The 114,095-nt window shown below is 70.5% G+C and carries 103 protein-coding genes, 2 tRNA genes and 2 pseudogenes (2 of these 107 cut by a window edge); 52 read left to right on the top strand and 55 right to left on the bottom strand.

The annotated features are described in order from the left end of the window. Nucleotides 1-222, bottom strand: the 5' portion of a protein-coding gene (locus tag AB0368_RS19040; protein WP_366155186.1) for a sterol carrier family protein. 141 nt of this gene lie to the left of the window's left edge; the window shows 222 of its 363 coding nt (coding positions 1-222); it begins with the start codon at nt 220-222; the stop codon falls past the left edge of the window. 160 nt (nt 223-382) lie between these two features. On the opposite strand from AB0368_RS19040, the gene AB0368_RS19035 reads away from it, so the two are divergent. Next, on the top strand, nt 383-2,833 hold the full coding sequence (locus AB0368_RS19035; RefSeq protein WP_366155185.1) for a carboxypeptidase-like regulatory domain-containing protein: 2,451 nt from the start codon (nt 383-385) through the stop codon (nt 2,831-2,833). 118 nt (nt 2,834-2,951) lie between these two features. Here the strand turns inward: AB0368_RS19035 and purL are convergent, their stop codons facing one another. The 3 genes from purL to purS are packed head-to-tail and all read right to left on the bottom strand — an operon-like array spanning nt 2,952 to nt 6,819. Further along, complete coding sequence (gene purL / locus AB0368_RS19030) at nt 2,952-5,846, bottom strand: phosphoribosylformylglycinamidine synthase subunit PurL (RefSeq protein WP_366155184.1); 2,895 nt, start codon at nt 5,844-5,846, stop codon at nt 2,952-2,954. Beyond that, the gene (gene purQ, locus AB0368_RS19025) at nt 5,846-6,556 is read right to left on the bottom strand and encodes a phosphoribosylformylglycinamidine synthase subunit PurQ (RefSeq protein WP_366155183.1); all 711 of its coding nucleotides are present in this window, start codon (nt 6,554-6,556) and stop codon (nt 5,846-5,848) included. The genes purL and purQ overlap by 1 nt, the downstream gene beginning before the upstream one ends. Beyond that, complete coding sequence (gene purS, locus AB0368_RS19020; RefSeq protein WP_366155182.1) at nt 6,553-6,819, bottom strand: phosphoribosylformylglycinamidine synthase subunit PurS; 267 nt, start codon at nt 6,817-6,819, stop codon at nt 6,553-6,555. Before purS ends, purQ begins: the two co-directional genes overlap by 4 nt. A gap of 323 nt (nt 6,820-7,142) precedes the next feature. Between purS and AB0368_RS19015 the strand changes: the two genes are divergently transcribed. Beyond that, nucleotides 7,143-7,826 carry a trypsin-like serine protease gene (locus AB0368_RS19015; protein ID WP_366155181.1) on the top strand — a complete coding sequence of 228 codons (684 nt, stop codon included), beginning with the start codon at nt 7,143-7,145 and terminating at the stop codon, nt 7,824-7,826. A gap of 54 nt (nt 7,827-7,880) precedes the next feature. Here the strand turns inward: AB0368_RS19015 and purB are convergent, their stop codons facing one another. From purB to AB0368_RS19000, 3 genes are read right to left on the bottom strand one after another with little or no spacing between them, the layout of a single operon-like run. Continuing rightward, nucleotides 7,881-9,302 (bottom strand): adenylosuccinate lyase, encoded by a 1,422-nt coding sequence (purB, locus tag AB0368_RS19010; RefSeq protein ID WP_366155180.1) that lies wholly within the window; start codon nt 9,300-9,302, stop codon nt 7,881-7,883. After that, nucleotides 9,299-10,540: an MFS transporter gene (locus AB0368_RS19005; RefSeq protein ID WP_366155179.1), complete on the bottom strand. Its 1,242-nt coding sequence runs from the start codon at nt 10,538-10,540 to the stop codon at nt 9,299-9,301. The genes purB and AB0368_RS19005 overlap by 4 nt, the downstream gene beginning before the upstream one ends. Next, complete coding sequence (locus AB0368_RS19000) at nt 10,537-11,058, bottom strand: winged helix-turn-helix domain-containing protein (RefSeq protein ID WP_366155178.1); 522 nt, start codon at nt 11,056-11,058, stop codon at nt 10,537-10,539. The genes AB0368_RS19005 and AB0368_RS19000 overlap by 4 nt, the downstream gene beginning before the upstream one ends. A 130-nt stretch (nt 11,059-11,188) precedes the next feature. On the opposite strand from AB0368_RS19000, the gene AB0368_RS18995 reads away from it, so the two are divergent. After that, nucleotides 11,189-11,641, top strand: a complete 453-nt coding sequence (locus tag AB0368_RS18995) for an SCP2 sterol-binding domain-containing protein (RefSeq protein ID WP_366155177.1) — start codon at nt 11,189-11,191, stop codon at nt 11,639-11,641. A 79-nt stretch (nt 11,642-11,720) separates the two neighbouring features. Here the strand turns inward: AB0368_RS18995 and purD are convergent, their stop codons facing one another. Next, on the bottom strand, nt 11,721-12,962 hold the full coding sequence (gene purD, locus AB0368_RS18990) for a phosphoribosylamine--glycine ligase (protein ID WP_366155176.1): 1,242 nt from the start codon (nt 12,960-12,962) through the stop codon (nt 11,721-11,723). Between the two features lie 227 nt (nt 12,963-13,189). On the opposite strand from purD, the gene AB0368_RS18985 reads away from it, so the two are divergent. The 3 genes from AB0368_RS18985 to AB0368_RS18975 all read left to right on the top strand — a co-directional run bounded on the left by AB0368_RS18985 (nt 13,190) and on the right by AB0368_RS18975 (nt 17,856). Beyond that, nucleotides 13,190-14,482 (top strand): adenylosuccinate synthase, encoded by a 1,293-nt coding sequence (locus AB0368_RS18985; protein WP_366155175.1) that lies wholly within the window; start codon nt 13,190-13,192, stop codon nt 14,480-14,482. Next, nucleotides 14,482-15,462, top strand: coding sequence for a diacylglycerol kinase family protein (locus AB0368_RS18980; RefSeq protein ID WP_366155174.1), 981 nt, complete (start codon nt 14,482-14,484; stop codon nt 15,460-15,462). Before AB0368_RS18985 ends, AB0368_RS18980 begins: the two co-directional genes overlap by 1 nt. Nucleotides 15,463-15,942: 480 nt before the next feature. After that, on the top strand, nt 15,943-17,856 hold the full coding sequence (locus AB0368_RS18975; RefSeq protein ID WP_366155234.1) for a chromosome partitioning protein: 1,914 nt from the start codon (nt 15,943-15,945) through the stop codon (nt 17,854-17,856). A 29-nt stretch (nt 17,857-17,885) separates the two neighbouring features. Here the strand turns inward: AB0368_RS18975 and AB0368_RS18970 are convergent, their stop codons facing one another. Both AB0368_RS18970 and AB0368_RS18965 read right to left on the bottom strand, forming a co-directional pair. Then, nucleotides 17,886-18,308, bottom strand: coding sequence for a DUF3151 domain-containing protein (locus AB0368_RS18970; RefSeq protein ID WP_366155173.1), 423 nt, complete (start codon nt 18,306-18,308; stop codon nt 17,886-17,888). A gap of 8 nt (nt 18,309-18,316) precedes the next feature. After that, complete coding sequence (locus AB0368_RS18965) at nt 18,317-19,357, bottom strand: ADP-ribosylglycohydrolase family protein (protein WP_366155172.1); 1,041 nt, start codon at nt 19,355-19,357, stop codon at nt 18,317-18,319. On the opposite strand from AB0368_RS18965, the gene AB0368_RS18960 reads away from it, so the two are divergent. Next, entirely contained in the window at nt 19,337-20,527 is a 1,191-nt protein-coding gene (locus tag AB0368_RS18960; RefSeq protein ID WP_366155171.1) for a hypothetical protein, read from the top strand. The two genes, AB0368_RS18965 and AB0368_RS18960, sit on opposite strands and share 21 nt — an antisense overlap. Before the next feature lie 34 nt (nt 20,528-20,561). Then, nucleotides 20,562-20,882, top strand: coding sequence for a hypothetical protein (locus AB0368_RS18955; protein ID WP_366155169.1), 321 nt, complete (start codon nt 20,562-20,564; stop codon nt 20,880-20,882). Nucleotides 20,883-20,988: 106 nt separating this feature from the next. Here AB0368_RS18955 and AB0368_RS18950 read toward each other — a convergent pair whose 3' ends face one another. Next, a complete protein-coding gene (locus AB0368_RS18950) occupies nt 20,989-21,519 on the bottom strand; it encodes a hypothetical protein (protein WP_366155168.1) in 531 nt (176 codons plus the stop codon). A 102-nt stretch (nt 21,520-21,621) separates the two neighbouring features. Further along, nucleotides 21,622-22,647, bottom strand: a complete 1,026-nt coding sequence (gene fbaA / locus AB0368_RS18945) for a class II fructose-bisphosphate aldolase (protein ID WP_366155167.1) — start codon at nt 22,645-22,647, stop codon at nt 21,622-21,624. A gap of 184 nt (nt 22,648-22,831) precedes the next feature. On the opposite strand from fbaA, the gene AB0368_RS18940 reads away from it, so the two are divergent. Then, nucleotides 22,832-23,023 (top strand): hypothetical protein, encoded by a 192-nt coding sequence (locus tag AB0368_RS18940; RefSeq protein WP_366155166.1) that lies wholly within the window; start codon nt 22,832-22,834, stop codon nt 23,021-23,023. A 21-nt stretch (nt 23,024-23,044) separates the two neighbouring features. Here AB0368_RS18940 and AB0368_RS18935 read toward each other — a convergent pair whose 3' ends face one another. After that, nucleotides 23,045-24,082: an LCP family protein gene (locus AB0368_RS18935; RefSeq protein WP_366155165.1), complete on the bottom strand. Its 1,038-nt coding sequence runs from the start codon at nt 24,080-24,082 to the stop codon at nt 23,045-23,047. Then, entirely contained in the window at nt 24,082-24,558 is a 477-nt protein-coding gene (locus AB0368_RS18930; protein WP_366155164.1) for a SigE family RNA polymerase sigma factor, read from the bottom strand. Before AB0368_RS18930 ends, AB0368_RS18935 begins: the two co-directional genes overlap by 1 nt. A 99-nt stretch (nt 24,559-24,657) precedes the next feature. Between AB0368_RS18930 and AB0368_RS18925 the strand changes: the two genes are divergently transcribed. Genes AB0368_RS18925 through AB0368_RS18915 form a run of 3 tightly spaced genes read left to right on the top strand, consistent with a single transcriptional unit; the run spans nt 24,658 to nt 29,435 of the window. Further along, the gene (locus tag AB0368_RS18925; RefSeq protein WP_366155163.1) at nt 24,658-26,082 is read left to right on the top strand and encodes a 3' terminal RNA ribose 2'-O-methyltransferase Hen1; all 1,425 of its coding nucleotides are present in this window, start codon (nt 24,658-24,660) and stop codon (nt 26,080-26,082) included. Beyond that, entirely contained in the window at nt 26,079-28,556 is a 2,478-nt protein-coding gene (locus AB0368_RS18920; protein ID WP_366155162.1) for a polynucleotide kinase-phosphatase, read from the top strand. Before AB0368_RS18925 ends, AB0368_RS18920 begins: the two co-directional genes overlap by 4 nt. 54 nt (nt 28,557-28,610) lie before the next feature. Continuing rightward, nucleotides 28,611-29,435: a DedA family protein gene (locus AB0368_RS18915; protein WP_366155161.1), complete on the top strand. Its 825-nt coding sequence runs from the start codon at nt 28,611-28,613 to the stop codon at nt 29,433-29,435. A gap of 18 nt (nt 29,436-29,453) precedes the next feature. On the opposite strand, the gene AB0368_RS18910 is transcribed toward AB0368_RS18915, so the two are convergent. The 5 genes from AB0368_RS18910 to AB0368_RS18890 form a co-directional block, all read right to left on the bottom strand. Beyond that, complete coding sequence (locus tag AB0368_RS18910) at nt 29,454-30,134, bottom strand: class II aldolase/adducin family protein (RefSeq protein ID WP_366155160.1); 681 nt, start codon at nt 30,132-30,134, stop codon at nt 29,454-29,456. Nucleotides 30,135-30,446: 312 nt separating this feature from the next. Then, nucleotides 30,447-30,824, bottom strand: coding sequence for a metalloregulator ArsR/SmtB family transcription factor (locus AB0368_RS18905; protein WP_014440216.1), 378 nt, complete (start codon nt 30,822-30,824; stop codon nt 30,447-30,449). Nucleotides 30,825-30,881: 57 nt separating this feature from the next. Beyond that, entirely contained in the window at nt 30,882-31,274 is a 393-nt protein-coding gene (locus tag AB0368_RS18900) for a hypothetical protein (RefSeq protein ID WP_366155159.1), read from the bottom strand. 411 nt (nt 31,275-31,685) lie between these two features. After that, entirely contained in the window at nt 31,686-32,981 is a 1,296-nt protein-coding gene (locus AB0368_RS18895; RefSeq protein WP_366155158.1) for a hypothetical protein, read from the bottom strand. A gap of 84 nt (nt 32,982-33,065) precedes the next feature. Then, entirely contained in the window at nt 33,066-33,905 is an 840-nt protein-coding gene (locus AB0368_RS18890; RefSeq protein ID WP_366155157.1) for a hypothetical protein, read from the bottom strand. Between AB0368_RS18890 and AB0368_RS18885 the strand changes: the two genes are divergently transcribed. Together AB0368_RS18885 and AB0368_RS18880 are read left to right on the top strand one after the other, a co-directional pair. Continuing rightward, nucleotides 33,904-34,032 (top strand): hypothetical protein, encoded by a 129-nt coding sequence (locus AB0368_RS18885; RefSeq protein ID WP_366155156.1) that lies wholly within the window; start codon nt 33,904-33,906, stop codon nt 34,030-34,032. The two genes, AB0368_RS18890 and AB0368_RS18885, sit on opposite strands and share 2 nt — an antisense overlap. A gap of 334 nt (nt 34,033-34,366) precedes the next feature. Then, the gene (locus AB0368_RS18880; RefSeq protein WP_366155155.1) at nt 34,367-34,546 is read left to right on the top strand and encodes a hypothetical protein; all 180 of its coding nucleotides are present in this window, start codon (nt 34,367-34,369) and stop codon (nt 34,544-34,546) included. Between the two features lie 41 nt (nt 34,547-34,587). On the opposite strand, the gene clpB is transcribed toward AB0368_RS18880, so the two are convergent. Then, nucleotides 34,588-37,176 (bottom strand): ATP-dependent chaperone ClpB, encoded by a 2,589-nt coding sequence (gene clpB / locus AB0368_RS18875; protein WP_366155154.1) that lies wholly within the window; start codon nt 37,174-37,176, stop codon nt 34,588-34,590. A gap of 171 nt (nt 37,177-37,347) precedes the next feature. On the opposite strand from clpB, the gene AB0368_RS18870 reads away from it, so the two are divergent. The 4 genes from AB0368_RS18870 (at nt 37,348) to AB0368_RS18855 (ending at nt 40,928) form a co-directional block, all read left to right on the top strand. Next, a complete protein-coding gene (locus AB0368_RS18870; RefSeq protein ID WP_366155153.1) occupies nt 37,348-38,571 on the top strand; it encodes a sugar efflux transporter in 1,224 nt (407 codons plus the stop codon). Then, complete coding sequence (locus AB0368_RS18865) at nt 38,555-39,052, top strand: cation:proton antiporter regulatory subunit (RefSeq protein ID WP_366155152.1); 498 nt, start codon at nt 38,555-38,557, stop codon at nt 39,050-39,052. Before AB0368_RS18870 ends, AB0368_RS18865 begins: the two co-directional genes overlap by 17 nt. 7 nt (nt 39,053-39,059) lie before the next feature. Further along, nucleotides 39,060-40,262 carry a cation:proton antiporter gene (locus tag AB0368_RS18860; protein WP_366155151.1) on the top strand — a complete coding sequence of 401 codons (1,203 nt, stop codon included), beginning with the start codon at nt 39,060-39,062 and terminating at the stop codon, nt 40,260-40,262. Nucleotides 40,263-40,481: 219 nt separating this feature from the next. Next, nucleotides 40,482-40,928: a hypothetical protein gene (locus AB0368_RS18855; protein WP_364709603.1), complete on the top strand. Its 447-nt coding sequence runs from the start codon at nt 40,482-40,484 to the stop codon at nt 40,926-40,928. A 9-nt stretch (nt 40,929-40,937) separates the two neighbouring features. Here the strand turns inward: AB0368_RS18855 and AB0368_RS18850 are convergent, their stop codons facing one another. The 4 genes from AB0368_RS18850 to dnaK form a co-directional block, all read right to left on the bottom strand. Then, nucleotides 40,938-41,399, bottom strand: a complete 462-nt coding sequence (locus AB0368_RS18850) for a MerR family transcriptional regulator (RefSeq protein ID WP_366155150.1) — start codon at nt 41,397-41,399, stop codon at nt 40,938-40,940. 21 nt (nt 41,400-41,420) lie between these two features. Further along, on the bottom strand, nt 41,421-42,614 hold the full coding sequence (gene dnaJ, locus AB0368_RS18845; RefSeq protein WP_366155149.1) for a molecular chaperone DnaJ: 1,194 nt from the start codon (nt 42,612-42,614) through the stop codon (nt 41,421-41,423). A 67-nt stretch (nt 42,615-42,681) separates the two neighbouring features. Further along, on the bottom strand, nt 42,682-43,308 hold the full coding sequence (gene grpE, locus AB0368_RS18840; RefSeq protein WP_366155148.1) for a nucleotide exchange factor GrpE: 627 nt from the start codon (nt 43,306-43,308) through the stop codon (nt 42,682-42,684). Further along, complete coding sequence (gene dnaK, locus AB0368_RS18835; RefSeq protein ID WP_366155147.1) at nt 43,305-45,179, bottom strand: molecular chaperone DnaK; 1,875 nt, start codon at nt 45,177-45,179, stop codon at nt 43,305-43,307. The genes grpE and dnaK overlap by 4 nt, the downstream gene beginning before the upstream one ends. A 956-nt stretch (nt 45,180-46,135) precedes the next feature. Here dnaK and AB0368_RS18830 point away from each other — a divergent pair. Genes AB0368_RS18830 through AB0368_RS18820 form a run of 3 tightly spaced genes read left to right on the top strand, consistent with a single transcriptional unit; the run spans nt 46,136 to nt 50,774 of the window. Continuing rightward, the gene (locus tag AB0368_RS18830) at nt 46,136-47,833 is read left to right on the top strand and encodes an ABC transporter (protein ID WP_366155233.1); all 1,698 of its coding nucleotides are present in this window, start codon (nt 46,136-46,138) and stop codon (nt 47,831-47,833) included. Then, nucleotides 47,830-49,515, top strand: coding sequence for a GTPase (locus AB0368_RS18825; RefSeq protein ID WP_366155146.1), 1,686 nt, complete (start codon nt 47,830-47,832; stop codon nt 49,513-49,515). The genes AB0368_RS18830 and AB0368_RS18825 overlap by 4 nt, the downstream gene beginning before the upstream one ends. A gap of 35 nt (nt 49,516-49,550) precedes the next feature. Further along, nucleotides 49,551-50,774 (top strand): hypothetical protein, encoded by a 1,224-nt coding sequence (locus tag AB0368_RS18820; RefSeq protein ID WP_366155145.1) that lies wholly within the window; start codon nt 49,551-49,553, stop codon nt 50,772-50,774. Between the two features lie 7 nt (nt 50,775-50,781). Here AB0368_RS18820 and AB0368_RS18815 read toward each other — a convergent pair whose 3' ends face one another. Further along, complete coding sequence (locus AB0368_RS18815) at nt 50,782-52,014, bottom strand: hypothetical protein (RefSeq protein WP_366155144.1); 1,233 nt, start codon at nt 52,012-52,014, stop codon at nt 50,782-50,784. A 412-nt stretch (nt 52,015-52,426) separates the two neighbouring features. Here AB0368_RS18815 and pdhA point away from each other — a divergent pair, with 412 nt between their 5' ends. From pdhA to AB0368_RS18765, 10 genes are all read left to right on the top strand, one after another. Further along, nucleotides 52,427-53,566 carry a pyruvate dehydrogenase (acetyl-transferring) E1 component subunit alpha gene (pdhA, locus tag AB0368_RS18810; RefSeq protein ID WP_366155143.1) on the top strand — a complete coding sequence of 380 codons (1,140 nt, stop codon included), beginning with the start codon at nt 52,427-52,429 and terminating at the stop codon, nt 53,564-53,566. Continuing rightward, nucleotides 53,563-54,552, top strand: coding sequence for an alpha-ketoacid dehydrogenase subunit beta (locus tag AB0368_RS18805; RefSeq protein WP_366155232.1), 990 nt, complete (start codon nt 53,563-53,565; stop codon nt 54,550-54,552). The genes pdhA and AB0368_RS18805 overlap by 4 nt, the downstream gene beginning before the upstream one ends. Before the next feature lie 5 nt (nt 54,553-54,557). After that, entirely contained in the window at nt 54,558-56,033 is a 1,476-nt protein-coding gene (locus tag AB0368_RS18800; RefSeq protein WP_366155142.1) for a dihydrolipoamide acetyltransferase family protein, read from the top strand. A gap of 163 nt (nt 56,034-56,196) precedes the next feature. After that, nucleotides 56,197-56,334 (top strand): hypothetical protein, encoded by a 138-nt coding sequence (locus AB0368_RS18795; RefSeq protein WP_366155141.1) that lies wholly within the window; start codon nt 56,197-56,199, stop codon nt 56,332-56,334. Nucleotides 56,335-56,694: 360 nt separating this feature from the next. After that, nucleotides 56,695-60,381, top strand: a complete 3,687-nt coding sequence (locus AB0368_RS18790; RefSeq protein WP_366155140.1) for a hypothetical protein — start codon at nt 56,695-56,697, stop codon at nt 60,379-60,381. A 139-nt stretch (nt 60,382-60,520) separates the two neighbouring features. Further along, nucleotides 60,521-61,390, top strand: a complete 870-nt coding sequence (locus AB0368_RS18785; RefSeq protein WP_366155139.1) for a recombinase family protein — start codon at nt 60,521-60,523, stop codon at nt 61,388-61,390. Nucleotides 61,391-61,400: 10 nt separating this feature from the next. Further along, nucleotides 61,401-61,586 carry a hypothetical protein gene (locus AB0368_RS18780; RefSeq protein ID WP_366155138.1) on the top strand — a complete coding sequence of 62 codons (186 nt, stop codon included), beginning with the start codon at nt 61,401-61,403 and terminating at the stop codon, nt 61,584-61,586. A 56-nt stretch (nt 61,587-61,642) separates the two neighbouring features. Further along, nucleotides 61,643-63,418 carry an NHL domain-containing thioredoxin family protein gene (locus AB0368_RS18775; RefSeq protein ID WP_366155137.1) on the top strand — a complete coding sequence of 592 codons (1,776 nt, stop codon included), beginning with the start codon at nt 61,643-61,645 and terminating at the stop codon, nt 63,416-63,418. 100 nt (nt 63,419-63,518) lie between these two features. After that, nucleotides 63,519-64,196 carry a hemolysin III family protein gene (locus AB0368_RS18770; RefSeq protein WP_366155135.1) on the top strand — a complete coding sequence of 226 codons (678 nt, stop codon included), beginning with the start codon at nt 63,519-63,521 and terminating at the stop codon, nt 64,194-64,196. After that, nucleotides 64,189-64,995 carry an alpha/beta hydrolase gene (locus tag AB0368_RS18765; RefSeq protein WP_366155134.1) on the top strand — a complete coding sequence of 269 codons (807 nt, stop codon included), beginning with the start codon at nt 64,189-64,191 and terminating at the stop codon, nt 64,993-64,995. Before AB0368_RS18770 ends, AB0368_RS18765 begins: the two co-directional genes overlap by 8 nt. On the opposite strand, the gene AB0368_RS18760 is transcribed toward AB0368_RS18765, so the two are convergent. After that, a complete protein-coding gene (locus AB0368_RS18760; RefSeq protein ID WP_366155133.1) occupies nt 64,950-65,339 on the bottom strand; it encodes a helix-turn-helix domain-containing protein in 390 nt (129 codons plus the stop codon). The two genes, AB0368_RS18765 and AB0368_RS18760, sit on opposite strands and share 46 nt — an antisense overlap. Before the next feature lie 127 nt (nt 65,340-65,466). On the opposite strand from AB0368_RS18760, the gene AB0368_RS18755 reads away from it, so the two are divergent. Beyond that, nucleotides 65,467-66,312 (top strand): SDR family oxidoreductase, encoded by an 846-nt coding sequence (locus tag AB0368_RS18755; RefSeq protein ID WP_366155132.1) that lies wholly within the window; start codon nt 65,467-65,469, stop codon nt 66,310-66,312. A 39-nt stretch (nt 66,313-66,351) separates the two neighbouring features. Here the strand turns inward: AB0368_RS18755 and AB0368_RS18750 are convergent, their stop codons facing one another. After that, on the bottom strand, nt 66,352-66,630 hold the full coding sequence (locus tag AB0368_RS18750; RefSeq protein WP_366155131.1) for a DUF6458 family protein: 279 nt from the start codon (nt 66,628-66,630) through the stop codon (nt 66,352-66,354). A gap of 101 nt (nt 66,631-66,731) precedes the next feature. Here AB0368_RS18750 and AB0368_RS18745 point away from each other — a divergent pair, with 101 nt between their 5' ends. Beyond that, entirely contained in the window at nt 66,732-67,232 is a 501-nt protein-coding gene (locus AB0368_RS18745; protein ID WP_366155130.1) for a histidine phosphatase family protein, read from the top strand. A 63-nt stretch (nt 67,233-67,295) separates the two neighbouring features. Here the strand turns inward: AB0368_RS18745 and AB0368_RS18740 are convergent, their stop codons facing one another. Beyond that, complete coding sequence (locus AB0368_RS18740; RefSeq protein WP_366155129.1) at nt 67,296-69,152, bottom strand: acyl-CoA dehydrogenase; 1,857 nt, start codon at nt 69,150-69,152, stop codon at nt 67,296-67,298. Nucleotides 69,153-69,443: 291 nt separating this feature from the next. On the opposite strand from AB0368_RS18740, the gene AB0368_RS18735 reads away from it, so the two are divergent. Beyond that, the gene (locus tag AB0368_RS18735; RefSeq protein WP_366155128.1) at nt 69,444-69,668 is read left to right on the top strand and encodes a hypothetical protein; all 225 of its coding nucleotides are present in this window, start codon (nt 69,444-69,446) and stop codon (nt 69,666-69,668) included. Here the strand turns inward: AB0368_RS18735 and AB0368_RS18730 are convergent. Continuing rightward, nucleotides 69,665-70,792 (bottom strand): PP2C family protein-serine/threonine phosphatase, encoded by a 1,128-nt coding sequence (locus AB0368_RS18730; RefSeq protein WP_366155126.1) that lies wholly within the window; start codon nt 70,790-70,792, stop codon nt 69,665-69,667. The two genes, AB0368_RS18735 and AB0368_RS18730, sit on opposite strands and share 4 nt — an antisense overlap. 101 nt (nt 70,793-70,893) lie before the next feature. Here AB0368_RS18730 and AB0368_RS18725 point away from each other — a divergent pair, with 101 nt between their 5' ends. The 3 genes from AB0368_RS18725 (at nt 70,894) to AB0368_RS18715 (ending at nt 72,778) form a co-directional block, all read left to right on the top strand. Beyond that, nucleotides 70,894-71,460 carry a phosphoribosyltransferase gene (locus AB0368_RS18725; RefSeq protein WP_366155125.1) on the top strand — a complete coding sequence of 189 codons (567 nt, stop codon included), beginning with the start codon at nt 70,894-70,896 and terminating at the stop codon, nt 71,458-71,460. A gap of 48 nt (nt 71,461-71,508) precedes the next feature. Beyond that, a complete protein-coding gene (locus tag AB0368_RS18720; protein WP_366155124.1) occupies nt 71,509-71,814 on the top strand; it encodes a hypothetical protein in 306 nt (101 codons plus the stop codon). Between the two features lie 76 nt (nt 71,815-71,890). Then, the gene (locus AB0368_RS18715) at nt 71,891-72,778 is read left to right on the top strand and encodes a hypothetical protein (protein ID WP_366155123.1); all 888 of its coding nucleotides are present in this window, start codon (nt 71,891-71,893) and stop codon (nt 72,776-72,778) included. Nucleotides 72,779-72,818: 40 nt separating this feature from the next. Here the strand turns inward: AB0368_RS18715 and AB0368_RS18710 are convergent, their stop codons facing one another. Then, nucleotides 72,819-72,980 (bottom strand): hypothetical protein, encoded by a 162-nt coding sequence (locus tag AB0368_RS18710; protein ID WP_366155122.1) that lies wholly within the window; start codon nt 72,978-72,980, stop codon nt 72,819-72,821. Nucleotides 72,981-73,084: 104 nt separating this feature from the next. After that, nucleotides 73,085-73,360, bottom strand: a complete 276-nt coding sequence (locus tag AB0368_RS18705) for a YciI family protein (protein ID WP_366155121.1) — start codon at nt 73,358-73,360, stop codon at nt 73,085-73,087. Nucleotides 73,361-73,421: 61 nt separating this feature from the next. On the opposite strand from AB0368_RS18705, the gene AB0368_RS18700 reads away from it, so the two are divergent. After that, the gene (locus AB0368_RS18700) at nt 73,422-74,279 is read left to right on the top strand and encodes a TIGR03620 family F420-dependent LLM class oxidoreductase (protein WP_366155120.1); all 858 of its coding nucleotides are present in this window, start codon (nt 73,422-73,424) and stop codon (nt 74,277-74,279) included. A gap of 109 nt (nt 74,280-74,388) precedes the next feature. Here the strand turns inward: AB0368_RS18700 and dcd are convergent, their stop codons facing one another. After that, nucleotides 74,389-74,967, bottom strand: a complete 579-nt coding sequence (gene dcd / locus AB0368_RS18695) for a dCTP deaminase (RefSeq protein ID WP_366155119.1) — start codon at nt 74,965-74,967, stop codon at nt 74,389-74,391. Between the two features lie 75 nt (nt 74,968-75,042). On the opposite strand from dcd, the pseudogene AB0368_RS18690 reads away from it, so the two are divergent. Together AB0368_RS18690 and AB0368_RS18685 are read left to right on the top strand one after the other, a co-directional pair. After that, a pseudogene (locus AB0368_RS18690) lies at nt 75,043-75,453 on the top strand (pyridoxamine 5'-phosphate oxidase family protein); the annotation flags it as partial. 568 nt (nt 75,454-76,021) lie between these two features. After that, a tRNA-Gly gene (locus tag AB0368_RS18685) sits at nt 76,022-76,095 on the top strand. Between the two features lie 884 nt (nt 76,096-76,979). Here AB0368_RS18685 and AB0368_RS18680 read toward each other — a convergent pair. Both AB0368_RS18680 and AB0368_RS18675 read right to left on the bottom strand, forming a co-directional pair. Then, on the bottom strand, nt 76,980-77,651 hold the full coding sequence (locus AB0368_RS18680; RefSeq protein ID WP_366155118.1) for an RHS repeat-associated core domain-containing protein: 672 nt from the start codon (nt 77,649-77,651) through the stop codon (nt 76,980-76,982). Nucleotides 77,652-77,683: 32 nt separating this feature from the next. Continuing rightward, nucleotides 77,684-79,729, bottom strand: a complete 2,046-nt coding sequence (locus AB0368_RS18675; RefSeq protein ID WP_366155117.1) for an MFS transporter — start codon at nt 79,727-79,729, stop codon at nt 77,684-77,686. Nucleotides 79,730-81,344: 1,615 nt separating this feature from the next. Here AB0368_RS18675 and AB0368_RS18670 point away from each other — a divergent pair. Further along, nucleotides 81,345-82,118: a nitroreductase gene (locus AB0368_RS18670; RefSeq protein WP_366155116.1), complete on the top strand. Its 774-nt coding sequence runs from the start codon at nt 81,345-81,347 to the stop codon at nt 82,116-82,118. Nucleotides 82,119-82,285: 167 nt separating this feature from the next. Here the strand turns inward: AB0368_RS18670 and AB0368_RS18665 are convergent, their stop codons facing one another. Then, on the bottom strand, nt 82,286-83,743 hold the full coding sequence (locus AB0368_RS18665; protein WP_366155115.1) for an ATPase domain-containing protein: 1,458 nt from the start codon (nt 83,741-83,743) through the stop codon (nt 82,286-82,288). After that, on the bottom strand, nt 83,740-84,108 hold the full coding sequence (locus tag AB0368_RS18660; protein ID WP_366155114.1) for a response regulator: 369 nt from the start codon (nt 84,106-84,108) through the stop codon (nt 83,740-83,742). Before AB0368_RS18660 ends, AB0368_RS18665 begins: the two co-directional genes overlap by 4 nt. 604 nt (nt 84,109-84,712) lie before the next feature. On the opposite strand from AB0368_RS18660, the gene AB0368_RS18655 reads away from it, so the two are divergent. Continuing rightward, complete coding sequence (locus AB0368_RS18655) at nt 84,713-85,051, top strand: STAS domain-containing protein (RefSeq protein ID WP_366155113.1); 339 nt, start codon at nt 84,713-84,715, stop codon at nt 85,049-85,051. 204 nt (nt 85,052-85,255) lie between these two features. Continuing rightward, nucleotides 85,256-85,618 (top strand): hypothetical protein, encoded by a 363-nt coding sequence (locus AB0368_RS18650; protein ID WP_366155112.1) that lies wholly within the window; start codon nt 85,256-85,258, stop codon nt 85,616-85,618. A 316-nt stretch (nt 85,619-85,934) separates the two neighbouring features. Here the strand turns inward: AB0368_RS18650 and AB0368_RS18645 are convergent, their stop codons facing one another. From AB0368_RS18645 to AB0368_RS18605, 9 genes are all read right to left on the bottom strand, one after another. Then, entirely contained in the window at nt 85,935-87,089 is a 1,155-nt protein-coding gene (locus AB0368_RS18645; RefSeq protein WP_366155231.1) for an alkaline phosphatase PhoX, read from the bottom strand. Between the two features lie 130 nt (nt 87,090-87,219). After that, complete coding sequence (locus tag AB0368_RS18640) at nt 87,220-88,587, bottom strand: methyltransferase domain-containing protein (protein ID WP_366155111.1); 1,368 nt, start codon at nt 88,585-88,587, stop codon at nt 87,220-87,222. 191 nt (nt 88,588-88,778) lie between these two features. After that, the gene (locus tag AB0368_RS18635) at nt 88,779-89,318 is read right to left on the bottom strand and encodes an alpha/beta hydrolase (protein ID WP_366155110.1); all 540 of its coding nucleotides are present in this window, start codon (nt 89,316-89,318) and stop codon (nt 88,779-88,781) included. A 24-nt stretch (nt 89,319-89,342) separates the two neighbouring features. After that, nucleotides 89,343-89,588 carry a hypothetical protein gene (locus tag AB0368_RS18630; RefSeq protein WP_366155109.1) on the bottom strand — a complete coding sequence of 82 codons (246 nt, stop codon included), beginning with the start codon at nt 89,586-89,588 and terminating at the stop codon, nt 89,343-89,345. A 136-nt stretch (nt 89,589-89,724) separates the two neighbouring features. Continuing rightward, entirely contained in the window at nt 89,725-90,141 is a 417-nt protein-coding gene (locus tag AB0368_RS18625) for a VOC family protein (protein ID WP_366155108.1), read from the bottom strand. 5 nt (nt 90,142-90,146) lie between these two features. Beyond that, entirely contained in the window at nt 90,147-90,572 is a 426-nt protein-coding gene (locus AB0368_RS18620; RefSeq protein WP_366155107.1) for a helix-turn-helix transcriptional regulator, read from the bottom strand. Nucleotides 90,573-90,646: 74 nt separating this feature from the next. After that, complete coding sequence (locus AB0368_RS18615; RefSeq protein WP_366155106.1) at nt 90,647-91,507, bottom strand: LamG-like jellyroll fold domain-containing protein; 861 nt, start codon at nt 91,505-91,507, stop codon at nt 90,647-90,649. A gap of 178 nt (nt 91,508-91,685) precedes the next feature. Next, nucleotides 91,686-92,711 carry a hemolysin family protein gene (locus tag AB0368_RS18610; RefSeq protein WP_366155105.1) on the bottom strand — a complete coding sequence of 342 codons (1,026 nt, stop codon included), beginning with the start codon at nt 92,709-92,711 and terminating at the stop codon, nt 91,686-91,688. Further along, nucleotides 92,704-94,038, bottom strand: coding sequence for a hemolysin family protein (locus tag AB0368_RS18605; RefSeq protein WP_366155104.1), 1,335 nt, complete (start codon nt 94,036-94,038; stop codon nt 92,704-92,706). Before AB0368_RS18605 ends, AB0368_RS18610 begins: the two co-directional genes overlap by 8 nt. A gap of 91 nt (nt 94,039-94,129) precedes the next feature. Here AB0368_RS18605 and AB0368_RS18600 point away from each other — a divergent pair, with 91 nt between their 5' ends. After that, entirely contained in the window at nt 94,130-94,732 is a 603-nt protein-coding gene (locus AB0368_RS18600) for a GPP34 family phosphoprotein (protein ID WP_366155103.1), read from the top strand. Here the strand turns inward: AB0368_RS18600 and AB0368_RS18595 are convergent. Next, complete coding sequence (locus tag AB0368_RS18595) at nt 94,704-96,860, bottom strand: (Fe-S)-binding protein (protein WP_366155102.1); 2,157 nt, start codon at nt 96,858-96,860, stop codon at nt 94,704-94,706. The genes AB0368_RS18600 and AB0368_RS18595 overlap by 29 nt on opposite strands. Before the next feature lie 191 nt (nt 96,861-97,051). Then, nucleotides 97,052-97,315 (bottom strand): cell division protein CrgA, encoded by a 264-nt coding sequence (locus AB0368_RS18590; protein ID WP_366155101.1) that lies wholly within the window; start codon nt 97,313-97,315, stop codon nt 97,052-97,054. 169 nt (nt 97,316-97,484) lie between these two features. Here AB0368_RS18590 and AB0368_RS18585 point away from each other — a divergent pair, with 169 nt between their 5' ends. The 4 genes and pseudogenes from AB0368_RS18585 to AB0368_RS18570 all read left to right on the top strand — a co-directional run bounded on the left by AB0368_RS18585 (nt 97,485) and on the right by AB0368_RS18570 (nt 101,557). Next, nucleotides 97,485-98,294, top strand: coding sequence for a DUF881 domain-containing protein (locus tag AB0368_RS18585; protein WP_366155100.1), 810 nt, complete (start codon nt 97,485-97,487; stop codon nt 98,292-98,294). A 1,538-nt stretch (nt 98,295-99,832) separates the two neighbouring features. Beyond that, nucleotides 99,833-100,612, top strand: a pseudogene (locus AB0368_RS18580) (class E sortase); the annotation flags it as partial. Nucleotides 100,613-100,622: 10 nt separating this feature from the next. Then, nucleotides 100,623-100,901 carry a hypothetical protein gene (locus AB0368_RS18575; protein ID WP_366155099.1) on the top strand — a complete coding sequence of 93 codons (279 nt, stop codon included), beginning with the start codon at nt 100,623-100,625 and terminating at the stop codon, nt 100,899-100,901. A gap of 5 nt (nt 100,902-100,906) precedes the next feature. After that, nucleotides 100,907-101,557 (top strand): aminodeoxychorismate/anthranilate synthase component II, encoded by a 651-nt coding sequence (locus AB0368_RS18570; RefSeq protein WP_366155098.1) that lies wholly within the window; start codon nt 100,907-100,909, stop codon nt 101,555-101,557. Nucleotides 101,558-101,610: 53 nt separating this feature from the next. Here the strand turns inward: AB0368_RS18570 and pknB are convergent, their stop codons facing one another. From pknB to AB0368_RS18535, 7 genes are all read right to left on the bottom strand, one after another. Beyond that, entirely contained in the window at nt 101,611-103,407 is a 1,797-nt protein-coding gene (pknB, locus tag AB0368_RS18565; protein ID WP_366155097.1) for a Stk1 family PASTA domain-containing Ser/Thr kinase, read from the bottom strand. Beyond that, complete coding sequence (locus AB0368_RS18560; protein ID WP_366155096.1) at nt 103,404-104,759, bottom strand: protein kinase; 1,356 nt, start codon at nt 104,757-104,759, stop codon at nt 103,404-103,406. Before AB0368_RS18560 ends, pknB begins: the two co-directional genes overlap by 4 nt. 1 nt (nt 104,760) lies before the next feature. Then, nucleotides 104,761-106,263 carry a penicillin-binding protein 2 gene (locus AB0368_RS18555; RefSeq protein WP_366155095.1) on the bottom strand — a complete coding sequence of 501 codons (1,503 nt, stop codon included), beginning with the start codon at nt 106,261-106,263 and terminating at the stop codon, nt 104,761-104,763. Further along, on the bottom strand, nt 106,260-107,714 hold the full coding sequence (locus AB0368_RS18550; RefSeq protein ID WP_366155230.1) for an FtsW/RodA/SpoVE family cell cycle protein: 1,455 nt from the start codon (nt 107,712-107,714) through the stop codon (nt 106,260-106,262). Before AB0368_RS18550 ends, AB0368_RS18555 begins: the two co-directional genes overlap by 4 nt. An 80-nt stretch (nt 107,715-107,794) precedes the next feature. After that, nucleotides 107,795-109,219 carry a protein phosphatase 2C domain-containing protein gene (locus AB0368_RS18545; RefSeq protein ID WP_366155094.1) on the bottom strand — a complete coding sequence of 475 codons (1,425 nt, stop codon included), beginning with the start codon at nt 109,217-109,219 and terminating at the stop codon, nt 107,795-107,797. After that, the gene (locus tag AB0368_RS18540; RefSeq protein WP_366155093.1) at nt 109,216-109,698 is read right to left on the bottom strand and encodes an FHA domain-containing protein; all 483 of its coding nucleotides are present in this window, start codon (nt 109,696-109,698) and stop codon (nt 109,216-109,218) included. The genes AB0368_RS18545 and AB0368_RS18540 overlap by 4 nt, the downstream gene beginning before the upstream one ends. A gap of 5 nt (nt 109,699-109,703) precedes the next feature. Then, nucleotides 109,704-110,486, bottom strand: a complete 783-nt coding sequence (locus tag AB0368_RS18535; protein ID WP_366155092.1) for a DUF3662 and FHA domain-containing protein — start codon at nt 110,484-110,486, stop codon at nt 109,704-109,706. Nucleotides 110,487-110,655: 169 nt separating this feature from the next. Between AB0368_RS18535 and AB0368_RS18530 the strand changes: the two genes are divergently transcribed. The 4 genes from AB0368_RS18530 (at nt 110,656) to AB0368_RS18515 (ending at nt 113,910) form a co-directional block, all read left to right on the top strand. Continuing rightward, nucleotides 110,656-110,738 (top strand) — tRNA-Leu (locus AB0368_RS18530). Nucleotides 110,739-111,042: 304 nt separating this feature from the next. After that, nucleotides 111,043-112,116, top strand: a complete 1,074-nt coding sequence (locus AB0368_RS18525; RefSeq protein ID WP_366155091.1) for an NAD-dependent epimerase/dehydratase family protein — start codon at nt 111,043-111,045, stop codon at nt 112,114-112,116. Then, nucleotides 112,113-112,919, top strand: a complete 807-nt coding sequence (locus tag AB0368_RS18520) for a WecB/TagA/CpsF family glycosyltransferase (RefSeq protein ID WP_366155229.1) — start codon at nt 112,113-112,115, stop codon at nt 112,917-112,919. Before AB0368_RS18525 ends, AB0368_RS18520 begins: the two co-directional genes overlap by 4 nt. A 313-nt stretch (nt 112,920-113,232) precedes the next feature. Next, nucleotides 113,233-113,910, top strand: a complete 678-nt coding sequence (locus AB0368_RS18515; RefSeq protein ID WP_366155090.1) for a hypothetical protein — start codon at nt 113,233-113,235, stop codon at nt 113,908-113,910. A 129-nt stretch (nt 113,911-114,039) separates the two neighbouring features. Here the strand turns inward: AB0368_RS18515 and AB0368_RS18510 are convergent, their stop codons facing one another. After that, nucleotides 114,040-114,095 carry the end of a hypothetical protein gene (locus AB0368_RS18510; protein ID WP_366155089.1) on the bottom strand. 394 nt of this gene lie beyond the right edge of the window, so only the last 56 of its 450 coding nucleotides appear in the window; the start codon falls outside the window, past its right edge; its stop codon occupies nt 114,040-114,042.

The raw sequence follows: 114,095 nt of genomic DNA, 5'->3' as shown, positions 1-114,095 counted from the left end.
ATTGGGCGGTGTGCCGCGGGTGTGCCGCGGACCGTCGACGCACTGAATCGCACCGAAAGGTGGAATACGGACCTCCACCGATCGGCCCGGAGCGGTCCGCGCGAGCTCGCCCAACAGCGCTCGCACAGCGTCACGAAGCACGGAACGTTCTGGTTCGTCACCGGCGTCCAGCGCGTCCAACGCCGCGCCGACCGACTCGGATTTATTGTGCGCAGAAGACACGTCGGGACAATACGACCCGGCAAATGAACAGAACTCGGCGGCCCTGACTCGCGCAGACGTCATCCGACAGGGCATAGTGGCCGACGGTGTGTACTCGTCGCGGGATCCAGGGGGTAACTCAAAGGCACCCCGGGGACCGCGCGACCGGAAGGCGGTGGACGTGACAACGCACCTACGAGCCCGGGCTGTCCAGGCCGGTGCGTTCCTGGCAGTGATCGGTGGCGTCCTCGCCGCCGTCCCCTCGGCGGCGCTGGCGGCGGAACCACAGGTTTCGATCACCAACCTGTCCTCGGGAGACCTTCCCTCCGGGGGCAAGACCACCCTGAAGTACACCATCACCAACCGGAACGTGGCGGCGCCGAACGCCGAGACGGGCGTCACCGTGGTCATCAAGGCCGACGGTATGACCTGCAGCGCCTGCAACTTCGACGACACCATCCCGGCCGGCCAGAGCAAGCCGTTCGAAGCCGTGCTGACAGCCGGCACCGTCGACGCCGGACAGACCAAGACCATTCAGGTCCAGATCACGGCGACGATCGGGGACCAGAACGGCACCGCCGGCCGGAACATCACCGTGCGCGGTCCGGACAAGCCCCAGGCCGTACGCCAGGTCAGCGGCAAGGTGAAGGACCAGGACGGCAAGGCGGTCCCGGGTGCCTCGGTGGCCCTGCGCGACAGCGCGGGACGCACCTTCAACGCCACCTCGGGCAACGACGGCGGCTACTCGTTCCGGTCGACCGACGGAGCGCCCATCGCGGTGGGCTCGCTGCTCGTCATCGCCGGCAAGCAGGGCTACAAGGGTGACCCCGTCACCGCCCAGGGCGGTAACGACAAGTCCATCAACGTCCCGCTGACGATCAAGTCCCTCGCGGCCACGACGTCACCCACACCGTCGACCTCGGCCAGCCCGAGCGCCACGCCGAGCGAGGAAGTGTCCGACGAGACCTCGGCTGCCGCGACCGACGATCAGAGCGCGGCAGCCGCACCGGCGACCACCAAGACGGCGGGCGAGGACGAGGGCTCCGGCTCACTGCTGTTCATCATCCTCGGCGGCCTCCTGGTCGCGGCCGGCATCGGCGCGATCGTGCTGGTGATGATGCGCCGCAAGAACGTCCCCGACGACTTCGAGGACGCGGACGCCAAGGGCGCGGGCGGCATCGTGCCGCCGACCCCGGGCCGCTACGCCGGCCCGGACGAGACCCGCCTTGCAGCGCCGGTCGGTGGTCCCACCAACGACGCGACGATGATCGCGCCGCGGTCCGGCGCACCGTCCATCGCGGACGCCCCGACGATGATCCAGCGCGCGCCGCTGGCGGAACCGGTCGACGAGTTCCCGGATCCGTACGGTGCACCGCTGCCGCAGAACGGCACGTACAACGCCCCCGCCGCGTGGCCGGCCGGTCCTGCCGCGGGTGCGGGTGTGGGTGCGGCGGGTGCGTACGGCACGGCGACACAGTTCGGTGGCCCCCCGGTGCCGGCCCAGAGCGGTGGCTACGACGACCGGGATCCCAACGGGTACGGCGCGTACGACGACCGCGGCGGCTACGACGATCAGGCCGCCGCGCCGCAGCGGTACGACGAGCCGACCGGCATGTACCAGCCGGAAGCCTTCGACGACCGCGCCGGGTACCCCGAGCAGGGCGGCTACGACGACGGCTATGCCGGCGAGCAGGGTGGCACCTACCCGGCGGGCGGCTACCAGGGTGGCGGCTACGGCCCCGAGCAGGGCTACGGCTCCTGGGACGGCGCCGGCGGCGGCATCGACAACGGCAACGCGTACGGCCCGCAAGGTGCCGGATACGGCGGCGCCCAGAGCGGCGGCACGTACGGCGGTGCGCAGGCCGGCGGCGCCTACGGCGGTGCCCAGGGCGGCGGGACCTACGGCGGCGGCGCGCAGGGTGGCGCTTACGGCGCTCCGGGCGGTGGCGGCTACGGCGCCGACCAGGAGGGTTACGCCGACCAGGGCGGTTACGACCAGCGCGGTGCCTATGGTGGCGCTGATCCGCGCGGCGGCGGCCCTTACGGTGGCGGCGTTCCGGGCGGTCCGCAGGGCGGCGCCCAGGGTGGCGCGCCGGGTGGCGGCGCTTACGGCGGCCCGCAGGGCGGCGGCGCACCGGTCGGCCCCGCTTACGGCGGCCCCCAGAGTGGCGGCGCCCAGGGCAGCGGCGCTTACGGTGGCCCGCAGAGTGGCGGCGCCCAGGGCAGCGGCGCTTACGGTGGCCCGCAGAGTGGCGGCGCCTACGGCGGTCCCCAGGGCGGCGGTGGCGCTTACGGCGGGCCGCAGGATGGTGGCGCTTACGGCGGCCCGCAGGGTGGTGGCACCTACGGTGGCGGCGCTCAGGGTGGCCCGCAGGGCGGCGGCGCGCCGGGTGGCGGCACCTATGGTGGCGGCGTTCGGGGCGGCGGCGTGCCGGGTGGCCCGCAGGGTGGACCCCCGGGCGGCCCTCAGGGCGGCGGGGCCTACGGTGGCGGGCCGGCCGCTGGCGGCTACGGTGGCGAGCAGGATGGCTACGACCAGCGCGGCGGAACCTACGGCGATGCGCCGCGGCAGCAGCAGCCCGAGGGTTCGCACCCGGGTCAGCGCCGGTCCCTGGACTGGATGGACGACTGAGTTAGCCGTAAGAAAGAGCCGGCCCGTCGCGACGGGCCGGCTCTTTTTTGGAAAGCCCCTCTTCAAAGCAGAACGCCACGGCAGGAGCTGCCGTGGCGTTCTCGCGTCGTGCTGAGAGTCAGGCCTTCGTCTCCGGCTCGGCGTCGTCAGCCTTCGTGGTGGCCGCCGGTGCCTCCGCCAGCGCCTCCGCCGGTGCCTGGTCGACCGGACCGCCGGGCAGCGATGCGGCCGGCTCGGACGGCGTGCCCGTTGCCGAGGCGGTGGGCTCTTCGTCGTCCGCAGCAGGAACCTCGGCGACCTCTGCCGCCGGTCCAGCGGCCTGCGGGTCGCTGATCTCGAGGGTCAGCGAGCGGGCCTCGTCACCGGCCGCGTCCTGCGCCGTTCCGGAAACCTCGCCGGACGAAGCCGCCGCGGTGTCCGTGGAATCGGCCGATGCCGACACCGACACTTCCGGCTCAGCCGCCGGAGAATCGGTGGCCGGCTGCGCTGCCGCAGACTCGGTGGCGGGCGGGGTCACCAGGGACGAGGCCGCTGCGGGCTCCGCCACCGGGGACACGGCTGCCGGGCGGGGGCCGAGCTCGGCCGGGCCGCCGAAGAGGTTGCGCATCGTCGACGTGAACGCCTCGCGCAGCTCCTCCAGCCCGACCGCGAACTGGCCCTGGATCTCGAGGACCGGCTCCTCCGAGGTAACGCCGATCGCCGTGCAGGGCACGCCGTGCTCGGCCGCCAGGGCCACGAAGGCCTTGTCGTGGCCGCGGGGGACCGCGACCAGCACTCGGCCAGCGGACTCGCTGAAGAGCCAGACGAACGGGGTCGTCGTCGCGTCGTGCTCCGGGAGGGTGATCCGGGCGCCGACGTTGCGGCGGAGGCACGACTCGACCAGCACCTGTGACAGGCCGCCGTCCGAGAGGTCGTGCGCCGCCACCATGTGCTCGCGTTCGGCCGCCTGGGCAAGGAGCCGGCCGAGCCGCTGCTCGTGGGCCAGGTCCACCCTCGGCGGGCGGCCGCCGAGGTGGCCGTGGGTGACCCACGCCCACTCGGAGCCGGACAGCTCGCACGACGTGGTGCCGAGCAGGAAGAGCAGGTCGCCGTCCGTGCTCGGCGGCGGCGGGAAGCCCATCGGCACCCGCCGGGCGACGTCCTCGAGGATGCCGAGCACGCCCACCACCGGGGTGGGGTGGATCGCGGCGGCGCCGGTCTGGTTGTAGAAGCTGACGTTGCCGCCCGTGACCGGGATGCCGAGCTCCTGGCAGCCGTCGGCGAGGCCTCGTACGGCCTCCGCGAACTGCCACATGACCGCCGGGTCCTCGGGCGAGCCGAAGTTGAGGCAGTCGGTGACGGCGATCGGCTCGGCGCCGGTCACTGCGACGTTCCGGTACGCCTCGGCGAGACCGAGCCGCGCACCCTCGTACGGGTCGAGGCGTGCGTACCGGCCGTTGCCGTCGACGGAGAGCGCGACGCCCAAGCCGGTGCGCTCGTCGATGCGCAGCACACCCGAGTCCTCGGGCTGAGCCAGGACGGTGTTGCCCAGCACGTACCTGTCGTATTGCTCGGTGACCCAGGTCTTGTCGCACAGGTTCGGCGACGCGATCATGCGCAGGACGGTCTCGCGGAGTTCGTCCGGAGTGGCCGGACGCGGCAGCGTCTCGGCGCGGTCGGCCTGGAGCAGGATGAGGTCGGCCGGCTCCCTTATCGGGCGGGCGTAGACCGGGCCGTCGTCGGCGAGCGAGCCGGGCGGCACGTCGACGACGATGTGGTCGTTCCAGCTGATCACCAGGCGGCCGGGGCGGCCCTCTGCGTCGCGGGCGGTCACCTCGCCGATCGCGGTGGCCCAGACGCCCCACTTCTCGGCGACGGCGAGCACCTGGTCGAGCTTCTCCGGCGCGACGATCAGCAGCATGCGCTCCTGCGACTCGCTGGCCAGGATCTCGGTCGGCGACATCGAGGCCTCGCGCAGCAGCACCCGCTCCAGCCAGACCCGCATGCCGGTGCCGGCCGCGGCCGCGGTCTCGGTGAGCGCGCAGGTCAGGCCCGCGCCGCCGAGGTCCTGGATGCCGACGACCAGGCCGGCGTCGTAGAGCTCGAGGCAGCTCTCGATGAGCAGCTTCTCCATGAAGGGGTCGCCGACCTGCACCGACGGCCGGCGTTGCTCGGCGCCCTCGTCGAAGGTGGCGGACGCGAGCACGGACACACCGCCGATGCCGTCCCGGCCCGTACGCGCACCGAGCAGAACGACGACGTTGCCGACGCCGGCAGCCTCCTTGCGCTGCAGCCGCTCGACCGGCAGGACGCCGATGGAGAGCGCGTTCACGAGAGGGTTGCCCTGGTAGCACGAGTCGAAGACGATCTCGCCGCCGATGTTGGGCAGGCCGAGGCAGTTGCCGTACCCGCCGATGCCGGCCACCACGCCGGGCAGGACCCGGGCCGTGTCGGGGTGGTCCGCGGCGCCGAAGCGCAGCGGGTCCATCACCGCGACCGGGCGAGCGCCCATGGCGAGGATGTCGCGGACGATGCCGCCCACCCCGGTCGCCGCGCCCTGGTACGGCTCGACGTAGCTGGGGTGGTTGTGCGACTCGACCTTGAACGTCACGGCGAGTTCGTCGGAGATCTGCACCACGCCGGCGTTCTCGCCGATGCCTGCGAGCATCCGGGTGTTCTTGGGAGCCTTCTCGCCGAACTGGCGCAGGTGCACCTTGCTCGACTTGTACGAGCAGTGCTCGCTCCACATGATCGAGTACATCGCGAGCTCGGAGGCCGTCGGGCGGCGCCCGAGGATCTGCCGGATGCGGTCGTACTCGTCGTCCTTGAGGCCCAGCTCGGTGTGCGGCTGGAGCTCCTCGGGGGTGGTCCGGGCGCGCTCGACGGTGTCGGGTCCGCCGTCGAACTGGTTGACCAGCACGTCGGTGGCGGCGAAACCGCTGGGCTTCCCCGGCTGCGCGGCCAGGGGCTGCTGGTTCGGCACGCCCCGGGAGGCCGCCGCACCGCCGGTCGCGGTGTCGGGCTGGGTGGTCATCAGTGGGCTCCCCCTGTGAGCTGCCCGCCGGCAGCGGCCCCGGCCAGGTGCCGCAGGGCGGAGGTGAAGAAGCCGAGGCCGTCGAGGGACGGACCGGTCAGCGCCTCCACAGCGTGTTCCGGATGCGGCATGATGCCGACCACGTTGCCGGCCGCGTTGGTGATCGCGGCGATGTCGCGCTGCGAGCCGTTCGGGTTGCCGCGGATGTAGCGCGCGACGACCCGGCCCTCCCCCTCCAGCTCGTCGAGGGTGCGCTGGTCGGCGACATAGCAGCCTTCGCCGTTCTTCACCGGGATCAGGATCTCCTGGGCGTCGGCGAAGGTGTTGGTCCACGCCGTCGCGGTGCTCTCGACGCGCAGGTACTGGTCTCGGTTGCGGAAGTGCAGGTGCTGATTGCGCGTGAGGGCGCCGGGCAGCAGGTGCGCCTCGCAGAGGATCTGGAAGCCGTTGCAGATGCCGAGCACCGGCAGGCCGCCGCGGGCGGCGTCGGCGACGGTCTCCATCACCGCGGCGAATCGGGCGATCGCTCCGCAGCGCAGGGCGTCGCCGTACGAGAATCCGCCGGGCAGGACCACGGCGTCGACACCGTGCAGCTTCTCGTCGCCGTGCCAGAGGCGCACGGCCTCTCCACCGGCGAGGCGGACCGCGCGGGCCGCGTCGCCGTCGTCGAGCGATCCCGGGAAGGTGACGACTCCGATGCGCATGCTCACGCGTTCACCCGCGCGGCGTCACCGGCCGGCTCCTCGACGCGGATCGTGAAGTCCTCGATGACCGGGTTGGCGAGCAGCTTGTCGGCGATCTCGCGGGCGGTGTCGGGATCGGGTTCCCCGGCGAACTCGATCTCGATACGGCGTCCGATCCGTACGGAAGAGACGTCGCTGACGCCGAGCCGCGGCAGCGCGTTGGCGACCGCCTGGCCCTGCGGATCGAGGATCTCCGGCTTGAGCATGACGTCGACGACGACGCGAGCCACGGGCACTCCTGACTGTGTAGGCGCGCAGTTGGGTGGCCCTCTAAGGGGCGAGCGGCAAAAGCCTACCCTGTACGGCCGCCGATCGAGCCATCGGCCGGTGTCGGCAGGCTGACGCATAAGGCGCTGAGCAGGCAATCTCGACCGTGATCTCCACCACGGAGGTAGGCACTCGCCGCAACCGCGCGATGACCTGCCGCGACATCGTTGCCATCACATCGTGATAGGTGTGAATTGGAGTCTTGTCGCAGGCAGCGGGCCACCTTACGGTCAGTCGATCAAGTTCGATGTCTCCCCCACATCGACGAAATCGGAAGGAGCCCGGCGTGCGCATCCGCATCGCTGTCGCCACTCTGGCCACCGCCCTGACCGGCGTGCTGGCCGTGCCCGCCGTCGCCAACGCCGCCGACGACGGTCCGCAGCACATCATCGGCGGCAGCACCGTCTCCTCGGCCCCGTGGGCCGCCGCGGTGTTCAGCAACGGCAACTTCACCTGCTCCGGCACGATCATCTCCGCCAACTACGTGCTCACCGCGCGCCACTGCATCAGCGGCTCCATGTCGGTACGCGTCGGCAGCGTGAACCGCGCGTCGGGTGGCGTCACCCGTACCGTCAGCTCCACCTCGACCCGCAACGACCTCGCGCTGATGCGCCTGAGCAGCTCGGTCTCGACGACTTACATGCCGCTCTCCAGCTCCTACCCGCCGGTGGGGTCGACCAACTCGCTCTACGGGTGGGGCATGACCTGCTACGACGGCTGCGACGCGTCTTCCGTGCTGAAGACCGCGAGTGTCCGGGTCACTTCGACCAACCAGACCGACGCGTACGGCGGCCGCGCGATCGGCAGCACCGGGATCAACGGCAACGCGTGGCGCGGCGACTCCGGCGGCCCGGAGGTCTACAACGGCGCCCAGGTGGGTGTCGCCTCGACCGCCGACGGCACGAGCCGCCAGTACTACGCCAGCGTCGCGTACAACCGGTCGTGGATCACCTCGATCGCCGGCGTCTGACGAAGATTCCCTCGGGGGTGGCGTGAGGCAGGCTCCGCCACCCCCGGTGGGCCTTCAGAGAATCGGCGCGGGCGCGTAGCCCGCGGCCTCCGGGTGCGTCGCGACGATCCGCGCGACCCGGTCGGCGACCGCCCGTACCTGGGCCGGGGCGGCGCCGACGAACGCGGCACGGTCCGCGACCAGCGCATCGATCTCGGCACGGGACAACCCCAGCCGGCCGTCCGCGGCCAGGCGGTCGAAGAGATCGTTCTCGGCGATCCCCTTCTCGCGCATCGCGAGCGCCACACCCACGGCGTGCTCCTTGATGACCTCGTGCGCCACCTCGCGGCCCACGCCCTTGCGGACGGCCGCCACCAGGATCTTCGTGGTCGCGAGGAACGGCAGGAAGCGGTCGAGTTCCCGGGCGACCACGGCCGGGTACGCGCCGAACTCGTCGAGCACGGTCAGGAACGTCTGGAACAGCCCGTCGGTGGCGAAGAACGCGTCCGGCAGGGCGACCCGGCGCACCACCGAGCAGGAGACGTCGCCCTCGTTCCACTGGTCGCCGGCCAGCTCGCCGACCATCGACAGGTAGCCGCGGACGATCACGGCGAGCCCGTTGACCCGCTCCGACGACCGCGTGTTCATCTTGTGCGGCATCGCCGACGAGCCCACCTGGCCCGGCTTGAACCCCTCGGTCACCAGCTCCTGGCCCACCATGAGCCGGATCGTGGTGGCCAGCGACGACGGCGCCGCGACCACCTGCGCGAGGGCCGACACCACGTCGAAGTCCAGCGAGCGCGGGTAGACCTGGCCGACGCTGGTGAGTACGCGTTCGAAGCCGAGGTGCCGGGCGACTTTCTCCTCCAGCTGGGCCAGCTTCTCCGCGTCACCGTCGAGCAGGTCGAGCTGGTCGGCAGCCGTCCCGACCGGTCCCTTGATGCCCCGCAGCGGGTAGCGGCCGATGAGATCGTCCAGCCGCTCGTACGCGATCAGCAGCTCCTCGGCCGCACTCGCGAACCGCTTGCCGAGCGTGGTGGCCTGCGCCGCGACGTTGTGGGAACGACCGGTCATCACGAGGTCGGTGTGCTCAACCGCTAGCTCGGTCAGCCGGGCGAGCGTGGCGACGATGCGGCCGCGGATCAGCTCCAGCGACGCGCGTACCTGAAGCTGCTCGACGTTCTCGGTGAGGTCGCGCGACGTCATGCCCTTGTGGATGTGCTCGTGCCCGGCCAGCGCGCTGAACTCCTCGATGCGCGCCTTGACGTCGTGCCGGGTCACCCGTTCCCGCTCGGCGATGCTCGCCAGGTCGATGTCGTCGACCGCCCGTTCGTACGCCTCGACGACCCCGTCGGGCACCGCGACGCCGAGGTCACGCTGGGCACGCAGGACGGCGAGCCACAGCCGGCGCTCCATCCGGATCTTCTCCTCGGGCGACCACAGCCCGGCGAGTTCGGCGGAGGCATAACGGCTGGCGAGGACGTTCGGGATGCTCACGCCGCCAATTCTTCCATGGGCTCCGCGGGGGCCTTTTCGCCGTCGGGCAGCCTGTGTCGCAGGTGACGCACGTCGCGGCTGGCGAGCATGCCGAGCACCGCGAGCCCGACCAGTACGGCCGCGCCGATCAGCGTCGGCCGCACGCCGACGGCCTCCGCGATGGGCCCGGCCGCGACCTGACCGACCGGGATGGCGACGAAAGAACCGACCATGTCGTACGAGTAGACGCGCGCGAGTCTGTCGGCGGGAACGTGCTCCTGCATGCTCGTCTCCCAGGCGACGATGAACTGCTCGATCGTGAACCCCGCGAGGAACGCGGCGGCCAGCAACAACCCCGAGCGCGGAGCGACGCCGAGGGTCAGCAGGGGCAGGACCTGGAAGGCGGTGCACAGCACGCCGACGAACAGGACCCGGCGGGCGCGGATCCGCATGGCGACGACGGCGCCGAGAACCATGCCGACGGTCTGCGCGCCCAGCACGAAACCCCACGCCTGGCGGCCCACGGAGTGTTGCGCGACCAGCGGGCCGAGCACGTTGAACCCGCCGCTCAGGCACGCGTTGATCAGCGCGAACGCGGACACCACCACCCAGATCCAGGTACGCGACCGGAACTCGGTCCACCCGGCCCGCAGGTCGGTGAGGATGCTGGCCTTTCCGCTCCTCGGCGTCGCAACGACCCCCACGGCGGCGAAGCAGGCGGCGGAAAGCAGGAAGGTCAGCGCGTCGATCGCGATGCCCCAGCCCGGCCCGGCCGTCGCCACGAGAACGCCGCCGGCGGGGGCGCCGACGATGTAGGCACCGTTGAACACCATGCGGCTGAGACCGTTCGCCCGCTGGCGCAGCTCCGCCGGCACGAGCTGCGGCAGGATCGCCGAGGACGCCGGCAGGGCCAGCGCCGCCACCATGCCGTTGATCGCGGACAGCACGATCAGCAGCGGCACGGTGGCCGTACCCGTCAGAACGAGGGCGGCGACCGCACCCTGGGTGACCGCCGCCGCCACCCCGGACCCGACCATGAGCAGGTGTTTCGGCATGCGGTCGGCGAAGGCGCCGCCGAAGAGCAGGAACAACACCTTCGCGGACATCCGCGCGCCCACGACGAGGCCGAGGTCGCCGGCCGAACCGGTCAGGTCCAGGACGGCGAAGGCGAGCGCGACCGGGGCGATCGCATTGCCGAGCGCGGCGACGGTGCGGCCGGCGAGGAGAAAGCGGAAAGGTACGTGGCTCAGCACGCTCATTCCTCGACCATCCGGAACATCGCGATGGTGGTGCTGGTGCGCACGGTTCCGGGCGTGCGCGGTGCACGGGCCGCGTCGTGCAGCTCACGATTGACCTCGGCGATGCGGTCGTAAGCCTTGCGGAAGACGTCGGGGTCCACCCACAGCTCGGCGTCGGTCATCGAGCCGCCGACGGACCAGTCGGCCTCCGCGGTACGCCGGATCAGCTCGTTGGCGACCGACGCGAACAGGGCCCGCTGGGCATCGGCGCCGGTCACCTGGTCGCGGACGGCGTCGTAGCGGTAACGCTTGGCGACACCGCCCCGGATGCGCTCCTCGCCGTCCTGCCCGACGAGGCCGGCGGCGAGCAGATTACGCAGGTGGTAGCTCGCGTTGGCGTGGGTGAGACGTAGCTCGCGGGCCACATCCGCGGCGGTCAGGGCGGCGCCGGTGAGCAGCGACAGGATTTGGAGCCGTATGGGATGGGCCATCGCCCGGAGCGCGGCCTGGCGACGGTCCGGCGCATCTCCCAAAGACATGCTGGGGAGCCTAGGAGAGACGGGGCTCACTGTCCAATGGTTGTTGGGTGGTTGAGAGACTGCAGTTCGACGCGGTTATCGCTAGGGTTACTCGCGAGTAGGTCTGGCGCTCATTCCGAAAGGTCCACCGATGACTGAATTCAACCCCGAGTCGCTCGCCGCTATCGGTCCGAAGGACTTCGCCGCGCTGGTGAAGTCCACCCCGGACTCGAAGATCGCGGAGGTCATGGGCTCCGACAGCCGCACCAAGGTCCTGGACGAGGTCTTCAACCGGATGCCCACGCTGTTCCGCGCGGACCGGGCCGGCACCACCCAGGCGGTCATCCACTGGAACATCACGGGAGCCCAGGGCGGCGGCACCGACACCTACGAGACGGTGATCGAGAACGGCGCGTGCACGGTGACCAACCAGCCCGCCCGGGAGCCCAAGCTCGCCATGACGATGGACCCGGTGACCTTCCTCAAGGTCGTCTCGGGCGACGGCAACCCGATGATGATGTTCATGACCGGCAAGATCAAGGCAAAGGGTGACCTGGGCCTGGCGGCTCAGGTGGCCAAGCTCTTCGACATCCCCAAGGGCTGACCGGCTCGACGATCGCCGACGCCGGCCGGGGTTCTGTCCCGGCCGGCGTCGTGCATTCCGTCTTCTCAGGCTGTTTCTCTCAGACCGTGATGCGGCCCTCTACCGCGGCGAGGGCGATGTCCGTGCGGTGGTGCGAGCCCTCGAGGTGCACGCCCTCGAGCAGCTCGTAGGCCGCCGCCCGCGCCGCCGCGAGGTCCTGGCCGGTTGCGGTCACGCTCAGGACGCGGCCTCCCGACGACACCAGCGCGCCGTCCTCCCGGCGCGCCGTGCCCGCGTGGATCACGCCGGGCCGCTCGCCGCCCTCGATCACGTCGCCCGTACGCGGGGTGCCCGGATAGTTGTGACCGGCCACGACCACGGTCACCGCGGCGCCCTCGTGCCAGCGCAGCGGCGGGAAGTCGGCCAGCGTGCCGGTCGACGCGGCGTGCAACAGCTCACCCAGCGGCGACGCCAGCAGCGCGAGGACCACCTGCGTCTCCGGGTCGCCGAACCGCGCGTTGAACTCGATCACCCGCGGGCCCTTGCCGGTCAGCGCCAGCCCCACGTAGAGCAGGCCGGCGAACGGGGTTCCCCGTTTGCGCATCTCGGCCAGCGTCGGCTCGACGGTCTCGGCCATCACCCGCTCGACCAGGTCCGCCGGGGCCCAGGGCAGCGGCGCATAGGCCCCCATGCCGCCCGTGTTGGGTCCCGCGTCGCCGTCGCCCACCCGCTTGAAGTCCTGGGCGGGCATCAACGGCACCGCCGCCGTCCCGTCGGTGACCACGAACAGCGACACCTCGGGTCCGTCGAGGAACTCCTCGATGACCACCCGGCCGCACTCCTCCGCGTGCCGCCGCGCCTCCTCGAGCGAGTCCGTGACCACGACACCCTTGCCCGCGGCGAGACCGTCGTTCTTCACCACGTACGGCGGGCCGAACTCCTGGAGTGCGGCGGCGACCTCGGCGGTGGACGTACACGTGAAGGAGCGTCCGGTCGGCACGCCGGCCGCGACCATGACGTCCTTGGCGAAAGCCTTGGACCCCTCCAGCCGGGCCGCGGCCGCGCTCGGGCCGAAGCAGGCGATGCCCTTGGCACGCACGGCGTCGGCCACGCCCGCCACCAGGGGCGCCTCGGGACCGACCACGACCAGGTCGGCGCCGACCTCGACGGCCAGCGCGGCGACCGCGGCCGGGTCGGTAGCCGTGACGTCACGAAGCGTCGCGACGGTGGCGACGCCGGGGTTGCCCGGAGCCGCGATGAGCTCCTCCACCGAGGGGTCCGCGGCCAGGCCGACGGCGAGGGCGTGCTCACGCCCACCGGATCCGATCAGAAGTACACGCACTCGGCAGATCCTACGGGCCGCCGGCGATCACGCTCACGCTCGTCCACAGGTCCACAATGCACGTGCTGCGACGGTGGCATGACGCCCTGTGGATAACTCGCCCCGCCTGTGGATAACCGATCCGACCTGTGGACAACCCAGCAGCGGCCAGGGGGGCCGTCGCGTAAACTTCGGCAGTACCCGGGCCTCTCCGTGTACGACGTGTTTCAACGGAAGGCGTCAGTCAAGTGCCGGTGATCGTGTTGGTCGGCGCCCAGTGGGGCGACGAGGGCAAGGGCAAGGCGACGGACCTGCTGGGCGACCGGCTGGACTACGTGGTCAAGTTCAACGGCGGCAACAACGCCGGCCACACCGTGGTGATCAAGGGCGAGAAGTACGCACTGCACCTGCTCCCCAGCGGCATCCTCACTCCGGGCGTAACCCCCGTGATCGGCAACGGCGTCGTGGTCGACCTCGCCGTCCTGTTCCAGGAGCTCGACGGGCTCGAGGCCCGCGGCATCGACACCTCCCGGCTGCGGATCAGCGCCAACGCCCACGTGATCGCGTCGTACAACCGCTCCCTCGACAAGGTCAGCGAGCGCTTCCTCGGCGCCCGGCGGATCGGCACGACGGGCCGCGGCATCGGCCCCACGTATGCCGACAAGATGAACCGCCTCGGCGTACGCATCCAGGACCTCTTCGACGAGTCGATCCTGCGCCAGAAGGTCGAGGCGGCGCTGTCGTTCAAGAACCAGGTGCTGTCGAAGATCTACAACCGCAGCGCCATCAAGCCCGACGAGGTCATCGCGGAGCTGCTGTCGTACACGGAACGGCTTCGCCCGATGGTCGGCGACACCGCGCTGGAGCTGTCCCAGGCGCTCGACGCGGGCAAGGTGGTGCTCTGCGAGGCCGGCCAGGCGACGCTGCTCGACGTCGACCACGGCACGTACCCCTTCGTGACCAGCTCCAACGCCACCGCCGGCGGCGCCTGCACCGGCTCCGGCATCCCGCCGACGCGGGTCGACCGGGTGGTCGCGGTCCTCAAGGCGTTCACCAGCCGGGTCGGCGAGGGGCCCTTCCCCACCGAGCTGCACGACGAGACCGGCGACTACCTGCGTGAGGTCGGCCACGAGTATGGCACCACCACCGGCCGCCCCCGCCGGATCGGCTGGCTCGACCTGGTCATGGGCCGCTACGCCCAGCGCATCAACGGCGTGACGGACTTCGTCCTGACCAAGCTGGACAATTACGACGGACTGGACGAGATCCCGGTGTGCGTCGCGTACGAGGTGAACGGCGTACGCCACGACGAGATGCCCGTGAGCCAGTCCGACTTCCACCACGCCGAACCGGTCTACGAGACACTCCCGGGCTGGAAGAAGGACATCAGCGGCTGCCGCCACTTCGAGGAGCTGCCGGAGAACGCGCAACGCTTCGTCGAGTACGTGGAGAGCCGGATCGGCGCCCGCGTCTCCGTCGTCGGCGTCGGCCCGGGCCGCGAAGAGGTCATCGAGCGGCACTCGGTGCTGAGCGAGGCCTGATGTACGACGTGATCGTCCTGAGCTTCGCCGAAGGCGGCGGCTCGACCCCCGGTGCCTGCGGTGCGGCGTGCGGCGGGTGCGGTTCACCCTCCGACGAGAGCGCGCCAGAGGTATGCGACAAGCCCCGGGTGCCGGTGCTCAAGTGCGCGGACGCCCTCACCGAAGCCGGCGCACGGGTGGAGACGGTCGTCGCCGACTCCGACGCCGACATCGACGCCGTGATCGCGCGGTTCGACGCCGCCCCACGTCCCGACGGGCTGAGCTGGCCTGATCCGGACAGCAAGGTGCGCCTGGTCGTCGCGACAGCCACCGATGGTCAGCTGCGGGCCGTCATGCGTCGGCTGGTCCGGCGGTACGCACCCCCGCCGAGCAAGCGCCCGAGTGACCTGGCGGACGACCGTACCGTTCCCGATCTGCCGCCCGTGGCGATCCTGCCGCTCGATCCCGGCAATCGTGAGGATCTGGCCGCTCAGCTGGGCCTCCCCCGCGACCCCGCCGAGGTGGCCGCGGCCGTGCTCGGCGGCCGCGTGCGCCGCCTCGACCTGCTGCGCAACGACGGCGGCTCGGTCACTGTGGACGGTGCCCTGGTGGGCGGCGTCGACGACGCCGGCCGGGCAGTGCCGTGGCGGGGCCGGGTCGAGGTCGACGACACCGTGCTCACCGACGGCAGCGAGGGCATCCTGGCCTGCGCGATCGGCAACGGCGCCGGCTACGCGGAGTTCGACGGCCTCCGGCTGCTCGCCGACGGCAACCCCACCGACGGCCGGGTCGAGGTCGCGGTGGCGATCCCGGTCGTGGTCAAGCAACGTTTCAAGAAGCCGAGGGTACGAGTAGAGGTCCGCCGAGCCCGCGGCCGCGCAACCTCGGTCCTCCCCCGCGACGGCGAGCTCCAGTTCCTCGACGACGGCGTGGCGGGAACCATGAGCCGCAAGCGCTCGTGGTGGACCGAGCCCGGCGCCTGGGCGGTGTACGCAGCATGACCGCTTGTGCCAATCTGAAGTAGCACGCAGGTACGAAATCGCATCACGTTACGGGAGGTCGCATCCGTGGAGGACGAGAACGCCGACCGCGTCTACGTCCCGGGTACGAACGGCTCACCACCCGACCGGGACGTCGAGCCGTTCTGGCCGCCGGAGGAGCTGAACGCTCCGGTGCACGGCGGCAAACCGGTGCCACACCAGGCGTCGCCGGCATTCCCGCTTTCGCCGGTTTCGTCCCCGGCGGCGCAGCAGCAGGGCGATTCGGGCCTGTACCGCCCGGTTGATCGCGCCCCGTCGCCGCCGACCTTCCAGCCTCCGGCACCGCCGTTCGACCGCTCCTCGAGCGTTGCTCCGCGCGTGCCGGCGCAGCCGCTGGGACCGGACAACTCCGGCCGTCCGTGGCCGCATGCGGCACCGGAGTCGACCGAGTCCGGCCGCTCTGCGCCAGTCTCGGGTGCGCCCGGCCACTTCTCCGCTTCCATGCCAGTCTCGGGCGACCCCGGGCTCTCCTCCGCTTCCAACCCAGTCTCGGGCGACCCCGGGCACCTCTCCGCATCCGCGCCAGTTTCCGGCGGCCCCGGGCCCTTCTCGACTTCTGCTCCGGTTTCAGGAAGCTCTGGCCACTTCTCCGCTTCCGCGACGGTTTCTGCGGCTTCGACCCTCTCGGACGGCAGTCAGGACGACGTCAAGCAGCCGCACAGCGCCGACTCCCCGTGGGCTCAGCCGCCGCAGCGCCCCAGCCCAGCGGCATCCGGGACTACGAGGCCTGTGTCGGGCGCCGCACCCATGTCTGGCGTTGCGCCTGTATCCGGCGCCGCAGCACCGGTGTCCGGGGCTGCGAACTCGGTGTCCGGGGCTGCGAACTCGGTGTCCGGGGCTGCGAACTCGGTGTCCGGGGCTGCGAACTCGGTGTCCGGGGCTGCGAACTCGGTGTCCCGGGCTGCGAACCCGGTGTCCGGGGCGCCGACCTATTACCCGACGCCGCCGCCGAGGCCGGGTCTCGAGAACGACACCGCCCCGGAGGCGAACAGCGCCGGAGCGGTGTACCGCCCGGCTCCCGTGACGCCCCCACCGATCGGGCAAGGCCCCGGCCGGCACCAGGCTGCCAACCTGCAATCCGGACCACAGGCCGCCGTGTCCGACCAGCCAGGCTCGCACCAGCAGACCCCGCCCGGTCCCGGCCCGCACCAAGCGGCGCAGACAGGCCCCCAACCGGGCCCGCACCAAGTCACGCCGCCCGCGCCGCAACAGGCCACGCCGCTCGGACCACGGCCCGGACCGCACCAGGCTCGCCCGGTCCCGCCCCAGCCCGGCCCCCCGCCGCCGTGGACCGCGAACGGCCAGCCGAACCCACCGGTCCCCGGCCCGTACCCACCGGCCGTGGTCCCCCCGCACCAGCCACCCGGGCCCAACCCGCCACCGCCGGTCGACCCGTACCAGCAGCTGCCCTGGGTCTCCGACGGCACCCCGACCGCCGAGGAGTTCGCGCGGCGGCGGCTGGCGAAGCCTGCCGAGCCGGTCGCGACCATGGGCGCCCGGGCGATGCTGCAGAAGGGCACGATGGGCCTGGTCCGGCTCGCCCCTGGCAAGCGGGAGCAGGAGTACAAGCAGGACGTCGAGATGGTGCGGCGCAACTTCGGCGGCCTGCGGCAGGTGACCGTGGTCAACCCGAAGGGCGGTGCCGGCAAGACCGTCGCCGTGCTGCTGCTGGCCATGACGTTCGGGCAGAAGCGCGGCGGCTACGTGCTGGCCTGGGACAACAACGAGACCCAGGGGACCCTCGGCATGCGGGCCCAGCAGGACTTCCACGCCCGTACGGTGCGCGACATGATGCGGGACCTGCACCTGTTCCGCGGGTCGCACGGGCGGGTGGGGGACCTGTCGCAGTACGTACGGGCGCAGGGCGAGGGCATGTTCGACGTGCTGGCCTCGGACGAGTCCGCGACGGCCGGTGAGATGCTCACGGCGAGTGCGTTCGCCGAGATCCGGGAAATCGTCAGCCGGTTCTACAAGCTGATCTTCGTGGATACCGGTAACAACGTGCGCGCGCAGAACTGGCAGGCGGCCATGGATGCCACCGATCAGTTGGTGATCACGATGTCGGCCCGTAACGACTCCGCCGAGACGGCCGCGCGGATGCTCGACCATCTTGAGCAGAGCGGGCGGCAGCGGCTGGTCCGGCAGGCGGTGAGTGTCGTCACCATGCCGCCGACCCGCAAGGACATCGACCTTCCGGCGATCCAGCGCCACTTCGCGGCCAGGACGCGGGCGGTGCTGCTGGCGCCTTACGAGAAGCTCATCGACTCGGGCGAGCCGCTCCGGTACGGGCACCTCTCGAACGGCACCCGCGACTCGTGGCTGAAGATCGCCGCGGCGGTCGCGGAAGGCCTGTAAGGGCCAGGCAGGGCCTGGCCCCGGAAACGTCAGGAGAGGGCGTCGGCGGCGGCCGGGTCGCTGTCGCGCAGGAACTGGGCGCAGCGGGCCGCCTCTTCCGCCTCCCCGATCTCCGCCGCCGCCAGCGACAGGCTGTGCAGGCAGCGCAAGAAGCCCTGGTTCGGCGCGTGCGACCACGGCACCGGACCATGCCCCTTCCAGCCGCTGCGGCGCAGCGCGTCCAGGCCGCGGTGGTATCCGGTCCGGGCGTACGCGTACGCGGTGACCGGCTGCTTGTCGGCCAGAGCGTTGTGGGCGAGCGCCGCCCAGCCCCCGCTGTACGCCGGGAACCGCGCCGCCACCTCCTTGTACGCCTCGTCGGTGCCGGTCTTCGCCGCCTCGGTCAGCGCCGCGTCGGCTGCTACATCGGCGGGCAGGCGCGTGGCCGGAGGTTCGGGGAGGAGATTCTGCATGGTGCCATTCAACCCGCTGTGACATCCCACGCTTCGCCGAGGGCTCGCAGGCGGGGCGCGTACTCGATCCGCTCCTGCCATTCGGCCGGCCAGGCCGCCATGCCCAGCGCCGCACCCGCGAAGGCCCCGGCCAGGCATGCGATGGAGTCGGAGTCGCCGGACGAGGCCGCTCCCCGGCCGAGCACCGCGATCGGGTCGTCCGGCGAGATCAGGTAGCAGTACAGCGCCGTGGCCAGCGCTTCCTCGGCGATCCAGCCCTCTCCCGTGGCCAGGCACGGGTCCCCGGCGAAGTCGCCCCGCCGCAATGCCTCCTCGACCCGGGCCAGGGCCGCGTCTGTTTCGTCCCATCCCGCAGCCATGAACTGCGATGGGCTGTCCACGCCCGGCCGCTGCCACAGATCGCCGAGCCATTCCTGGCGATATGTTCCCCGCTGGGAGGCACATCGCGCGCGCAATGTGGACAGCAGCTCTCGGGGATCAAGACCGTCGGCAAGCCACAGTACGGCGAGAGCAGTCGCCTCACTCGCCGCCAGCCCGGTCGCGTGCCCGTGCGTCAATCCGGCCTGCAGCTGCGCCGCGCCGGCCCGCTGGCCCTCGGTCAGCCCCGGCATCAGGCCCAGCGGCGTGACCCGCATGTTCGCGCCGCAGCCCTTCGAGTGAATCTGCGACGCGCGCTGCCACGGCCGGCCGTCGGTGAGGTCGGCGCAGGCGCGCAGGCAGGTCATGCCCGGGGCGCGGTTGTTGTCGGGGCTGATCGCCCAGTCCAGGAACGCCTGCCGGAGCACCGGCTCGTAGCCGTCCGGCGTGATCGACGGCGCCCTGACCAGCGCTTCCGCGACCGCGAGCATCATCTGGGTGTCGTCGGTGACCAGCGCCGGGTCGCCCTCCAACTCGCGCGGGCCCCCGGGGCCGTACCGGGCCACGATGGACGCGTAGTCCTGGAACTCCGTCGGCTTGCCGAGCGCATCCCCGTACGCGAGACCGAACAAAGATCCTGAGGCGTTTCGCACGGTGGCTACCCTACGGGGATGTTCGGGGACCTCTCTCATCCTTTCGACGCCACCGAGTTCGAAGTGGAGTCGCGTGCCGAGTTCGACGTTCACATCGCCAAGCGGTCGCTCGCCGGCCTGATCGTCCTGGGGCTGCGGCTCGAGGAGGATCCGCCCGACTTCACCGGCGTCGACGTCTCCGGCACCCTCTTCGTGGGCTGCGAGCTGGCCACGGCCGAGGTCGAGGTGGACCTGATCCGGCGCGGTGCACAGCTGATCCCGCCCTTCGACGCCCGGCCCTACCCGACGCATCCAGCGCTGCTCTACACGCCCGAGGATTTGGCCTTCGGGTTCGCCGAGCACGGCTTCGCCGGGATGTACGACACCCGCGTCTACCAGCATTTCCTCGAGCACGGCGGGGCGGCGCCGGACCTGCGGGAGGCGATCGCGCAGCGACTGCACGACGCCGGCGTCGACAACGCGCTGGGCAAGGCGCTCGCGGCGTGGATCGACGCGCACGGCGCCCGGGGGGCGGTCGGGATCATGGGCGGGCACGCCGAACCGCGCGGCTCAGCGGCGTACCGAATGGCGGCGACCCTGGCCCATCGCCTGGCCGCAGCGGGCCGCTTGATCGTGACCGGCGGTGGTCCGGGGGTGATGGAGGCGGCCAACCTGGGCGCCTATTTCGCCACCCGCAGCGAGGCCGAGCTGTCCGTGGCGATCGGCAAGCTCGCGCCGGCGCCGGACTTCCGCGACCACGACCCGTTCACCGCGGCCGCCCTCGCCGTCCGCGAGGAATTCCCGGCGCCGGAGGCCGTGGCGGGAGACGTGGTCGGGCGGCTCCGGCACGGCGGCCTGGCACTCCCCACCTGGCTGTACGGCCACGAGCCGGCGAACCTCTTCGCGGGCCAGATCGGCAAGTACTTCTCCAACGCGGTCCGCGAGGACTCGATCCTGCGGCTGTCCCGGGGCGGGATCGTGTTCGCCCCGGGCTGGGCGGGCACCGTGCAGGAGGTGTTCCAGGCCGCGACGAAGACCTTCTACCGTACGGACGGCCCGTCCGGCGCGTTCGTCTTCCTCGGCGTGGCGCACTGGGCGCAGCTGCCGGTGGAGGAACTGCTCCGGCCCCTGCTGGCGAAGTCGCCGCACGGCGACCAGTCGGACCTGATCGTCGTGACGGACTCGCTGGACGAGGCGATGGCCGCCCTCAACGGGTCGCCCGGCGCTTGAGCGCCCGGTGGCGCGCGTCGCTCACACTGCGGCCATGGCGATGATCCTGTTCCTGCTGATGCTGCTGCTGGTGGTCGTGATCGCGGTCGTCGTGGCGGGACGCAACCAGGGCACGGCCCGGTCCCGCCGGCCCGGCGCCGGCCCCGTCGGCATGTTTGACGGGGGCGGCCCGACCGGCGACTACGGCGCCTCCTGGGACGAGGGCGGTCACCACCACGGCCACCACGGCCACCACGGCGATCACGGCGGCCACGGCGGCCACGACAGCGGCTCGGACGGCGGCGGGTGGTCCGGCGGCGGCGACGGAGGCGGCTGGTCGGACGGAGGCGGCGGCGGAAGTGGCGGAAGCGACTGACGTCGCGCCAGGGGCGGGGGTGGCGGAAGCGACCGACGTCCCCCGTCAAGCGCAATGGCGGCGGGGAGGCCGGGCGGAGGCAGCGAAGGCGACGAACTTCGCACGGTCAGGCGACGTGGACCCGGCGCCAGCTTGCGACCGGCAGATCCATTTCGGGTACGTCGGTCAGCCCGTTCTCGTCCATCGCGTTGTAGACGGCGAGCCGCGCCCCCTCGAAGAGGAACTCGACCGCGTGCAGGACCCGGGGCCGCCACTCCGCGACCGTGGTCCGCTCGATGATGTTGACCTCGCGCAGGATGCGCCCGCGGGCGTTGCGGAGCGCGGCGTGGGGGTCGGCTCGCCAGTCGAGCTGGATGCCGGTGGCGTACCAGTCGATCGGGGCGCTCATGTCGACCTGGTTCCAGGTGATGGCGCACTCGTCGAACTTGCGGTGGGTGATCTCGACATTGGCCCCGCCGAAGCCGAGGATCACCGGTCCGTCGGCGAACCAGCCGCGTTCCGACATGTCCCACATGAGCCAGCCGTGCAGCAGTCTCGTCCCAACGATGCGGGAGAACCGCGGCCGGTGGACGGCGGCGAGGGCGTCGGCGTCGTAGTGCCAGTCCGGTTCGTAACCCTCGATGCCGAGCAAGATCACCGCCTCCGAGAACAGAAGACGACGATCGTACCCACGCGTCGCCGGGGGCCCGCAACACGAGAGCGGCCGGCCCCCGAACGAGGACCGGCCGCGGAGAGCTCGTTACTTCGAGAGGGTGGTACCCGTCGAGCGCAGGTGCTCGCACGCCTCGACGACGCGCTTGGCCAGGCCGTTCTCGGCGGACTTGCCCCAGGCGCGCGGGTCGTACGCCTTCTTGTTGCCGACCTCGCCGTCGATCTTCAGCACGCCGTCGTAGTTCTTCAGCATGTGGTCGACGACCGGGCGGGTGAACGCGTACTGGGTGTCGGTGTCGATGTTCATCTTCACCACGCCGTAGTCCAGGGCCCCGTGGATCTCCGAGAGCAGCGAGCCGGAGCCGCCGTGGAAGACCAGGTCGAACGGCTTCTCCTTGCCGTACTTGGCGCCGACCGCCTCCTGGATCTCCTTGAGGATCTCCGGGCGCAGCTTGACGTTGCCCGGCTTGTAGACGCCGTGCACGTTGCCGAAGGTCAGGGCCGTCATGTAGCGGCCCTTCTCGCCCAGGCCGAGGGCGGCGGCGGTGGCCAGGCCGTCCTCGACGGTGGAGTACAGCTTGTCGTCGATCGCGGCGGAGACGCCGTCCTCCTCGCCGCCGACCACGCCGACCTCGATCTCGAGGATGATGTGCGCCGCGGCGGCCTGGGCCAGCAGCTCCTCGGCGATCTGCAGGTTCTCGTCGACCGGTACGGCCGAGCCGTCCCACATGTGCGACTGGAACAGCGGCGCCTTGCCGTTGGCGACGCGCTCCTTGCTGATGGCCAGCAGCGGGCGCACGTACGCGTCGAGCTTGTTCTTGGGGCAGTGGTCGGTGTGCAGCGCGATGTTGATCGGGTAGTTCTTCGCGACCTCGGTGGCGAACTCGGCGAGCGCGACCGCGCCGGTGATCATGTTCTTCACGGTCGGGCCGGAGACGTACTCGGCGCCACCCGTGGAGATCTGGATGATGCCGTCGCTGCCGGCCTCCGCGAAGCCCTGCAGGGCCGCGTTGAGGGTCTGCGAGGACGTGACGTTGATCGCGGGGTACGCGAACGCGCCGGCCTTGGCGCGGTCGAGCATCTCGGCGTAGACCTCAGGGGAAGCGATGGGCATCGGTAGCGCTCCTTGATTCTCGGACGACGAAGAGAGGGCAGGACCGCGCTGTCCTCCAGCAGGCAGTATTCCGCAGCAGGGGACGGTGACGGAAATCGCCCCGTTATCGGCGTACCGGTTTACCCATCGTGACGGTGGGGGACGCGGCACCATTGACGGTGCCGCCACGCGAAGGGAGTCGGCCATGAGCTACCCGAGCAATGAGCACGACCTGGAGACGCCGGAGGTGGACGCGGCCGAGCAGGCGACCGAGGCGGACCCGGGCTGGCAGGACGAGGACCGGGAGGACGCCGAAACGCCCTCGGCGATCGAGGCCTCCGAGTGGGACGCGCAGGAGCAGAGCCGGATCGTGAAGATGGAGGACGACTACCGCTGATCCGGCATATCCACCATCACGCTATTTGAGGACGTAATCGGGATGGGCGTCCGCCCACGCGCCGAGCTGGTCGGCCCGGATCGCGGCGTAGAGGGCGGGCCCCACCCCCGGGTAGATCTGCTCACGGCCGTCGCTGAGGCTGTGGAAGCTCGGCGCGCTGATGCCGACCACCTCCGCCGAGCCCGTCGACGCGGCGGCCTGGAGCAGCGCACCCGCGTCGCCGTCGATCGTCATGCCGTCGCCGCCCGCCTCGATCAGGCTGTTCAGGCGCGCCGGGTCGGTGGTGGTGCCGTCGAGGGTCAGTTTCGTCGCCAGTGAGCGCAGGAACCGCTGGGTATTGCGGTCGCGGTCGTACGCACCGTTCTTCAGGCCGTAGCGGCCGCGCAGGATCTCGGTCACGTCCTCCGGGCCGGCCCGTCGGCAGCCGGCTTCGTACGTCGGGCTCTTGCCGCCGGCGCGCTGGGCCGCGGGGAGACACAGCTCGACGCCACCGACCGCCTCGGTCACCTCGCGCAGGGCCCGGAAGTCGATGGTGACCGTCGCGTCGAAGTCGACGCCGGTCAGGTCCGACACCACGCGCTCGGTGAGCTGGGGACCGCCGGTGAACAGGGTCGCGGTGAGCTTGGCCGTATCGCCGTCCGGGAGCCGCACCGCGCCGTCGCGAGGCAGGCTGACCAGGTAGACGCGGGACCGGTCGGCGGGCAGGTGGACCATCATCACCGTGTCGGCGCGGCGGTTCGCCGGGTCACCGTCGGCCGCCCGGTTGTCGCTGCCGAGCAGGAGGACGTCCAGCGGCCCGGCGGTTTCCGGGGCCGGTGTGCCGACGCCGGAGAAGGAGCTGATCACCGGCGGGGTGTGCTGCCAGCGCTCCACGAGGACGGGCACCGGCGCCGTCGCGATCAGCAGTGCGGCGGTCACACCGGCACCTCGGCGGGCCCGGCGACGACGCTTTGCCCGTACCCAGGCAATATCGATCTTGGCACGCACCGGGCCGGCGGCCGGAGTCTCGGCCTCGTGCCGGGCGAAGGCCGCCCGCAACTCGTCCTCGATCGGGGACATCAGGCCTCCACCAGCTCGGCGCGGAGCGTGGCGAGCGCCCGCGAGATGGACGAGCGGACCGTGCCGACGGCGCAGCCGAGCACGTCGGCGATCTCCTGGTCCGGCAGGTCCTCGTAGTAGCGCAGAACAAGCGCCGCGCGCTGACGACGGGGCAGGCGGGAGAGCATGCCCCAGATGCGGTCGCGCTCGGCGGACTCGTGGGCGTGGTCGGAAGGGGCGGCGACCGGATCCGGCTCCGCGCGCAGCAGGACCCGGCGCAGCCACGAACCGCGGCGCAGGTCGATGAACTGATTGGTGAGGATCTTGCGCACGTAGCCGTCCGGGGAGTCGCTGGCCACGACCCGGCGCCAGCTGAGCTGGACCCGGACCATCGTCTCCTGGACCAGGTCCTGGGCGGTGTGGGGATCGCCGGTCAGCATGACGGCGTAGCGCAGCAGCGCGTCGAGCCGGCTGTCGGCGAACTCCTCGTAGGTCACGGCCACCTCCGTTTCCTACGACGGGATCGGACCCGCGAATCATTGCGGCCTCGCGCAAATCGTTCGCCCGCTGTCCACAGCCGCTGCGATCATCGATCGGTGCTGCTCACCGTGACGACCACCCACCGGCCGGCGACCGACCTCGGCTACCTGCTGGTCAAGCACCCCGACAAGGTGCACTCCTTCGACGTGCCCACCGGCACGGCCCACGTCCTGTTCCCGGACGCGGACGAGGACAGGTGCACGGCGGCGCTCCTGCTCGACGTCGACCCGCAGCGGCTCGGTGCCGCCCGCGGCGGCCGCAACCAGCAGGCGGCGCCGGAGTCGTTCACGCTGGGTCAGTACGTCAACGACCGCCCGTACGCGGCCTCGAGCCTCCTGGCGAGCGCGCTGGCCAAGGTGTTCCGCAGTGCGCTGCGCGGCGAGTCCAGGGACCGCCCGGACCTCGCCGGCGAGCCGATCCCGCTGGAGATCCACGTACCGGTGCTGCGCTGCAAGGGCGATCCGGTAGCGCTGTTCGAGCCGCTCGGCTGGACGGTCGTCGCGCGGCCGATCCCGCTCGACGACGTCCCGGACGGGCACCCGCTCGCCGGCGACAGCGCGTACGCGGATCTCACCCTAACCGGCACGCTGCGGCTGGCCGACGCGCTCAACCACCTGTACGTCCTGCTCCCGGTGCTCGACGACGCCAAGCACTACTGGGTCGCGCCGGACGAGATCGACAAGCTGCTCCGCGCGGGCGAGGGCTGGCTCTCCGCACACCCGGAGAAGGTCTTCATCACCCGCCGCTACCTGGCCCACCGCCGGTCGCTGACGGCGAGCGCGCTGGAGCAGCTCGACCGGGACGACCCGGACACCGTCGACGCGCCCGTCGACACCGCTGCCGACGAGGAGGCGGAGCTGCCGGTGGCGCGCAAGCAGCCGCTGGCCGAGCAGCGGCGCGACGCGGTCCTGGCCGCTCTCGCCGAGTCGGGGGCCACCCGGGTGCTCGACCTCGGCTGCGGCGGCGGCGCGCTGCTCGGCGCCCTGATCAAGGACAAGCGCTACACCGAGATAGTCGGCACCGACGTCTCTTCGCGCGCCCTGGACCTCGCGCACCGGCGACTGCACCTGGACCGGGTGCCGGAGCGGCAGCGCGGGCGGGTGACGCTCTGGCAGTCGGCGCTCACCTACCGGGACGACCGGCTGAAGGGGTTCGACGCCGCGGTGCTCATGGAGGTCGTCGAGCACGTCGACCCGCCGCGCCTGCCCGCGCTGGAGGCGTCGGTGTTCGGCCACGCCCGCCCGGCGACCGTCGTCGTGACCACGCCGAATGCCGAGTACAACGTGCTCTACGAGGGTCTGACCGGCATGCGGCACAGCGACCACCGGTTCGAATGGACCCGCGCCGAGTTCGCGGAGTGGACCGCCCGGACGGCGAGCGCGTACGGCTACGACGTCACGATCCGCGGCGTCGGAGACACGGACGAACAGCACGGAAACCCCACGCAGATGGCGATCTTCACCCGGAAGGAGGGGGCATGACCGAGATCGACATTCCCGAACTGGCGCTGGTGGCGCTCGTCGGCATCTCCGGATCCGGCAAGTCCACCTTCGCCCGGCAGCACTTCGCACCGACCCAGGTGCTCTCCTCGGACTACTTCCGCGGGCTGGTGGCCGACGACGAGAACGACCAGTCGGCCTCCGGGGACGCCTTCGACGTGCTGCACTACGTCGCGGCCAAGCGGCTCGCCGCCGGTCGGCTCACGGTCGTGGACGCCACCAACCTCCAGCCGCACGCCCGGGCCGGACTCGTCAAGGTGGCGCGCGAGCACGACGTACTGCCGGTCGCCGTGGTGCTCGACGTGCCGGAGGCGCTGGCCTGGGAGCGTACGCAGGCCCGCGAGGACCGTGCCTTCGGCCGTCAGGTCCTCACCCGGATGCATCGTGACCTGCAGCGCTCCCTGGGCCAGCTGGCCCGCGAGGGCTTCCGTAAGGTGCACGTGCTGCGGGGCACCGAGGAGATCGCCGGCGCGACGATCCGTTACGAGAAGCTGTTCAACGACAAGCGGGAGCTCACCGGCCCGTTCGACATCATCGGCGACGTGCACGGCTGCCGGGCCGAGCTGGACGCCCTGCTGACGACCCTCGGGTACGCCGTCACCCGCGACAACGCGGTGCACCCGGAGGGGCGTACCGCCGTCTTCGTCGGCGACCTGGTGGACCGCGGCCCGGACTCTCCCGGGGTCCTCCGCCTGGTCATGGACATGGTCAAGAACGGTACGGCGATCTGCGTACCGGGAAACCACGAGCAGAAGCTCGCCCGCAAGCTCAACGGCCGCAACGTGCAGCTCACCCACGGCCTGCCGGAGACGCTGGCGCAGCTGGAGGCGGAGACCCCCGAGTTCGTGGCGGAGGTGCACTCGTTCATCGAGGGCCTGGTCAGCCACTACGTCCTGGACGGCGGCAAGCTCGTCGTCGCGCACGCCGGCCTCAAGGAGGCGTACCACGGACGCGCGTCCGGCCGGGTGCGCTCGTTCGCCCTCTACGGCGAGACGACCGGCGAGACCGACGAGTACGGCCTCCCGGTCCGCTACCCGTGGGCGCGCGACTACCGCGGCTCGGCAGCCGTCGTCTACGGCCACACCCCGACCCCGGAGCCGGAGTGGATCAACAACACGATCTGCCTCGACACCGGCTGCGTCTTCGGCGGCAAGCTCACCGCGCTGCGCTGGCCGTCGCGTGAGCTCGTCTCCGTGCCGGCAGCGCGGGAGTACTACGCCCCGGCCCGCCCGCTGGTCGCCGGGACCACGCGCCCCGACGAGGGCCTCGACCTCGCGGACGTGACCGGAAGACGACACATCGATTACGGGTACGGGCGCACGACGGTCGCCGCCGAGAACGCCGCCGCGGCGCTGGAGGTGATGAGTCGCTTCGCACTCGCCCCGGAGACCCTGGCGTGGCTGCCGCCGACGATGGCGCCCTGCTCCACCGCGACGGTCGAGGGCTACCTCGAGCACCCGTCGACGGCGTTCGCGGACCTGCGGGCGGCCGGCATCGGCAAGGTCGTGTGCGAGGAGAAGCACATGGGCTCGCGCGCGGTCGTACGGATCTCCCGCGACGGAGCCGGGGACGCCGTGTGGACGCGTACCGGAAGACCGTTCTTCGACGCCGCCCGTAACGAGGCGCTGCTGGGGAAGGTCCGCGCCGCCGCGATCGCCGCAGGCGTGCTGGAGGACGGCTGGCTGCTTCTCGACGCCGAGCTCCTGCCCTGGTCGGCGAAGGCGGGCGGGCTCATCCGCGAGCGGTACGCCGGCGTCGGCGCGGCCGGGCGAGCCGCGCTGCCCGCCGCGCTGTCCGTGCTCGACCGCGTCGCGGCCCGCGGACTGGACGTGGGCGCGCTGCGCGGCCGGATCGAGCTGCGGGCGGCGGAGATCGCCGGATACTCGGCGGCCTACCGCGCGTACGTGCAGCCGACCGACGGTCTGACCGGCGTGACCCTGGCACCGTTCGCGGTGCTCGCCACGCCCGGGACGAGTCACAAGGACAAGGACCACGGCTGGCACCTGGACGTCGCGGACCGGCTCGTCGCGGCCGATCCCGGACTGTTCACGCCGACCCGGCGGATGGTGGTGGAGCTGGACGACGCCGCTGCCGAGGAGGCGGCCACCGACTGGTGGCTGGCGCTGACCGCCGCCGGGGGCGAGGGCATGGTCGTGAAGCCGTATGCGGGCCTGGGCGCGACCGACGCGAAGGGCCGCCTGGTGCAGCCCGGGGTGAAATGCCGCGGAAGGGAGTACCTGCGGATCATCTACGGGCCCGAGTACACCCGCCCGGAGCAGCTGGACCGGCTGCGCCGGCGCCGGCTAGGGCGCAAGCGGGCGCTGGCTCTGCGTGAGCACGGCCTCGGCCTCGCCGCGCTGGACCGGCTGGCCGAGGGAGCCCCGCTCTGGCGGGTGCACGAGCTCGTGTTCGCCATCCTGGCTGCGGAATCGGAGCCGGTGGATCCCCGGCTGTAATCCTCAGCGTGCGTACAGGTCCCGGCAGGGCAGCGGCCGGTACCCTTCCTATTCGTGACCTACAGTGCGCTCACCGAGCAGCTCGCTCTGAATCCGCTCGATCCGCAGGAACTGCTGCACACCTTCGGGTTGATCGGCGTCTGGGCGATCCTCTTCGCGGAGACCGGCCTGCTGGTCGGCTTCTTCTTCCCGGGGGATTCCCTGCTGTTCCTGGCGGGCGTGGCGGCCTCACCGGTGGCCGACTCGATCTTCGGCGACGGCACCCGGATGTCGCTGGTGGGCCTGCTCATCGGCGCACCCGTGTGCGCCGTCCTCGGCGCCCAGCTGGGCCACCTCCTGGGCGCCCGGTACGGCCGCCGCATGTTCGAGCGACCGGACAGCAAGCTCTTCAAGCGCGAGTACGTGGAGAAGGCCGAGTACTACTTCGAGAAGTTCGGCCCGGCGAAGGCGGTGGTCCTGGCCCGGTTCATCCCGATCGTCCGGACCTTCCTCAACCCGGTCGCCGGCACCCTCGGCATGCCGGCCAAGCAGTTCTTCCTGTGGAACGTGGTCGGCGCGATCCTCTGGTGCGACGGCGTGATCCTGATCGGCTACCTGCTGGCCGACCGGATCTGGCACGCCGTCGGCGACAAGATCGACCACTACATCCTGCCGGTCGTGGCGCTGATCGTGCTCATCTCGGTGCTGCCGATCATCATCGAGATGATCCGCGAGCGGAGGGCGAAGAAGCGCGCCGCCGCGACGGGCGTGGCCGGTGAGACCGGCCCCGCGACCGCGATCGGCGTCGTGGCCGCGGCGACCGTGGCCGGCATCGCCGAGGAGATCACCGACCAGGACGAGGACGACCACCGGAAGCACCGGCCGCGCCACTCCGCCTGAGCGGCTCCTCCGCCGGGTTCAGACCCGGACCGGCGCCGGGCCGGCCAGCCGGTCCAGGAATTCCTCCGGCACCTCACGAAGGTTGTCCAGCCGCCCCAGGGTCAGCGCCCGGTAGGTGAGCTGGGCGGCCTCCTCGAGGTTGCGAGCCCGCTTGTGGGCCAGCTCCACGCTGTCCGCCATGACCACACAGCCGTGCTGGCTCAGCACCAGGCAGTTGGTGCCGTCCGCCGCCATCGCTGCGGTCAGCGCCGCCACCTCGAGGCTCCCGGGCATCCGGAACGGCACCGTCGAGACCCGCGTCAGGTAGAACGCGTGATCCGTCGTCGCGATCCGGATGTGCTCGCCGAGGGCGTCGAGCAGCAACGCCGTCTGCGGGTGCAGGTGGACGATCGCGTTGACGTCCGGGCGCGCCCGGTAGAGCGCCAGATGCAGCGCCAGCTCGCTGGTCGGCTCGAGACGCGGCGCCGGCAGGCCGCCCGCGGCCAGTGCCGCCGGGCCACCGTCGGAGATCCGCACCGGCGCGAACGTCGACCGGCTCAGTCTTTCCAGCCAGGCGCCGCTCGCGGTCACCCAGCAGGCGTCCTCGTCGGGGATACGGGCGGAGAGGTTGCCGCCGGAGCCGCAGACCAGGCCGGCCTGCACCACGTCGTATCCCACGTGCGCGAGCTGGTCGCGCAGATCACCGGGCACGTAGTTCACCCGTCAACTCCTTCGGGTCCTGGGGGTGGATCCTGATGGAGGTGTCCCGCCTGGCGTCACGCTCTCGAAACGTCCGGTGACGCCAGGCACCTTCCCGCCGGAGGCCGGCGGTCTTGCCCAAGTCTGCCCGCATGCACGGGCTTCCCTGCCTACTTCATCCAGGCCGGTCCTGTCCGGCGGCTTGCCGGCCCGCCCACCCGTGCGGGCCGTACCGCCGTCAGCTTGACCGGCGGTTCCGCCGCCCGCTCGTCTCGGGACGGGCCTGCCCGTGGCCCGCCCGGTGCGAGCGGGCTCCGCTCGCCGTCGGCCCGGTCAGCGGGCCTTCTTCGTGGCCCGCTTCCGGGGCGGGGTGAGCAGGTCCGCGATCGTTGCGATCGCCGTCGGGACCAGGCGGTAGTACGCCCACACGCCCCGCTTCTCGCGCTCGAGCAGCCCCGCCTCGGTCAGAATCCGCAGGTGGTGGCTGACGGTCGGCTGCGACAGTCCGAGCGGCGCGGTGAGGTCGCAGACGCACGCCTCACCGTCCGTAGCGGACTGAATGAGGCTGAGCAGCCGGAGCCGGGCGGGGTCCGCGAGTGCCTTCAGCACCCCGGCCAACCGCTCCGCATCGGCACGTTCAATAGGCTCGCCGGCCAGCGGCGAGATCTGAGGCATTGTCATTTCCGCCAACGCAGTTCCCACGATCTCCATCCTTCCACCAACTGCATCGATTCTCCTGCATGTGCGCAGGAACGAACCGGCTGACTTTCAGGCCGTAAGGCCGAAGTCGATCGAACGGTAGGCCGATCGGTACGTCTGTCCGGCACCCCGCACGGCAGCGTCCGCACCCCGATCAACCATTCCCTCGACACCGACTTCGGTCTCTGCCTCCTGCAACGCCTCAGCCGCCTTCTGGTCGCTGCCCATCGCCGTCGAGCTCCTCGATCCCCGCCCCTGGAGTGAGCCGCCCCACATTTCGATGTCACGATCAGTACGGCGACCGCCCGGCGTCCGCCCGTTCGCCGGCACCGCCGTGTACTGCACCGTCACACGGCGGAGTCGTGCGTCGCAGTCGACTTCACGACCCGATGAAAGCACGGCACAACGCTGCGCGACGGGCAATTCAGTGATGAATTTACGCAGGTCGTGGTGGGCTTCCATGACATCGAGGGTACTGGCTGTCCGGAAACTGGAACGTTCTGCCCTGGCAGGGCGGAAAGGAACTATTGACCCGCGCCGAAACATCCTCGTTACAGGAAATATTGTTAACAGAATCACCTCCACAGGCCCCTTTGCGGCGGGCATTGATGCAGCTCAAACCCCCTTTGCCCGGCTCTGTTCCCGAGCCGCGAGACAACGACGGTCATCGAACGAGTACGCACTGACACCGATGTCATCCGAGCAGTTATGTCCGTCCTCGGGGAAAGCCCGCCCGGACAGCGGCGTCGAACAGACCCCCGGCGACCAACGCTACCCGTTCGGGTGACACACAACCGTCGATGTCGTCGACCCCGGGAGCTGGACGGACGCGCCGTGACGCCCCCATCGGCGGGGGCACTGGACCGCCGGGGGTCAGCTGGACGGCCGCGCTGCGGAACCTTCGCCCGAGTCGTCACCGGCGCCCGTACCGCCCGTGGCGCCCTGTGCGGGGGAAGCGGCCCACGAAGGGTCTGGCGCCGTGGGCCGTTCGGCCGACGGGGCCGGCCACGGATGATGGGCGGAAGCGTCGGCCGCCGGCCAGGCCTCACCGTCAGCGGCGGCCTCAGAGGCCAACCAAGTCCCACTGCCGAAGCCGCCGGCGCCAGCTGCAGTGCTCCCACCGTCAGCCGCGGCGCCGCCCGCCGGCCAGGGCCGGCCGTTGGTGACAGCCTCGGGAGACGAGCCGGCCCCGCCGTCGGTGGCAGCTTCGTCACTTTCTGCGGGGACCGTGCCGTTACCCGGCGTGACGCCCCACGGACCCGCGTCGGCGACGTCTGCGGGCGCAGGGGCGGCCGCAGGGGGATTCGACGGCTGCGGTGCGGTGGGGGTCACCGGCGCCGGAGCAGCCCACGGGCTCGGCTCACCGGGAATCTCAGCCACTGGCGCCGGCATGTGAGGCGCAGCCGGATAGGGCGCCCCATACGTGGGCTGCGCGGCTCCAAACGTGGGCTGGACGGCCCCATACCCGGGCTGGGCGGCCCCGTACGTCTGCTGGGCGGCACCAAACGGCGGCCGGCCGGGGTAACCGTAGGCGCCCGCCGGGTACCCACCCTGAGGCCCGTAGCCGGGCTGCGAGGCAGGGAACGGATCCGCCGGAACCGGCTCCGGCGCCCTGCCGAAGAAGGACCGCGGCGCGGCCAGCAACAGCACCCCCACCAGCACGTACCCGGCCATCTGAGCGACACCCAGGCCGATGTTCATGGCGATCCACGACCCCGGGTACGCATCCGCCAGCGCCGCACCGGCCGACCCCGGCGCCGAGTCCCCGCCCCGCTGCACCACCATCGTCAGCGTCGACACGCCCCCGGCCACGAGGCCGAGCGCACACACCACCAGCGTGGCGATGCGGATGCCGTTGCTGCCCCGGCGCAGCCCCAGGGCGAGCACCACGTACAGGGCGAAGAGGACGACCGCCAGTACCGCACCGAGCGCCGCACCGATCCACACCACCGTCACGAAGCCGTCGACGTCCGCGCTCTTGGGAGCGGCGCCCCGGAAACGGTCGACTGTGCCGGGGGCGACGGCCAGTGTGGCCACCGCGTACGCCAGACCCACGACCGCCATGACGATGAGCAGGACCGACGCGAACCCGACCGAGGCAGGCCGGCGTGGCGACGCGGCGGGCGCGGGTGCGGCGGCCGCCGCCGGGTACTGCACTGCGTACGACATGGTGGTTCCCTCCGTCGCGGACGAACCTACCCGGACGTACGACGCGCCGCCGGGCTTACCCGGCGGCGCGCGAGAAGACCATCGTCAGGACGGATCGGTAGGTGCGCGACCCGGCTGCTCCGGAGGCGTCTCCGGCGGCCCCGAAGGCGAAGAGGGCGGTCCCGAAGGCAAAGAAGGCGGAGGAGGCGCACTCCACGGATCCGTGGCGGGCAAGCTACCGGTGTGCGGCGACGGCTCGGACGACCCCGTCGAATCACCAGCCGGCGGCGTGGCGTCCACCCCACCCGGCGGCATCGACTGCTCGTGCGTACCGGGATAGGAAGGAAACGCCCCGGAGCTGGGCGCCGGATACCCGGCCTGGCCGGGATACGCCGGATATCCCGGCTGAACCGGATACCCAGGCTGCGCGGGATACCCCGGCTGGCCCGGATACCCAGGCTGCCCGGGATACGGGTACGGCATGGACGGGTCCCAGGCCGGCTGCGGCTTACGGAAGTAGGCATTCGCCGCCGGCAGCATGAGCAGGATCAGCGCGGCGAGCATGGCCAGCACCAGCAGGACGGTCAGTGTCGTCGTCACGGGCGAGTACCAGGACGGAAGATCGGCGGTGAGCCGTTCCTCCACCTCCCGAGGGCTCGGTCCCGCGGTGTTGCCCGAGTCGAGGTTCATGCCGCTCGTCGCGGCGTTGCCCAGCAGGCCGAAGCCGTTGCAGCAGAGGAAGATGCCGCCGATCACCCAGGTGGTGATCCGGGCGCCCTGGCGGCCGCGGTTGTTGAAGATCGCGAGGATCGCCAGGCCGGCAGCGAACAGAATGTTGATCGCCACGCCGACCACGCTGGCGCCGACGATGATGCTCTCCATGCCGCTGTTGGGGGTGTTCGCGTACAGCTCCTTGTACACGTCGGAGATCGTGGAGATCGTCATGAGCGACAGCAGCGCGCTGATGATCGACGCGGCGGCGCTCAAATACAGCAGGTACGACGAGACGGTGACGACCGTCGGCCGTGAACTCGGTGCCGGTGCTCCCGGATACATCGGCGCTCCCTCCTAGATCCACTCACGGTATCGGGCGGGCACCAGATACGAGGTCCGGCGGACACAAGGTCCACAACTGTGGCAACATCGCCCGACGTAGCACGAAATCGGATGAAATAGGTCGCTCGTTCGAGGGGGCGACAGAAGTCGATCCCGACCCATACACTTCCATCTCGTGGCGCGCCGCAGGCATCGGAATCCCTCGGCGCCGCCCTGTGCCCGACCGAGTCGCCGCCCCCGCTCACTGATCGCCGGGGCCGAGGCAGACCGGATCAGGGCGCCTTCCCGATTGCGCCGGCCGCGTGTTTTCGCCGCGGCCGCCCCAGACCCATTAAGGACCGGTGAGTCCCATGCCGCACGCAGACACCTTGACCGTCGTTCACCATGACGACACGCGGACCCGCTACCAGGACGTCCGCTATCAGCTCCACCGCGACGGGATCAGGATCTGGTCCGAGGACGGCGAGCACGCCTTCACGGACATCCTCATGACCCACGCCTACCGGCAGCGGGAGGCGAAGGCCAGCTGACACAGAAGGGCCCCGAGCAACCTCGGGGCCCTTCAAAGTGTTCAGGCGCGGGTTACTCGCAACCCGTCCTTCTGGTCGCTCAGGTCGACCAGCACGGTGTCGCCGTCGACGATGTCCCCGGCGAGCAGCGCCTTGGCCAGCGAGTCGCCGATCGCCGACTGCACCAGCCGGCGCAGCGGCCGCGCACCGTAGATCGGGTCGTAGCCGTGCTCGCCCAGCCACAGCACGGCCGCCTCGGTGACGTCCAGGCTGAGCCGCCGGTCGGCCAGCCGGTGACGCAGCCGGCCGAGCTGGATGTCCACGATCGCCGCGAGGTCCTGCGCGGTCAGCGCGTGGAACACCACGATGTCGTCGAGCCGGTTGAGGAACTCCGGCTTGAAGTGCGCGCGTACGGTCGCCATGACCTCCTCGCGCCGCTCCTCCTCACCGAGGGTGAAGTCGGAGATGACCGACGAGCCCAGGTTGGAGGTCAGCACGAGGATGGCGTTGCGGAAGTCGACCGTACGGCCCTGACCGTCGGTCAGCCGCCCGTCGTCGAGCACCTGGAGCAGCACGTCGAAGACGTCCGGGTGCGCCTTCTCCACCTCGTCCAGCAGCACCACGCTGTACGGCCGCCGCCGCACCGCCTCGGTCAGCTGGCCACCCTCCTCGTAGCCGACGTACCCGGGCGGGGCACCGACGAGGCGGGCGACGGAGTGCTTCTCGCCGTACTCGCTCATGTCGATGCGGACCATGGCCCGCTCGTCGTCGAAGAGGAAGCCTGCGAGGGCCTTGGCCAGCTCGGTCTTGCCGACGCCGGTGGGGCCGAGGAACAGGAAGCTGCCGGTGGGCCGGTCCGGGTCGGCGACGCCCGCGCGGGCCCGGCGTACGGCCCCGGAGACAGCCGCGACGGCCTCGGCCTGGCCGACCACCTTGGCCTGCAGCGACTCCTCCATGCGCAGCAGCTTGGCGGTCTCGCCCTCCATCATGCGGCCGGCCGGGATGCCGGTCCACGACGCGATGACCTCGGCGATGTCGTCGGCGCCGACCTCCTCCTTGACCATCGGCGGCTCGGTCTTCTCGTCCTCGGCGGCGGCCGCGCTCTCCATTTCGCGTTCCAGCGCCGGGATCTCCTGGTACTGCAGGCGGGACGCCTTCTCCCAGGCGGCCTCGCGCTGGGCCCGCTCGAGCTCGGCGCGGGTCTCGTCGAGCTTCTTCTTCAGCTCACCGACCCGGTTCAGGCCGCCGCGCTCGCGCTCCCACCGGGCGTTGAGGGCGGTCAGCTCCTCCTCGCGGTCCGCGAGGTCGCGCTCGAGCCGCTCCAGGCGGGCGACCGACGCCGGGTCGGTCTCCTTCTCCAGCGCGAGTTTCTCGACCCGCATCCGGTCGACCTGCCGCTGCAGTTGGTCGAGCTCGACCGGGCGGGAGTCGATCTCCATGCGCAGCCGGGAGGCGGCCTCGTCGATCAGGTCGATGGCCTTGTCCGGCAGGAACCGGTCGCTGATGTAGCGGTCGGACAGCGCGGCGGCCGCGACCAGGGCGGCATCGGTGATCTGTACGCGGTGATGAGCCTCGTACCGGCCCTTCAGTCCACGGAGGATGCCGATGGTGTCCTCGACCGTGGGCTCGCCGACGACGACCGGCTGGAAGCGGCGTTCCAGGGCCGGGTCCTTCTCGATGTGCTCGCGGTACTCGTCGAGGGTGGTGGCGCCGACCATGCGCAGCTCACCGCGGGCCAGCATCGGCTTGAGCATGTTGCCGGCGTCCATCGAGCCCTCGCCCTTGCCGGCACCGACGACGGTGTGCAGCTCGTCGAGGAACGTGACGACCTGGCCGTTGGAGTTGCGGATCTCCTCGAGGACGCTCTTCAGGCGCTCCTCGAACTGGCCGCGGTACTGCGCGCCGGCGACCATCGCGCCGAGGTCGAGCGAGACGAGCTTCTTGTCGCGCAGCGTCTCCGGCACGTCGCCGGCGACGATGCGCTGGGCCAGGCCCTCAACGATCGCGGTCTTGCCGACGCCGGGCTCGCCGATCAGCACCGGGTTGTTCTTGGTACGCCGGGAGAGCACCTGCACCACCCGGCGGATCTCGGCGTCCCGCCCGATCACGGGGTCGATCTTGCCCTCGCGAGCGAGGGCGGTGAGGTCGACGCTGTATTTCTCCAGCGCCTTATAGGTCTGCTCGGGGTCCTGGTTCGTCACCCGGCGCTCGCCCCCGCGCACCGACGGGAAGGCCGCGGCGAGCGTCTCCTCGGTGGCGCCGACGTCGCGCAGGGCCTTGCCGACCACGCCGCCCACCCGGGCCAGGCCGGCGAGCAGGTGCTCGGTGGAGATGTACTCGTCCCCCAGCGGCTTGGCGATCAGTTCGGCCTCACCGATGGCGTTGACGAACTCGCGCGAGAGGCTGGGCTCCGCGGTGCTCGAGCCGCGTGCGGAGGGTTGCTGTTCGACCGCGCGTACGGCGGCGCGCCGGACGTCGGCGGGATTGGCACCGACCGCCCGCAGCAGCGCCGGCGCGGTGGAGCCGCCGGTGTCGAGCAGCGAGAGGAGGAGGTGCCACGGCTCGACGGTGGCGTGCCCGCGCTGGTTGGCGTCGGCGACCGCACCGGTGATGACGTCGCGGCTCTTGGTGGTAAGGCGTTCGGCGTTCATGAGCTCCCCTGATCGGATCTTCCAAGAGATGCAGCATCCGCGTGGTTCAGCAACTCGAGACTTGAGCCTATTCCACTCAACTCTAGGTCGGGGTGTCCACGCCCGGAAAGAGACGTCCGTTACCGCGATATCGACATGTGCATTTCCGGCACCCGTCGTAACGTCAGACGTATGGCCCTCGGCACCGTGCGGCGTACGCCGCGGCTCACTCGTGCGCTCCTTCCGCTGGGCCTCGTCTTCCTCGCAGTCGGGATCTCCACCGCGCTGGTCGGCCCCTTCCTCTCCCTCTTCCTGAGCACCGAGGTCGACGCCGGCCCGCTGCAGGTGACGGTCTTCCTCGTCGTGGCGCCCCTGTCCGGGGTGCTCGGCTCGACCCTGATCGGGCGGCTGTCGGACCGGCGCCCCATCCGGCGCACGCTGCTCGTCATCGGCGCCGTGGCCGGCATGATCGGCTGCGGGCTCACCGCGGTGGTGCGCGACTACTGGATCCTGCTCGGCCTGACCGTCACGGCGATCGGCGTCGCCAACTCACTCTTCCCCCAATCCTTCGCGTACGCCCGCCAGGTGCTCGAACGCGACGCCCCCGACCGGGCCGCGATGGGCATCAGCGGCCTGCGGACGGTCTTCTCGCTGGCCTGGGTCGCGGGCCCGCCGCTGGCCGCCTTTTTGCTCGCCACCGGAGGATTCGCCTGGGTCTACGGCGGAGCCGCCGTCATGTACGCCCTGGCAGCCGCCATCGGCCTCTTCGGTCTGGACGAGATCGAGGCGCCCGCGCCGTCAGCGGCTCCCGGGGCCGGGCACGAGTCCGCCTTCCCCGCCACCGCGAGGTGGACGCTGCTGCTCACGGCCGCCGCCTTCACGCTGCTGCAGACGCCGCTGACGCTGGCCGTCCAGGCGTTGCCGTTGTTCATCCGCACCGACCTGCACGGGGAAGTCTCCTACGCGGGCCTGGTGCTCGGCCTCTGCGCGGCCCTGGAGATCCCGCTGATGCTGGGGCTGGGCGCGATGTCCACCCGGATGCCCATACGCGTGCTGCTCCTGGCCGGGGCCGCCTGCGGGATCGCGTACTACGGGCTGGTGGCGACGGCGACCGGGGTGTGGCTGCTCTTCGGCGCGCAACTGCTCAACGCGCTCTTCATCGCGGCGGTGTCCGGGCTCGGCATCACCTACATGCAGAACATGCTGCCGCAGCATCCCGGGCAGGCCACCACGCTGTTCACCAACTCGTTCCCGCTGGGCGCGATGCTCGCCGGGCCGCTGTTCGGGGTCGCGCAGCACTTCGGCTACCGGCACGCGTACGTGATCTGCACCGTCCTGTGCGCGGCGGGCCTGCTGCTGTTGACCGTGGTACGCCCGCCCACCCGTTACGGTGGAACGCGTGCGCGTACGGGTTGAGCAGACTCCACTTCCGGGCATCGGCGTCCGCCATGACCTGGTGACTTCGTCCGGACGTACCGTCGGGGTGGTCTCGCACCGCAACGGCCGTCGCGACCTGGTGCTGTATGACGTGGACGACCCCGACGCCTGCCTCGCCGCGATACCCCTCACCGACGACGAGGCGGAGGCCCTGGCCGACGTCCTCGGCGCCTCTCTCATGCTCGGGCAGCTCTCCGGCCTGCGCCAGCAGGCGGCGGGCCTGCTCACCGAGCAGGTCGCCCTGCCCGCCGGCTCCCCCTTCGTGGGCCGCGCCCTGGGTGACACCCGTGCCCGCACCCGCACGAGCGCCTCGATCGTGGCGGTCCTGCGCGACCGCGAGGTGATCGCCTCCCCCGGCCCGTCCTTCGTCTTCGAGGCGAACGACGTGGTCGTCGCCGTCGGCACCCGGCAGGGCCTGGACGGCGTCACCGCCATCCTCGCCGGCGACCACGGCGACTGAGGCGCCGGTGCACAGCACGACGGTCCTCCTGATCGAGGTCGGTGCGCTGCTCTTCGCGCTCGGCATGCTCGGCCGCCTCGGCCGCCGCATCGGGCTCTCCCCCATCCCGCTCTACCTGCTCGCCGGGCTCGCGTTCGGGCACGGCGGCCTCGTCCCGCTCTCGGCGAGCGGGGAGTTCATCGAGATCGGCGCCGAGATCGGTGTCATCCTGCTGCTGGTCATGCTGGGGCTGGAGTACTCGGCCACCGAGCTCGTCGGCAACCTGCGCTCGGCAGCACCCGCGGGCATCATCGACGCGCTGCTCAACGCCCTCCCCGGCGCCGGCTTCGCGCTGCTGCTCGGGTGGGGCTGGGAGGCGGCTCTTGTGCTGGCCGGTATCACCTGGGTCTCGTCGTCCGGCGTGATCGCCAAGGTGCTCGGCGACCTGGGCCGGCTCGGTAACCGCGAGACCCCGGTGATCCTCTCCGTACTGGTCATCGAGGACCTGGCGATGGCGTTCTACCTGCCGCTGGTCACCGCGGTGCTGGCCGGCGTCGGGCTGGCCGGCGGCATGAAGGCGCTGGCGGTCGCGGTGCTCACGGTGGTCGCGGTGCTGGTCGTGGCGATCCGGTACGGGCACGCCATCTCCAGCTTCATGTCGGTCAAGGACGCCGAGGCGCTGCTGCTGAGCGTGCTCGGCCTGACCCTGTTCGTGGCCGGCGTAGCGGCCGAGCTGAAGGTCTCGGCGGCGGTGGGCGCGTTCCTCGTGGGCATCGCCCTCTCCGGCCAGGTGGCGCACAGCGCCGTGCAGATGCTGTCGCCGCTGCGCGACCTCTTCGCCGCGGTCTTCTTCGTCTTCTTCGGCCTCTCCACCGACCCCGCCGCGATGCCGCCGGTGCTGCTGCCGGCGCTGGGCCTGGCCCTGCTCACGATGCTGACCAAGGTGCTGACCGGCGTCCTGGCCGCCCGCCGTGGCGGCATCGCGCTGCCGGGTCAGATCCGCGCCGGGCTTGCCCTGATGCCCCGCGGCGAGTTCTCGATCGTCATCGCCGGGCTGGCCGTCGCGTCCGGCGTCGAGCCCGAGCTGGCCCCGGTGGCGACCGCGTACGTGCTCATCACGGTCGTGAGCGGACCGCTTCTGGCCCGTCTGCCGGATTACGCCTGGTTCAAGAGCATCATCCGGCGGCGGATGGCGGTGCGCCGTCCGGCCGATGTCCTGCCCGTGGATTGACCAGTGGGTCGTCCCCGCAGCTCATTGCTACTGACCGGTATCTGAAAGTGATACTTCATCACTTCCGCAGAATGCCAGGTTCGCGCTAACGTGTCGCCGCGACAACATCGAGTGACAGGGTGACCAGCGACACGCCGGAACTTGAGGGGGCTCCCGGCGCAGGCGCGGGCCCTCTGCCGGAGGAGGTCGGCGGATGATCGAGCGTGTAGAGGCGGCATCGTGACTGTGCGCGAAGCGACGTTCTTCGGTTTCGCCAACCCGGTCGACCCGAGGCCGGAAGAGCTGCAGGCCTGGGCGTACCACCCCGAGGCCGTGCCGCTCGACTCCATGCCCTCGGACTGGGACCTGCTCATTGCGGGTGACGTGCTGGCGCCCACCCTGTTCGAGCTGGCGATGGACCGGCAGTGCCCGGCCCGCCGCTTCGCCCAGCACTGCATGTACATCTACGCGGCCGACGGCGTACGCCCCAACGCGTCCTCGCAGCGCAAGCGCCGCCTGAAGAAGTACGTGGAACGCGCCGAGGAGGTCGGCGACGAGCCGATGTCGATCTGGGCGCACAACTGCCGGGTGCTGATGACCCGCCCCGAGCTCTTCGACTACGAGGACTGGATTGAGGGCGGCCTGGTGCGCCACCCCCGCCGCCTCGCCCTCTTCGGCCGCCGCTGAGCCCGACGGCTATTCATCCCCGGAACGGCGCGGATTGTTTCCGGAACGGCGCGGTCGCCACACCACGAGGGCGGTCGACGGCGGCTCCCGGCGGACCAGGGCGCGTCCCGGGTACGGCCCCACCGACTCGAGCTGGGCGATCCTTTGGTACGCGGCGTCCAGCGCCGCCTCGAGCTGAGCGACCCGTTCCTGGAGCTCGCCCGCCAGCTGCTCGAGCCCGATGATCCGCTTGATGCCGGCCAGGTTGACCCCGTCCTCCTGGCTGAGCCGCTGCACCTCGCGCAGCAGGGCGACGTCCCGCTCGCTGTAGCGCCGGCCGCCACCACCGGCCCGGCCGGGCTGCACCAGGCCGAGCCGGTCGTACTGGCGCAGGGTCTGCGGGTGCATCCCGGCCAGCTTCGCGGCGACGGAGATGATCAGTACCTTCGCGTCGGAGGCCTGCTCCATCGAGATGCTGATCTCTTCATACATGTGCCACCTCCCGAAGGCTCATCATCCCCGGCGCAGCCGGGCCTCGATGCGGCCACGTTCCGGCGTGGGCGTGAGCTTGGCGAACCGCTCCAGCGCGTCCCGGGCCTCGTCCGACACCCCGGAGGGCACCTGAACCTCGACGGTGACGATCAGATCGCCCGCCTTGCCGTCGCGGCGTTGGACGCCCTTGCCGCGCGCCCGCAACTTGCGGCCGCTCGGCGTGCCCGGCGGGACCCGCAGTGTCACCGGGCTGTCCAGCGTGGGCACGCGCAGGTCGGTGCCGAGCACCGCTTCCGCGAAGCTGATCGGCACGGTCAGCGTGATGTCCTCGCCGGTGCGGCCGAACAGGTCGTCCGGGCGTACGCGGACCTGCACGTACAGGTCGCCGGCCGGGCCGCCCTTGTCCCCGGGCTCGCCGCGCCCGCTGAGCCGGATCCGCTGACCGTCGCCGACGCCGGCGGGGAAGCGGACGTTGATAGTGCGGTTCTTGGTGACCCCGCCCGTGCCCCGGCACTCCGGGCACTTCTCGTCGACGATGGCGCCCGCGCCCTGGCACTCCCGGCACGGCTCGGAGAAGCTGAACGACCCCTGGTTGCGGGAGATCAGCCCGGAACCGTGGCACTGCGGGCAGGCCCGCGGCACGGTGCCCGGCTTGGCACCGTTGCCGTGGCACGTGTCGCAGACGCCCGGCGACCGCAGCGTGAGCGGCAGCGTCGTGCCCTTCACCGCGTGCGCGAAGTCGAGCGTCACCTCCGCCTCCACGTCCCGGCCGCGCTGCGGGCCCCGGCGTCCACCCGGGCCGGCAGCGCCGCCCGAGAAGATCGAGCTGAAGATGTCCGAGAAACCGGCGCCACCGAACCGCCGGTCACCGGCTCCCGTGCCGGCGCCGGCTCCCGCGCCGGTGAACCCGCCGAACAGGTCGGACGGGTCGAACTGGCCGCTGCCACCGGCCCGGGCGCCACGACGGAACGCGCCCGAGCCGAACAGGGAGCGCATCTCGTCGTACTCTTTGCGCTTCCGGTCGTCGGAGAGCACGTCGTACGCCTCGGACGCCGCCTTGAACCGCTCCTCGGCGTCGTTGTTGCCGGGGTTGTGGTCGGGGTGGTTCTCCCGGGCCAGCTTCCGGTACGCCTTCTTGATGTCGTCGGCGGAGGCGGACTTGGCCACCCCGAGAACGGCGTAGAAGTCCTTCTCCAGCCAGTCCTTCGAACTCATCCAGCCCACCTCCTCCTACGGATGCGACAGGTCCCGCCCACCGGAAGGCGGGCGGGACGGAACATCGTCACGCGGGGTCGGCTACCGCGACCAGCGCGGGCCGCAGGAGCCGCTCGCCGAGGGTGTAGCCGCGGCGCATGACCTCGACGCAGGTCGGCTCCGTGACGTCGGCGGACGTCAGGTGGGCCACCGCCTCGTGGCGGGTCGGGTCGAACGGGTCGCCCTTCTCGCCGAAGGCCACCAACCCCAGCTTGCCGACCACCGCACCCAGCGACTCGGCGACCGCGGCGAACGGGCCGACCAGGTCGCCGTGCTCGCGGGCCCGGTCGACGTCGTCGAGCACCGGCAGCAGCGCGGTGAGCACCGAGCCGGTCGTCTGCTCGGCAGCCGTGCTGCGGTCCCGGTCGACGCGCTTGCGGTAGTTGGCGTACTCGGCCGTCACCCGCTGCAGGTCGCGGGTGCGCTCTTCCACGTCGGTGCGCAAGGCCTCGAGCTCCGCACCGAGACCCGGGGTGGGGGTCACCTCGTCCTCGAAGTCCTCGGCGGCGCGGTGCGCGCCACGCTTGGCCTCCATGGACTCCTCGGCCTCCTTGGTCACCGTGGTGTCCTTACCCTTCACGTCGATCTTGCGGCGATCGCGGATGACGACGCGCTCGGTCGCCTGACCGTCGTTCTCGTCGTCCGCGCGGCTCACTTCTTGTCGTCCTCGACGATCTCGGCGTCGACGACGTCGTCAGCGCCACCCTGCGGGCCTGCGCTCGCGCCGGCCGCGTCACCGGGCGCGCCCTGGGTGCCGTCGGGGCCGGGGGTCTCCTGCGTGCCCTCCTGCTGCTGCTGGGCGTAGAGCAGGGAACCGGCCTGCTGGGAGACCGTCGCCAGCTTCTCGTGCGCGGTCTTGATCTTCTCGATGTCGCTGCCGCCCAGCGCGCCGCGCAGGTCGCCCAGCGCCTCGCCGATCTGGTTGCGGGAGTCCTCGGGAAGCTTGTCGCCGCTCTCGGCCAGGAACTTCTCGGTCTGCCACTGAAGCTGCTCGGCGAGGTTGCGCGTCTCCGCGTCCTCCTTGCGCTTCTTGTCCTCGTCGGCGTGGTCCTGAGCGTCGCGCATCATGCGCTCGATGTCGTCCTTCGGCAGCGCGGAGCCGCCGGTGATCGTCATCTTCTGCTCCTTGCCGGTGCCCAGGTCCTTCGCGTGCACGTTCACGATGCCGTTGGCGTCGATGTCGAAGGTGACCTCGATCTGCGGCACGTTGCGCGGCGCAGGCGGCAGGCCGGTCAGCTCGAAGGTCCCGAGCTTCTTGTTGTACGCCGCGATCTCGCGCTCGCCCTGGAAGACCTGGATCAGCACGGACGGCTGGTTGTCGTCGGCCGTGGTGAAGACCTCGGAGCGCTTGGTCGGGATCGTGGTGTTGCGCTCGATGAGCTTGGTGAAGATGCCGCCCTTGGTCTCGATGCCCAGCGACAGCGGGGTCACGTCGAGCAGGAGGACGTCCTTGACCTCACCCTTGAGCACGCCGGCCTGCAGGGCGGCGCCGACGGCGACGACCTCGTCCGGGTTGACGCCCTTGTTGGCCTCGCGGCCGATGAGCTGCTGCACCAGCTCGGACACGGCGGGCATGCGGGTCGAGCCGCCGACCAGGATGACGTGGTCGACGTCGGAGACCTTGACGCCGGCGTCCTTGATCGCCTGCTCGAACGGCGCCTTGCAGCGGTCCAGCAGGTCCTGCGTCATGCGCTGGAACTCGGCCCGGGACAGGTTCATGTCCATGTGCAGCGGGCCCGAGGGCCCGGCCGTGATGTACGGCAGGTTGATGCTCGTGGTGGTCGCGGCCGACAGCTCGATCTTGGCCTTCTCGGCGGCCTCGCGAAGCCGCTGGAGAGCCATCTTGTCCTGCGACAGGTCGATGCCGTTCTCGCCGCGGAACGTCTTGACCAGGTGGTCAATGATCCGCTGGTCCCAGTCGTCGCCGCCGAGGTGGTTGTCACCGGAGGTCGACTTGACCTCGATGACGCCCTCGCCGAGCTCGAGCAGGGAGACGTCGAAGGTGCCGCCGCCGAGGTCGAAGACCAGGACGGTCTGCTCCTTGGAGCCCTTGTCCAGGCCATACGCCAGCGCGGCCGCGGTGGGCTCGTTCACGATGCGCAGGACGTTGAAGCCCGCGATCTCGCCGGCCTCCTTGGTGGCCTGCCGCTGCGCGTCGTTGAAGTAGGCCGGGACGGTGATGACCGCGTCGGTGACGGTCTCGCCGAGGTAGGCCTCGGAGTCGCGCTTGAGCTTCATGAGCACCCGCGCGGAGATCTCCTGCGGGGTGTACTTCTTGCCGTCGATGTCGATGGACCAGTTGGTGCCGACCTCGCGCTTGACCGAACGGATGGTCCGGTCGGGGTTGGTCACCGCCTGACGCTTGGCGACCTCGCCCACGAGCACCTCGCCGTTGCGCGCGAAGGCGACGATGGACGGGGTCGTCCGAGCACCCTCCGCGTTGGCGACGACGGTGGGCTCGCCTCCTTCCAGAACGCTGACGCAGGAGTTCGTGGTGCCGAGGTCGATGCCGACCGCTCGTGCCATGTTCGCTTCCTCGCTTCTAACCAGGTGTCTACTACAAGCTTCGGGTCACAAGTTGAGTGGACCGGACTCAATGATGCCACGGGATCACCAGTCCGCAAGTGGAAGTTGAGTCAACCCGGCGCAACCCCCGTGCCGAAGGTTCCCGTCCGGTCACGAGGAGTGGGGTACCTGTTGTCTGCGATGCATAGATCGGGCACGCTTTACCCGTGACGACGCACGGTGACGCGGTCGGACCGTCGGCCACGCCCGCCGTAGCCGACGCCCCCCTGACAAAAGCCCAGACCAACGGTGGTCCGGCCAGGTCCGCCGGCGCCGCCGGATCCTCCGGTACGCCCACAGCCTCCCCAACCGCAGCACCCCCCGAGCCGGAATCGATGGCAAAGACAGGCGAACCCGAGGAACGAGGCACTACCGCGCCCTCCGAGCCCCCGGAGGCGTCGGCACCCCCCGCCCCGAAACCGGACGCCGCCCCCACGGCCGCCGCCGCGGCTTCCACCTCCACCGAGCCACCCAACGACGTGACCGCCGACGACGACGCGGCCGACGAGACCGGCGCGAAGGCCGACGCGGCCGACAAGCTCACCACCGAGGACGCCCCCGACGAGGTCACCGCGGAGGATGACGTCACCGACGAACTCACCACCGAGGACGAAGGTTCCGCCGAGGTCACGGCCGAGGACGACGCCACCGCCGAGGTCACGGGCGAGGACGACGCCACCGGGGAAGCCCCGACCGAGCCGATCGGCGAGCCCGCACCGGAACCCGTGAGGGACGAGGCGCCGTCGACGCCGGAGTGGCCGCCGACCAGCGCCTCCACCACCGGAAACGTCGTCACGACCCAGACCCGTCCGGCCACGCTCGACGACCTCGGCCCCCGCCCGGCCCCGGAGAGCGCTCCCGCGACCCCGGCCGACGCACCGCCCCAACCGGTCGAGCCACCACCGGCCGTCGGCCGCCTGGCGACCGCCCTGTCCCAGCTCCGGGCGACGATCGGCGGGACCACGTACCCGCTGGTCATGCCCTCGGCCGCCGAGGCCGGCCGGATCGGCGACGCGCTGGTGTCGCAGCTGGACGACTACCTGCTGCCGCGCCTGGCCCGCCTCGACGCCCCGCTGCTCGTGGTCGTCGGCGGCTCCACCGGCGCCGGCAAGTCCACACTGGTCAACAGCCTGGTCCGGGCCCCGGTCAGCACCGCCGGCGTCCTGCGCCCGACCACCCGATCGCCGGTGCTTGTGAGCCACCCGTCGGACGCCTCCTGGTTCCGCAAGGGCGAGCTACTGCCCGGCCTGACGCGCACCGCGGAGCCCACCTCCGACCCGAAGACGCTGCAGCTGGTCTCGGCTCCGGCGCTCGGGCCCGGGCTGGCGTTCCTCGACGCCCCGGACATCGACTCGGTCGTGGACCGCAACCGGCAACTGGCGGCGCAACTGCTGGCCGCGGCCGATCTGTGGCTCTTCGTGACCACCGCCGCGCGCTATGCGGACGCCGTACCGTGGGAACTGCTGAAGACGGCCCGGCTGCGCGGCACCGTGATCGCGCTGGTGCTGGATCGCGTGCCCCCGGAGGCCGCCGGGGAGGTCTCCGCGCACCTGGCGGAGATGCTCACCGAGCACGACATGGGCGCCGCGCCGCTGTTCGTGCTGCCGGAGACCACTCTGGACGGCCAGGGGCTGCTCCCCGAGGACGAGATGCGGCAGCTGCACGACTGGTTCGCGCAGCTCGCGGCCGACGCCAACGCCCGGTCCACGGTCGTGCGCCAGACGCTCGACGGCGCGCTCGCCGCGCTCGGGCCGGCCGTCGAAGGGCTGGCCGCCGCCGCCGATGAGCAGGCGGTCGCCGCCAAGGCCCTCGACGAACGGGTGACCCTGGCCTACCGCAACGCCCGCCGGACCATGGAGGAAGGCCTGCAGGACGGCCGGCTGCTGCGCGGCGAGGTGCTCGCCCGCTGGCAGGAGTTCATCGGCACGGGCGAGTTCCTGCGGACCCTGGAGTCGCGGATCGGCCAGCTGCGGGACCGGCTCGTCGCCGCGGTCACCGGCCGCCCCGCGCCCGGGCGCAACCTGCAGGCGGCGCTCGAATCGCAGCTGGTCACGCTGCTGCGCGGGGTAGCTTCGGACGCCGCCGAGAACGCGTACTCGGCCTGGCAGGCGCATCCCGCCGGGGCCGGGCTGCTGGAGCCTGCGCTGCAGAAGCCGTCGGCGGACCTGCCGCAGCGGGCCGAGCGCGTGGTCCGCGACTGGCAGCAGTGGGTGCTCGAGCTCGTCCGCACCGAGGCCGCCGACAAGCGCGTCGTAGCCCGCGGTGCCGCGTACGCGGTCAACGGCATCGGGCTGGCCGTGATGATCGCGGTCTTCACGTCCACCGCCTTCATCCCCACCGGCGCCGAGGTGGCGGTCGGTGCGGGCACCACGGTGGCGGCGCAGAAGGTGCTCGAGGCGATCTTCGGCGACCAGGCGATCCGCACCCTCGCCGCCCGGGCGCGCGAGGAACTGGCGTCCCGGGTTAACGTGCTGCTCGACGCGGAGGCGGCCCGCTACACGGACCGCACCGCCGCGGTGGGACTCGAACTCGAACCGGGTGTCACCCTGCGGCGGGCCGCGGCCGGCGTGGAGCGTGCCAGGGAGGAACTCGCGTTGACCGGGACGCCGTCATGAGCCTCGTCGAGAAGGTGAAGCGTGCCCTGAGCGGCGACGATCGCGTCGACGCCGAGCAGCTCACCGAGCGGCTGAACGCGCTGCAGCGGTTCCTGCGCGTCACCGACCCGTACCTTCCGGACAACGACCTGGTCGCCGCGCACACGCTGGTCGAGCGGGCGGGCAGCCGGCTGTCGCTGTCCCAGGACCACACCGTGGTCGCGCTGGCCGGCAGCACGGGCAGCGGCAAGTCGAGCCTGTTCAACGCGCTCGCCCGGCTGAAGCTCTCGCCGGTGGGGGTACGCCGGCCGACGACCGGGGTCGCCCACGCCTGCGTGTGGGGCCCGCTCGAGCCGGCCAACCGGCTGCTCGACTGGGTCGGTGTCCTGCCCCGGCACCGCTTCATCCGGGAGAGCGCCCTCGACGCCGACGACGAGGCCGCGCTGCGCGGACTGGTCCTGCTCGACCTGCCCGACTTCGACTCCGTGGAACGCGGCCACCGGCTCGAGGTGGACCGGCTGCTCGGCCTGGTCGACCAGGTCGTGTGGGTGGTCGACCCGCAGAAGTACGGCGACCGCATCCTGCACAACGCCTACCTGCGGCAGTTCCGCTCGCACGCCGACGTGACGATCGTGGTGCTCAACCAGGCCGACCGGCTCTCGCCCGCCGACACCGACCTCGTGCTGACCGATCTCAAGCGGCTGCTCGACGAGGACGGCCTCACCGGCGTACCCACGATGGCCACCTCGGCGAAGCAGCCGGGCATGCTCAACGAGCTGCGGTCCGCGCTGGAGAAGACGGTCGCGGAACGACAGGCCGCGCTGCGCCGCCTCGCCGGGGATCTGGACACGGTCGCCGAGCAACTGGCCGCCACGATCGGGCCGCCCGCCGCGGAGGACGAGGTCGACCGCGCGACCGTACGCCAGCTCAGCGACGCCCTCGCCGCCTCCGCCGGGGTGCCCGCAGTCGCCGCCGCCACCGAGGGGGCCTACCGGCACCGGGCGATCGCCAGCACCGGCTGGCCGCTGCTGCGCGGCGTACGGAAACTGCGGCCGGATCCGCTCAAGCGACTGCACATCTCGTCGGAGAAGCCCGCCGAGGAGGGACCCTTGGAGCTCGTACCGGTGTCGCGGACGTCGCTGCCCGAGGCCGACGCCGCGCAGAAGTCCGCGGTCGGTCTCTCGGTCCGGGCGGTGGCCGCCCGGGCGGCCGCGCCGATCCCCGACGTCTGGGCGCCGGCGCTGAACACGGCCGCCCGGTCCCGGCTCGGCGACCTGCCCGACGCGCTCGACCGGGCGGTGGCGAAGACCGACATCGGCATGAGTCGCAAGCCGTTCTGGTGGACGGCGGTCGGCCTGCTGCAGTGGCTCTTCACGATCGCCGCGGTGGTGGGCCTCGGCTGGCTCCTCGCCGGGTACGCGGTCCGCATCCTCGGCCTGCCCGCCTTCGACAACCCGAAGGTCGGCGAGGTGCCGCTGCCCACATTGTTGCTGCTCGGTGGCCTGATACTCGGGTTGCTGCTGGCCGTGCTGCTGCGCCCGATCGTCAACGTGGGCGCCCGGCGCGCGGGCCGGCGGGCCGAGCAACGGCTGCGCTCGTCGGTCACCGAGGTCGGCCGCGAGCACGTCGTGGCGCCCGTGCGCGAGGTGCTGAACGCGTACGCCCAAGCCCGTGAGGCGCTGACCGTCGTCCGTTCGGAATAGGGCCCGCAAGCTGCACTACCGGTAGGCTCGGCGGCATGGCGGCACCTCAGAATCCGTACGACGCGGTCCTCCACGCCGCCCGGGACGTGGCGAAGCTCGGCTGTGCCCTGGATGCCGAGATGCTGGGCACCGCCCTGCTGGGCAGCGTGTACTCGGTGGCGGAGACCGACCGCGCGACGGCGGTCCGCGAGTTCGTCGGCCAGTTCCTCGCCGTCACGAGCCGCCGCCGCACGGCCTCCGCCACGACGATCCGCGAGGTGTTCGCGGCGCTCGTGCCGGACGCCGAGGGCGCGGACCAGGTCAAACGTGGAGCGCAGTCGCCGCCGTGGGTCGCCCTGCTCGGCCGGGTGCGGCCCACCGGCTGCTACGCATACGGCGACGTGTACGGCGATCAGACGTCCTATCTGGTCACGTTCGCGTACGACGACACCGAGGAGGGCGGCCCGGAACACGCGGTCGTCGCGCTCGTGGACCACAACATCGGCATCATCAAGGACGTCTTCGTCGGCGGCCCGGCGGACCGCATCCTCGGCCAGGTCCGGGAGATGTGCGCGGGCGACGAGCTCACCTGGTTCCGCGAGGAGGACCCGGGTCGGCTGCGCGCCGAGGTCAGCCGCCACCTCGAGATCACCGACGGCCTCACCGACCTGCCGCAGGACGGCAACCTGGCGACCGACCACACGCTGGCCAGCGCCCGCCTGGCCCTGCTGCCGAAGGCGACGGTGCCGCCGCTGCCGGAGCCGCCGGAGCTCAGCGCCCCGGACCGGGAGCGGCTGCTGCGAGACTTCCTCGGGTCACCCGAGGCGGCGCGTTTCGGCCTGGACCGGGTCTCGGCCGACGACGAGCTGGCCTCCCTGCACTTCTGTCTCAGCCTGCTGCTCGACCACGCGGCCGGCCTGCCCGACGCGGACCCGCTGCGCTGGAGCCCGGCGGTCGCCGGGCTGTTCCTGCTCGACTGGGTGCACCGTCGGGCCGTCCTCGACATGGACGACGCGGCGATGCTGCCCCGGGTGACCCGGGCCTGGTCCGCGTACGCGATGCGCAAGAAGGGCCTGCCGGAGGCGGCGACCGAGCAGACGGACACGGTGGTCGAGGAGATGATCCCCGAGTTCGCGCGCCTGTACGCGACCGGCGAGAAGCGCAGCCCGGCGACGGCGGCGGTGGCTCAGCTGATCTCGGAGGGCGTCGACCCGAACGATCCGGAGGCCATCGACGCCTGGATCGAGACCAACCGGCACCGCCTCACCGACGACTCCTGAGCGGTCCTCACCACCGGTTGGTGTGGTCCGCGTGGTGGCGGCCCGGCCGCGAGCTGCGCAACACGGCCGCGGTGGGGGTCTCCTCGGCCCGGTGGCTGCCCCGGTAGGACCGCGCATCCCCGGCCCGGTGATGGCGGTGGCTGTTATGGGTACGGCCGGTGCCGACGGCGGACTTGACGTTCTGCGGGCGTTCGGTCATTGCGGACCTCCGGCTGATGTGGGACCGGGCCGGCGCGGCCCAGCGATGACTGACGATCTCCTCGAGGCGCTTCGGCTGCTGCGCGCGCCGCGTTTCCGTGACGGTCGCCTTGAGGCCGTGCCGCCCGGTGGGCTCGATGTGGACGGTGACGGTGCGCCGCGGCCCGTCCCGGTGGTGAGACCAGTGGGCGCGGTGGTTGGCGTCCTCGCACTGTTTGTGGGGCGACCGGTCGGGGCGGTGGTGATGCGACGGCCGGGACGAGCATTGGGTGCGGTCGGCGCACCACGGCGGCCGCACCGGCTTACCGGGCGGCGACTCCGGATCACCGGGCTCACCAGGCTGGTCGGGCTCGTCGGGCTCCTCGGAATCATCCGAATCGTTCTGTCCCCCGGAATCCTGGCCTCCGTCGTGGTCACTGGAGTCGTCGTCCCGACCCCAACCGCCGTCGTTCTCCCAGCCGTCGCCGTCGTCGTCGCTCTGCGAGTCGTCGCCGTCGTTCTCCGGGTCGTTGACGCCGTCTTCGTCACCCGTGTCCGGACCGGTGCCCTCGGCGTCCGACTCGGTTCCCCCTGTCCCGTCGTCCGATTCGTCCGAATCGACGGCCCGGTGCGGCTTGCTCGGCGTCGTTGCCACTCCCACCGGCAGGCCGGGGCGGTGCTCGCCCGCACCCTCATCCGCCCCGGAACGCCTGCTCACGGCGTACCCGGAAGGCTTGATCTTTCTCTTCTGGGCCTGGCCCCGGACCGGGGGCGCGGGCGAACCGCTGTCGGCCGACGACGGCGGGACCTGGATCGGGCCGGTCGACGCCGGCGGGATGAAGGGGACGTCCGTGACCGTCGACCCCCCGCCCGCGAGCTCGTTCGAGCCCGCGGTGATCGCCGCGAGGGTCGGCAGCGAGGCCAGGCCGACGAGCATCACCACGAGCAGCACGTAACGCCGGGTGGGGCCGGTGAGACCCTCCGCGCTGTAGACGCCGTTGAGGCGCTTGCGCAACACCTTGATCGGTGGCACGAGCCCTTCGTCGTTCGGCTGCTGCGACACTGCCGGAACCCTCCCCAGAGTTGAGATCCCGATGGACCCGTCGGCTGCAGAGGGGAACGACGCATGTGCCTTTTCGCAGCGGCGCCCATCGTCCGTTCAGACGGAAGTGAAGGTACGAAAACCACTTATACGGACAAAAACGGGCACCGATGCCTCGGCAACATTTCGGATCTGTGATCGACCTGACCTGTGGCGCCACTCACGTTCTCTGCGAGGATGGGGGCGACGGCACCGCCGCCGTTGCCTGCGGACCAAGCGGGGTGCGGTGGGGGTCGTCACTCCCCGGCGGGGTCTGCAACTCCGCCGAAGGACCGCGCGGCAACCTCACCCGGGCCAGGCGCGGCGCACCAGCGGTCAGCCGCGCGGACGGGCAACACCCGCCGTGGGCGCAGAGATGAACAGGGAGACACGGATGGCGAACGACGAAAGCGAAGCTGGGGTAGACGCCCCGGCCGGCGGTTTCGTTCAACTGCTGACCCCCGACGGCGAGCACGTCGACAGCGTCACCACGCCCGAGGGCGTGACGTACTCGGTCGACTTCACCGACGACGAATACCGCGAGCTGTACAAGGACCTCGTCACGGTCCGGCGCCTCGACGCCGAAGCGACCGCCCTGCAGCGGCAGGGCGAGCTCGGCATCTGGGCCAGCCTGCTGGGTCAGGAGGCCGCACAGGTCGGCTCGGGGCGCGCGCTGCGGCCCCAGGACATGGCGTTCCCGACGTACCGCGAGCACGGCGTGCTCTACACCCGCGGGATCGACCCGATCATGCCGTTCGGCCTGTTCCGCGGAGTCGACCAGGGCGGCTGGGACCCGAACAAGTACAAGTTCAACACGTACACCATCGTGATCGGCTCGCAGACGCTGCACGCGACCGGCTACGCCATGGGCGTGACCATGGACGGCAAGACCGGCACCCCCGACGGCGAGGCGGTCATCGCGTACTTCGGTGACGGCGCCACCAGCCAGGGCGAGGTCAACGAGTCGTTCGTGTGGGCCGGCGTGTTCAACGCGCCGATGGTCTTCTTCTGCCAGAACAACCAGTACGCGATCTCGGAGCCGCTCGAGCGCCAGACGCGCATCCCGCTCTACCGGCGGGCCGCGGGCTACGGCTTCCCGGGCGTACGGATCGACGGCAACGACGTGCTGGCCACGTACGCGGTGACCCGGGCGGCGCTGGACAACGCGCGCAACGGCGAGGGCCCGACGCTGATCGAGGCGTACACCTACCGGATGGGCGCGCACACCAGCTCCGACGACCCGACCCGCTACCGCATCGCCAGCGAGGTCGAGTCCTGGAAGGCGAAGGACCCGATCAGCCGGCTCAAGGCGTTCCTGACCAAGCAGCAGCTGGCCGACGACACCTTCTTCGGCGAGGTCGACGACAGCGCCCGCAAGCTGGCCCTGGACCTGCGCGAACGGGTGCTGGCCATGCCGGACCCGCAGCCGGTCACCCTGTTCGACAACGTCTACCCCAACGGTTCGCCCGAGGTCGACGCGCAGCGCAAGCAGTTCGCCGACTACCAGGCCTCGTTCGAGGGGAGCGCCCACTGATGAGCGAGACGATCACCCTGGGCAAAGCCCTCAACCACGGCCTGCGCCGCGCCCTCGAGAACGACTCCAAGGTCGTCATCATGGGCGAGGACGTCGGCAAGCTCGGCGGCGTCTTCCGGATCACCGACGGCCTGCAGAAGGACTTCGGCGAGGACCGCGTCATCGACACCCCGCTGGCCGAGGCCGGCATCATCGGCACCGCGGTCGGCCTCGCCATCCGCGGCTACCGGCCGGTGTGCGAGATCCAGTTCGACGGCTTCGTCTTCCCGGCGTACAACCAGATCGTCGCCCAGGTCGCGAAGATGTACTACCGCTCGCTGGGCAACGTGCGCATCCCGATCGTCATCCGCATCCCGTACGGCGGCGGCATCGGCGCGGTCGAGCACCACTCCGAGTCGCCCGAGGCGTACTTCGCGCACACCCCCGGCCTCAAGGTCGTGACGTGCTCGAACCCCGCGGACGCGTACGCGATGATCCAGCAGTCGATCACCTCGGACGACCCGATCGTCTTCTTCGAGCCGAAGCGGCGCTACTGGGAGAAGGGTGAGGTCGACCTCGATCTCGACCTGTCGTCGGCGTACCCGCTGCACGCCTCCCGCGTGGCCCGCGAGGGCACCGACGCGACCGTGATCGCCTACGGCCCGATGGTCCGCGTGGCGCTCGACGCCGCGACGGCCGCCCAGGAGGACGGCCGCAGCCTCGAGGTCATCGACCTGCGCACCCTCTCCCCGCTGGACCTCGGCCCGGTCTACGACTCGATCCGCAAGACGGGCCGCGCCGTGATCGTGCACGAGGCCCCCGGCAACCTGGGCATGGGTGCGGAGCTCGCCGCCCGGATCACCGAGGAGTGCTTCTACTCCCTCGAGGCGCCGGTCCTGCGGGTGACGGGCTTCGACGTGCCCTACCCGGCGGCCCGCGTCGAGGAGGAGTACCTCCCGGACCTGGACCGGGTCCTGGACGCCATCGACCGCTCGTTCGGCTGGTGACGCGGATGTCCCGGGTCAAAGAGTTCACCCTGCCCGACCTCGGCGAGGGCCTGACCGAGGGCGAGATCCTCGCGTGGCTGGTCAAGGTCGGCGACACGATCGAGCTGAACCAGCCGATCGTCGAGGTCGAGACGGCCAAGGCCGCGGTCGAGATCCCCGCGAAGTGGGCGGGCGTCGTGACGCGCATCTTCCACGAGGCGGGCACGACCGTCGAGGTCGGTTCGCCGATCGTCGCGATCGACACGGATCCGTCGGCCGGCCCCTTGCCAGCCGACGGGGATTCGGCCGGCCCGGCCGGGCCGGTTCTGCCGGCTCCGTCGGCGGAGTCGCTCGCCGCGGTGGAGATCGCGCCCGAGGAGGGTGCGGTCGAGCCCGGCCTCATCGGTGGTCCCGCTCCGGGGGGCCGCACGGCGGTGCTGGTCGGATACGGCCCGCGCACGGTGGCTGCCAAGCGCCGAGCCCGCATCGGTACGCCCACAGCCGCTCCCTCGGTGCCGCCTTTGGTGTCGCCTGCTCCCGCGGCTCCTGTGCCTCCTGCGCCGGCTCCCGTGGCTTCGCCGGCCTCGCGGGCCGGTGGGCCTGTTCTCGCCAAGCCGCCGGTCCGGAAGCTGGCCAAGGATCTCGGTGTCGACCTGCATTCGCTGGCCGGTAGCGGCCCGCTCGGCTCGGTGACCCGGGACGACGTGCAGCAGGCAGCCGCGGCCGCCCTGGCCCCGGCTCCCGTGGCCAACGGCACGGCCGCCGCGAACGGCACCGCGCCGGCTGTCTTCGACGCCTCGCGCGAGCAGCGGATCCCGATCAAGGGCGTCCGCAAGCTGACCGCCGAGAACATGGTCGCGTCGGCATTCACGGCACCGCACGTCACCGAGTTCCTCACCGTCGACGTGACGCGGTCCATGAAGTCGCTGGAGCGGCTCAAGACCCGGCCGGAGTTCCGCGACGTACGAGTCTCGCCGCTGCTGCTCGTCGCCAAGGCCGTACTCCTCGCGATCAAACGTCACCCCATGGTCAACTCGACCTGGTCGGGCGCGACGAACGAGATCGTGGTCAAGGAGTACGTGAACCTGGGCATCGCGGCGGCGACCGAGCGCGGCCTGATCGTCCCGAACGTCAAGGACGCCGGCCGGCTCACGCTGCGGGAACTGGCCGACGCTCTGAACGGTTTGGTGCAGGTCGCGAAGTCCGGCAAGACGCCACCGTCCGACATGTCGGGTGGAACCTTCTCCATCACCAATGTCGGTGTGTTCGGCGTCGACACCGGGACGCCCATCCTGCCGCCGGGCGAGTCGGCGATCCTGGCCTTCGGAGCGATCCGCCCGATGCCGTGGGTCCACAAGGGGAAGATCAAGATTCGCCAGGTCACCACGCTGGGCCTCTCGTTCGACCACCGGATCGTGGACGGCGAACTGGGCTCCAAGTTCCTGCGCGACATCGGCGCCTTCCTCGAGGACCCCGAGGGAGCGCTACTCTCCTGGACGTAGCTTTCATCGGCAGGAGGCTTACCAAACCTTAGATTATTAGGCTGGTAAGCGAGATCACCCCCTACATCGTTGGCAACCGGTGTTCCGGCGCGGTTCAATGGACTTAGCGCCGAAACACCGGCACAACGAGACGAAGGCCCACAAGGCCAGGGGAGTGAGAACCATGACCACCATCGACCGCATCCGTGCCCGCCGGGACGCCAAGCGCGAAGCCCGCGCCATCGAGCGGGCGTGGAAGGCCGCCCCGACGCAGTCGATGCGCAACGAGATCGCCATCTTCTCGCAGCAGCGCGTCTTCTGATCCAAGGGACGCCAGCCGTCCCACGACCGCGTCTTCTGATCGCCTCCCGATCGACGCGGCACCCGAGGCCCCGACCTGTGCACAGGTCGGGGCCTCGTCATGTCCCGCCCCAACTCGGCCATGTCTGCTTGATGAGACACCGCCGTGTGCATGATCACGTTCGGTGGTTTCCCGCCCTGTCAACCGCTCCGGACGGCGTACACCGGGATTCCGACAGTCGTCCTCGCCCGGTACGGTGGGGCACGGTCACCGCCCCGGCTCGGCCGGCCGGGCGTAGTGACCGGGGTCACGCCCAGCTCTGCAAGGTCGGCCGCGTTCGTGCATAAGCTGGCACGGCCGACAGCCATGGAGGAGGCGGATATGACGTCCGAGGGCCAGCAAGCCGGCCACCAGCCGGGGGCCACGTCGGGCGGCGGAGCCGAGCCGTTCGGCACCGACGGCTTCCCGCCGGACGCCTTCCCACCCGACACGGACGGCCCCCGGCCGCCCGACCGGACCCCGTCGTACCCCCACGCCCAGGACTCGTTCCCGAGCGCGTACGCCCCGCCACCGCAGTCGACCCCGAACGGCGGCTCGCCGTTCGTGGTGCCCGCGGTGCCGCCCGCCGGGCAGGCGCCGGTCGGCCAAGGTCCCGCCTTCGGCCCCGCGGCGGCGAAGTTCTCGTCGGCCGGGTCGGCCCGGGTTCCGTCCCAGGACGGCCCCGGCACGCCGCCGGCGGCTTTCCCGGCCGGGCCCGACTCACGACTGCCTGCTGGTCCCGCTGTGCCCGAGTCCCGGCCCGGCGGGTCTGCCGGCGCTGCGCCGGGTCCTGCTCAGCGGTCCGGTTCCGCTTTCGGTCCCGCTGCTGGTGCCGCGAATCCTTACGCTTCCGGGCCCTCCCTGGGCTCGCCGCAGCCCGCGAGCCCGCTGCCTGGCCCGGCCGAGCAGTTCCCGCCGAGTGCTCCCGGCCCGCCCTCGCGCGGCGCCTCCGCTCTGCCTTCTCGCGACGCCTCGGGCGTGCCGTCCCGCGACGCTTTGCCGTCCCGCAACGGCTCCGCTCTGCCCTCTCGCGATGCTCTGCCCTCTCGTGATGCCAGCACGGGCCTTGGTCCCGCAGCCCAGGTCCCGGCCGGTCAGGCACCGGCGCGGCAGGAGGAGCCGCCGTCCTCGGCCTGGGCCCCGCCCCCGGCCGTACAGCCGTCCTCCGAGAGCAACCCGTTCGAGCCGCAGCCGTTCCGCCAAGCCTCGGGCGGCCAGCTGCCGCAGCGCTCACCGGGCATCGCCGGCGGGCCGCTTTCCGGCCCGGTGGGTGAGTTCAACGGATTCACCCCGCTCAAGACGCCGCAGCAGGCCGAGGGTCCCCGTCGCATCCCGTTCGAGCGTGCCGCCGACTCACCCGCCGACGAGCAGTCATCCGGCCGCCCTCCCGGCGTGTCAGCCTTCGGCGACCAGCGCGTCCGCGTCCCCGGCGCCACGTTGACCGGTCTGCCGGACGGCCCGCCTGCCGCCACCGGTCCCGCTCGTGGTGGCTCACCCGACAGCGGCTTCCCCGTACGCGGCCAGGCCCCCGAAGGCGCGAGCTTCCCGCTCCGGGGCTCGTCGTCCGGTGACACCGGCAGCTTCGCCGGCCGCAAGGATGCCGCCGCCTTCACCGACGGCATCGATCCCGCCTTTGCCGACCCCCAAGCCTTACCCGCCGATGCCGAATCCGAGCCCTTCGATAACCGCGACAATTCCGGCGCCTTCGGCAGCCGAGCCGATGCAAGCCCCTTCGGTGGTTCAGGCGATGCGAGTGCCTTCGGCAGCCGCGATGCAGGTTCGCTCGGCGGCCCGGACGACCAAGGCGGTTTCGGCGGTCGAAGCCCCTTCGGTGACCACGACGACCGGGCCGGCTCCGGTGGCCAGGGATACCCGCAGCGAGTGCCGGGCGCAGCCCTGAGCACCGGCGGTGCACCGGTCGCGACCGAGCCGCGCAACCAGGCTGCCGTCCCGCAGCCCCGCGACGCAGCCGAGCAACCCGAACCGGGCACCGACGGTTTCGGCCCGGCCAAGGGTTCCGCCCGCCCGGTATCGGCAAGCGCGTCCGTACCGGTGGCGAGCCGCGTCGCTCCGTTGGACGGCGAAGAGATCCCGCCGCCGTCCCCGACGCCGCAGTCCCGTGTCTACGGGCGCCCCGCCGCCGCACCTGAGCAGGACGAGGACGGCCCCCGCCCGAGTTCGCCCTTCGACAATGAGGAACGCCCTGACGGCACATCGTTCGGCGCCGCCCCGATGTCGGGCGAGTTCGGCAGTGCCCCTCCGTCCGACGGATTCGGCAGCGCACCGTCGTCCGGCGGATTCGGCACCGCACCGGCTTCGGGAGCATTCGGCGCCCGGCCGGAAATCTCGCCGGAGCGCCCGTTCGGTCAGCCGGACGCCGCCGACGACCAGGGTCCCTTCGGCCAGCGAACCGACTCCGACGCACCCGGCGACCAGCGTCTCTACGGCCGGCGCCCCGACTCCGACGCACCCGACGGTCAGCGTCTCTACGGGTCGCCGTCCGGTCCGGACGCATCCGGCGAGCAGCATCTGTTCGGGCCCCGGCCGACGTCCGGACCCGGTTCCTCGCCTGCCGGAGCCGGCGCCCGCCCGGTGAGCGGCGGCTTCGGCCCGGCGCCGGACGGTCACCGCTTCGGCCCCGATGGTGACGACGCCCCCTCAGGTGGCTTCGACGAGCAGCCCGCGCAGGACCGCTTCGGCCCACCGCCGAACCGGCCCGGAACGTACGGCACCCCGGCACCCGGCCGGCCCGAAAGCGCACCGCCCGCCGACTCGGCGTTCGGCGCAGCCCCGGGTCCGTTCGGGACAGCGCCTACCTCCGGCGGCGCCGACCCGTCGGGCCGTGTCTCGGGTCGCGCGACGGCCAGTGCCCGCGTGGCGCCTCCCGGCCAGCCGTTCACCCCGGCGCCGGCCGCGCCCGCACCGCAGGCCCCTGACGGCAGGGACGGTCCCGACCCCGCGGCGTTCAGCGAGTTCACCACGGACATCGCGGGCCGCGGCCGTTCGGGACAGCCGAGCCAGGACGGCCCGGCCCCCAGCAGCCCAGCGGGCCACCCCGGCCCGTTCTCCGGCAGCCCAGCAGGGCAGCCCGGCCGCTACGGCCCGGCTCCTGGCAGTCCGGCAATCCACCCCGGCGGCCCCGCAGCTCAACCCGGCCACTACGGTCCGGCCCCCAGCAGCCCGGCGGGCCACCCCGGCCCCATATCCGGCAGCCCCGCGGGTCAGCCCGGTCCGATGTCCGGCGGCCCCACGGGTGAGCCCGGACCGATGTCCGGCGGCCCCGCGGGTCAGCCCGGACCGATCTCCGGCGGCCCGGCAGGACAACCGGGCCACTACGGCCCGGTTCCGGGCAACCCGTCCGCCCGGACCATGCCGCCGGACTACGCCGAGCACACGAACGACGTAGCGGGCCGCGGCCAGGGACCGGCGCAGCCCTACGTGCCCGCTCCCGCCCTACCGGCGATGCACGCCGCGCCGCCGCTGGAGAACGGTTTTCCGCCGGCGCCGGCTGCCGACTCCACGCAGCCGTTCGGCGAACGGCCGCGGATGGGTGGCGTCTTCCCCGGGCCGGCGAACCGGGCCACGGTGGCCCCGCCGCCGGATCCGGATCAGACGGCCAGCTGGCCGGGCAGCGGGGATCAGGATCCGGACCAGGACCGCTTCGCCTCGTACAAGCCCGACACGCAGCCGGTCGCGGAGCCGGCCAAGCCCGAGACTCCACATGTACGGATGCTGCCGGTGATCCTCGGCGTGATCCTCGGCGCGGGCCTGCTGGTCGGGTTGACGTTCGGCATCACGTGGCTGATCGCCCGCGGCTCGAGCGACGGGACCTTCTCCGTGAGCACCGGCGACTGCGTCCGGCGCGACGGGGAAGAGGCGGTGACCGCCAAGTGTGGTGACGCCGGCTCGTACGAGGTGACGTCGATCGTCGACACGAAGGAGCAGTGCCCGGACCCGGGCCAGCCGTACGTGTTGAACCCGACCGGCGACAACAAGACCCAGGTGCTCTGCTTGAAGCAGCGAGGCTGACCCTCCGCGCCGGGCCTGGAGGCCCGGCGCGGACGAGTCCGCAGGACGGCGCACAGCAAAGTCTGAGTGACATATGCAGCATCTGCATATTTGCTCGCGACCAGTTGTCACGCGACTATCCTCCTTCGAGGATGTCAGGGTGCTCGACGAAAGCCACGCCGATCTCTACCTGCGCATCTCGCACGATCACCCCGGCGCCACCTCGATCAAGAGGCAGGAGTTCGACTGTCGGAACTGGTGCGAGCGCAACGGCTTGACCGTCCGCAAGGTGCATGCCGACGGGAATTGGATCGGCGGCAGGCCGCCGTACGGCACCTACGTCAGCGACGGCAAGCTCTACACCGATCCCGACACCGCGGCCAACGTCAGAGAAATTGCGCGGCGCGCCCTCGCCGGCGAGTCGCTCATCAGGATCGCCAGGTGGCTGAATGGGAACGGCGTTGCCGCGCCAAGGGGCGGCCCGTGGGGTGCAGGCAGTGTGCGGCAGCTACTCGTGAGTCCAACGTCTGCCGGACTCCTTCCGGAGACGATCAAAAGAGGGGGGAAGTACACGTCGACGGTGCGGCCGTGGATCGATCCTGGATCCGGCCGACCTGTCGAGGTCATGGGCGAGGGCGAGCGGCCTCTCATTTCCGTCGATGACCAGCACCGCATTCTGCTTCGGTTGGCTGGGCAACGTCGATACGGCGTCCCGGCACGCCGCCCCGGAAACGCAGATGATGAGCAACCGCGCCACTTCTTGACCGGCCTGCTGCGCTGTACAGGTTGCGGCGCGAGGATGTCCGTCTCAGGAAACTCCTACCGCTGCCAGAGCGTGCGAACGGGACGCCTCTGTCCCGAAGCAGCCGGGGCGTTGACCTCCGCTCTTGAGAATGCCGTCGTCGACGCTTGGCGCCAGGCCATTGGAAGTGGCGTGGGTCATGACGCGCTGAACCAGATAGTTCGTGACCGTTTGGGCGGCGCTCCACCACCCGGGAGTTTGCGCTCGGCGTCGCCTTCTCTTGGATGAGATTGAACGGATGGAGAGTGGAGCCGAGCGACCGGCACTCCGATTGCGGGAGTTGCATCACGCGCTGGCAACGACCGCCGAGCGGCGTTCGTGGCTGGGCCTGGCCGTACGCGAGGTATGGGTGTCCCGTGGTCAGCGAGGCAAGCGGTTCGATCCGCAAACACGCCTGCGCATCGACTGGATCAGTCAGCAGTGATCAGCACCTCGGTCCCCAAGCCCCGCGGTCCGCCGTCTTCCAGGCAAGATTGGCGCATGACTGCGCGCGTGCGGGCGCCCGAACTGCGGGGCCGAAGCTGGCTGAACACCGGCGGCAGGGAGCTGAAGCTGGCCGACCTTCGAGGTCGTGTTTGTGTCTTGGACTTCTGGACCTTCTGCTGCATCAACTGCCTGCACGTCCTCGACGAGCTCCGGCCGCTCGAGGAGAAGTACGGCGATGCCCTCGTCGTCATCGGCGTGCACTCCCCGAAGTTCGAGCACGAGCGTGACCCCGACGCCCTCGCCGCCGCCGTCGAGCGGTACGGCGTGCACCACCCCGTGCTTGACGACGCCGACATGGTCATGTGGCAGCAGTACGCCGCCAAGGCCTGGCCCACGCTGAGCGTCATCGATCCTGAGGGCTATGTCGTCGCCTCGATGGCCGGCGAGGGGCATGCCGAGGGGCTGTCCCGGCTGCTCGACGAGCTGATCGCCGCCCATGAGGCGAAGGGCACCCTGCGCCGGGGTGACGGTCCCTATGTGGCGCCGCCCGCCGATGACACGCTGCTGAGGTTTCCCGGCAAGGTCATCGAGCTGCCCGGCGGCAACCTACTGGTCTCCGATTCGGCGCGGCATTCGCTCGCCGAGCTGACCCCGGACGGCGAGACCCTGGTACGCCGGATCGGCACCGGGCAGCGAGGCCACGCCGACGGGCCTGCCGGCACCGCCACCTTCTCCGAGCCGCAGGGTCTCTGCCTGCTGCCCGACGACCGCACCGTCGTCGTCGCCGACACGGTGAACCACCTGCTGCGTGGCCTCGACCTGGAGACCGGCGAGGTCACCACGCTCGCCGGGACCGGTCGGCCGTGGCGGTCCGCGGACGACGACGGTGTCTCGCTCTCGTCGCCGTGGGACGTCGCCTGGCACGAGGGCCGCGTCGTCATCGCGATGGCCGGCATTCACCAGCTCTGGTGGTTCGACCCTGAGCAGGGCGCCACGGGCGTCTACGCCGGGACGACCGTCGAGTCGCTGCGGGACGGGCCGATCCCGGACGTGTGGATGGCGCAGCCGTCGGGGCTTTCCGCGTACGGGAAAAAGCTTTGGATTGCCGACAGCGAGACGTCCGCGCTGCGCTGGATCACGGACGGGGAGCTGCACACCGCCGTCGGTCAAGGGCTTTTCGACTTCGGCCATGTCGACGGCCCGGGCAAGGAGGCGCTGCTGCAGCACCCGCTGGGTGTCGGCGCGCTGCCTGACGGCTCGGTGCTGATCGCGGACACCTACAACGGTGCGGTACGCCGTTACGACCCCGAATCCGGCGACGTATCCACCGTGGACTCCGGTCTGGCGGAGCCGAGCGACGTCCTGGTCACGCGGGCGGGCGACGTGTTCGTGGTGGAGTCGGGCGCGCACCGGCTCGTGCGGTTGGCGCCGGGGGCGGTCAAGACCGTCGAGGGTGAGCGGCACCGCACCGAGCGTCCGCCGTCGCGGCTCGCCCCGGGCCAGGTGACCCTCGACGTGGTCTTCACGCCGGCGCCGGGTCAGAAGCTCGACGCCACGTACGGGCCGTCGACGCGGCTGGTCGTCTCGGCCGCGCCGCCGGAGTTGCTGCTGGAAGGCGAGGGCACCGGCACCGACCTGTCCCGGCGGTTGGTGCTGAATCCGGGCGTACCGAAGGGGATTCTGCAGGTCGTGGCGCAGGCCGCCACCTGCGACGCGGACGTGGAGCACGCGGCGTGCCATCTCACCCGCCAGGACTGGGGCGTCCCGATCGAGATCGACCCGGCCGGGCCCGACCGCCTGCCCCTGATTCTCCGCGGGTTGGACGCCTGAGCAGGGCCGACGCCGGAGCAGCGCCTGACGCCTGGGGGTTCTTCACCCGTGAGGGGCTTCACTACCTGGCAGTAACCTACGGTGTCGTAACCTGGAGGGCGTGACGACCTCGACCCCGTTCCGGATGAAGCCTGCCGATCTCGGCAAGCCGCGGCTGCGCGGCCGGTTGCACCAGTACGCGTTCTTCGCGGCGCTCGTCTGCGGCGTCGTGCTCTGCTCGATCGCCGCCACGCAACCCGGGGCCTGGCCGCTGGCAAGCTGTCTGATCTACAGCCTGACCGTGTGCGGGCTCTTCGGGATCAGCGCGCTGTACCACCGGCGGGCCTGGGGTGAACGCGGCTACCAGGTGATGCGGCGGCTGGACCACTCGATGATCTTCATTTTCATCGCGGGGACCTACACGCCGTTCTGCGTCTTGCTGCTGGACTCCGCGAAGGCGACGCTCATGCTGAGCCTGATCTGGGGTGGTGCCGTCGGCGGGGTCGCGCTCAAGAGCATCTGGCCGCACCTGCCCCGCTGGGCGGGTGCGCCGCTCTATCTGGCCCTGGGCTGGGGCGCCGTGACGATTCTGCCCGACATCATGCGCAACGGCGGGGTCGCCGATCTCGTGTTGCTGGCCGCCGGTGGCCTGATCTACAGCGTCGGGGCGGTCTTCTACGCGCTGCGCCGGCCGAATCCGTGGCCGACGGTCTTCGGCCACCATGAGTTCTTCCACGCCTGCACGCTGGTGGCTGCGATCTGCCACCACATCGCCATTTACTTCGCGCTCTATGCGTGAGTTCAAGATCGGTTCGCTGCATGGGTACGACACCGGGGGCGACGGCCTTCCGGTCCTGTGGCATCACGGCACCCCGAACATCGGCACCCCGCCCGCCCCGCTGCTGCGTCCGGACCTCCGGTGGATCTCGTACGACCGGCCCGGGTACGGCGGTTCCACGCCCGACCCGGGCCGGGACCTGGGTTCGGCGGCCGGTTACGCCACGAGGGTCGCCGACGAGCTGGGCCTCGAACGGTTCGCCGTGGCCGGCCACTCCGGTGGCAGCTCGCATGCCCTGGCCTGCGCCGCGCAGCTGACCGACCGGATCATGGGCGTGGTGGCGATCGCCGCGCTGGCGCCGTTCGACGCCGAGGGGCTGGACTGGTTCGCCGGCATGGGCCCGGCCGGGGTCCGAACCCTGCGAGCGGCCGCAGTTGGACGTACTGAAGAAGGGCCTGCCGCCGAAACCGGCGGAGCCGGCGACGGGATCGACTTCACGGCCGCGGACTGGGCGATGTTCGACGGGCCTTGGGCCTGGTTCTCCCAGGTCGTCGAGCCGGCCCTGGCCGGCGACCCGGAGGCGCAGCACACCGACGACCGCGGCTACGTGTCACCGTGGCGATGCGATCCGGCGGCCGTCACCGCGCCGACGCTGCTGCTGCACGGCGACGAGGATCTCGTGGTGCCGAGCGCGCACAGCGAGTGGCTCGCGACCCGCGTCCCCGGTGCGGAGCTGCGGATCACCCCCGGGGACGGGCACATCTCGGTCCTGAATCACGCCCCCACGGCGCTGGACTGGCTGGTGGCGCGGGCGTCGTAGGCGCCGCGGGCCTCGACCACGTCGCCGATGTGGGTCTCCGCCCACTGCTTCAGGGCGTCGACCAGGCCGAGCAGGCTGCGCCCGAGGGTGGTCAGCTCGTAGTCGACCCGGGGCGGCACGACCGGGTGCACCGTACGCGTCACCAGGCCGTCACGCTCGAGGCCGCGCAGCGTCTGGGTGAGCATCTTGGGGCTGACGCCGGGGATGCGCTGCGCCAGCTCGGTGTAGCGCAGCGGGCCGTTCTTGAGCGAGCCCACGATCAGCACGCTCCAGGCGTCGCCGATGCGGTCGAGCACCTGCCGGCTGGGACAGTTCCGGTCGTACACGTCGGCTTCCACCTGCACACTATCCCTCAGGTGAGTACTGCACTTCAAGGTGCTTACTCTCTATTGGGAAGTGATCTACGACCTGCTCAGTTGTCCCCGTACGGTGGCCGGCCGGCTGCCGTACGAGCAACAGAGGAGATCAGTCATGACCATCGTCGTCACCGGCGCCACCGGGCACTTCGGCCGTCTCGCCGTCGAGGCGCTGCTGCGTCGCGGCGTGCCCGCCGGCCAGATCGTGGCGGTCGGCCGCGGGGTCGAGAAGATCAAGGACCTCGCCGACCAGGGCGTGGTCGTACGGAAGGCCTCGTACGACGACCCGCAGTCGCTGCGGGCGGCCTTCGCCGGCGCCGACAGGCTGCTCTTCGTCTCGGGCAGCGAGGTCGGGCAGCGAGTCGCGCAGCACCGCAACGTGATCGCCGCGGCCAAGGACGCCGGAATCAGCAAGATCGCCTACACGAGCGCGCCGCACGCCGACACCTCGAGCATGATCCTCGCCGGGGAGCACCTCGCGACCGAGCGCGCGCTCGCCGAGTCCGGCATCCCGTCGGTCTTCCTGCGCAACAGCTGGTACCTGGAGAACTACGACCTCAAGGGCGCGCTCGAGCACGGTCTCTACGGCGCCGCCGGGAAGGGGAAGCTCAGCATCGCGACCCGGGCGGACCTCGCCGAGGCTGCCGCGGCCGCGATCGCCGCGGACGGCTTCGACCAGCAGGTGTACGAGCTGGGCGGCGAAGGCGTCACGCTGACCGAGCTGGCCGCCGAAGTGTCCCGGCAGTCCGGCCGCGACGTGACGTACACCGACCTGAGCCCGGAGAAGTTCACGGAGTTCCTGGTGAGCGTCGGCCTGCCCGAGCAGTTCGCCGCCGTCCTCGCCGACTCCGACAAGAACGCGGCCGCCGGTGCGCTGTACACCGGCACCGAGGATCTGCAGAAGCTTCTCGGCCGCCCGGTGACTCCGCTCGGGGACGCTGTACGCGCCGCCCTGGTGTGAGGAATGCGATGAGGGGGCGCCACCGGCGCCCCCTCAGGGTCACGCGCCGTACGGCGGCGGCGGGGGCTGACGCCGCGTGGTCTCGTGGTACTCCTCGACGACCTGGCCGTCGTTGCGCACCACGGGCCGCTGCTCGACGACGGTGGTGGGCCGGCGCCGGCTGTTCCAGTACCAGACCGTGATGACGAGGCCGACGAGCCCGGCCAGCATCAGCACGTAGCCGACGACGTGAATGTCCAGACCGCTGATGTCCGCGTTGACGGCGAACGCGAGAATCGCGCCCAGCGCCAACAGAAAGATGCTTCCGCCGATGCCCATCGGGACCTCCCTGGCTCGTGGCTGCCGCTCCGAGCCGCGGCAATACGTCGATCCGGGTGTCTACCCAGACGGGCGGAAGCTCAATCAGGCATGCTCATCCCATGACCGCACGCACCCTCGTCCTGCTCCGCCATGCCAAGGCGGAAACCCCCGGTGAGCTGCCCGACTTCGAGCGCCAACTGACCGACCGCGGACGCGCGGACGCGGGCGCCGCGGGTGCCTGGATGGCCGCGGAGGGCCTTCGCCCCGATCTCGTGCTGTGCTCGCCGGCGACCCGCACCCGGCAGACGTGGCACGCCGTCGCCGTGGCGCTGGGTGAGGGTGATGCGCCGGAGGTCCGTTACGAGGACGGCCTGTACGCCGGCGGCCGCACCGAGGTCGTCGACCTGCTCCGTGGCCTGCCCGACTCCGTCGGCACCGTGCTCGTCGTCGGGCACAACCCGACGATCTCCGACGTGTCCATTTTGTTCCGGCCGGACGGCGACGTGGTGACCGAGGGCCTCAAGACGGCCGGCATCGCCGTACACCGGACCGAGGCGTCCTGGGCGGCGACCGAGCCGGGGTCGCTGCCGCTCGTCGCGGAGCACACCGCCCGGGGCTGAGCGCAGGAAAAACCGGCGGACGCCCTTGTCCGCCGGTTTTCCGTCTTCAGGAGAGTGCGAAGCTCAGAACGCCTCTTCCGGCAGATCCATGAGGTCGAGCGTCGTGTTCTCGATGATCCGGCGGTCCGCGCCGATCCGCGGGAGGATCTCCCGGGCGAAGAAGCGGGCCGCGGCGATCTTGCCCTCGTAGAAGGCCTTGTCCGACGTGCTCAGCTCGGTGCCGAGCTGCTTGAGCGACACCTCGGCACCGCGCAGCAGCAGCCACGAGACGACCACGTCACCGAGCGCGAGCAGCACCCGCCGCGAGGTCAGGCCGACCTTGTAGAGCGCCCGGGTGTCGCCGCCCTGGGCCGCCTGCAGCCAGCCCATCTGCACGCCGAGGATCGCCTGGAGCTCGCCGAGCGCCTTGCCCAGCGACAGCCGCTCCTCCTTGAGCTGGCCGTTGCCGGCCTCGCTCTCGATGAACCCCTGCATCTCGCCGGCCACCGTGGCGAGCCCGACGCCCTGGTCCTTCACGATCTTGCGGAAGATCAGGTCAAGGCTCTGGATCGCGGTCGTGCCCTCGTACAGGGTGTCGATCTTGGCGTCGCGGACGTACTGCTCGAGCGGGTAGTCCTGCAGGAAGCCGGAGCCGCCGAAGGTCTGCAGCGACTCGTGGCCGAGCAGCTCGTACGCCCGCTCCGAGCCGACGCCCTTGACCAGCGGGAGCAGCAGGTCGTTGACCCGGCCCGCCGCCTTGGCGCCCTCGGTGTCGCCGGCCGCCTCCGCGATGGCCACCTTGTCCTGCCAGGTCGCGGTGTAGATGACCAGGGAGCGCAGGCCCTCGGCGTACGCCTTCTGCAGCATCAGCGAGCGGCGTACGTCCGGGTGGTGGATGACCGTGACGCGCGGGGCGGCCTTGTTCGAGTTCTCGATCAGGTCGGCGCCCTGGACGCGGTTCTTCGCGTAATCCAGCGCGTTCAGGTAGCCCGTCGACAGCGTGGCGATGGCCTTCGTGCCGACCATCATCCGGGCGTACTCGATGATCATGAACATCTGCCGGATGCCCTGGTGCACGTCGCCGAGCAGCCAGCCCTTGGCCGGGGTGCCGTGCTCGCCGAAGGTCATCTCGCACGTGTTCGAGACCTTCAGGCCCATCTTGTGCTCGACGTTGGTCGCGTAGACGCCGTTGCGCTCGCCCAGCTCGCCCGTCTCCGGGTCGAAGTGGAACTTCGGCACGACGAACAGCGACAGGCCCTTGGTGCCCGGACCGCCGACGCCCTCGACACCCACGGGGCGCGCGAGCACGTAGTGGATGATGTTGTCGCTGAGGTCGTGCTCACCCGAGGTGATGAAGCGCTTGACGCCCTCGATGTGCCACGAGCCGTCCGCCTGCGGAATGGCCCGGGTACGGCCGGCGCCGACGTCGGAGCCCGCGTCGGGCTCGGTCAGCACCATCGTCGAGCCCCACTGCTTGTCGACGAAGATCTTCGCCCACTTCTTCTGCTCCTCGGTGCCCTCGACGTGCACGACGTGCGCGAAGGACGGACCGGAGGAGTACATCCACACCGGGGCGTTGGAGCCCAGGATCTGCTCGGCGATGGCCCACCAGAGGGTGCGCGGCGCGAGCGTGCCGCCGAGGCTCTCCGGGAGGTCGAGGCGCCAGAACTCGGACGCCATGAACGCGGCGTACGACTTCTTGAACGACTCGGGCAGCGGCGCGGTGTGAGTCGCCGGGTCGAACTTCGGGGGGTTGCGGTCGGCATCGGTGTAGCTGGCCGCGAGGTCCTCGCGGGCAAGCCGGTTCACCTCGGCAAGCATGTCCCGTGCGGTTTCGGCGTCGATGCCGTCGAACGGCGCCTGCCCGAACGCACGATCCGCCCCGAAGACCTCGAAGAGGTTGAACTCCAGGTCGCGCAGATTGCTCTTGTAGTGAGTCATGTGTTCTTGGCCCCGCTCTCCGGACGCGAGTTACCCGTCAGTAACCAACACTGTATTACCCATCGGTAGCTCCGACAAGTCGCGTCCGATCTTTCGGACGAGGACCGCACGGATTGAGTAGCTCGGCCGGTTGTCCGTCGGCTTGGGGGTCAAACGTCTCCGATCGGGTGGGAAACCGGGCAGCCGTTCGGACATTTGCAAGCCGCCGCGCCGCGGGCACGTATCGAGGGGTGCGCCGCGTCGTTGCTTCGGATGTATGCGCAGGACGTACACAGACCCGGGGAGGTCTTTATGTTCGCCACGATCAAGAGCCTGATTCCCGAGCCTCGCCAGGCCGACCAGCCCCGCAACTACATCGGGCGCCACCGCCAGCCGGAGCCGGTCGGCGCCGTCGCCACGGTCCCGGTCGTGCCGGCTCCCGCTTCCGCTCCCGCCGTACCGTCGCAGGCCGGGCCCTCCGCGGCCACGCCGCGAGCGGAAGAAAACGGCGGAGGGTCGGTCCCACAGGTCCGCTAGCTGCCGGCCGCGCCGACTTCCCAGCTCGGCATCGGTACGGCCGGACCGCCGTCGGATCCGGCGTACTCGAGCAGGACCAGGGCGATGTCGTCCTCCAGCCGCCCGTGTACCCAGTCGACGAGGGCGGTCTCCAGCGACGCCAGGCCGTCGCCCACCGTGCCGTGACCCAGCAGCCGCCAGGCCCGATCGGCCGTCGGGAAGAACTCGCCCTCGCGGCGGGCCTCACCCAGGCCGTCGGTGAAGAGCAGCAGCCGATCGCCGGGCTCCAGCCGCTCCACCCGGGGCTGGGCCACGGGCATGAACCCCAGGGGCGGAGCCGGAGCCGGCGGCTCGAGCGGGATGACCTGCCCCCGGCGCAACAGCAGCGGCGCCGGATGTCCACAGTTGACGATCGTGAGCGTGCCGCCGCGCTCCTCCACCAGCGCCGCGGTCACGAAGTCCTCGTCACCCACGCTGCGGGCCACGGCCCGGTCCAGGTCGGTCACGATGGCGCGCAGGTCGGCCCGCTCGTACGCCACGTGCCGGTACGACCCCAGGACGATGCTGGCCAGGCGTACCGCGTCGAGGCCTTTTCCCCGCACGTCGCCGATGATGATCCGGACCCCGTACGGGGTGTCGAGGGCCTCGTAGAGGTCTCCGCCGATGTCCGCGGCGGCGGACGCCGAGATGTACCGGCCGGCGACGGCGAGCGCGCCCACCTGCGGGCCGAGCGGCCGCAACACCGCCTGCTGGGCCACGGCGGCGAGCCGCAGCAGCTCCGCGATCCGGGTGGCCTGCCGCTGCCGGATGGTCGCGACCGTGGCAGCGATGCCGGTGGAGAGCATGATGCCGAGGACGTTGATCATGCCGACGGAGCCGAAGGACTCGCTCCCGGTGGCGAAGATCAGGCCGGCGGTCGTGGCCAGCGCACCCACCGCCAGCACCGCCTGCCAGTAGGCGAAGACCGCCGCAAGGAACGGCACCGCCGCGAAGAGCCCGACGTAGTGGGCGCCCTTGCCGTCCGTCATCTCCAGCCCCGACACGGCCGCGAGCAGCACGAGGGCCGCGCCGAGACCGGCGCGGCTTCCGGGACTGAGCGGGCGGCGGCCCGACGGCAACTTAGGCATGGGTACGCCGAACAGCATGCCTGATCCGCACCGGCGACTGCATCAACTTGACCCCTAGTCTGAACGCGTTCTGTCCACTCGGCGGCCGGACCGGCGAGGCGCGGTGACACCATGTCCGCGTGGCATTCGACCTGCGTCACCTGCTGCGTACCCAATTCCGCTGGACAGAGCCCGAACCGGGCAGCGGCCTGCTCGTCAGCGACCGCTCGGGATGGTGGCGAGACCCACACATCCTCGAAAGCCTCGGTCCCGGACTCGCCGCTCTGTTCCCCTCGGGCGAGCCGACCGTCGTGGTCTCGCCCGAGGTCACCGGCTTCCTCGTCGGACCGCTGGTGGCACGGGCGCTGGGAGTGGGCTTCGTGGAGGCATACCGGGCGGGCGCCCGCCGGCCCATCGCCGAACCCATGACCTGGGCGGAGGTGCCCGCGGATCACCGCGGCGATACGCAGTGGCTCGGCGTGCGCACCCGCTTGATCGGTACGGGCGACCGCATCCTGCTCGTCGACGACTGGGCAGTGACCGGCGCCCAGACCCGCGGGCTGCACGCCCTCGCCGCCCGCCTGGACGCGACCGTGGTCGGCACCGCGGTGATCGTGGACGAGTGCCCACCGCCGACAGCCGCCGAACTCGGCATCCGGGGACTGCTCACCGGAGCGGATCTGAGCTGCGAACCGGGTGATGCCTGAGTAGCACTACTCAGGAACGGCCATCGATGGATTACCAGGATGGTCGGCATGACAAAGTTCTTCTTCGGCAACTGGGTGACCCGCTGCTACCTGCTCGCCGTCGCGGCGGCCGCCGTGTTCCTGCTCGGCGCCCACCTCGTGACCGGCGACGAGGGCCCGTCGTTCGCCGGCATCTACCTGATCGGCCTGACCGCACCGGTATCGGTGATCTTCGCGCCGATCGCCCTGCTCGGCGGCGGCTGGCTCGCCTCCGCGATGCTGTGGCTCAGCGTGGTCGCGGGCATGCTGCTGAACACGCTGCTGATCAACACCATCGTCGGCGAGGCCGGCCGGTTCCGGTCCCGGCGAGCCTGAAACGACTGTCCAATGTGTCACACCCCTCCCCTAGATTGAGGTCGCCACATCGGCACTCATCACTACGGGTAGACTCATGTCCAAGCTCGTACGACGCTCCGCCGTGCTCGCGTTCGCCTCGCTGGCGGCCGCCGCCGGAACCCTCATGGCGCCCACGGCGGCCCAGGCCCAGCCGGTCACCTCCGGCTCGTTCACCATGACCGGCGACCCCGGCGACTACATCTCTCAAGGCCGCGACTGGAGTTATGAGGTAGCCCGCGGCGACCGGCTGACGGTCAACGGTTCGGCCGACCGTCGCGTCATCACGGTCAGCATCGACGGCGCTAACGGTGACTGGTGGTACGCCGACTTCTCCGCCCCGGCCGGAGCGGCCATCGCCGCCGGAACCTACGCGGGAGCCACGCGCTACCCGTTCAACGGCCAGGGCCCCGGCCTGAGCATCTCCGGCGACGGCCGCGGCTGCAACGAGCTCACCGGCACCTTCGTGGTCGACGAGGTGTCCTTCGGGCCCGAGGGCTACCTCGAGGACTTCGACGCCACCTTCGAGCAGCACTGCGAGGGCGGCGAGCCGGCCGCCCGCGGTCGTGTCGTGATTCACAACGCGCCCGCACCGGAGCAGCTGACCCTGAGCGTCACCCCGGCCTCCGACGGCACGTTCAGCCGGCTCAACGGCGCCGCGACGGTCCACGGCACGGTGGCCTGCTCGGCCGACGTACCCGTCCGGATCAACGGTGACGTCACCCAGGTGAAGCGCAAGACCATCATCCGCGGCACGTTCAGCGCCTCGGTTGACTGCAAGAAGAACGCCGAGATCCCGTGGTCGGCGACCGCCACCCCGACCGGCACCACGCCGTTCCAGCTCGGCCGCGCCGAGGTGAACACGACCGCCACGGCCACCGACCCCGCCTACGGCACCACGGTCACCGACAAGGTCACGACGACGGTCTCGCTGACCCGCGGCTGACCCTGGAGACGACGGACGACCGGGGCCGCGCTCCTGGTGCTTACAGGTAGCCGGCCCCTTGGTCGTAATGCCCGAAACCGGCGGTCGGCCCCGGGTCGGAACGACCAGGGGTGAGGTGGGACGGCGCACTGCTGCGGCGCCGGACCACGGCCACGAGCCCGCCGGCGAGCAGGACTACTGCCAATGCTGTCGCGATCAACATGATCCGAGGGTAGGGCCGGCGCGCACTTCCCCGTCGTCAGCCGATCGGCTCGAGACCTCGGCCGAGTTCTCCTTCTGCCCGGGCCGCTTTCCAGCCGGCCTTGCTCAGGCGGGCTTCCAGCCGGCCAACACGCCGCGGGTGGGCGCCCAGCCGATCGCGCTGTACTCGGCCAGGCCGCGGAGCAGGTAAGGGTCCTGCGCCATCAGCTCACGCGCCTCCGCCTCCGAGTCGACGCCCAGCAGCACGACCCCGCCGACCGCCGGATCCTGACGACCCGCCGAGACCAGCAGGCCACGCTCCTCCAGCCCGGCCAGGAACGCCAGGTGGTCGTCGCGAGCCCGGTCCACCTCGTCGAGCGGCGCCAGGTACTTCGAGATCATCAGGTACACGGTGGTGTTCCTCTCAGGCACAACGGCTGCCCGCAATCGTACGATCGCAAGCGTGGAGGGACGCTACGGGTTGTGGACAAGCGGGCGATCGTGGCCGACAGATGCGACGGCGATCGCGGACGCGGCGGCCGAGATCGAAGCCCTGGGCTACGGGTCGATCTGGATCGGCGGCAGCCCACCGGACGACCTCGCACTCCCCGAGGCGGTCCTTGCGGCGACCACCCGGCTCGCCGTCGGCACCAGCATCGTCGACATCTGGCGAAGCGATCCCGCGGCCCTGTCGGCGAGCGTCGCCCGGCTCCGCAGGGCCCACCCGGGGCGGTTCTACCTGGGCCTCGGAATGGGCCATGCACCATCGACCGAGGCGATCGGCCACGAATACGTACGGCCGCTGAGCAAGCTGCGCGGCTTCCTCGAGGAGTTGCCCGACGTACTTGCCTCGGAACGACTCCTCGCGGCGCTGGGCCCCAAGGCGCTCGATCTGGCGTCGACCGCGGCGGCCGGCGCTCTGCCGTACCTGGTGCCGCCGCAACACACCGCCGACGCCCGCCGCATCCTCGGCCCGGACAAGCTGCTCATCCCGGAGCAGAAGATCTTCCTGGGCACGGACCCGGCGGTGGCCCGGGCCGCCGGCCGCCAGGGCACGGCCATCTACCTCGGCCTGCCCAACTACACCAAGAACCTGCTCCGGTACGGCCTGACAGAAGCGGACTTCGCCGGCGAGGGCAGCGACCGGTGGGTGGACACGCTCGTGGCCTGGGGCTCGGACGACTCGGTACGCACCCACGTGGAAGAACACTTCAAGGCCGGAGCGAATCACGTAGCGCTGCAGGTGCTGTCGGCGGACCCGGCGCCGCACCTGCCTCTGCCGGAGATCCGTGCGGCCGCGGGGGTCTTCCTGGCCGAGTGACGACACTGGCCGGGCTTGCCGCTGATCGACTCGGTCCTATCGTGCGAGCCAGCGTGTCCCCTGGCCGAGCCTGTCATCCTGGCCGGTGTCTTCCGCTGGCCGGCGCTTGTCAGCTGGTCGGCCAGGTGCGGAAGTTGTGGTAGCTACGGCTGGGCGTCGGACCCCTCTGCCCCTGGTAGCGCGAGCCGTAGACCGCCGAGCCGTACGGATGCTCGGCCGGGCTCGAGAGCCGGAAGATGCACAGCTGCCCGATCTTCATGCCGGGCCAGAGCTTGATCGGCAGATTGGCCACGTTGGACAGCTCCAGCGTGACGTGCCCCGAGAACCCCGGGTCGATGAACCCGGCCGTCGAGTGGGTCAGCAGGCCCAGCCGGCCGAGGCTGCTCTTGCCCTCCAGGCGCCCCGCGAGCTGGTCGCCAAGCGTGATCACCTCGAGCGTCGACGCCAGGACGAACTCGCCCGGATGCAGCACGAACGGCTCGCCGTCGTGCACCTCGACCACGGCCGTCAAGTCGTCCTGCTGCTCGGCCGGGTCGATGTGGGTGTACAGGTGATTGTTGAACACCCGGAAAATGCGGTCCAGCCGCACGTCGATGCTGGACGGCTGCATGAGCTCCGGCTCGAACGGCTCCAGCGCGAGGTTTGCCGACTTGATCTCGAACACCAGGTCACGGTCGGAGAGCAGCATCGGCACACCATACCGACCTGCACTTTGTGTCGTGTCGAGTGGTCGTCTAGTACATATGTTCGATATGATGTTGCCATGGCTTCCTGGTCCGCATTCGCCGCCGCCGAGCCCGACCTCGCCGCGGCCATCCGAGCGCTGCTCCAGCAGTACGGCCCAGGCATGGGCTACCTCGCCACCGTGCGCCCCGACGGTGGCCCCCGCGTGCACCCGGTCTCCCCGGTGATCACCGACGAGGGCCTCTTCTGCTTCATAGTGGACTCGGCGAAACGCCGCGACCTGGAACGCGACGGCCGCTACGCCCTCCACTCGTACCCACCGGAGGAGAGCGACGACGAGGCCTACCTGACCGGCCGCGCCCACCTCGTCACCGACCCGGCAGTGGTGAGCAGCCTCGCCGACGCGCTGCACGCGTCCCCCGAGGTCGACTGGCGCCTCTTCGAATTCTCGATCGAAACAGCCATGCTTCGCCGCCACGGCCCCGCCGGCGCCCTCCCCCTGGCGATGAGCCTGCGCTACCCGCCAATCACCCTCAAGTGGCACGAATTCGGCACCAGCTCAGCCACCCCGTCCAGCCCGCAGACCCGTACCCGCACCACCGTCACGCTGGCCACCCCGACGCTCGACCGAAGCAATCCCACGACAAGCCCTCACCCCGCCACCACCCTCGCCGGCAACCGCCCCGCGGCAGCCGCGACGAGTCCGCAAACGGCCGCCAAGCCGAGCTCCCGGCCCGCCGCAACCATTCGCCCGGCGGTGGCCACAGTGGGTTCCCGGACGGACACAAAGCCCAGCTCCGCGCCGACCGCCGCCTCCCCGCCTGCCGCAAACCCGACACCACCACCGCCGACCGCCCATCCCATACGAGCCGCCACCCTCCGCCTTAACGACCTGGCCCCCGCCACCACAAGTGCGTAGGCGCCGGCCGGACATCGCGATCTGCGTTCGCGACGCGCTGCCAGGCCCGGAGGGGGCTGGGCCGCGCCACCGTCCGGCCGGCGTCTACTCGGGGCGGCTCCGCCACAACGCCCACTCATCGGGTACAGTGGGGCCGCTCGCGGGTGTAGTTCAATGGCAGAACATCAGCTTCCCAAGCTGACAGTGCGGGTTCGATTCCCGTCACCCGCTCCACAGTTTTCCCTGCTCAAGGCCCGTTCTCGCGGACCCAACCAGCGACTTCGATCAATCTCTGCGAGCCGTTTGCTGGGGAACGAGCCGCGGTTGGTACTCGTACTGCTGCGAGATGCCAGCCAGCAGCGGTCGTACAAACAGCCCGATATGCGGGCAAGGCGGTCGCGGTCAGAAGCTGACGAGTGGCACCGTCAGATCCGAAATCTGACAAGACCGTGGTGATGCCGGTCCGAGGCGGCGCCAGCCGCGCACCGGTGAACACGCAAGTCGATGCGTGGGATCAAGCCAATTCAGATCGAGTCCTCATACGACCTCAACCAGTCTCCCTGCGCAGCACTTCCCGAGCCACCGCGCCGACCAGAGCCCGAGGCGCACGGCCTTCCGCTGATGATACCGCTGCAACACTGCTGGGACCTGCTCACGGAACGTCCGGCGGCACCCGAACGTCGGACAGCCCAACCGCCGCACCCGGACACAACCTTCACGCTCGCCCGCCGCAGCACCCGCGGGCGGGCACGTCCGCGGACCTGGACTGGGCTGGGATTCGGGGCTGTCTGGTCCAAGTTGCTACAGCGCACCGCGACACGCGACGAATGGCCCCGACGCCAGCCTTCTAGCCTCAATTTTCCGACGCTTTTGCCCTATATATGCCGCGCCCGGAAATTCCCGGCCAGTCTCCGCTCGGTGCACCTACAAAGATGGACGTCTCTATAGCGCCTGGACCATCCTGTAGCGCTTCCAGCTCGAACACCAGATCCTCAATATCCTCGTCCACTTGCGCGTTACGGCCAGGAGGCCGGCTTCGGCGCCTCCGGCAATCGGCTCCGCCTCGGGCTGGGCAAGGAGGATCACATCGATGACGGCGCTCCCCACGAACGTGACGGTCAGAACGCCAGTCCAAAGACACGACTTCCAGCCGGTACAGACGGGGCCGCCACCGCATTGTCCATCGGCGTCACCGCACTGCAGGATGCGCACCGCGCGGTCGGGTGAGATCGTCCCGGCCGCGAGCTGCCGCTTGATGCCCGCGCACTGGTAGGAGGTGGGGTTTGCGGGTCACACGCTTTGCCCAGCAGGGTGCTGCGGTCGTCCATGTTGTGCAAGACGACGGAGCGTCCCGCGTCGTCCTCGACTTGGTCGCGGTGCTCGCACGCGTTGGCGCTCTGGCAACCCCCGGTGTGGGGACGTGTGTGCCGCTTGGACCCGGAGCCGCCGCAGTTGCTGGTGCACTTGTCGGGCTGCTTGTGGGTGGACGGCGGATCTGAACCGTCGTAGTGGCAACCGCCGCCGCCATGGATGCACGGGTCCGTGCCGGCTGGGTCCGCGGAGCTGATCGGGCTGTTGTTCGCGTACGCGTACGCATTCCACTGCTGCGGGCTGTTCAGCTCCTGAACTGGGTCGACGGACACGAACCGGCCCAGCCCCGCGTCGTACTCGCGGGCACCGAGATGGATCAGCCCTGAAGCGTCCACGTCGCCGCCGACGAATCCCTTGGTGGTGGGCCATGGGCTCAATGTGTCGCCGCGTGGTGTCCCATACGGGGTTTGGCGCCGCACCGTGGTCCTGAACCGGGCCCGCCGGCAGGGCCTCACGGGGATCCGGCCGATCGAGCAGGGGCAGACCCTGGAACTGCCGGTGCGCGACTGAGCGGCCGGTCCGATGTCACGTCGGCGTCGATGATGTGCGACTGGGCCGCGAGCAGGACGACCTGTCGGGACCTCGCCCAGCGGGCGTCCGCGTCGACCACGGTCAGGATGTAGCGGCCGGTCGGGGGCAGGGGCATCGAGTATCGGCCGAAGTCGTCGGCGTGCACCGAGCCCACCGACTCCCCGGTCGGCCTGGTCAGCGACACCATGGCGGCCGCCAGCGGCGTCCCGGAGCGGGTCACGGTTCCGGAGAGGCAGAGCTGCTCGGACAGCGTGAGGTGCTGGGTGGTCGCCTCGGAGAAGTGCACGATGTCGGACCGCGGCGCCCAGCCGTCCGCGGAGGATACGACCACGTACGGGCCGGGACCGGGCAGGACCACCGAGTAGTGGCCCTCGTTGTCGGCGCGGCTCCAGTCCGCCGGTTGGCCGTCGGTCCGCAGGACGGTGACGACCGCGTGTCGGATCGGCTGGTCGTCGTCGCGGACGACCTGGCCGCGGACCACGATCTCGGTCTTGTCGCGGGCCGACTTGATCTCCTCCTGGTCCGGCGCCGGGGAGGCGCCCGCGGCGGCGCCGCGCCCCGGCAGGGCCAGCGCCACCGCGGCGGCGGCCAGCGAGGCGGCCGCCGCGAGCCAGAAGCTGTGCTGGAATGCCTCGAGCGTCGGCAGGCGGATGCCGCCCACGGCCATCGTGGTCGAGGTCAGGATCACCCCGATCGCGGCGCTGGACGTCGAGGTGCCGACCGCACGCAGCAGCGTGTTCAGTCCGTTCGCGGATGCCGTCTCGGTGATCGGCACCGCCCGCATGATCAGCGTCGGCATCGCCGCGTACGCGATCGCGGTGCCCATCGAGACGAGCGTCGCGCCGAGGACGACCTGCCAGATCGCGTTGGTGAGGAACACCCGGGCGATGTAGCCGCCGGCCACGACCAGCGCGCCGACGATGAGGGCGGCGCGCGCTCCGTACCGTTTAATGATGGTCGCCGACACCGGGGCGAGCACCACCATCGCCAGGCCGCCGGGCAGCATGCACAGGCCCGCGACGATCACGCTGGTGCCGAACCCGTACCCGGTGATCGTCGACAGTTGCAGCTGCTGGGTGGTGGCCAGCATGTTGCCGAACATCGCGAAGCCCATCAGGACCGAGGCGACGTTCGTGAGCAGCACCGGCTTGCGCAACGAGGTCTGGATGTCGACCAGGGGCTGGCTCACGCGCAGCTCGAACGGCACCCAGACGACCAGCACCACCGCCGCGGCCACGAACAGCACGAGGGTCGGCTCGCTGGTCCAGCCCCAGTGGCCGCCCTTGGAGATCGCGAGCAGCAGGCAGGTGAGCGCCGCCGACAGCAGGACCGCTCCCGTGTAGTCGAAGCGTCCCCGGGTGCGGATCGCCGACTCGGGCACCACCGCCACGACCGCCACCAGCAGCAGGGCCGCGGTCGCGGCGGAGACCCAGAAGATCGCATGCCAGCCGAGGTGCTCGTAGATCACGCCGGACAGCGGCAGCCCGATCGCCGCACCGATCCCGAGGGTCGCGCTCATCAGGGCGACGGCGGGGGCGACCTTCTCGCGGGGGAGTTCGTCGCGCATGATGCTGATGCCGACGGGAATGAGCGCCGACCCGAAGCCCTGCAACGCCCGCCCGGCGACGACCGCCTCGAACGACGTGCCCACGGCGGCGAGCACCGAGCCGGCCACCACGACCAGCATGCAGAGCACCAGCATCCGCCGCTTGCCGAACATGTCCGCCAGCCGGGCCACGATCGGCGTCGCCACGGCGCTGGTCAACAGCGTCGCGGTGACCAGCCAGGAGACGTTGTCGGCGCTGGTGGACAGCAGCCGGGGAAAGTCCGGCAACAGGGGGACGACCAGGGTCTGCTGAAGCGCCACCAGGGTGCCGCAGAGGCTGAGCACGGCGACGACGGCAGAGGTGCGCACCGCGCGGGGAGCGGCGGGGGCGGAGCGTCGTTCGGTGGTGGCAGCGGGCACGGGTCCAAGGTAGGCGCGATCTCCGCCCCCTGCCCGTCAGTCGCCGGCATTGCGCCGCCGCGCCGCGGGTGCCGGGAGGCTAAGCCGTCCTGGCGGCGTCCCAGCCAGGCACCTGGGACCGGCTGGTCAGCTCCGTGGCGCGCACCTCGTCGCCGCAGCCGCGGCAGGTGATCGCCGGGCCGAGGTCGGCGCCGAATTTGGAGTGTTCAGCGTGGCTATGGCGTCGGCCAGGATTGCCGCGTCGTTGCTCAGCTCGGCGAAGGCTGTCATGGCCTCCCAGTCCGGGCCGCGGTATTCCGAGGCTGCCGGGCGCGCTGCGCCGCAACCCATGGGAACGAACGAACCCGGAGCGGAACCAGCGGTGGGAGTCTGAGCGTGCCGCGGCCGCTGCGGCGCTGGCCGCCAATCCGTACGTGACGCCGTCCAAGTGTGGGATGCGGTGGCGCGGTCCGACATCAGGTGGGACCGCGCTGGGGATTTATGTTGGGGAACCGTCCGGGATTGGCTGTCCGAGGCTGGGATGCGCTGGGATACGGCTGAAACGTAAGGGCAGGTCAGCGGCACTATCCGGGCCCGTGCGATATCGGGTAGGACGGTTGTCGCGTTGTTCCCAAGCTGACAGTGCGGGTTCGATTCCCGTCACCCGCTCCAACGGCTGCCTCGCGAGATCGCGTCGACGATCGACGGCAGAGGGTCTTCGTGGCCGGTGAGCCGGAGCCGACCGAGACGCTGGGTGACACCTTCCGAGCCGCCTCGTTGGGGGGTGGAGTCTCGCATGTGCGCTCCAGGGCGAATGGGTGGAAATGGGATAGGCCAGGGTCTATAGCGTCTTGGCGGTCATCCATCGATGTGCCGGCCGCCGCCATCACCGGCTGATTCGACGTCAAGCACTCGACAGGCGTAGGGCCGCCCGGCCCTCCACGAGCTGCACCGGCCCTGGACAGGCCCCGCCGGGCCGTGCCCACGGCAGGTCGAGGCGGTCGCGCTCGAACCCGGTCATGACGGTGTGATCAGTCCGGCGCTTGGACGTGTACCACCCGAGCCGCACAGCCGGGGGCCGGCGGCGGCCCGTCGTGGATGTGGGAGGTCACACTCGGAGGCGTTCGACAACACGTGGGTGACCGTACGCGCCCCGGCGGCGACCGCGCGTACACTGGGGGATGACCGGTGGCTTCGCCATCGGTGCCGGCCTCGGTCGGCGTGCGCGGCCCGGCGGCTGCCGGATGCCGTGACTTTCACCGGCCTCGGTGGACCTCGTCTCGCCTTGTCATTGGGCTGGGCCCGCGCCTGCGTTGGTCCCGAACGACGGGAACGGCCTCATGGCATCACCGACCTATCAGCCTGCATCACCCAGCGCATCGGACCCGCCACAAACCGGGCGGGACGAGGCTGCCTGGGAGGCCGCGGGCGGCCGGCTCGGCCTGCAGCGGAACCGGGCAGTCCGATGACACCGGCCTTGCCCGGCGCGGTACGCCCGGTCAGCCATCGCATCACGAACGAAGCTTTCCGCCTGGCTGTTGTCGCGGCTGGACGGGCGCCCTCGGCGCACAATGCACAGCCGTGGCGATGGCAGGTGAGCGGCGGTGTTCTGGACCTGTTCTTGGATCCCAGGCCCGTGTCCGAGTTCCCCGACCTCGACGGGCGACTTGCCACGATCAGCTGCGGCGCCGCCCTGCACCACGCCCGCCTGGCCCTCGCCGCGGGAGGCTGGCGGGTGACCGTGACCCGAAAGCCCGACGCCGGCGACCCGGCCCACCTGGCGCGCCTGCACATCGACGGCGCCGCCCCGGTAAACCCCGACACCGCGAGCTTGGCCCGTGCCATCGAGCTGCGTCACACCGACGTGCGGCCGATCACCGGCGGTCCGATCGAGCCGGGGCATCTGCGGACCATCCGCGCGGCCTTCGAGGCTCAGCACGTCCGCCTCGCGGTGCTACGCCCCGACCAGATTCTCGGACTCACCGTGGCGACCGCCCGCGCTGACAACACCGAACCGGCCGATGCACAGTGGCACGCGGAACTGGCACTGTGGGCCGGCAGCGATCGCATCGCCGGCGCCCTCGACGACCTGAGACTGCCCATCGCACCCGGCGAGCACGACCGGGCCGCCACCTTCGCGGTGCTGCACGGTCCCCGTGATCAGGACCTGGACTGGATACATGCCGGCGAGGCTCTTTCCGCAGGTTCGCTGGTCGCCATCGGGCTCGAGGTGTCGATCCTGCCCTTCAGCGCGCCGATCGAGCACGCTGACGCCCGCGAGACCCTGCGACGCGCGGTACCCGAACTGGGCCATCCATACCTGATGATGCGCCTGGGCCGCCACGCCATCGAAGCGGCCCGCGTTGCACATCCCCCGGCTGACGGCGGCGCAGACCTTCGAGCGACCTGACCCCACGGCAATCTGTTTGCGGGATCGCATCCCGGGCAGCCCCAAGATCGACCGGCGCGAACTCGCCGCCACCCGAGCGGCACCGTCCGGACTACGCAGGCCGCGTGAGCGCTTCCGATCATTAGATGATGGCCTTCGGCGACCGTTACGGAACAACGGAGGTCAGCTCAAGGCTCCGTGCAGCCGGATGGGGTCGGACAGTCACGCAGGACGGTCCAGCCGAGCATGCCGGCCAGTCGTTGTTGTTTGTCACCGACGATGACGCCGTCGTCGGTGATGTGACAGGCGTGGAAGCCATTGTCGTGGCGGCTGTTGCGCATCTTCAGGATGTTGAGGATCCGACCGATTTCCGCGCAGTGCTCGATGTAGCGGATCTGGATGACGTTGTGGAACAGGAACATCATCCCGGCCAGGGGTTCCTCGATGGGCCCGAGGGTTCTGGTCTCGCTGGTGACCCAGAGGGAAGCGCCGGCGGCGCGGACGATGCCGACGAGGCTGCGCAGGTAAGCGGGGAAGCGTTGGGCCTCTCGCGCGGCGTGCGCCATCTCGGCCAGACTGTCGATCACGACCCGGGGGGTTGCACCGTCGTCGAGGCGGTGCCGGATCACGGACACCAGGACGTCGAGGTCCAGGCTACCGACCGGCACGTGGGAGATCATCAATTGGTCGTTGCTGCGGGCGGCTGCGAAATCCCACCCGAACTTGTCGGCCATCTCGACCAACTGGTCGACGGTGTCCTGGAAGGTGATGTAGAGGCAGCGTTCGCCTCGGGCGAGGCCTTCGGCGATGAAGTTGAGACAGCCGATAGTTTTACCCACCCCGGAGGGTCCCAGCACGAGGGTGGCGTCGGCGTACGGGATTCCACCGCCCATCAACGCGTCGAGGCCGGCGATTCCGGAAGGGACCCGCTCGCCCTTGGCCGGCACGTCCTCCTCCCCCGCGAACGACTCGACCCGGGGAAACACCTGGAAGCCGTCGGCGGTGATCTGTACCGTGTGGGCGCCGTGGAGGTGGGAGGCGGCACGCATCTTGACCACTCGCAGGCTGCGCCGGTCAACGGGCTCGCGGGACATGTGTGACAGGTGGATGATGCCGTCGGCGAGGGCGAACTCCGGCCCGCTCTGCATCTCCTCAGCGGTGTACTCACCCAGCAGCAACAGCACTGCCCCGCTGTGCGCGGTCCGGCTGGTCAGGTCGTACAGCGCCTTGCGCAAGGCCTGCTCGCTCACGAAGTCGCGCAGCATCCTGGTGCTGTCGATCACCACCAATACCGGCTCGTCGTCGAGGGCCCTACGGACCACCTCGTCGATCAGCGGCTCGAGATCGGTCTCGCCGGTGTCGCGCAGCATGTCGCCCAGGTGCACGTACTCCACCTTGGGTCCCAGAGCCTCGGGATCGAAGAACGGAAAACCGCGCAGGTGCTCGACGAGTTTGGAGTGCGGCTCTGACAGGGTCGTGTAGTAGACGGCCTTGTGCTCGACGGTGGCGTTGGCGAAACACATCTGCTGCGCCAGGATCGTCTTACCCGCCCCCGGGGGCCCAGCCACGACCACCACCGAGCCCGGCCGCAGTCCACCACCGAGAATCAAATCCAGGTCCTCGAGCCCTGTCGACAGCCGCTTCACTTCGTGCCACGTCCTTCCCGAAGCAGGCGTTCCGCCACGGCGAGTATTTCGGCGCGCTGGTACGGCTTGGCCAGCGCAGCGTCGGCGTCGACCGCCAGCTGCCAGTCCCCACTGACCGACAGGACGGGAATGGCTGCGGTCGCTGGGTCGGCCCGCAGGCGGCGCAGGAGTTCGACACCACCCATCACCGGCATCATCATGTCGGTCACCACCAGATCCGGTGGTGACTTGCCCACCGATGCAAGCGCGGCGGCACCGTCACCCGCCTCGGTGACCTCGTGGCCGGCACGCGTGAAAATCCGGCGCAGGATGAATCGCAGGTCCGGCTCATCATCGACCACCAGAATGCTGCCCACCGAGCCCATCCGTTCACCAGGGCAGCCTCCTGGCACCCAACGATGATCAAAATAGCGGGCGTCAGCCCGTGCTCGCGGGTTATCCACCGATTGCCGTAACACCGGCACCAAACACGGCGGGGCAACGCCCCCTCCCCCGACGAGCCGTCAGGAAGGTCGATCACCGCGTGACGGCTCCGCTTTGCCCCACTCGTTCGCCTGCAGGGGCCGAATCGGTAACCATGGGTGAACGGCCGCCGGTCCTGTTCCGAGCAGAAGTCGGTGGCTCTCTCTTCGAACCTGTTGTGGCTGGGCCTGCGGGCTGCCGGTGACTAGGGCAGGTGGGTCTGGATCTGGGTCCGTGCCCTGGATTAGGTCGGGGTTCTGGCACAAGAAGTGTGATTCGCCGTGCGTGCCGTGGCCGGACGGCGGACCGCAGGGAACCGGTGCGGGCGCCGACCGTTCAGCCGGCGGGATCGATCCCGCCCCCGACCTGGAACGCTATTCGGCGGAAATATATGTGACGTATCTAGGGATAGCGATCATGTTGTCCGGCATGCGCATCATGGTCGCATCCCTACAGCGACAGCGATCTTTGGCGGTCCATCACCACCTGCCAGACAGGACGTGAAGCATGGCGACGCCCGACGCAGAAGCTGGTTGCTTCGGTCCGAGCGGGCTGGTCGTGAGTTGTGTCCGCCGGGCCAACGGCAGGCTCTGGATCCGGGTGATTGGTGACTTGGATGCCATCGAGACGGCGGAGTTCCACGCGCAGGTCTGGCCGCTGCTAACGCGGCCTACCCGGTGCATCGAGCTGGACTTGGCGGGAATGGGCTTCTGCGACGCGGCAGGTGGCCGGGAACTGCTGCGACTGTTCCGGGGAGCGGCGCAGCAGAAGATCAACCTGGTTGTTGTGGCTGCCCACCCCGTTGTGGAGTTCGTGCTGGGGGTGATCGGCGGCTTTTCGCTGTAGCGGTTGTGGCAACGACCCGGCCGGATGCACTGACGGCATAGCAATCCAGTCATCCCCTCGTGGGCGGTTCGACAGATCGCACTGGCGGGTGGATGGCCAGGACAGGCTGAGCAGGACCGCATGGCCTGACCAGCTCGTTACGCCCGGCCCGAGGCCGGGCAAAACGAGCTGGGATGGCGACCCGACCTGCGGGATACTTTGCCGGTGGAGTACCCCGACGGTCAGCAAGAGATCGACGCGGAGCAGCGCGACACTGAGGCGGCCTTGCGCACTGCGGCGTTGAACGATCGAGATGCGATGTTGGGCAACCGGGAGCGGCGGCAGGACTATCGCGATGCGTGCCACGATGAGCGAGACGCACGAGCCGACGAACGCAACCGGCACGCGGACGAGCGAGACGCACGAGCCGACGAACACAACCGGCACGCGGACGAGCGAGACGCACGAGCCGACGAACGCAACCGGCAGGCAGACGAGCGAGACGCACGCGCCGACGTACGCGACAGGGACGCTGATCAGCGTGAGATCGACACCCAAATGACCGACGCGGACCCAAACGCTGTCTAGGACGGCAAAGCTCACAGTGCCGGCTCGGGACTCAGCGTGGACCACACTTCGATGGCGTCACGCTGCCCTTGAACCTGCGCATCCAGCTTGGTCTGACCGATCGCCAATCGCGCCGTACGGCTCGGTCTCCGCTGTGAAGTCTTCGCGCAGTACGGCACCGGATCGCGTTCCGGGACGCGGGTGTGCAGGAGAACCGCTCTCGGACGGTAGGGCGCTCGCGGCGCCGACACGGCAGTCGCGTAGCTGGCGTAACTGGTCTACAACGTGAGGCAACAGGGCGGTCTAGGAGATCGGCGGCTGATCGTCTACCGCGCATCTACAAGTCAAAGGGACCGGCTATCTCGTACGTGATCCCGCTTTCCGCGTTACCGGCAGTCCCGCGCTGCGAGGAGAAGTAGAGGCGGCGCTGGTCAGGCGAGAAGGCCGGACCTGTGATCTCCGACTGGTCCTGGCCGTAGATCCGGACGACCGTGGTCACCTCGCCGGTCGGCGCGATCATGTTGATCTCCATGTTGCCACGGTCCTCGGCGACGTAAATGTGCCGGCTCTGATCGCCCGTAATGTTGTCCACGCCATTGATCAGGCCAGTTCGGCCGGCGCCCGAACCGTCGTAGGAGAGGCCGATCCGCTGACCGACGGCGTCGTAGGCCCACACTCGGTTGTCGTGTTTGGTGGTGAACCAGCAGGTGCCATCGGCGTAGTAACAACCCTCGCCGCCGCTGAAGCGCTTCGCCCCGGCCACCTGATATCGGGTCTCGATGTGGCCGGTGGCCGGCTGAGGTACCCGCACCCAACTCACCGGCCCGCTGGTGCCGGGCGGACCGACGAGTACCTCCAGAACCCCTGTGCGCAGGTCTCCCCAACGATCGGGTCGGAACCGGTAGAAGCAGCCGTCGACCTTGTCCTCGGTCAGGTAGATGACTTGGCGGTGGGGGTCGCACGCCGCCGCCTCGTGCATGAAGCGGCCCATTGCCGGTCGACGCACTCCGCGGCGTCGGCCGTAAGGGTCCGTCTCGTAGATATATCCGCTCGGCACTTCTTCGCCGGACAGCCAGGTGCCCCATGGGGTGGCGCCGCCGGCACAGTTGCGGTTGGTGCCATGCAGGATCCGGTACGCCGAGGCGATCGAGCCGTCAGAGCGAAATCGGATGGCCGATGCCCCGCCGGTGCGCGCCACCTCGGAATTGGACACATAGATCCAGCCGTCGTGGGTATCGAAGCACGCCCCACCGTCCGGGGCATCATGCCACTTGTATCCAGTGTCACCCACGAGCTGACGAGATCTGGCGATCACACGACTGGTGAAGCCGCTGGGCAAGGCTAGGCCATGGTTGTCCGGCAGGTTGAGTTTGCTTCCTGACCCAGGTGTGGCCGGCGAGGTGACCCCTGTGGCGCCCTGCCAAAGGCTTCCCGCGAAGGCAGCGCCCCCTGCCGTAGCGACCAGGGCGGTCAATAGAGCGCGGCGACGCATCAGAGATCTCCAGAAACTCAAGGGCACCGACACAAAGGGCGGCATCGCAGACGGTTGGGCAGGCCCGCGGTGAGAAGTTCACGGTGTGCCGCCCAACGTTCAACGCCTGGATCGCCGCGAGGTCATCGCGCTATGACTGGATTGCCGAGCGCAGCCGGGCGAACAGGCTGCGGCGCTGCTTCTTCCAGGCGAGAAGCTGGGGTCGCCGGTTGTTGCGGGGATCGCGGTCGTCGTTGCAGTACCCGAGATCCACCATCCGGCCGAAACCGGCCCGCTTGAGCTGCTTGCGAACCACGCGCATGTCGCATTTGTTGTTGCCCTCGAAGCAGAGCAGGGAACCGGTGACCTCCCCGAGGAACTGATAGAGGCGCCGGGGCTGGTTGACGTGACCTTCGATGGCGAGCGCCAGGACGATGTCATGCACGCCGACAGCGTTGGGGTCCAGCTGGTCGATGTCGCCCTGTTCGAAGCGGACGCCCGGGATGCGCGCAGACCTGGCGATCTCGTTGGCGAGGTCCACCTTGTCTTGGTCGTACTCGATGCCGAGTCCGACCCGTGGCCGGAAGTTGGACAACTGGAACAACATGGCGCCGGCGTTGGAACCGAGATCAAGAACGCTCTTACCGGCTACGTTGTCGGCGGTGAGCCGAAAATGGGCCACACGCTTTGCAGCGTCACGCTGGGACTCGGCCGGATCGATCGAGAAGTTCGGTGTGGAGAAGGCGCAGTACATGACGCCGCGGGTACGCAGTTCGTGGCGACCATCCTTCTTCCGGAAGGAGCCGGAGGCGGTGAGGAGCCGTTCGCGGATGTCGTTCGTCATGACGCTCCTTGGTGTGTGATCAGCGATGAAGTCGCGGAGGGCTCCGACGCTTCGGTTCAGGTCGGTGGACGTATCAATGGGGAGCACCTCGACGCCTCGTGCCTTCAACGCGTGGGCCGCAAGGTCAGTGATGTCCAGGCACCGCGCGATGACGTCTCGTAGTTCTGTTTCGTTGAGCTCTCGGTAGACGTTGGGTCGTGGGCCGCGGTCCGCGACGCGCTGGAGAATCGTCTGGACGTCCGCGCGGAAGACGACAGCGGCATCAGGCAGGGGCACCAGTTCAAAGAAGCGTTGCGCGGCGGCCTCAGGATCACGGGCATGAGGCAACAGGCTGAACGCTCGATGCAACAGCAGCTCGTCGTGCACAACGGCGCTGTCCAGAGACTCGACGTAAGCCGTGTCGAAGCAGGACTTCCGCAGGATCGTGAGCGCCGCGACGATCTGTGAGGGCCTCATTTCCGCCGCCGCGACAGTAGCGATGCAGTGATCGATGAAATCGCGCACGCTCAGGTCGTCGATCGCGGCACGAAGCTCGGCGGTGGACGGTTTTCGCCCGCAAAGTTGGTCGACTTCGAGCGGTCCAAGCCACCGCCGCTCCGGGGTACGCGTCTGCTCAGTAGCCCGCAGGATCGTCGTTTTCCCCACGCCCGAAGGCCCAAGCAACTCGATACGCACTGTCGAATAGTAACTCTTCGGGCGATAAGTCCGGTTCGTGGAGTGGTGCCTAGCGACGGGCGAACAGATGATCGACGCCGCCAGCGACGCCCCAGCGCCCCGCCGTCGAGGCGACGTCAGCGCCGTACGCCCAGAGTGACGCCATCCGAGGGTGATGGTCATGGGGCATCTACCCATCCCACCCCTGGCGCTTACGAGCTTGGCCAGGCGACGGCGTCGAGGAAGTCCTCCACGGCGACCACGACGTGGCTGAGTACCGCGATCGAGTCGGTAAGTGGGCCGGGCACGTACATGCCGTGGTCTGCGCCTTCCACCTCTAGTACGTGGGGTGACAGGCGGCGGGCGATGTTGCCGTCCCATACCTCGTCGGCGGTGCCACCTACGAGGAGGAACGGCGCGGTTGCTCGGGCCAGCGCATCAGCGACCCACGGCAGGGTGAGCAAGGGTGTGAGCCATACGGCGGGCAGGGATCTTTCGGCGGCGATTGCTGCCGCGTTCGTGCCGAGCGACTTGCCGATCAGCAGGGGGCGACCACTGATGGTGTCGATCAGCGGAGCGATCTCGCCGGCGACCCAGCTCTCGATTTCTGCCTGGTCAGGCTTCGGGAACTCCTGGGACCATGAGTGTCGATGCACCGTTGCGCCTCGCCGCTCCGCCACATCGCCGGCGTACATCAGCAGGGGAGCGTTCGGTCCGAACCAACCGCCGGGAATCACGACAGCGTCAGCCATGCGGAGGACCTTAGTCGGGTTCGCTCAATCCTCGTCGTCCCAGTGCGAGACCAGCTTGCGGCGCAGTACCTCCACTTGAACGGTGAGGGCACCCAACAGCTCCTCCAGGTTGAGGGGGTTGGTCGTCCTGAACGACCACGAATGATCGCCGTCCTCGTCGAGGCACTTGACCAGGACGAACGCCTCCAGGGGCGTCCAGCCGGGTTCCAGCGGATGAAGCTTGAAGCCGGGCAATGCCTCATCGATCGGGATCCGCACGTCGTCCGTCATCCGGCTATCGGACCACGACCGGCGCGAAGGGGCCCGAGCACACGCCCTGGCCGGTCTGTGGGACTGATGACGGGTACGACGGCGCCCTGGTCAAGGGGGTGTGGCCGACCAGGGCGCTCGGGTGGTGGGGCCGGGGTTAGTTCTTGCGGGGCTGGTTGAAGCGGATCATGTTGCCCGCCGGGTCGCGGAAGGCGCAGTCGCGTACGCCGTACGCCTGGTCGGTCGGCTCCTGGAGGACCTCGGCGCCCGAGGCGCGGATGTGGTCGAAGGCTGCGTCGACGTCATCGGTGGCGAAGATCAGTCCGCGGAGCATGCCCTTGGCGAGCAGCTCGGACTGCTTCTGCTTGTCCTCGGCCGAGGCCGCCGGGTTGGAGTCGACCGTCTCGATGGTGATCTCGAGTTCGGGCTGGCTCGGCGGCGCCACGGTCACCCAGCGCATGCCCTCGAAGCGGACGTCGGTGCGGACCTCCAGGCCCAGCACGTCGCGGTAGAAGCCGAGGGCCTTGTCGTGGTCGTCGACGGTGATGAAGCAGTGCGAAACCTTGATGTCCATGCAGCTCACGATACGTTTGGCGAGGCCGCGCGGGCTTCTCCGTTCCTGACCGGCCTGGTGAGAATCTTGGCGTAGCAGGCCGGGATGGCGGCGGCCGCCTCGTGGTTGCGGGCGCGGTAGGCGCTCGGGGTTTCGCCGACCAGTTCGGTGAAGCGGGAGCTGAACGAGCCGAGGGATGTACAGCCGACGGCGAAGCAGACTTCGGTGACGGTGAGGTCGCCACGGCGCAGCAACGCCTTGGCGCGCTCGATCCGCCTGGTCATGAGGTGGCTGTAGGGGGTCTCGCCGAATGCCGCCCGGAAGCTGCGCGAGAAGTGGCCCGGGGACATCAGGGCCTCGCGGGCGAGCGCGGGCACGTCCAGGGGTTCCGCGAAGTCGCGGTCAATCCGGTCGCGTACCCGGCGCAGGCGGACGAGGTCGTCCCGGTTCATGGGCCCAAGCATCGCACAACCCGATGCCGAGCAAACCCGGCCGCGATGCCGGTGAGGCCGAAGGAACGGCAGACTCAGCTGATGGCCAGGAAGACGTTGTCGATCTGGCCGGCGTACTGGTCGTTGCCCTTGTTCGCGCCCTTGCCGCCGACCCTCAGCGGCTCGGCGTTGGCGATCAACAGGTTCGCCGGTACGGGCACCGATGCGCGGTCGACCCCGTCCACGGCCAGGACCAGACGGTTTCCCGTACGGGCGCAGGCCAGGTCGTGCCACACGCCGTCGGCGACGTCGACGGCTGGTTCGGCGCGGTAGATGCGGGTGCGGCTCGCGATGACGCAGCTGGGGTGGCCCTGGCGGTGGTCGACCTGGAGCTTGAACTGGCTCACGCCGCCGACCGAGTAGCCCTTCTGGAAGACGTTGGCGCCGTCGGCGAGGTCGGTGTGCGTCATCATGATCGACGCTCCGTACCGCATCGGGCGCGTGCCGGGGTTGAGGTCGTCGTCGCGGAGTCCTTCGAGGATCGCGCGGGGGCACTCGCGTTCGCGGATCAGGGTGCAGCGGTCCGGGTACTGGACGGCGAGGCCTTCGCCCTGGGGGACCAGGCTCAGCGTGCCGCCGTTCTGACCGAGCGCGCGGAGTTCGTGGCCGCCTCGGATGTCGGTGATCGGTTCGGTCACGCCGCCGTCGAAGGTGTAGCGGAGGGTCACGGGGGCGGTGGCCACTCCGACGGCGCCGGCGCGGTCCGGGGCTCCGAAGGCGAAGTCGCTGTTGGTCAGCACCCCGCCCGAGGGCCGGGGCAGGACCAGCGGCGTGAGCCGGGGGGCGGCGTCGCTGCGCTGCGCGAAGTGGGCGACGGCCAGCAGGCCGGCGCCGAGGACGGCGGCGGCCGCGAGCGCGCCCAGCGGGCTGAACCAGGACCGGCGGGTGTCGAACATGCCGTCATTGTCCGGAAGTGCGCTACGAGTGTTAAGCACAAACTCCGCGTCAGCGTAAAAGTGGCGTAAAGCACCCAAAGGCGGTCGCCCGAACGGTGCACATGACCAACTCGCTGGACGGCCCGCCCGGGCCCGTGGGCCAGCTCGCGGGGCGGCTCACTCGGGCCGGGGCCGTGAGTCAGCTTGCCGGGCGCGCCGCGGGTTCGCCGATCACTGCGTGCAGGACGTCGTCCAAGGCGATCACGCCGAGCGGGCGCCGGCCGTCGCTGACCAGGACGATGTGCCGGCGGTCGCGGCGCATGGCGAGCAGCAGGTCGGCGAGGTTGCGGTCGGGCGGCACGACGGCGAGCGGGCGGACGATCTCCGGCGGGATGGGCAGGCGGCGCTGCGCGCCTTCGTAACCCAGGACGTCCTTCACGTGTACGAAGCCGAGCACGCGCCGTGAATCGCGTTGGACGACGGGGAAGCGGGACCGGCCGCTGCGGGTGGCGAGGGCCTCGATCGTGGCCGGGGACGCGTCGTCCGCCACCGTCGTCACACCGGACCATGGGCGCAGCGTGTCCGCCGCCGTTCGCTCGCTGAGTCCCAGGGCGGCGTGGATGCGCTCGTACTGTTCCGTGCCGAGCAGCCCTTCCGCCCTCGCCTGGGTGACCATGCCCGCGAGCTCCTCGGCCGTGAACACCGTCTTGACCGCGTCCGTCGCCTCGATCTTCCACAGGCGCAGTACCGTGCGCGACGCCCAGCGCATGGCGGTCAGGAGGGGTCTGGTCGCCGTACAGAAAGCCAGCATGAAGGGGCCGAGAATCAGGGCCGAGCGTTCCGGGCCGGCCAGCGTGATGTTCTTCGGCACCATCTCGCCGACCACCGTGTGCAGGAAGACCACGATGCCGAGGGCCAGCACGAACGCCACCGGTTGGATCGCGTTCTCCGGCAGGCCCGCCGCCGCGAACGGGCCTTCCAGCAGGTGGGCGAGCGCCGGCTCGGCGATGGCGCCGAGGCCCAGCGAGCAGATCGTGATGCCGAGCTGGGCGCCGGCGATCATCAGGGGGATCTGGTTCATCGCCGACAGGGCCCAGCGGGCCGGGCGGGACGTCTCGGCGAGCGGTTCCAGGGCCGTACGCCGCGACGCGATGAGCGCGAACTCCCCGCCGACGAACAGCGCGTTGCCCAGTAACAGCACCACCGTCACCAGCAGCTCAGTCATCGGCGGGCTCCGGCGGCGCGACGACCCGGACCTGCTCGATGCGGTGCCGGTCCACCTCCATGACGGTGAACTCCCAGCCCTCGTCCTCGAGCGACTCGCCGGCCACCGGGATGTGGCCGAGGCGGGCGAGCAGGAAACCGGCGAGCGTCTCGTACGGCCCCTCGGGCAGCCGGAACCTGGTCTGTTCCGCCAGCTCGTCCTCGCGCAGCAGGCCGTCGACCAGGAACGTACGGCCGCCGTCCGGCGCGGTGAGGATTTCGCTGCCCGCGTCGGCCACGTCCACGTCGTACTCGTCGGCGATCTCACCGACCAGCTCCTCGATCAGGTCCTCGACCGTCACCACGCCGTCGGTGCCGCCGTACTCGTCGACCACGATCGCGAGGTCGGCGTCGGCGGCCCGGAGCGCCGCCAGGACCTTGTCCAGGCCCAGGCTCTCCGGAACGTAGACGGGCTCGCGGGCGACGGCGGACACCCGTGTCACCGCGCGGCGGTCGGGCGGGACCCCGAGGGCGTCCGGCACCCCGACCACCCCCACCACGAGGTCGAGCGTCGACTCGTACACGGGGAAGCGGGTGTGTCCGGTCTCCCGGGCGATCCTGATCAGGTCCGCGACGGTGGCCGTGGTCTTGAGGCCGACCACGTCGACGCGGGGGGTCATCGCCTTGGCCGCGCGTTTCTCCCCGAAGCGGATGGTGCGGCGCAGCAGCGTCGCGGTCTCGTCCGGCAACGCGCCCGCACGGGCGCTGATCGCGGCGAGCAGGCCCAGCTCCTCGGGTGAGCGGGCGCTGGCGAGCTCCTCCTGCGGCTCGATGCCCAGGCGCCGGACGAGCCAGTTGGCCGAGCCGTTGAGCGCGCCGATCAGCCACCGGAAGAGTCTCGAGAAGGTCCGTAGCGGCGCCGCGGTCAGCAGCGCCACCCGCATCGGCCGGGCGAGGGCGGCGTTCTTCGGTACGAGCTCGCCGAAGAGCATCGACACGAGCGTGGCCAGGGCGAGGGCCAGGAAGTGGGTGGACGTCTCCGTGTACCGGCCCGCGATCGGCTCGATGAGCGGCGTGAAGAGCCGGGACAGCGCCGGCTCGGCCAGATAGCCGGTCAGCAGGGCGGTCAGCGTGATGCCGAGCTGCGTACCGGAGAGCTGGAAGGACAGCTCCTGGAGGGCGTGCCGGACGGTCCGCGCCCGGCGGTCACCCTGGTCAGCGCGTTTGTCGATCTCGGCGCGGTCGACCGTGACCAGCCCGAACTCGGCGGCCACGAAGAACGCGTTGCCCACGGTCAGCAGCGCGAAGGCCACCAGCGGGAGCACCGCGGTCAGGAGCAGGCCGTCCATGATCGGTTCACCTCGGCCCTCATTGTGCCGGAACCGGGCGTCCCGAGGGCGACCGCGGTGCCCGGATGCGGCATCCGGTTAGCGTGGGGACATGAACCTCGCCGAGGAATTCGCGCTTCTCGCCTATCGCGACGACGGATCCCTGGAGATCGACGGCACCCGCCTCGACCACGGGCTGGGCGGCGCACTGCTGCTGGAGCTCGCCCTGGCGGAGCGGGTGGGCGTGGAGGACGGCAAGGTCTTCGTCCGCGATCCGGCTCCGCTCGGTGACCCGCTGGTGGACGAGGCGCTGGCCCGCATCGCCGCGGACGCCAAGCACCGGAGGCCGGGGCGCTGGGTGTCGACGTTCGCCAAGGACACCCGCGCCCGGACGCTGGCCCGGCTGGTCGACGCCGGCGTGTTGAGCCGCGAGAAGGACAAGGTGCTGTTCGTGTTCGACCGCACCCGGTATCGCGCACCCCACGGTGTCGAGCCGGTGCCCGAGACCGAGGCCCGGCAGCGGCTGACCGCCGCCGTGTCGGGTACGGGGCCGGTCGAGCCCCGTACCGCTGCGCTCTGTGCTCTGGTGGGCGCGACCGGCCAAGGCGATCGAGGAGATCCAGGCCGCCGTCATCGCCGGCGCGGTGGCGGCCTCCGCCTCCGCCGCGGTGATCTCGTGAGGCGGCCTACGCCGGGGCCTTGTCGTCACCCTTGATGCTGCGCAGCAGCACGCTGGCCACGTCCACGACCTCGACGTTCTCCTGCTCGCCCTTGCCGGTGACCCCGTCGCCGATCATCGTGTAGCAGAACGGGCAGCCGACCGCGATCGTCTTGGCGCCGGTGGCCAGGGCCTCCTCGGTGCGCTCGACGTTGATCCGCTTGCCGATCTTCTCCTCCATCCACATGCGCGCGCCGCCGGCGCCGCAGCAGAAGGAGCGTTCCTGGTTGCGGGGCATCTCCACGACGTTGGCCGCCGCGCCCAGAACCTCACGAGGCGCTTCGAACACCCGGTTGTGCCGGCCCAGATAGCACGGGTCGTGGTACGTCACGTCGCCCTCGATCGGCTGGACCGGGGTCAGCTTGCCCTCCTGCACGAGGTGGGAGAGCAGTTGCGTGTGGTGCACGACCTCGACCTTGAGGCCCAGCTGCTCGTACTCGTTGCCGAGGGTGTTGAAGCAGTGCGGGCAGGTGGCGACGATCCGCTTGACCGGCCGCTCCCCGAATGCCTCGGTCAGGGTCTCGACGTTCTGCTGGGCGAGCATCTGGAAGACGAACTCGTTGCCCATGCGCCGGGCCGGGTCGCCGGAGCAGGTCTCGCCCTCGCCGAGGATGGCGAAGTCGACGCCGGCCTCGTGCAGCAGCGTGGCGACCGCGCGGGTGGTCTTCTTGGCCCGGTCCTCGAACGCCCCGGCGCAGCCGACCCAGAACAGGTAGTCGAAGTCGGCCTCGCCGACCCGCTTGATCTCGAAGTCGAGGCCCTTGGTCCAGTCCTCACGGGTGTTCTGCGGCGCGCCCCACGGGTTGCCTTTGTTCTCCAGGTTGCGCAGCATGACACCGGCCTCGGCCGGGAAGTTGGACTCGATCAGCACCTGATAGCGGCGCATGTCGACGATGTGGTCGACGTGCTCGATGTCCACCGGGCACTGCTCCACGCACGCCCCACAGGTGGTGCAGCTCCACAACACGTCCGGGTCGATGATGCCGTTCTCGTCCGAGCCGCCGATCAGGGGCCGGTCCGCCTCCGCCAGGGCCAGCACGTCGACGCCCCTGAGCTGCTCCTCGGTCGCCTTCTCCTCGCCGGTCAGGTCCTTGCCACCACCCGCGAGAAGATAAGGGGCTTTCGCGTACGCGTGGTCGCGCAGCGACAGCACCAGCAGCTTGGGCGACAACGGCTTCGCCGTGTTCCAGGCCGGGCACTGCGACTGGCAGCGGCCGCACTCCGTACAGGTGGAGAAGTCCAGCAGGCCCTTCCAGGTGAACTGCTCGACCTGGGCGACGCCGAACTGGTCCTTCTCGGGGTCCGCCTCCTCGAAGTCGAGCGGCTTGCCGTCGCTCATCATCGGCTTGAGCGCGCCCAGGCCGGAGCCCGCGGGCTTCTCCGGGCTGCGCTTGAAGAAGATGTTGAAGAAGGCCAGGAAGCGGTGCCAGGCGACGCCCATCGTCACGTTGAGCGAGATGGTGATCAGCCAGCCCATGGAGATGAAGAGCTTGACCAGCGCGACCCAGGTGGGGCCGTCCGCCGCGGCGGGCAGCACCGAGCCGACGGCGTGGCTGACGGGGGTGGCCCAGGCCGGGTACTCGAAGGTGTCGTTGGCGACCTTGAAGCCGCGGATCAGGAAGCCGCAGATCATGACGCCGACGATGATCGCCTCGACGAAGTAGCCCTGCCACATCGTGGAGCCGGTGAAGCGGCTCCGCTTCGCGCGGCCCGGCTTCTCCCGCTGGCGGCGGTAGACCAGGTAGAGGATCCCAAGCGTGCCCAGGACGCCGATCCACTCGGTGACCAGGCCGTAGACCGTCCAGTGGCCGACGATCGGCAGCCCGCTCTCCGGGTCGACGACCTCGAAGTACGCCTCGACCACGAGCAGGAACAGGATCATGAAGGAGACCATCACGAACCAGTGCGCCGCACCGACCGCGGTCCACTTGAGCATCCGGGTGTGGCCCAGGGTCTCGGCGAGCATGGTCTTCGTCCGGGTGCCCTTGTCGCCGAAACGCGTCGGATCGGGCTTGCCCTGACGGATCACCGCGGTCATGGAGATGACCGCACGCACCGCGAGGACGACCGCCACGAGAGTGACGGCGCCCGCCAGGACGGTGGCGACGATCTGCGCGATGCCCATCTGCCTTGTGCCTCCTCGGTCGGGGGTGCCGACCTATGTTACCCACGGGTAATCAGATTGCGTGCGGGAGAGCCGGTTGAGTTCGTCTCACCCGTTCTGCTCGGCCCTGCTTGGCCTTGCTCAGCCGAAAACGCACCCCGCGGGCCGGAGGCCCCGAGGTGCGCGGTCGGGTGATTCGAACTTTACGGCGATTACCGCCAGCGAGAGAGGATTCCCAGGGAGGCCACCATGGCGCCGAAGCCGACGAGCAGGTTCCAGTAGCGCCACGCCTCGACCGGATACTGCTGCTCCGAGAGGTAGTAGACGACCAGCCAGGCGATGCCGAAGACGATCAGGAAGACCGCCGTGATCGGCACCCACGCCGGGCTCGGCTTCTTGGACGCGGCCGCAGCGGCCGGGCGGATGTCCGTCGGCGGCGTGTAGACCTTCTTCTTGCGGACCTGTGACTTCGGCACGGCGCTCTCCTGAGGGCAACAAGTGGTGAACAACCCACCGCTGAGCGGCTCCGGGGATCCCGAATGCTGCCCGTGGCGAATACTGTTCGATAGCTAGCGTAGTCAAGGCGGCGCGCGCACAGGCACCCGCCGGTGGGTTTTCTCGGACCAGCACGGGAGGAAGACCGACGTGGAGTACACCACGGGGACGCCCTCGTGGCGACTAGTCCTGCTCCGGGCCCTCGGCGGGCTCCGGCCGCGACGCCCGGGACAGCGGCAACGTGGCTGGTCGGTGGGCGTACCGCTGATCGCCCTGGCGGCCGGGCTGCTCTTCACCACGTCGGCCACCACCGCCGACGGCACCGCCCTGCGCGACGACCGCCGGCCGCAGCTGGCACAGCTGATCACCGACAAGCGGACCCGCCTCAAGGAGCGCGAACAGCGCGCCACGACTCTGCGTACCAGCGTCGACCAGGACGCCGCCCGGCTCGCGAACGTGGACGAACCGGTCAAGGAGGCCCGGCAACGCGCCGACGTCATGCGCGAACCGGCCGGCTTCACCGCACTGCGCGGGCCGGGCGTCACGGTGATGCTCAACGACTCGTCCCGGCGTACCACCGACGGCGGCGCGCAAGCCCCCCAGAACGACGATCTCGTCGTCCACCAGGGTGACGTCCAAGCCGTCGTGAACGCCCTCTGGGCAGGTGGCGCCGAGGCAATGTCGATCATGGATGTCCGCGTCATCTCGACGAGCGCGGTACGCTGTGTCGGCAACACGCTGTTACTACACGGCCAAGTCTTCTCGCCACCATTCAGGATCACGGCGATCGGCGAACCCACAGCGATGCATCGGGCGTTGGAGTCCGCAGAAGGAGTCCAGCAATTCCGGAATGCGGTCGCCGACTTCGGCCTCGGCTACACGGAAACCGTCGAGAGGAACGTGACTGTGCGGGCGTACGACGGGTCGAGTGACCTCCGATCCGCCGAGGTCACCGAGTGATGGTGCCGTCGGACGCCCCGGAGGGCGCGGCGAACTCGGGTCGGCACCGCGCACCGGACGGTGACGCGCAGACGGCGTTCATCCCCCGCATCACCGACGTGTCGACCGACGGCGTGCCGGGCGGTCCACTGGACCCGCAGGCCGGCGTGGCCACTCCGGCCTGGCCCGCATCCCCCGAAACAGACCCCTCGGCGCAGTCGGTCGTGAATCCGACAATTTCCTCGGCGACGGCGGGAAACGGCGCCGACTCGGCGGTAGCGCGGGCTGCTGCGGCCGCGCGGGTCGCGGCCCACAAGGACATTCCGCCGGTACGCCGAAGCGCGCCGGCTCCGGGGTCGCCGGAGTTCGACTTCTTCGCTGCCGCGGAAGAAAGCGCTGGTGGCACCGGTGGAGGGGCTGTCCCTGGTGCGGCCGAGCGGCCGGTGAGCGGCGGCACGGTGGGATCTGCCCGGCCGGCGGGCGGCGGCACGGCCGGATCTGCGCGGCCGGCAAGCGGCGGCGCGGTGGGATCTGCTCGACCCGCAAGTGGCGCCGGAGTGAGCGGAGCTGCGGCGGCCGCGGTGCCGCACGTCGGCTCGCCGCCGGCCAGCATGGCGACGCCGCGGGACGCCGAGCCGTCGGGTTCGGCGCCGGAGGTAGGGCCGCGGGCTGCCGTGCCGAGGGGTCGCACTGCTGCGTCCGCGGGTGTTACAGAGCCGACCGCCGGGGTGCCCACTCTGAGGGAGCCCACGCCTCAGGCGCCGGGTTTCGGTGCTCAGCTCGACCCGAGCTCCACGGCTGGTTACGCCGAGCGCAGCCGGCGCAGCGGGCGACGGCGGGCACCCGACGCCGATGTTCCGACCATTGCGCGGCAGTCGGCTCGCAGCGACTCCCCGGACAGCGCGGATACCGGTTCGTGGTCCGCCGACCGTCCGGCACAGCCGGTCCGGTCTCACGCCGGGGCCGAGAACGCCGCGTCGCAGCACGCCACCGAGACTGGGACGGGCGCATGGCAGCACGCCGCCGGGACCGGGACGGGCGCCGGGCAGCAGGCCGCAGGGACCGGGACGGGTGCGTGGCAGCAGGCCGCAGGGACCGGGACGGGCGCGTGGCCCGTCGGCGCCGAGTCCCACACCGCCGAGCGGCCGCGCCGGGGAATGGATCGTGGGGACACCTGGCAGGGTGCGCGAAGCGACCGTATCGGAGCCTCGGCAGCGCCTGCACCGACCGAGAACGGACGCCAATCCGGCGCCGGGAATACCGGGACCTCGGCCGGCGCCGGGGACACCGGGGCGTGGGGGGATCGGCGGCCGGATCGGATTCGTAGTTCCGGGTCGAGCCGCATCGCGCCCGTTGATGACCGGGCCGATCCGTCTGCCACTGCGGTGATCCGGACTGCTGACGTGCCTACCGGGCTGCTTCCCGCCGTACCGAAAAAGGACGACGCGAAGCCGGCGCGGACCCCGGTGAAGGACAAGGGTGATGCGGCCGGGGCGGCTTCCGTGGCTGCGGCGGCCGCCGCCGTGCGGGAGGGCGACGACGAGCCGGTGGAGGAGACGAAGCCGAAGCGTGGGGAGAAGGTCGTCAAGCTGCGTCCCGAGCAGACCGGCGAGGGCTACAAGAGCGTGTATTCCGAGTTGACCCGGCCGACGCTCGGGTCGCGGATCCGGGCCGGTGTCCGGGTCTCCGGCGAGCTGATGATCACGTTCGGGCTGATCGTGCTGCTGTTCGCCGGGTACGAGGTGTTCGGCAACTCGGCCAAGGTTCAGGACGAGCAGGACACCCTCGCCGACCAGCTCGATGAGCAGTGGAACGATCCGACGGTCGCGCCGAGTACGGGGCCGACGAAGGCCGCTCCCGCCGCGCCGGGTAAGGATCTGGTCGGGCGGCTCTACATTCCCAAGTTGGGGATGCACTGGGTCGTCGTCAACGGCGTACGGCCGCAGGACATCCGGTATGCGCCCGGCCACTATCCGGATTCTGCTCAGCCGGGCAAGGTGGGTAACTTCTCCGTCGCGGGGCACCGGATTCGCAAGATCTTCTGGCGGCTGGACGAGCTCCACGAGGGTGACGTCATCGGTGTGGAGACGCGGAGCAACTGGTACGTCTACAAGGTCGCCTACAGCGAGGTCGTGAAGCCGACGCAGGTGGAGGTCGTGGCGCCGGTGCCCGGCCAGCCCGGCAAGAAGCCCACGAAGTCGATGCTCACGCTGACGACGTGCAACCCGAAGTTCAACAATTATCAGCGGCTCATCGTGCACGCGGAGCTGGTGGACACCGTCAAGCGTGACGCCAAGCTGCCCGACGCCGGCAAGCCCGCAGACTTCAAGAAGGCGTAGGGAGGGGCCCGTGTACGCCTGGATCTGGCGCAAACTGCCCTTCGGCCTGTGGGGCAAGGTGACCGGCTCGCTCGTGCTGGTCGCGACGGTCGGCGTGCTGCTCTGGTACGTGGTCTTCCCGTGGGCGACCCCGCTGCTGCCGTTCGACGACGTACAGGTCGGCACGGCGGGCACCGAGCAGCAGGACCCGAACCTGGTGGTGCCCGGCGACGGTGCCGAGGTCGGGCCCGACGAGATCCCGTACGACCAGCACACGAACGCCCCCGATCCCTCCGCAAGCCCCAGGTGATCCCCGTGCGCATCCTCGTGATCGACAACTACGACTCGTTCGTCTTCAACCTGGTGCAGTACCTCGGCCAGCTCGGCGCCGACTGCGAGGTGCGGCGCAACGACGAGATCTCGGTCGCCGACGTCGCCGGCTTCGGCGCCGCGGGGGTCCTGCTCTCCCCCGGACCGGGTACGCCCGAACGCGCCGGCATCACGATGGACGTCATCCGCGAGTACGCGGGCAAGCTCCCGATGTTCGGCGTCTGCCTCGGCCACCAGGCGTTCGGCGCGGCGTTCGGCGCGACCGTGACCCGGGCCCCGGAGCTGCTGCACGGCAAGACGTCGTCGGTGCAGCACAAGGGCGAGGGCGTGCTGGCCGGCCTGCCGGACCCGTTCACGGCGACCCGCTACCACTCGCTCGCGGTGGTCGAGGAGACCCTGCCCGACGAGATCGAGGTGACGGGCTGGACGGAGTCGGGCGTGGTGATGGCGATGCGCCACCGCACGCTGCCGATCGAGGGCGTCCAGTTCCACCCGGAGTCGGTGCTGACCGAGGGCGGCCACACCATGCTGGCCAACTGGCTCGCGGCGTGCGGGATGCCGGAGGCGCTGGAGCGCGCCCCGGAGCTCGCCGCCGAGGTGGAGACCCGCCGCCGGGCCGCGTTCGCCGCGGTCTGACGCTCTGAACGACGAAAGCCCGGAACGCTCACTCAGCGTTCCGGGCTTCTGTGTCAGCCGAAGAGGTCGCCTACGCCGGTGCCGTCACCGCCACCGTCGCCGCCCGGCGGCTCGGAGCCGTCCGGGTCGGGGGTACCGGAGTCGCCCGGGTCCGGCACGTCCTCGGCGATGACCGTCAGCGTGATCTGCGTCGACTTCGACCGCTTCTCCTTGGCGTTGGGCGTCTGCTCGACGACCGTGCCGGGCGTGCCGTCCTGGTTCGACTCCTCGATCTGGATGTTGGTGAAGCCGCGGTCTTGCAGCCGGGCCTTGGCCACGTCGACGTTCTGACCCTTGACGTCCGGGATCTCGACCAGGTTGCCGCGCGAAACCGTCACCGTGATCTTGGTGCCGCGGGGAACCTGCTCGCCCTCGGACTCGACGTCGAGCACTTCACCCTCACGGGCGGCATTGTCGACCCGGTCGATGACCGGCACCAGGCCCTTGGCGGTCAGCGCCTCCCGGGCCGCATCCTCCGTGCCACCCTTGAGGCCCGTCGGCACGCGCTCGGTCGCCGGGCTCTGGCACATCACGAGGGTGACCGTCTGGTCGGTCTGGATCGTCTGGTCCGGCAGCGGCGTCTGGCTGTCGACCGTGTCCTTGCAGTCGTCCTTCACCTTGGGCGTGCCGAGTTCGACCTTGAGGAAGCCGGAGTCGCCGAGCTTCTTCTTGGCCGCCTGCTCCGACAAACCGATGACCTTGGGGACCGGCGCCGACTTGACCTCGTCGCCCTTGTCGTTCTTGTTGTTGGCCAGCGCGAGGCCGATACCGAGCGCGACCACGGCGAGCACGCCGAGGGCCGCGAGCACCGCCATCACCCACGACGACGTCTTGCGCTCGGGCGGCTGCGGCCCCCGCGGGCCGGCGCCCGAGATGGGGCGCGTCATCGCGGTCGGTGCCTGGCCCATCGGGCCGGTCATGGCCATGGTCTCGGCCTCGGACATCACCGGGGTGGCCATGACGGGCCGGCCGGCGACGGCGCGCAGGGCGTCGGCGCGCATCTCCTGCGCGCTCTGGTAGCGGTTCAGCGGGTTCTTGGCCAGCGCCTTGAGCACGATCGCGTCGACGTCCGGCGACACCTCGCGGTTGATGTCGCTGGGCGCCTTGGGATCCTCGCGGACGTGCTGGTACGCCACGCTGACCGGGCTGTCGCCGACGAACGGCGGGTGCCCGACGACGAGTTCGAAGAGCACGCAGCCGGCCGCGTACACATCGGAGCGGGCGTCGACCGACTCGCCGCGGGCCTGCTCCGGCGAGAGGTACTGGGCCGTGCCGATGACCGCGCTGGTCTGCGTCATCGTGGTGGCACCGCTGGCCAGGGCCCGGGCGATGCCGAAGTCCATCACCTTGACCTGGCCGTTCGGGGTGATCATCACGTTGCCGGGCTTGATGTCGCGGTGGATGATGCCGTGCCGGTGGCTGAACTCCAGGGCGGCGCAGATGTCGGCGATCATCTCGAGGGCGCGGCGCGGCTGGATCCGCTGCTCGGCCGCGAGCACCTCCTTGAGGGTCCGCCCGCTGACGAACTCCATGACGATGAACGGCTGCCGCTCACCGGTGGACGAGGTCTCCTCGCCGGTGTCGTAGACGGCGACGATCGCCGGGTGGTTGAGGGCCGCCGAGTTCTGCGCCTCGCGCCGGAACCGCTCCTGGAAGGTGGCGTCGCGGGCCAGGTCGGACCGCAGCATCTTGATGGCCACGTCGCGGCCGAGCCGCAGGTCGCGACCCCGGTGCACCTCGGCCATGCCGCCGTACCCGAGCAGCTCGCCGACCTGATACCTGCCACCCAGCAGGCGGGCCTGCGCCGTCATAACGTCTGTCGTCCTTCGGTCGCGGGATCTGGGCTGTGCGCTGCGCCAGCCGGGTTCGTGAGACGGTACGACGACGCCGCCGGATACGGATCGGCTCCGCCCATGGAGGTATTCCCCTCCTTGAGGAGGAAAGAGATCACGCCCGCGCAGAGGAGGACGAGCAGGGCGAGCACGACGGCCAGCACGATGAGAACCTGCCGGCTCCCCGAGTTGTCCGACTGCTTGCCCGGGGCCGTCGCCGGGTGCTGCTGCATCGGCGGGACCGAGGGATGCCGGTACGGCTGCTGCGCCGGCGGCACCGACGCGGCGCCGCGAGCACCCTGACCACCCGAGACCGGCCGCGGCACAGGCGGATAGGGCGGACGCGCCTGCCCCGCGTTCGGGTGTCCGGGCGGGCCGGACGTCGGCGCGCCGGAATACGGCCGGTTGGGGGCCGCGGGACCGCCGGACTGCGGGTGGTTCACCGCCGGACCGCCCGAGTGCGGCCGGCCGACGGGGGCAGAGCCGTTGACGGCCGGCTGCTGCACCTGGGTCGTCAGGGAGGACGCGGCCTGCCGCGCCACGGCGGCCATCGCGGAAGCCGTGGGCCAGCGGGCGTTCGGGTCCTTGGCCATCGCACGATCGACGATCGCACGGACCGCGGGCGGAATGTCGGCAGGAAGCGGGCGTGGCGCGTCCCGTACATGCTTCATCGCGATCTCGATCGGCGTCGCGCCGTCGAACGGCCGGTGCCCGGAGAGGCATTGGTACGCGACCACGCCGAGCGCGTACACGTCGGAGGCGGCCGTGGCGACGGCGCCGGACGCCTGCTCCGGAGAGATGTACGAGGCGGTGCCGAGCACCGAGCCGGCGACCGTGAGCTGCCCCACCAGGGCGGAGCGGGCGATGCCGAAGTCGGTGAGCACCAGCGTGCCGTTGGGGCGTACGAGCAGGTTGCCGGGCTTGACGTCGCGGTGCACGATGCCGTTCCCGTGCGCGGCGTGCAGCGCGTCCGCCGCCTGGGCGACGAGCGCCATGGTGCGCGCCGGGGTGAGCCGGCCGACCCGGCTGAGGGTGCGCGACAGGGCGTCGCCCTCGACGTACTCCATCACCAGGAAGGCGAGCTGCTGGTCGGAGCCGTAGTCGTAGACGTCGACCACGCCGGGGTGGTTGATGGTCGCCATGGTCCGGGCCTCACCGCGGAAGCGCTCGGCGAAGCCGGGCTCGTCCAGCAGGGCGGGCAGCAGGATCTTGACGGCGACCGTACGGCCGAGCACCTCGTCGGTGCCGCGCCACACGTCACCCATGCCGCCGCCGGCGATCCGCTCGTCCAGGCGGTACCGGCCACCGAGGGTCACTCCAGGGCTGATCATCTCAGTCCCCTCCCCCACCGGCAGCGGCCTTCATGATGAGGCCGGCGATGCGCGCCGCCTCCGCGCTGGCGTGACCGCCGGACACGTTCTCCAGCATGACGCACACCGCGGAGACCGGCTTCCCCTTGTCGTCGAACGCGAAGCCGATGAACCAGCCGTGCGGGTCGGCACCCGTGGCGTTCTGCGCCGTACCGGTCTTGCCGCCCACCTCGTACCCGTCGATCTGGGCCCGTTTGCCGGTGCCGTTCTCGACGACGCTGACCATCATCTCCTTGAGATTGCCGGCGACCTCGCTGCTGATCGGCGTCCGCAGGACGTCCGGGTCGGCGTTGTAGATCGGCCGGCGATCCGCGCTGAGCTCCTGCTGCACCACGTAGGGGCGCATCTGCCGGCCGCCGTTGGCGACGGTCGCGGCCATCAGCGCGCCCTGCACCGTGGTCATCCGGACGTCCTTCTGCCCGATCGACGACTGGGCGAGGGCGGCCGGGTCGGTGCTGCCGTCCGGGTTCTGCATGTCGCCGGTGCGGCTCGCCACGACCGGCAGGCCGCCGTCACGGAGGCTGCCGACGGTCAGGTCCTCCTGCTCGAAGCCCCAGTCCTGGGCTTCCTTCTTGACCTTGTCGGCGCCCAGGTCGACGCCGAGGCGCGCGAAGCCGGTGTTGCAACTGTCGGTCAGCGCCTCCTTGAGCGTCACCCGCGCGCCGGGGCAGGTCTCCGCCTCGGCGTTGTGGATGGGCGCTCCGGAGCCCGGCGCCACGTACTCGGAACCGGCCTGGATCTCGCTGCTCTGCGTGTAGCCGTTCTTCAGCGCCGCCGCCGAGATGATGACCTTCATGGTCGAGCCCGGCGGGTAGTTCTCGGACGTCGCCCGGTTGAGCATGGGCTTGTCCTTGTCGGCGTTGAGCTCCTTGTACGCCGGCCCGGAGACCTTGGGATCGTGGCTGACCAGCGGGTTCGGGTCATAGCTCGGCATGGAGACCATCGCCTGGATCGCGCCCGTCTGCGGATCGATGGCGACCGCGGACCCCTTCTTCGCGCCGCGCTCATTGTTCGTGAGCTGCTTCCAGGCGACTTCCTGCGCCTTCGGCTTCAGCGACAGCACGACGTTGCCGCCGCCGGGCTCGTCGCCGGTGAACATGGCGCTGATCCGGTCGGCGAAGAGCTTGTCGCTGGCGCCCGACAGGAAGTCGTTCTCGCTGCGCTCGATGCCGACCTCGGCGCCGTTGACCGGCTTGTAGCCGATGATCGGCGCGTACACCTGCTTCTCGGGATACACGCGCTGGTACTTGAGGGTGCCCTCGGTCGCCTTGCTCTCCGCCAGCGGCTGGCCGCCGGCCTCGATCACGCCGCGGGGCACCTCGTACTCGGCGATCTGCACGCGGCCGTTGTAGTCGCTCGTACGGTAATCGTCCGCTTTGTACGCCTGGACCCAGTTGAGGTTGGCGAACAACAGGCCGAACAGGACGAGGATGACCACGCCGGCCTTACGCAGGGGTGCGTTCACGGCTTGATCACCTCCGTCATGGCGCCGTGCAACTGGGCGGGGGGCTGCTTCGGTCCGCCGGCCTGTGCCGCCGGACCACCCGTCGCCGGTCTGCGCCCGGCGTCGGAGATGCGCAGCAGCATCGCCACCAACAGCCAGTTCGCCATCAGCGACGAACCACCGGCCGACAGGAACGGCGTCGTCTGACCGGTCAGCGGGATCAGGCCGGTGATGCCACCCACGATGACGAAGACCTGCAACCCGAGGGTGAACGCCAGGCCGCCGGCCACCAGCTTGCCGAAGGAATCGCGTACGGCCAGACCCGCCCGCAGCCCGCGCTCGACGATCAGCAGGTAGCAGACGAGCAGCGCGGAGAGGCCGAACAGGCCGATCTCCTCGCCCATGCCGGCGAAGATGAAGTCGGTACGCACCTCGGGAACCTGGCCCGGCGACCCGGCACCCGGACCGGTGCCGAACAGTCCGCCCGTACCCAGGCCGAGCAGGCCCTGGACGAGCTGGCCGCTGCCGCCGACCCGGTTGTAGAACACCGGGTTGAACGGGTCGAGCCACACCGAGGCGCGGTCGTAGAAGTTGGCGAAGGGTCCGCCGATGGCCGCGCCCAGCAGGTAGGCCACGTAGACGCCGCCGAAGAACATCACCAGGCCGATGATCAACCAGCTCGCGCGCTCGGTGGCGACGTAGAGGGTCACGACGAACAGACCGAAGTAGAGCAGCGCCGTACCGAGGTCCTTCTCGAAGACGAGGACCAGCAGCGACAGCAACCAGACCGTCACGACGGGGCCGAGGTCCCGGCCGCGGGGGAAGTCGATGCCGAGGACCCGGCGGCTGGCCAGCGACAGCACCTCACGCTTGCGCACCAGGTAGTACGCGAAGAAGGAGACCAGCGCCAGCTTGGCGAACTCACCCGGCTGAATCGAGAAACCGCCCAGTTTGATCCACAGACGGGCACCGTTGATCTCCGAGAACCTCGCCGGCAGCACCGCCGGGATCATCACGAGGACGATACCGACCAGGCCCAGCGTGTACGCGTACCGCGAGACGACCTTGTGGTCCCGGACGACCAGGAGCAGCACCGCCGCCAGGATCACGGCGATCAGCGTCCACATCAGCTGGCGCCCGCTGGTGCCGGCGAAGATGCCGGGGATCGCTTCCTTCCTGGCGATCGCCCGGGCCAGGTCGAGACGACGCAGGAACCCCACACCCAGACCGTTGATCAGCGCCACCGTCGGGATGAGGACCGGATCCGCGTAGGGCGCGGTGAAGCGCACGACGAAGTGCAGGCCGACGAAGAGCACCCCGAGCAGCACCGCCGGCACCCAGAACGACGGGCCGAGCTTGTCGAGCTGATTGGCCTCGACCGTGGCGCCGAAGATGGCGACGATCACCATGGCGAACAGCAGGAGACCCAGCTCGGCGTTGCGTCCCGTCCGGGTTCCCTGGACGCGCGGCATCTCACCCGTGGAGGCGGGTGTGGGAGCCGGGAGGGCGGGCGCGGTCAAGAGGGAGTCCCCAGACTTCGGTCGGGCGGCGCTCAGTCGACGGGCCGGCACCCGACCGGGTCGCTGCTGACCGGCGGGTTCGGGTCCGAGGGCTGGGCGTCCGGCGTGGTGACGGGCGCGAGATCGGGCACCGACGAGGTGGTGTTCCGGGTGGGAGCCGAGGTCTTCCCGGCGGACGGCGCGACCGGAAGGCCCGCCGACGGGGTGCTGGACGGCGGCGCGGCCGGCGCGCACACCGGCTTCAGGTTGGGGTTGGACGTGTCTTCGCTGGTCAGCTCGAGCAACCGGCGCTGGGCGTCGGACTTGTCGTCGGCGTGGATGCCCTGCTTGACCCGATCCTGCGCGACCGTGGTCAGGTCGTCGAGACGCGCGTTGCTGGTCTCGTTGACGCTGGACAGGTCGAGGCCGGCGATCTGGCCGGGCACGCCGCGGAAGATCGCGAGCTGGCCCTGGTCGGTGGCGCCGACGTAGTACTGGTCCTGGGTGTACCGCCAGCCCGTCCACAGGCCGCCGCCGAGCACGGCGAGCAGCAACAGGACGAGAAGGGTGGTGCGCACCGGGTGCCGCTTGGGCGGGTCCGGCTCGTCACGTTCGTAGGCCGCGCCCTCGGGCTGCGCCGGCCTCGGAGGTGCGTGCAGGGCGGCGGCCCGGGCGGCCGCGGTGGAGCTGTCGGCGACGGTGGAGTTGCCGCGGTCACGAGCCGCCGCGCCACCGACGATCGGCGCCTGCTCGACGATGTCCGCGTCGGTCGCATCCGCGATCACCACGGTGATGTTGTCCGGTCCGCCGCCGCGCAGCGCCAGCTGCACGAGCCGCTCGACACAGACCTGCGGATCCGGGATGTCGCGCATGCTCTCGCCGATGGTCTCGGCACTCACCACGCCGGACAGGCCGTCGCTGCAGATGAGATAGCGGTCGCCCTTGAGGACCTGGCGCACCGAATACTCCGGGTCGATGTCCCGGCCGTCGAGCGCCCTGGTGAGCAGCGAGCGCTGCGGGTGACTGCTCGCCTCCTCCGGGCTGATCCGGCCCTCGTCGACCAGCATCTGGACGTACGTGTCGTCCTTGGTGATCTGGGAGAACTCGCCGCTGCGCAGCAGATAGGCACGGGAATCCCCGATGTGCACCATGCCGATCTTGCTGCCGGAGAAGAGCACCGCGGTGAGCGTCGTGCCCATCCCCTCGAGATGAGGGTGGGCGTCGACGGTGTCCCGGAGCTGTTGGTTGGCCGTCCCGACCGCATGTCGCAGGGCGTCGACGAGCGCATCGCCCGGCACGTCCTCGTCCAGCGGTGCCATGGCGGCTATGACGATATTGCTGGCGACGTCACCGGCGGCCATGCCGCCCATGCCGTCGGCGACGGCAAGCAGCCGCGGTCCGGCGTAGACGGAATCCTGGTTTCCGTCTCGGATCAGACCGCGGTCGCTCTGGGCGGCGTAGCGCAGGGTCAGGGTCATGGCCGTAACTCGAGAGAAGTGCGGCCGATCCGGATCGGCACGCCAAGGGGGACGGGAGTAGGTCCGGAGACCTTACCGCGATCGAGATAGGTCCCGTTCGTCGAGCCGAGATCCTCGACGAACCACTGCCCATCGCGGGGGACCAGCCGGGCATGCCGGGCGGACGCGAAGTCGTCGGTGATGACGAGCGTCGAGTCCTCGGCGCGCCCTATCGTGATATGTGCCTCACCTAGCGTGATCCGAGTCCCGGCCAGCTGACCGGCGGTCACGACCAGCTGCCGTGCCGCCTTGCCCCGCTTCGCCTTCGCGGGCCGGCCAGGAGCCATCACCCCACCCACCCCGCGGGGCGTGGCGACGATGCTCTTGGACCGGACACCGGCGAAGAGATCCTTCCGGATCACTCCGACCACCGTGAATACGAAGATCCACAGCAGGATGAGGAACCCGAAGCGGGCGACGGTGAGGACGAATTCGGGCAAGGTGACTAGCCGTCCACTCGGAACGTCAACGTGGTGGTGCCGATCTGGATCATGTCGCCCGGGTTGAGCGCCACGGCCGACACCCGCTGACCGTTCACCATTGTGCCGTTCGTCGACCCGAGATCGGTCAGCACGACCTGGCTGCCGTCATAGTCCAGCCGGGCGTGGCGGCGCGAGATGCCGACATCCGGCAGACGCAGATTCGCCTGGTCACCCCGGCCGATCACGGTCGAGCCCATCTGCAACGGGTACGTACGACCGTCGCCGGACACCAGCCCGACGTTCCGGCCGTTGTGCCCGTGCTGCTGGTAGCCGCCCTGCTGCTGGTCGTACGGGGAGTAGGCGGGCTGCGCGTCGTACGCCGGCTGCTGCACCGGGGCGACTTCGCCGCCGGTGTACACCTCCGCCGTCACCCGGAACATGCCCGTGTCCAGCCCGTCGCCCCGCTCGATCTCGACGATCACGTCCCCGTAGACCGTCCAGGCCTGCTCGCCGATGAACTCCGCCTGCGACTGGGCCAGCTCCTGGGCCAGTGCGGCGGCGTACGGCGCCAGCCTGCTGTGGTCGTACGGCGAGAGATCGATCACGTAGCGGTTCGGCACGAGAGTCCGCCCACCAGCGAGGATAGCCTTGTGGGCCTCGGCCTCCCGCTGCATGGCATTCAGAATCTCCACCGGGTGCACGACACCCTTGAACACCTTCGCGAAGGCCCCCTCGACCAGGCCTTCCAACCGCTTCTCAAAGCGCTGCAGCACGCTCACCGGCTCCTCCTCGGGTTCCGAGGACATGATGGTATCCGGCCGCCGCTTGCGCATCTCTGCGACGAGCGGCCGGTCGCTCCTGACCCTCGTATGACGGCCCTCGACGCCGTGCTAATCTTCCCTGGCGCCGGGGGCAGCTACCTGCTCGCGATGTAACGAGGGACAGCGTAATCTGTTCCGGCTGATGCAGTGCCACGGGGATGTGGCGGAATGGCAGACGCGCACGGTTCAGGTCCGTGTGTCCGAAAGGACGTGGGGGTTCAACTCCCCCCATCCCCACGAGTGCCAGGGTGCCCCCTGTCCGCGGAGTGCGCGGACCGGGGGCACTCGTCATATCTGCTCCGGGGGCTCGGCCCCCGGAAGCCCCGCGGTGCGGTGGGCACCCTGGGCGGGCTGCTCGCGGTGGGTGACTCGTGCGGCTGCGCCGCCCTTGGTTCCTTCTGGGTTCGTGCGGCTGGGCCGCCCTTGATCCCTTTTTGCTTGCTCTTGTGCTCTTGCTCGTTCGGGTGAAACGGGGTGGGGGTGTGCGGGGGCGTTATGCTCTCGTCTGATTTCGCTCCCGAGACCTCTGGAGAGTTTGCTCGTGGCCGTTGCTCTGGTTACCGGTTCAGGTGGTCTCATCGGGTCCGAGGCGGTGCGGCACTTCGCCGGGCTGGGTCTTGATGTGGTCGGGATCGACAACGACATGCGGCAGGAGTTCTTCGGGGCCGAGGCGTCCACTGCTTGGAACGTGCAGCGGTTGACGGCTGATCTCGGGCGTGCGTACGAGCATCACGGGGTCGACATCCGGGACCGGGATGCGGTTGGGCGGATCTTCCAGCGGTACGGCAAGGACATCGCCGTGGTGATCCACGCCGCGGCGCAGCCGTCGCACGACTGGGCGGTGCGGGACCCGTACACGGACTTCGATGTGAATGCCGGCGGCACGCTGACGATGCTGCAGAACACGCGGGAGCACTGCATCGAGGCGCCGTTCATCCACTGCTCGACCAACAAGGTGTACGGGGACACCCCCAACCGGCTGCCGCTGGTGGAGCAGGAGACGCGCTGGGAGCTCGACCCGGCGCATCCGTACTACGAGGGCATCACCGAGGGCATGTCGATCGACAGCTGCCTTCACTCGATCTTCGGCGCCTCGAAGGTGGCGGCCGACGTGATGGCCCAGGAGTACGGTCGCTACTTCGGCATGAAAACGGCGATCTTCCGCGGCGGCACGCTCACCGGTCCGGCTCACTCGGCGACCGAACTGCACGGCTTCCTCGGGTACGTGATGCGCGCGAACATGGAGCGCCGGACGTACCGGATCTTCGGATACAAGGGCAAGCAGGTGCGCGACGCCATCCACAGCCACGACGTGCTCGGCGCCTTCGAGGCGTTCTTCCGCAACCCGGGCTCGGCGAAGGTCTACAACCTCGGCGGCGGCCGCCACTCCAACTGCTCGAACCTCGAGGCGTTCGCTCTCGCGGAGAAGATCAGCGGCACGCCGATGATCACCGAGTACGTGGACGACAACCGCATCGGCGACCACCAGTGGTGGATCGGCTCGATGGCCGCCTTCCAGGCCGACTACCCGGAGTGGAAGCAGGTCTACGACGTCCCGATGATCCTCCAGGAGATCTACGAGGCCAACGTGGACAAGTGGGTCCCGGGATCATGATCGACCATGGCAAGCGCAACGTCCTCGGCGTGCTGGTCGACGCCGTGGACTACGACGCTGCCACGGCAAGAATCATCGAGGCGGCCCGGGAGCGCCGGCACTACGCGGTGACCGCGCTCGCGGTGCACGGCGTCATGACCGGCGTCCAGGACCCGGCCCACAACGCGCGGCTCAACTCGTTCGACCTGGTGACGCCGGACGGTCAACCCGTACGCGGAGCGCTCAACCTGGTCCACCACGCGGGCCTCGCCGACCGGGTCTACGGCCCGGAACTGACCCTGCGGGTGCTGCGCCAAGCGGCGGCCGAGGGCTTGCCGGTCTACCTGTACGGATCCACCCAGCCGACCCTCGACAAGCTTGTGCCGGCGCTGGAGCGGATGTTCCCGGCGCTGAAGATCGCCGGCATCGAGGCGTCGAAGTTCCGCGCCAACCGGCCCGGCGAGGACGTGGAGATCGCCGACCGGATCAAGTCCTCCGGCGCGCGAATCGTCCTGGTCGGCCTGGGCTGCCCCCGACAGGAGATCTGGGCGTACGCGATGCGCCCGCTGCTGGACATGCCCCTGCTCGCCGTCGGCGCCGCGTTCGACTATCACGCGGGCCTGCTGAAGAACCCGCCGGCGTGGATGCAGAGGTACGCGCTCGAGTGGCTGTGGCGCCTCGGCCTGGAGCCGAAGCGGCTGTGGAAGCGGTACGTCCTGCTGAACCCGGCGTATGTCTCGCGCCTTGCCGCGCAGAAGGCCGGATTGTGGAAGGCGAATCCGCCGGCTGCCACGAGCGAGCCGGTCAAGTCCTTCGCCGTCTGAGGCCGCCGGGCGGTGCCGGGACCCCGCAGCATCGCTGCGAGGATCCCGGCCGACCTCCCCAGGTCGAGCCCGTCGCCTACGGTCGGCCTCGGTCCCCGGAAGGTACGGAGGGGCCGATGCATCACCGGGCGTCTGGCACCCGACATTAGGACACGCATCACGGTCGCAACAGTGGGCATTGTCCGCTTCGCCCATTGGAATGAGTGCGCGCAGTAGCGCGGCAGGGACGCGGAGTTACTGCTGAACCCCTACGGGTTGGCAGTCCGGTGATATCCCGGTTTTGCGGGTTGCACCGGGGGTGAAGGCTGTCGATGTGAACACCACGACGGACCTCATCGTCATCGGCACTCTCGCCGCGGTCTGGCTCACCGCCGGCCTGCTCGCCGACGCGCTCCCCGTCGCCCGCACGGCCCGCGCGCTCCGGCGTCGAGCAAAGGCGTTGTCCATGGTGGTCGGTGCGGGTGTCGCGGTCTTCATCGCCGTTCCCGTTGTCACCGGGCTGCTGCCCGGCGACTCGGCGGCTCCGGCGGCCGCGCTCTTCCCGGCCGTACCGGCGGTGGTCGTGGTGACCGTTACCGCGCGCCGCCTGACTCGGATCCGTCGTGGGGCCGGGGCGTTCGCGACCGCTCCGATGACACCGGCGCCGCCCGCGTTGCTGGCCGCCGCCGCGCATCCGCTGCTTGCGACTCCGCTGCAGGTCACCGGGCTCGCCGCGGTGATCGGCATCCCGATCGCAGCCGGGCTCGTCGAGGTACCTGGCGCCGAGGTTGCCGGAATCGCGATCACCGTGGCCTCGGTCGTGGTTCTCACCTTGGCGGTGCGGCACGCCGTCCGGCACAGCCGGCTGAACGTGGCAGTGCTCGCTCCGCTCGGCCGGGGTCGTCTGCGGGTCCGGCCGGTGATGCAGTCGCGGGCCGAGGCATATGCCGCGCTCCCGGAGGAGCCCGCCGCGCCGGCGCCGGCCGCCCACGAGGTGGGCCTCGTAGCCTGACCCACCCGTCGTCCTGAACCGCCGGGCCCGGTGAGCCGACGTCCCGGCGAACCGCGGGCCTGGTGAACCGCCGCCGCCACAGCGGCCCACCAGGCCGATCCCCGGCGCGACGGCCGGCGCCTGCTACTCCTAGCGCTTGGCTTCCTGCACGTAAAGCAGCTCGAGGATCGAGCGGGCGGCCTCGA

The sequence above is a fragment of the Actinoplanes sp. NPDC051475 genome, assembly GCF_040689425.1.
Classification (GTDB): Bacteria; Actinomycetota; Actinomycetes; order Mycobacteriales; family Micromonosporaceae; genus Actinoplanes.
The sequence above is the reverse complement of the archived record's forward strand: the minus strand, read 5'-3'. Positions and strand labels throughout refer to the sequence as shown.

Coding starts and splice junctions, on each gene's coding strand:
- purL (WP_366155184.1), bottom strand. CDS start 5,846: ATGACCACCCAGCCCGACACCGCGACCGGCGGTGCGGCGGCCTCCCGG.
- AB0368_RS19005 (WP_366155179.1), bottom strand. CDS start 10,540: ATGAGCGTGCTGAGCCACGTACCTTTCCGCTTTCTCCTCGCCGGCCGC.
- AB0368_RS19000 (WP_366155178.1), bottom strand. CDS start 11,058: ATGTCTTTGGGAGATGCGCCGGACCGTCGCCAGGCCGCGCTCCGGGCG.
- AB0368_RS18995 (WP_366155177.1), top strand. CDS start 11,189: ATGACTGAATTCAACCCCGAGTCGCTCGCCGCTATCGGTCCGAAGGAC.
- AB0368_RS18980 (WP_366155174.1), top strand. CDS start 14,482: ATGTACGACGTGATCGTCCTGAGCTTCGCCGAAGGCGGCGGCTCGACC.
- AB0368_RS18975 (WP_366155234.1), top strand. CDS start 15,943: ATGCCAGTCTCGGGCGACCCCGGGCTCTCCTCCGCTTCCAACCCAGTC.
- AB0368_RS18970 (WP_366155173.1), bottom strand. CDS start 18,308: ATGCAGAATCTCCTCCCCGAACCTCCGGCCACGCGCCTGCCCGCCGAT.
- AB0368_RS18960 (WP_366155171.1), top strand. CDS start 19,337: ATGTTCGGGGACCTCTCTCATCCTTTCGACGCCACCGAGTTCGAAGTG.
- AB0368_RS18965 (WP_366155172.1), bottom strand. CDS start 19,357: ATGAGAGAGGTCCCCGAACATCCCCGTAGGGTAGCCACCGTGCGAAAC.
- AB0368_RS18955 (WP_366155169.1), top strand. CDS start 20,562: ATGGCGATGATCCTGTTCCTGCTGATGCTGCTGCTGGTGGTCGTGATC.
- fbaA (WP_366155167.1), bottom strand. CDS start 22,647: ATGCCCATCGCTTCCCCTGAGGTCTACGCCGAGATGCTCGACCGCGCC.
- AB0368_RS18940 (WP_366155166.1), top strand. CDS start 22,832: ATGAGCTACCCGAGCAATGAGCACGACCTGGAGACGCCGGAGGTGGAC.
- AB0368_RS18935 (WP_366155165.1), bottom strand. CDS start 24,082: ATGTCCCCGATCGAGGACGAGTTGCGGGCGGCCTTCGCCCGGCACGAG.
- AB0368_RS18920 (WP_366155162.1), top strand. CDS start 26,079: ATGACCGAGATCGACATTCCCGAACTGGCGCTGGTGGCGCTCGTCGGC.
- AB0368_RS18905 (WP_014440216.1), bottom strand. CDS start 30,824: ATGGAGATCGTGGGAACTGCGTTGGCGGAAATGACAATGCCTCAGATC.
- AB0368_RS18900 (WP_366155159.1), bottom strand. CDS start 31,274: ATGGAAGCCCACCACGACCTGCGTAAATTCATCACTGAATTGCCCGTC.
- AB0368_RS18895 (WP_366155158.1), bottom strand. CDS start 32,981: ATGTCGTACGCAGTGCAGTACCCGGCGGCGGCCGCCGCACCCGCGCCC.
- AB0368_RS18885 (WP_366155156.1), top strand. CDS start 33,904: ATGAGCGACAGCAGCGCGCTGATGATCGACGCGGCGGCGCTCAAATAC.
- AB0368_RS18890 (WP_366155157.1), bottom strand. CDS start 33,905: ATGACGATCTCCACGATCTCCGACGTGTACAAGGAGCTGTACGCGAAC.
- AB0368_RS18880 (WP_366155155.1), top strand. CDS start 34,367: ATGCCGCACGCAGACACCTTGACCGTCGTTCACCATGACGACACGCGG.
- clpB (WP_366155154.1), bottom strand. CDS start 37,176: ATGAACGCCGAACGCCTTACCACCAAGAGCCGCGACGTCATCACCGGT.
- AB0368_RS18870 (WP_366155153.1), top strand. CDS start 37,348: ATGGCCCTCGGCACCGTGCGGCGTACGCCGCGGCTCACTCGTGCGCTC.
- AB0368_RS18850 (WP_366155150.1), bottom strand. CDS start 41,399: ATGTATGAAGAGATCAGCATCTCGATGGAGCAGGCCTCCGACGCGAAG.
- dnaJ (WP_366155149.1), bottom strand. CDS start 42,614: ATGAGTTCGAAGGACTGGCTGGAGAAGGACTTCTACGCCGTTCTCGGG.
- dnaK (WP_366155147.1), bottom strand. CDS start 45,179: ATGGCACGAGCGGTCGGCATCGACCTCGGCACCACGAACTCCTGCGTC.
- AB0368_RS18825 (WP_366155146.1), top strand. CDS start 47,830: ATGAGCCTCGTCGAGAAGGTGAAGCGTGCCCTGAGCGGCGACGATCGC.
- AB0368_RS18820 (WP_366155145.1), top strand. CDS start 49,551: ATGGCGGCACCTCAGAATCCGTACGACGCGGTCCTCCACGCCGCCCGG.
- pdhA (WP_366155143.1), top strand. CDS start 52,427: ATGGCGAACGACGAAAGCGAAGCTGGGGTAGACGCCCCGGCCGGCGGT.
- AB0368_RS18800 (WP_366155142.1), top strand. CDS start 54,558: ATGTCCCGGGTCAAAGAGTTCACCCTGCCCGACCTCGGCGAGGGCCTG.
- AB0368_RS18795 (WP_366155141.1), top strand. CDS start 56,197: ATGACCACCATCGACCGCATCCGTGCCCGCCGGGACGCCAAGCGCGAA.
- AB0368_RS18790 (WP_366155140.1), top strand. CDS start 56,695: ATGACGTCCGAGGGCCAGCAAGCCGGCCACCAGCCGGGGGCCACGTCG.
- AB0368_RS18780 (WP_366155138.1), top strand. CDS start 61,401: ATGGAGAGTGGAGCCGAGCGACCGGCACTCCGATTGCGGGAGTTGCAT.
- AB0368_RS18775 (WP_366155137.1), top strand. CDS start 61,643: ATGACTGCGCGCGTGCGGGCGCCCGAACTGCGGGGCCGAAGCTGGCTG.
- AB0368_RS18765 (WP_366155134.1), top strand. CDS start 64,189: ATGCGTGAGTTCAAGATCGGTTCGCTGCATGGGTACGACACCGGGGGC.
- AB0368_RS18755 (WP_366155132.1), top strand. CDS start 65,467: ATGACCATCGTCGTCACCGGCGCCACCGGGCACTTCGGCCGTCTCGCC.
- AB0368_RS18750 (WP_366155131.1), bottom strand. CDS start 66,630: ATGGGCATCGGCGGAAGCATCTTTCTGTTGGCGCTGGGCGCGATTCTC.
- AB0368_RS18745 (WP_366155130.1), top strand. CDS start 66,732: ATGACCGCACGCACCCTCGTCCTGCTCCGCCATGCCAAGGCGGAAACC.
- AB0368_RS18740 (WP_366155129.1), bottom strand. CDS start 69,152: ATGACTCACTACAAGAGCAATCTGCGCGACCTGGAGTTCAACCTCTTC.
- AB0368_RS18735 (WP_366155128.1), top strand. CDS start 69,444: ATGTTCGCCACGATCAAGAGCCTGATTCCCGAGCCTCGCCAGGCCGAC.
- AB0368_RS18730 (WP_366155126.1), bottom strand. CDS start 70,792: ATGCTGTTCGGCGTACCCATGCCTAAGTTGCCGTCGGGCCGCCGCCCG.
- AB0368_RS18720 (WP_366155124.1), top strand. CDS start 71,509: ATGACAAAGTTCTTCTTCGGCAACTGGGTGACCCGCTGCTACCTGCTC.
- AB0368_RS18715 (WP_366155123.1), top strand. CDS start 71,891: ATGTCCAAGCTCGTACGACGCTCCGCCGTGCTCGCGTTCGCCTCGCTG.
- AB0368_RS18710 (WP_366155122.1), bottom strand. CDS start 72,980: ATGTTGATCGCGACAGCATTGGCAGTAGTCCTGCTCGCCGGCGGGCTC.
- AB0368_RS18705 (WP_366155121.1), bottom strand. CDS start 73,360: ATGATCTCGAAGTACCTGGCGCCGCTCGACGAGGTGGACCGGGCTCGC.
- dcd (WP_366155119.1), bottom strand. CDS start 74,967: ATGCTGCTCTCCGACCGTGACCTGGTGTTCGAGATCAAGTCGGCAAAC.
- AB0368_RS18660 (WP_366155114.1), bottom strand. CDS start 84,108: ATGGGCTCGGTGGGCAGCATTCTGGTGGTCGATGATGAGCCGGACCTG.
- AB0368_RS18655 (WP_366155113.1), top strand. CDS start 84,713: ATGGCGACGCCCGACGCAGAAGCTGGTTGCTTCGGTCCGAGCGGGCTG.
- AB0368_RS18645 (WP_366155231.1), bottom strand. CDS start 87,089: ATGCGTCGCCGCGCTCTATTGACCGCCCTGGTCGCTACGGCAGGGGGC.
- AB0368_RS18635 (WP_366155110.1), bottom strand. CDS start 89,318: ATGGCTGACGCTGTCGTGATTCCCGGCGGTTGGTTCGGACCGAACGCT.
- AB0368_RS18630 (WP_366155109.1), bottom strand. CDS start 89,588: ATGACGGACGACGTGCGGATCCCGATCGATGAGGCATTGCCCGGCTTC.
- AB0368_RS18625 (WP_366155108.1), bottom strand. CDS start 90,141: ATGGACATCAAGGTTTCGCACTGCTTCATCACCGTCGACGACCACGAC.
- AB0368_RS18620 (WP_366155107.1), bottom strand. CDS start 90,572: ATGAACCGGGACGACCTCGTCCGCCTGCGCCGGGTACGCGACCGGATT.
- AB0368_RS18615 (WP_366155106.1), bottom strand. CDS start 91,507: ATGTTCGACACCCGCCGGTCCTGGTTCAGCCCGCTGGGCGCGCTCGCG.
- AB0368_RS18610 (WP_366155105.1), bottom strand. CDS start 92,711: ATGACTGAGCTGCTGGTGACGGTGGTGCTGTTACTGGGCAACGCGCTG.
- AB0368_RS18605 (WP_366155104.1), bottom strand. CDS start 94,038: ATGGACGGCCTGCTCCTGACCGCGGTGCTCCCGCTGGTGGCCTTCGCG.
- AB0368_RS18600 (WP_366155103.1), top strand. CDS start 94,130: ATGAACCTCGCCGAGGAATTCGCGCTTCTCGCCTATCGCGACGACGGA.
- AB0368_RS18595 (WP_366155102.1), bottom strand. CDS start 96,860: ATGGGCATCGCGCAGATCGTCGCCACCGTCCTGGCGGGCGCCGTCACT.
- pknB (WP_366155097.1), bottom strand. CDS start 103,407: ATGACGGCGCAGGCCCGCCTGCTGGGTGGCAGGTATCAGGTCGGCGAG.
- AB0368_RS18560 (WP_366155096.1), bottom strand. CDS start 104,759: ATGATCAGCCCTGGAGTGACCCTCGGTGGCCGGTACCGCCTGGACGAG.
- AB0368_RS18550 (WP_366155230.1), bottom strand. CDS start 107,714: ATGCCGCGCGTCCAGGGAACCCGGACGGGACGCAACGCCGAGCTGGGT.
- AB0368_RS18545 (WP_366155094.1), bottom strand. CDS start 109,219: ATGACCCTGACCCTGCGCTACGCCGCCCAGAGCGACCGCGGTCTGATC.
- AB0368_RS18535 (WP_366155092.1), bottom strand. CDS start 110,486: ATGTCCTCGGAACCCGAGGAGGAGCCGGTGAGCGTGCTGCAGCGCTTT.
- AB0368_RS18520 (WP_366155229.1), top strand. CDS start 112,113: ATGATCGACCATGGCAAGCGCAACGTCCTCGGCGTGCTGGTCGACGCC.